This window comes from Sorangium sp. So ce426 (assembly GCF_051475585.1).
Taxonomy (GTDB): Bacteria; Myxococcota_A; Polyangia; order Polyangiales; family Polyangiaceae; genus Sorangium; species Sorangium cellulosum_B.
In genome coordinates this window covers 5902843-6018185 of sequence record NZ_CP150341.1, presented here as the reverse complement: position 1 = coordinate 6018185, position 115343 = coordinate 5902843, and the positions used below count along the sequence as shown (strand labels likewise).

General features: G+C 70.4%; 75 protein-coding genes and 2 pseudogenes. 37 read left to right on the top strand and 40 right to left on the bottom strand.

The genetic code is table 11. The features are described 5' to 3' along the window. Positions 1-215: 215 nt before the first annotated feature. The 9 genes from WMF44_RS22330 to WMF44_RS22290 all read right to left on the bottom strand — a co-directional run bounded on the left by WMF44_RS22330 (position 216) and on the right by WMF44_RS22290 (position 6409). Positions 216-608 carry a DUF6573 family protein gene (locus tag WMF44_RS22330; RefSeq protein ID WP_437301126.1) on the bottom strand — a complete coding sequence of 131 codons (393 nt, stop codon included), beginning with the start codon at positions 606-608 and terminating at the stop codon, positions 216-218. A 21-nt stretch (positions 609-629) separates the two neighbouring features. Beyond that, a complete protein-coding gene (locus tag WMF44_RS22325) occupies positions 630-1799 on the bottom strand; it encodes a vWA domain-containing protein (protein WP_437301125.1) in 1170 nt (389 codons plus the stop codon). Positions 1800-1808: 9 nt separating this feature from the next. Continuing rightward, positions 1809-2927, bottom strand: a complete 1119-nt coding sequence (locus tag WMF44_RS22320) for an AAA family ATPase (RefSeq protein ID WP_437301124.1) — start codon at positions 2925-2927, stop codon at positions 1809-1811. Positions 2928-3056: 129 nt separating this feature from the next. Continuing rightward, positions 3057-3995, bottom strand: coding sequence for a hypothetical protein (locus WMF44_RS22315; RefSeq protein WP_437301123.1), 939 nt, complete (start codon positions 3993-3995; stop codon positions 3057-3059). Between the two features lie 118 nt (positions 3996-4113). Then, on the bottom strand, positions 4114-4851 hold the full coding sequence (locus WMF44_RS22310) for a hypothetical protein (RefSeq protein WP_437301122.1): 738 nt from the start codon (positions 4849-4851) through the stop codon (positions 4114-4116). Then, on the bottom strand, positions 4835-5122 hold the full coding sequence (locus WMF44_RS22305; RefSeq protein ID WP_437301121.1) for a hypothetical protein: 288 nt from the start codon (positions 5120-5122) through the stop codon (positions 4835-4837). The genes WMF44_RS22310 and WMF44_RS22305 overlap by 17 nt, the downstream gene beginning before the upstream one ends. Before the next feature lie 162 nt (positions 5123-5284). Continuing rightward, positions 5285-5932: a JAB domain-containing protein gene (locus WMF44_RS22300; protein WP_437301120.1), complete on the bottom strand. Its 648-nt coding sequence runs from the start codon at positions 5930-5932 to the stop codon at positions 5285-5287. Further along, positions 5913-6263: a hypothetical protein gene (locus tag WMF44_RS22295; RefSeq protein WP_437301119.1), complete on the bottom strand. Its 351-nt coding sequence runs from the start codon at positions 6261-6263 to the stop codon at positions 5913-5915. Before WMF44_RS22295 ends, WMF44_RS22300 begins: the two co-directional genes overlap by 20 nt. Next, positions 6260-6409 carry a hypothetical protein gene (locus WMF44_RS22290; RefSeq protein ID WP_437301118.1) on the bottom strand — a complete coding sequence of 50 codons (150 nt, stop codon included), beginning with the start codon at positions 6407-6409 and terminating at the stop codon, positions 6260-6262. Before WMF44_RS22290 ends, WMF44_RS22295 begins: the two co-directional genes overlap by 4 nt. Before the next feature lie 384 nt (positions 6410-6793). Here WMF44_RS22290 and WMF44_RS22285 point away from each other — a divergent pair, with 384 nt between their 5' ends. From WMF44_RS22285 to WMF44_RS22275, 3 genes are read left to right on the top strand one after another with little or no spacing between them, the layout of a single operon-like run. Beyond that, positions 6794-8107: a DUF6361 family protein gene (locus WMF44_RS22285; protein WP_437301117.1), complete on the top strand. Its 1314-nt coding sequence runs from the start codon at positions 6794-6796 to the stop codon at positions 8105-8107. Then, positions 8100-9980 carry a hypothetical protein gene (locus WMF44_RS22280; protein ID WP_437301116.1) on the top strand — a complete coding sequence of 627 codons (1881 nt, stop codon included), beginning with the start codon at positions 8100-8102 and terminating at the stop codon, positions 9978-9980. Before WMF44_RS22285 ends, WMF44_RS22280 begins: the two co-directional genes overlap by 8 nt. After that, positions 9977-13153: a helicase-related protein gene (locus tag WMF44_RS22275; RefSeq protein ID WP_437301115.1), complete on the top strand. Its 3177-nt coding sequence runs from the start codon at positions 9977-9979 to the stop codon at positions 13151-13153. The genes WMF44_RS22280 and WMF44_RS22275 overlap by 4 nt, the downstream gene beginning before the upstream one ends. A 44-nt stretch (positions 13154-13197) precedes the next feature. Here the strand turns inward: WMF44_RS22275 and WMF44_RS22270 are convergent, their stop codons facing one another. Both WMF44_RS22270 and WMF44_RS22265 read right to left on the bottom strand, forming a co-directional pair. After that, positions 13198-15783 carry a hypothetical protein gene (locus WMF44_RS22270; protein WP_437301114.1) on the bottom strand — a complete coding sequence of 862 codons (2586 nt, stop codon included), beginning with the start codon at positions 15781-15783 and terminating at the stop codon, positions 13198-13200. A gap of 328 nt (positions 15784-16111) precedes the next feature. Further along, the gene (locus tag WMF44_RS22265; protein ID WP_437301113.1) at positions 16112-16282 is read right to left on the bottom strand and encodes a hypothetical protein; all 171 of its coding nucleotides are present in this window, start codon (positions 16280-16282) and stop codon (positions 16112-16114) included. A gap of 266 nt (positions 16283-16548) precedes the next feature. Between WMF44_RS22265 and WMF44_RS22260 the strand changes: the two genes are divergently transcribed. The 9 genes from WMF44_RS22260 (at position 16549) to WMF44_RS22220 (ending at position 36994) form a co-directional block, all read left to right on the top strand. After that, complete coding sequence (locus tag WMF44_RS22260; protein WP_437301112.1) at positions 16549-19590, top strand: BPTD_3080 family restriction endonuclease; 3042 nt, start codon at positions 16549-16551, stop codon at positions 19588-19590. A 2-nt stretch (positions 19591-19592) separates the two neighbouring features. After that, positions 19593-22379 (top strand): site-specific DNA-methyltransferase, encoded by a 2787-nt coding sequence (locus WMF44_RS22255; RefSeq protein ID WP_437301111.1) that lies wholly within the window; start codon positions 19593-19595, stop codon positions 22377-22379. Further along, positions 22376-24595 (top strand): hypothetical protein, encoded by a 2220-nt coding sequence (locus WMF44_RS22250; RefSeq protein WP_437301110.1) that lies wholly within the window; start codon positions 22376-22378, stop codon positions 24593-24595. The genes WMF44_RS22255 and WMF44_RS22250 overlap by 4 nt, the downstream gene beginning before the upstream one ends. 16 nt (positions 24596-24611) lie before the next feature. Next, positions 24612-25613: a hypothetical protein gene (locus WMF44_RS22245; RefSeq protein ID WP_437301109.1), complete on the top strand. Its 1002-nt coding sequence runs from the start codon at positions 24612-24614 to the stop codon at positions 25611-25613. Next, positions 25610-27712 carry a UvrD-helicase domain-containing protein gene (locus tag WMF44_RS22240; protein WP_437301108.1) on the top strand — a complete coding sequence of 701 codons (2103 nt, stop codon included), beginning with the start codon at positions 25610-25612 and terminating at the stop codon, positions 27710-27712. Before WMF44_RS22245 ends, WMF44_RS22240 begins: the two co-directional genes overlap by 4 nt. Continuing rightward, positions 27709-33513 (top strand): DEAD/DEAH box helicase, encoded by a 5805-nt coding sequence (locus WMF44_RS22235; protein ID WP_437301107.1) that lies wholly within the window; start codon positions 27709-27711, stop codon positions 33511-33513. The genes WMF44_RS22240 and WMF44_RS22235 overlap by 4 nt, the downstream gene beginning before the upstream one ends. Before the next feature lie 2 nt (positions 33514-33515). Further along, positions 33516-34742 (top strand): PD-(D/E)XK nuclease family protein, encoded by a 1227-nt coding sequence (locus tag WMF44_RS22230; RefSeq protein ID WP_437301106.1) that lies wholly within the window; start codon positions 33516-33518, stop codon positions 34740-34742. Positions 34743-35138: 396 nt separating this feature from the next. Next, entirely contained in the window at positions 35139-36008 is an 870-nt protein-coding gene (locus WMF44_RS22225) for a PD-(D/E)XK nuclease family protein (protein ID WP_437301105.1), read from the top strand. Continuing rightward, positions 36008-36994: a hypothetical protein gene (locus WMF44_RS22220; RefSeq protein WP_437301104.1), complete on the top strand. Its 987-nt coding sequence runs from the start codon at positions 36008-36010 to the stop codon at positions 36992-36994. The genes WMF44_RS22225 and WMF44_RS22220 overlap by 1 nt, the downstream gene beginning before the upstream one ends. Before the next feature lie 185 nt (positions 36995-37179). Here WMF44_RS22220 and WMF44_RS22215 read toward each other — a convergent pair whose 3' ends face one another. Beyond that, complete coding sequence (locus WMF44_RS22215) at positions 37180-37515, bottom strand: ADP-ribosylation/crystallin J1 (protein ID WP_437301103.1); 336 nt, start codon at positions 37513-37515, stop codon at positions 37180-37182. A 57-nt stretch (positions 37516-37572) separates the two neighbouring features. Here WMF44_RS22215 and WMF44_RS22210 point away from each other — a divergent pair, with 57 nt between their 5' ends. The 4 genes from WMF44_RS22210 to WMF44_RS22195 are packed head-to-tail and all read left to right on the top strand — an operon-like array spanning position 37573 to position 39578. Further along, a complete protein-coding gene (locus WMF44_RS22210) occupies positions 37573-38064 on the top strand; it encodes a hypothetical protein (protein ID WP_437301102.1) in 492 nt (163 codons plus the stop codon). 9 nt (positions 38065-38073) lie between these two features. Next, complete coding sequence (locus WMF44_RS22205; RefSeq protein ID WP_437301101.1) at positions 38074-38454, top strand: VOC family protein; 381 nt, start codon at positions 38074-38076, stop codon at positions 38452-38454. A 30-nt stretch (positions 38455-38484) separates the two neighbouring features. Continuing rightward, positions 38485-39000, top strand: coding sequence for a hypothetical protein (locus WMF44_RS22200; protein WP_437301100.1), 516 nt, complete (start codon positions 38485-38487; stop codon positions 38998-39000). 50 nt (positions 39001-39050) lie between these two features. After that, positions 39051-39578 carry an MOSC domain-containing protein gene (locus tag WMF44_RS22195; protein ID WP_437301099.1) on the top strand — a complete coding sequence of 176 codons (528 nt, stop codon included), beginning with the start codon at positions 39051-39053 and terminating at the stop codon, positions 39576-39578. A gap of 78 nt (positions 39579-39656) precedes the next feature. On the opposite strand, the gene WMF44_RS22190 is transcribed toward WMF44_RS22195, so the two are convergent. The 7 genes and pseudogenes from WMF44_RS22190 to WMF44_RS22160 all read right to left on the bottom strand — a co-directional run bounded on the left by WMF44_RS22190 (position 39657) and on the right by WMF44_RS22160 (position 45972). Then, the gene (locus tag WMF44_RS22190) at positions 39657-40364 is read right to left on the bottom strand and encodes a glycoside hydrolase family 25 protein (protein WP_437301098.1); all 708 of its coding nucleotides are present in this window, start codon (positions 40362-40364) and stop codon (positions 39657-39659) included. A 135-nt stretch (positions 40365-40499) separates the two neighbouring features. Next, positions 40500-40742: pseudogene (locus WMF44_RS22185) on the bottom strand (methyltransferase); the annotation flags it as partial. After that, entirely contained in the window at positions 40743-43235 is a 2493-nt protein-coding gene (locus tag WMF44_RS22180) for a hypothetical protein (protein ID WP_437301097.1), read from the bottom strand. Positions 43236-43759: 524 nt separating this feature from the next. Beyond that, on the bottom strand, positions 43760-43909 hold the full coding sequence (locus tag WMF44_RS22175) for a hypothetical protein (RefSeq protein WP_437301715.1): 150 nt from the start codon (positions 43907-43909) through the stop codon (positions 43760-43762). 76 nt (positions 43910-43985) lie between these two features. Continuing rightward, a pseudogene (locus WMF44_RS22170) lies at positions 43986-44066 on the bottom strand (Uma2 family endonuclease); the annotation flags it as partial. Positions 44067-44336: 270 nt separating this feature from the next. Then, positions 44337-45062 carry a helix-turn-helix domain-containing protein gene (locus WMF44_RS22165; RefSeq protein ID WP_437301096.1) on the bottom strand — a complete coding sequence of 242 codons (726 nt, stop codon included), beginning with the start codon at positions 45060-45062 and terminating at the stop codon, positions 44337-44339. A 427-nt stretch (positions 45063-45489) separates the two neighbouring features. After that, the gene (locus WMF44_RS22160) at positions 45490-45972 is read right to left on the bottom strand and encodes a hypothetical protein (RefSeq protein ID WP_437301095.1); all 483 of its coding nucleotides are present in this window, start codon (positions 45970-45972) and stop codon (positions 45490-45492) included. Between the two features lie 220 nt (positions 45973-46192). Between WMF44_RS22160 and WMF44_RS22155 the strand changes: the two genes are divergently transcribed. Both WMF44_RS22155 and WMF44_RS22150 read left to right on the top strand, forming a co-directional pair. Beyond that, positions 46193-47668 (top strand): cytochrome P450, encoded by a 1476-nt coding sequence (locus WMF44_RS22155; RefSeq protein ID WP_437301094.1) that lies wholly within the window; start codon positions 46193-46195, stop codon positions 47666-47668. 2 nt (positions 47669-47670) lie between these two features. Next, complete coding sequence (locus WMF44_RS22150; protein WP_437301093.1) at positions 47671-48162, top strand: nucleoside deaminase; 492 nt, start codon at positions 47671-47673, stop codon at positions 48160-48162. Between the two features lie 23 nt (positions 48163-48185). On the opposite strand, the gene WMF44_RS22145 is transcribed toward WMF44_RS22150, so the two are convergent. After that, a complete protein-coding gene (locus WMF44_RS22145; RefSeq protein WP_437301092.1) occupies positions 48186-48311 on the bottom strand; it encodes a hypothetical protein in 126 nt (41 codons plus the stop codon). A 122-nt stretch (positions 48312-48433) separates the two neighbouring features. Beyond that, positions 48434-49378 carry a hypothetical protein gene (locus WMF44_RS22140; protein ID WP_437301091.1) on the bottom strand — a complete coding sequence of 315 codons (945 nt, stop codon included), beginning with the start codon at positions 49376-49378 and terminating at the stop codon, positions 48434-48436. A 198-nt stretch (positions 49379-49576) separates the two neighbouring features. On the opposite strand from WMF44_RS22140, the gene WMF44_RS22135 reads away from it, so the two are divergent. Further along, complete coding sequence (locus WMF44_RS22135; protein ID WP_437301090.1) at positions 49577-50653, top strand: ABC transporter substrate-binding protein; 1077 nt, start codon at positions 49577-49579, stop codon at positions 50651-50653. Positions 50654-50852: 199 nt separating this feature from the next. Here the strand turns inward: WMF44_RS22135 and WMF44_RS22130 are convergent, their stop codons facing one another. Then, on the bottom strand, positions 50853-51668 hold the full coding sequence (locus WMF44_RS22130) for a polysaccharide deacetylase family protein (RefSeq protein ID WP_437301089.1): 816 nt from the start codon (positions 51666-51668) through the stop codon (positions 50853-50855). Between the two features lie 361 nt (positions 51669-52029). Between WMF44_RS22130 and WMF44_RS22125 the strand changes: the two genes are divergently transcribed. The 5 genes from WMF44_RS22125 (at position 52030) to WMF44_RS22105 (ending at position 59099) form a co-directional block, all read left to right on the top strand. Continuing rightward, positions 52030-53175, top strand: coding sequence for an alpha/beta hydrolase family esterase (locus tag WMF44_RS22125; protein WP_437301088.1), 1146 nt, complete (start codon positions 52030-52032; stop codon positions 53173-53175). 457 nt (positions 53176-53632) lie between these two features. Then, positions 53633-54355, top strand: a complete 723-nt coding sequence (locus WMF44_RS22120; protein WP_437301087.1) for a response regulator transcription factor — start codon at positions 53633-53635, stop codon at positions 54353-54355. 719 nt (positions 54356-55074) lie between these two features. Then, the gene (locus WMF44_RS22115) at positions 55075-55482 is read left to right on the top strand and encodes a Kazal-type serine protease inhibitor family protein (protein ID WP_437301086.1); all 408 of its coding nucleotides are present in this window, start codon (positions 55075-55077) and stop codon (positions 55480-55482) included. A gap of 371 nt (positions 55483-55853) precedes the next feature. After that, complete coding sequence (locus WMF44_RS22110; RefSeq protein WP_437301085.1) at positions 55854-57617, top strand: CotH kinase family protein; 1764 nt, start codon at positions 55854-55856, stop codon at positions 57615-57617. Positions 57618-57788: 171 nt separating this feature from the next. Next, entirely contained in the window at positions 57789-59099 is a 1311-nt protein-coding gene (locus tag WMF44_RS22105) for a serpin family protein (protein ID WP_437301084.1), read from the top strand. A gap of 36 nt (positions 59100-59135) precedes the next feature. Here the strand turns inward: WMF44_RS22105 and WMF44_RS22100 are convergent, their stop codons facing one another. From WMF44_RS22100 to WMF44_RS22090, 3 genes are all read right to left on the bottom strand, one after another. Further along, positions 59136-60527: an MATE family efflux transporter gene (locus WMF44_RS22100; RefSeq protein WP_437301083.1), complete on the bottom strand. Its 1392-nt coding sequence runs from the start codon at positions 60525-60527 to the stop codon at positions 59136-59138. A gap of 69 nt (positions 60528-60596) precedes the next feature. Next, positions 60597-61745 (bottom strand): hypothetical protein, encoded by a 1149-nt coding sequence (locus WMF44_RS22095; RefSeq protein WP_437301082.1) that lies wholly within the window; start codon positions 61743-61745, stop codon positions 60597-60599. A gap of 106 nt (positions 61746-61851) precedes the next feature. After that, positions 61852-62241 carry a hypothetical protein gene (locus WMF44_RS22090; protein WP_437301081.1) on the bottom strand — a complete coding sequence of 130 codons (390 nt, stop codon included), beginning with the start codon at positions 62239-62241 and terminating at the stop codon, positions 61852-61854. 453 nt (positions 62242-62694) lie between these two features. Between WMF44_RS22090 and WMF44_RS22085 the strand changes: the two genes are divergently transcribed. Beyond that, positions 62695-63054, top strand: coding sequence for an SLOG family protein (locus WMF44_RS22085; RefSeq protein ID WP_437301080.1), 360 nt, complete (start codon positions 62695-62697; stop codon positions 63052-63054). 309 nt (positions 63055-63363) lie between these two features. Next, positions 63364-63882 (top strand): hypothetical protein, encoded by a 519-nt coding sequence (locus tag WMF44_RS22080; RefSeq protein WP_437301079.1) that lies wholly within the window; start codon positions 63364-63366, stop codon positions 63880-63882. Positions 63883-63993: 111 nt separating this feature from the next. Here the strand turns inward: WMF44_RS22080 and WMF44_RS22075 are convergent, their stop codons facing one another. Then, on the bottom strand, positions 63994-65370 hold the full coding sequence (locus WMF44_RS22075) for a DUF5939 domain-containing protein (protein ID WP_437301078.1): 1377 nt from the start codon (positions 65368-65370) through the stop codon (positions 63994-63996). A 127-nt stretch (positions 65371-65497) separates the two neighbouring features. Next, complete coding sequence (locus WMF44_RS22070; RefSeq protein WP_437301077.1) at positions 65498-68245, bottom strand: bifunctional acetate--CoA ligase family protein/GNAT family N-acetyltransferase; 2748 nt, start codon at positions 68243-68245, stop codon at positions 65498-65500. A 183-nt stretch (positions 68246-68428) separates the two neighbouring features. Here WMF44_RS22070 and WMF44_RS22065 point away from each other — a divergent pair, with 183 nt between their 5' ends. The 4 genes from WMF44_RS22065 to WMF44_RS22050 all read left to right on the top strand — a co-directional run bounded on the left by WMF44_RS22065 (position 68429) and on the right by WMF44_RS22050 (position 74570). Then, positions 68429-70030, top strand: a complete 1602-nt coding sequence (locus tag WMF44_RS22065; protein WP_437301076.1) for a pectinesterase family protein — start codon at positions 68429-68431, stop codon at positions 70028-70030. A 70-nt stretch (positions 70031-70100) separates the two neighbouring features. Continuing rightward, a complete protein-coding gene (gene uxuA, locus WMF44_RS22060; protein WP_437301075.1) occupies positions 70101-71174 on the top strand; it encodes a mannonate dehydratase in 1074 nt (357 codons plus the stop codon). A gap of 118 nt (positions 71175-71292) precedes the next feature. Continuing rightward, on the top strand, positions 71293-72567 hold the full coding sequence (locus WMF44_RS22055) for a hypothetical protein (RefSeq protein ID WP_437301074.1): 1275 nt from the start codon (positions 71293-71295) through the stop codon (positions 72565-72567). Continuing rightward, the gene (locus tag WMF44_RS22050; RefSeq protein WP_437301073.1) at positions 72564-74570 is read left to right on the top strand and encodes a hypothetical protein; all 2007 of its coding nucleotides are present in this window, start codon (positions 72564-72566) and stop codon (positions 74568-74570) included. The genes WMF44_RS22055 and WMF44_RS22050 overlap by 4 nt, the downstream gene beginning before the upstream one ends. A 69-nt stretch (positions 74571-74639) precedes the next feature. On the opposite strand, the gene WMF44_RS22045 is transcribed toward WMF44_RS22050, so the two are convergent. After that, positions 74640-78305, bottom strand: coding sequence for a hydantoinase B/oxoprolinase family protein (locus WMF44_RS22045; RefSeq protein WP_437301072.1), 3666 nt, complete (start codon positions 78303-78305; stop codon positions 74640-74642). A 552-nt stretch (positions 78306-78857) separates the two neighbouring features. On the opposite strand from WMF44_RS22045, the gene WMF44_RS22040 reads away from it, so the two are divergent. From WMF44_RS22040 to WMF44_RS22030, 3 genes are all read left to right on the top strand, one after another. After that, positions 78858-79073: a DUF4351 domain-containing protein gene (locus tag WMF44_RS22040; protein ID WP_437301071.1), complete on the top strand. Its 216-nt coding sequence runs from the start codon at positions 78858-78860 to the stop codon at positions 79071-79073. Between the two features lie 181 nt (positions 79074-79254). Next, positions 79255-80076, top strand: coding sequence for a hypothetical protein (locus tag WMF44_RS22035; protein WP_437301070.1), 822 nt, complete (start codon positions 79255-79257; stop codon positions 80074-80076). Between the two features lie 175 nt (positions 80077-80251). Further along, positions 80252-81937: a protein kinase domain-containing protein gene (locus tag WMF44_RS22030; protein ID WP_437301069.1), complete on the top strand. Its 1686-nt coding sequence runs from the start codon at positions 80252-80254 to the stop codon at positions 81935-81937. 55 nt (positions 81938-81992) lie between these two features. Here WMF44_RS22030 and WMF44_RS22025 read toward each other — a convergent pair whose 3' ends face one another. Beyond that, on the bottom strand, positions 81993-82937 hold the full coding sequence (locus WMF44_RS22025) for a bifunctional methylenetetrahydrofolate dehydrogenase/methenyltetrahydrofolate cyclohydrolase (RefSeq protein WP_437301068.1): 945 nt from the start codon (positions 82935-82937) through the stop codon (positions 81993-81995). Between the two features lie 140 nt (positions 82938-83077). Further along, entirely contained in the window at positions 83078-83875 is a 798-nt protein-coding gene (locus WMF44_RS22020) for a hypothetical protein (RefSeq protein ID WP_437301067.1), read from the bottom strand. Positions 83876-84324: 449 nt separating this feature from the next. On the opposite strand from WMF44_RS22020, the gene WMF44_RS22015 reads away from it, so the two are divergent. Beyond that, a complete protein-coding gene (locus WMF44_RS22015) occupies positions 84325-89262 on the top strand; it encodes an MG2 domain-containing protein (protein ID WP_437301066.1) in 4938 nt (1645 codons plus the stop codon). A gap of 70 nt (positions 89263-89332) precedes the next feature. Here the strand turns inward: WMF44_RS22015 and WMF44_RS22010 are convergent, their stop codons facing one another. Then, complete coding sequence (locus WMF44_RS22010) at positions 89333-90895, bottom strand: endo alpha-1,4 polygalactosaminidase (RefSeq protein WP_437301065.1); 1563 nt, start codon at positions 90893-90895, stop codon at positions 89333-89335. Between the two features lie 265 nt (positions 90896-91160). Here WMF44_RS22010 and WMF44_RS22005 point away from each other — a divergent pair, with 265 nt between their 5' ends. Both WMF44_RS22005 and WMF44_RS22000 read left to right on the top strand, forming a co-directional pair. After that, positions 91161-92645: a sigma 54-interacting transcriptional regulator gene (locus WMF44_RS22005; protein WP_437301064.1), complete on the top strand. Its 1485-nt coding sequence runs from the start codon at positions 91161-91163 to the stop codon at positions 92643-92645. Between the two features lie 155 nt (positions 92646-92800). Further along, positions 92801-93217, top strand: a complete 417-nt coding sequence (locus WMF44_RS22000) for a nuclear transport factor 2 family protein (protein ID WP_434045970.1) — start codon at positions 92801-92803, stop codon at positions 93215-93217. Positions 93218-93273: 56 nt separating this feature from the next. Here the strand turns inward: WMF44_RS22000 and WMF44_RS21995 are convergent, their stop codons facing one another. From WMF44_RS21995 to WMF44_RS21955, 9 genes are all read right to left on the bottom strand, one after another. Beyond that, a complete protein-coding gene (locus WMF44_RS21995) occupies positions 93274-97464 on the bottom strand; it encodes an ATP-binding protein (protein ID WP_437301063.1) in 4191 nt (1396 codons plus the stop codon). A gap of 146 nt (positions 97465-97610) precedes the next feature. Continuing rightward, the gene (locus tag WMF44_RS21990; protein WP_148313982.1) at positions 97611-98009 is read right to left on the bottom strand and encodes a YybH family protein; all 399 of its coding nucleotides are present in this window, start codon (positions 98007-98009) and stop codon (positions 97611-97613) included. 118 nt (positions 98010-98127) lie between these two features. After that, positions 98128-103557 carry a type I polyketide synthase gene (locus WMF44_RS21985; RefSeq protein ID WP_437301062.1) on the bottom strand — a complete coding sequence of 1810 codons (5430 nt, stop codon included), beginning with the start codon at positions 103555-103557 and terminating at the stop codon, positions 98128-98130. Then, a complete protein-coding gene (locus WMF44_RS21980; RefSeq protein WP_437301061.1) occupies positions 103544-108775 on the bottom strand; it encodes an amino acid adenylation domain-containing protein in 5232 nt (1743 codons plus the stop codon). The genes WMF44_RS21985 and WMF44_RS21980 overlap by 14 nt, the downstream gene beginning before the upstream one ends. 370 nt (positions 108776-109145) lie before the next feature. Beyond that, on the bottom strand, positions 109146-109763 hold the full coding sequence (locus tag WMF44_RS21975; RefSeq protein WP_437301060.1) for a hypothetical protein: 618 nt from the start codon (positions 109761-109763) through the stop codon (positions 109146-109148). A 431-nt stretch (positions 109764-110194) separates the two neighbouring features. Next, positions 110195-111067, bottom strand: a complete 873-nt coding sequence (locus WMF44_RS21970) for a formylglycine-generating enzyme family protein (protein WP_437301059.1) — start codon at positions 111065-111067, stop codon at positions 110195-110197. Further along, entirely contained in the window at positions 111067-111945 is an 879-nt protein-coding gene (locus WMF44_RS21965) for a hypothetical protein (RefSeq protein ID WP_437301058.1), read from the bottom strand. Before WMF44_RS21965 ends, WMF44_RS21970 begins: the two co-directional genes overlap by 1 nt. A gap of 4 nt (positions 111946-111949) precedes the next feature. Continuing rightward, positions 111950-113725 (bottom strand): serine/threonine-protein kinase, encoded by a 1776-nt coding sequence (locus WMF44_RS21960; RefSeq protein WP_437301057.1) that lies wholly within the window; start codon positions 113723-113725, stop codon positions 111950-111952. A 65-nt stretch (positions 113726-113790) separates the two neighbouring features. Next, on the bottom strand, positions 113791-114186 hold the full coding sequence (locus WMF44_RS21955) for a VOC family protein (RefSeq protein ID WP_437301056.1): 396 nt from the start codon (positions 114184-114186) through the stop codon (positions 113791-113793). 371 nt (positions 114187-114557) lie between these two features. Here WMF44_RS21955 and WMF44_RS21950 point away from each other — a divergent pair, with 371 nt between their 5' ends. After that, positions 114558-115091: a hypothetical protein gene (locus tag WMF44_RS21950; protein ID WP_437301055.1), complete on the top strand. Its 534-nt coding sequence runs from the start codon at positions 114558-114560 to the stop codon at positions 115089-115091. The last annotated feature ends 252 nt before the right edge of the window (positions 115092-115343 follow it).

Genomic DNA, 115343 nt, shown 5'->3' with positions numbered 1-115343 from the left:
TGGCCCGCGGAGGGCGGGCGGACTACATTCAGCATGTCGGGACCTCGGGGTACGAGGTTTCGGCCACGCAGCCCGGGCGATTGGCGTCGCCGCGGGCTGCACTACTTGAAGCGGAGATGGGCGGGCTGCTGCGTCACAGAGACGGTGTGCAGCACGCGAGAGCTGCAGGAGCAGCAAGAATGCAGCTCCGGGACCAGCCCGAAGCTGCGGTCGCCTCAATCTTCTTCCGGCAGCATGATCGTGATCACCGGCTCGGCGTTGTCACCGGGACCGCAGACCGCCTTGAGCTCCACCAACGAGGGCTTGGCGGAATCGGTAACTACGTACAGCGAGAAGAGGATCTCGTTTGCTTCCGGTGCGCGTTGGGCCGCCGCACGGAACATCCACAGCACATCCCAGAGTCTGCCGCGCTCGTCGTTGCGGGCCCGCTGCGCAGCCGGAGTCAGCATGATGTAGCGGTTCCAGACGGAGTGCGTCACGGCGACGGGAAGCTTGATCCCCATCTCCCGGGCCGTTGACGTCACGTCCATCAGGGTGCCATCCGCGATGGCCTGGGCGCGCGTGTACGTCTCGATGACCTCGAACACGAGCTCGTCGTTGTCCGGCATCTTGTTTTCCTCCGGTTGGGATTACGTGGCGCCGGCCAGGAGAGAGACGCTGTCACCCTTCGCGAGCTCTGCGCCACCGAGGCGCACGTAGTTCGCGGCCTTGGCTCGAAGCGGTGAGGTCTCGGGCACCTCGCACTCGATGGCCACCGTCCAGAGCCGCACCCCGAGCGCCAGGCCGTCGCGGAGCGCGGCTTCCTGAGCCGCCTGGTCCCCGTCCACGCCGTCGGTGACGAGGATGATGTCGGCGCCCTGATGGCCCCGCCGGCCGAGCTGCCGGACCTGCTGCACGGCCATGCCGAGCGCGAGGCCGATGGCCGTTCCTCCTCCGAGGAAGTGACGCACCATCCGCAGCACGGCCTCCGTGTCGCCGGGCTTGATGGCCTGGACCACGGTGGAGGTCGAGTAGTGGACCACGGCGGCCGGCCGCTTCTCATCGAAGGCGACGCGGCAGAGCGCGACGGTCGCGGCTTTCGCCCACTCGTTGCGCGCCGCGTGCATGCTCCCGGACTCGTCGAGCGCGATCACGAGCGGCCCCTTCGATTTCTTCGCTTCGCCACGCACGGCGTACTGGGCTGCCCGCCGAGAGGCGATACGCTCCAGGATCACCGTCTCCAGGACGGGCTCCATGAGCAGCACCTGCTCGGCCGGCAGCAGACGGGACAGGTCGTTGCCCTGCTCGACCGAGTAGACCTCTGCGGGCACGCCGTGGACCCGGCTGGCCCGGACCCCTCGCAGCGCCGCGTACATGCGCCCAGCGAGGCGAGCGATGCGCTCGACCTGGTGGAGGTCCCCGTGGGCGAGTTCGACGTCGCGGGCGTGGGTCCACGCCGCGCTGACGTCCCAGCCGAACCCTCCGGCAAGATGCTCGGTGCGCCGGGCCTGCGCATCGAAGGCCGCCCACGTCTCCCGGGCGATGCCGCGCAGCTCGAAGGGCGACGCCCTTGGGGGCAGGGCCGGGAGGCAGCCCCACAACCGCTCGAAGGCGTACGCCGCCGCCACGTCATCGGACGCGAGCAGCGCGGCGTGCTCCACCGGCGCGGTGTCCTGCACCGCCTCGGCGAAGGAGCCTGCGAGCGGCTCGCTCCCTGCCCCGACGATCGCGTTCCAGATGTCCCCGGCGATCACGGCGTCCTGGTCCGCTGCGACCGCCACGGCGCGGTGGGCGCGCCGAGCCTGGAGGAAGGTCCCCATCGCGACCTCCTAAAGGGCGTAGCGCTTGGCCAGGTCGGCCTTGAGCGCGTCGTGGACCTTCTTCAGCTCGTCGAGCTTCGGCTGGATGCGCGCCTGCGCCCGGCGGGACACGCCATCCTTGAGCTGCTCCTGCACCCGCTTGGCCGCGTCGGTGATGTCGGCGGCGAGCTTGGGGAGCGCCTCCAGGTAGGCCGCCGCCTCCGTGGGCCGGTGGGCGTAGGCGCGCAGGGCTTCGTCCACGACCGTGATCGCCTTCGCCACCGCGCTCCGGTCCACCGTGTCGAGTACGGCGACCACGCGGGCGCGATCGTCCGGCTTCTGCCAGAGCCCGTACCGGAGCACGGCGAGGTGGTCCAGCTCGACGTCGGCGCAGTCGTCGAGCCAGGCAGCGGCACGGAGCACGCGGGTGAGCGCGATCCAGCGCCGATCGGAGACGACGATCCCGTTGGCCTTGAGCTCGTTCCGGATCCGGAGGAGCTCCTGCACGATGCGCTCGGGCAGCGTCACGCAGCCGACGTCCGCCCGCGCCGCATCCCATTCGACGAGCTTGATCTGGGCCGAGGCCGTGTAGGCCGGCGGCGTCGCGACGAGCTGCATCCAGGTCGCGTCCGCCTGCACGTACTCGACCAGGTCCCGCAGCAGGAAGCGGTCGTAGACCGCCGCCAGGTTCTCCTCCTCAGGCAGCTCGTTCGAGGCGCCGACCAGCATCCGCAGCGGGATGGTCCGGCCCTTGTAGAGCCGCTCGTTCATCGCCGACAGGAAGGCGTTGAGCACCGAGTCGGACCCCTTGAACACCTCGTCGAGGAAGGCGCACTCGACCCCGGCGAGCCGGCCGTCGAGGTTGCGCTCCCAGAGGTCGTTCTTCAGGGCGCTGAGCTTCACCGGGCCGAAGTACTCGTCCTCGGTCCCGAACTTGGTGACCAGCGTCTGGAACTTCCGCGCATCGGGGAAGCAGGACAGGAACCCGAAGAACATGGCGCTCTTCGCTGTACCCGGCGGGCCCACGAGCAGCGCGTGATTGCCCGAGAGGGCAGCGAGCAGGATGCATTCGACGGCGTTCTCGCGCTCCCGGAAACTGGCAAGCAAGCTGTCGCGCACGGTCCGGAACCTGTGCCGCACAGAGGTCATATCAACCGAGTTGTTGGTCGTGGACTTCATCATCACCTCATGTGTCTGCGCAGCGGGCATGCTGCGCCGGTGCCTCGCCGCGGTGTCACCCACGGCGAGGCGTTTCCCCTTCCGGCAATCCCGGCTCTCTCAGTCGTTGACCACGGGAATGGTGAACGACACGCCATCTCCGCCATCGAGCTGGAGCTTGAAGCTGTGCTGGAGCTCTTTGACTCGCGCCGTGATCCGGTCAGCGACACCGGCGAGGACGCTGCGGTAGAGCTCGGCCTTGGCCGTGAGCTCCTTGCAGAGTTCGACCCGCCGCGCGAGCGCGTTGTGGCGCATGCCCTCCGAGGCCGCCTTGTCGAGGTCGGCGATGAGCTCCGCGACGTCCGCCTCCAGCGCGCCCTGCGCCGCCGCCCTGGCGACTGCGACGTTGTCGGGCGCGTCGTGCATCTCGATCCGGATCGGTTTCACGCCGAGCTGCTCGAGCCCCGGCCGGAGCCGGAGCCAGGCACCGCAGGTGGACGGCGGCAGCAGGTAGAACCCGCCTCGGTCCCGCAGCGGCACGCCGGAGAGCGCCTTGGCCGTCGCCACCATGGCAAAGGAGATGTCCCGCGTCTCGGCGTGCGCGACGAGGTGGTTTCCGTGTGCGGCCATGGCCTCGGCGTGCGCGAGGGCCTCGGCGATCGAGGGTGCGCCGTCGGGCGGCAGGCCCACGATGGTGCCCGTGTGCCGGTCGACCCGGCTGCGAGCGCCGCAGACGTACTCGTCGCCGGCCTCGCCCTCGCGGGTCTTCTGCACGTAGACGCCGACCGCGGCGCTCGTGTCGCCCTTGGGCCGCGCGAAGGGTCGAACGAAGATGCCGGCCGGGCGCTTCACCTCGGCCGCGGCGCGCGAGAGCGCAGTGGCCGGCTCCATGTCCGGGATGAGGTGGCCGAGCCCCTCGGTCGCGAAGACGCGGCGAGCGGCCTCGCGCGTCACATCGATGCGGTCGGTGTTCCAGGAGATGAGATCGCCGATGTGGCGGCCTCCAGCGGCAGCGAGCCGCCGTTGGGCGCGCTCGAGCGTCGCCGGTGCGCTGTTCATGGTGTGGACTCCGTGTCGTGGAGAGCGTGTGTTGCGAAGGAAAGCGGGCGCTGCGCGGGGAGACTCGCACGCTGCCCTGAGCAGCGGTCCACCAGAGGACGAAGGACCGCCGTGATTGCTACGCCGAGAACGCAGCTTCGGTGAGGGCCTCGGCGAGCCATCCCGTTGTGCGGGCTGCAGAGAGCGCTGCGTTCGTGGGGTTCGGGCGCGGAGCGTCTCGGCTTCGGCGATCCGCGGAAGCTGGAGCTGGCCAGTGCTTCCTGATGGCAGGAGCCGGGATGCTGACGTGGAGAACGTGGGCGGACTCGCTGGCTGGCACCGCCTGCGAGTAGAGGCTCAGCCCGCCGCGCCCCTGGCGCCATCGGAAGTGGAGTCCGGTCCGGTCCACCCAGCTCACCAGATCAGCGAACTGCCTCGGAAGCACATCTGCCACCTCGACCAGCTTCTTGCGGGGCAGATGTACCGCGAAGACACGGCTCATCAGGCCGATGTGCTGGACCGTCACATCCGCGAGCAGATCGCCGAGGAGGACGCTTATGTCCAGCAGCGCCGCGCTGTCCCGCCAGACTGCGGTCATGGCAAGCCGCCGGGCTGCCGCCAGGACGGCATCGCGACGGGAAGCCTGATGACGTATCGTGCGGGCTTCAGCTCGATGCTGGAGGAGCGCGCGAACCCGTGGAGCCGCCTCTTCATCGAGCTGGCCGGCCAGCGCCCGGAGCTCGCTGGCGTCGACGCCGAGCAGCACCGCGAGCTCTTCATCGTGCTCGGCGACGTAATCCCCGATGTTGTGCGACCCGGGCTGGAGCGCGCGAAGAACGCGCTCCAGCCCTGCCAGACCGCTACGCCGCCCGGCCATGGACGATCATGCCCTCGTCGGGGTTCGTGGGCTCCGGAAGATCCAGATCCGGCGAGGGGACCGGCAGTTGGTCGGGCCGCTTCTTCGCCTTCACCAGGTCGCGGGCGAACTCGTGATCGGGGCTGTTGCCCAGCGCGGCGCGGCGCAGCCGCCGGGCGACGGCGAACGGATTCATGCTGCGCGGCACGCGCAGGGAGGCGGTGCCGAGCGACAAGAGCAGACGGCGCTCGGCCAGGGTCGAGGGGCGGAGCGTACGACCGTTGACGCGCATGAGATGTTCCTTTCTTCGAAAACGGAAAGGCGCCCGGAGCACGAGAGCTCGTGCCAGCGGGCGCCCTGAGGAATGTGACCTTGTAACGTGGTGGATCGTCAGCGCCGCTGTAGACCGAGCACGGCTCGACGATGCAGTCGGTACGGTCTGTCGGCAGTCTTCTTACTGGATGATGCAGAGGTCGAGCATGGAGCTGAACCCACCGCCGCGACCTCCAATGATGATGTGGTCGACCAGAGGAATGCTCACGAGGTCAGCAGCCCTCTTCATCGCCGTCGTGAGCGCGATGTCCTCCGCGCTGGGCGTTGGATCCCCGCTCGGGTGGTTGTGCACGAGGACGAACGCGCTGGCGCCGGTACGGATGACCGGCCGCAGCGCGTCGGCGACGGTGAGCGCGGCGCCGTGCCTCCCGCCCCGTGCCACGTCGAGCTCGGCCATGAACTCGTTGCGACCGTTGAGCGCGATGCCGAGCATCACCTCGTGAACGAGCCCGCCCAGCCGGTCGGCGTAGATGCGGGCAATGTCCGCCGAGCAGGAGAACTTGTGTTTCGGCAGCGAGGGGTAGCCGCTACGGACGAGCTGCTGCAACGCCAGGACGGCGTTGCGCTGGACACTCGTGAGCCCGAGCCGCTCCAGCTCGTGCTCGCTCAGGTCTCTCCAGCCGCCGGCGGCGCGGGCGAGCCGGTCCGCGATGCGCCGGCTGCGCAGCACGGTGCGGAGCAGCTCGTCCTCAGGCGCGGCCAGGGCGCCCCCGAGCTGCACGCCTGGGCGCTGAGACCCGAGGTCGGCGTCACCGCGGCCAGCCGGCATGGCCGTCCCGCCAGTAGGACTCGTCGTCCTCGTCGAACAGGGAGCGCTGGCCGTACGGCGAACCGTAGCGCGGTGTGCTGGGCGGCACGGACGGGCCCATGTGGATGCGTGGCGCCGGGCTCTGTCGTGCGGCGAGCATGAAGATCGGCCGGTTCCGGTCGACGATCAGGATGCCGGTGAACGCTACGCCGTCGGCGCTGAAGAGCTCGACACCTGGAGGCGGGGTTGCCGCCTCCCGGAGCCAGTCGAGCATTTCCGCGGCCGTCGGCACGCGCCGGGGCAGACCCTGGCGGAGCAGCTCCAGCAGGGCCTCACAGATGAGCTCGCTCACCGCGACGGCCAGATCGCCTCCGACACGGCCGCGACCAGGAGGCCGGCGACCGCAGCGGCGGCGCCCTTCTTCACGGACTCGTTCGTGAACACACGAAGGACGTAGGAGGAGACAGCGGACGTGGTGTTCTCGTTGTTCTGGGACATGGGGATCTCTCATGAGCGCCGATGACGGCGCGGTTCGAGTTGGACGGGAATGGAAACGGGCGATCCGTAATGAAGGGGCGCGGTGGACAGGGCCTCCCGAGAAATCAACCCACGCAGGCCAGGATCACCTGGGCGGTCATCGCGAGGACCGCAGCAGTGATGCGCAGTGCTTTGACAAGGAATTTGTGGTTCTTCATGGCAGCTTCCGACAGATGGGACCTCCCAAGTTCTTATCCCACGCGGAATTGGGTTATTGCGTCGTCGCTCGTTTGCTCTGCCGCGGGTGCAGCCCAGCGCACGCGCACCCGTCCTGTGCTTCCTCCTGCTACACGCATCTCTTGACGCTGCTTGCGTGAGTGCGCTCTACTCCGCTGCCGGGGTGGCATGGCATCACCACAGAGCATCGCTGGCTGGATCGACATCTCCCCCGCGGCGCTGCGCAAGCTGCGTGCCGAGCTGGAGCTGCGTGACAAGAGCGTGCTCGACGAAATGGGTGTCGGCGCGATCCATACGGGTTACGCCGACCTCTTCTTTCCGGGCACCTCCGTACTGCACACCCGGGCGCGCTACCTGCTCTTCGTTCCGTGGATCTACCTGGGGCTCGCGGGCAACCCGCGAGCTCGGGCCGAACGCGTGCGCGAGCTCAAGGAGAAGACGGAGCAGTGGCTGACCGGGCGCCTGCGCACCCACACCGAGGAGAACGACGAGGGCATCATCGGCGGAAGGGTCTACCCGGCACCGCCGGCCCAGCCGCCTGATTTCGCCTACTGGTCGGCGCTGCGCGAGTATCGCCTCTACGAGGGGATCCCGCGAGCACAGCTCCTCGCTCGATGGGATCGAGCGCGGGTCATTCAGCGCAAGGACGTGCACACGCGCGAGGACCGCGTCGATCAGCAGCCGCTCGGCCTGTTCGACGTGCCTCCCTTGCCTGCATGGTGGATGCAGGAGGACGCCGACGTCTCCTTCCAGCTCGCGCCCCACGAGGCGGAGTTCCTCCGGGATCGCCTCGCCCAGCGCCGCCCTCCCTGCCTCCTCGGCGTGGCCGCAGCCCTGCTCGGCAAGCGTCTCCGGCCGACCGCCAAGACCGTCTGGGGAGACCCTTTCATGCGCCGGGCAGCCGAGGTGTTCGATCGCGATCACAGCGGCCCCGACCTCCATCCCGCGTCGGCCGTGGCGGCCCTCCAGCGGGCGGACGGCGCCTCGGCCCTCGCCGAGCTGGTGCGGGCGATCTACGCCGCGCTCGTCGAGGCGCTGCGGGAGCAGGATCTACGGGCCGCGGGCCGCCTGCCTCTCCCCGATGACCATGCCTACTACCGGGAATACCTGCGGAGCTACTGGGAGGAGGACGAAGGTGAGACGGTACGCCGCGCGTGCGAGCTGCCGCTGCAGGGGCTCATGGCCGACATTCATCTTCCGGGGCGGCTTCCGGAGCTTCTGGCCCACGTGCAGGCGCGTGTGAGCACCATCCGGCGCGCCTCGGGCGTCCACACAAAGCTCCTCGACAATACCACCCTGGAGCTGTTCACCGGCCTGGAATGGGACCGCAAGCGCACGCGGGCGAGGCTCCCCCGGCGTGACGGTCGCGGGCGTCGCGAGGGCTTTGGGCAGGGCACGGTCCGGGTAGCGGACATCAACTATCGCTGGCCTATGGTCTCCAGGATGCTCCGCGACATCCAGGAGGGCTTGCCCGATGTCTGATCAAGAGCAGCAGCGCGTTCGCTCCATGGGGGGCCTCGCGCTCCTCGACTGGCTCCGCCCACCTCCCGGCTTCGTCACCGATGCCGCGCTCGGTACGACCTACTCGCTCGACCTCGTCACCTGCGCCGCGGCGCTGGTCAGCCTCGACGGGACCGCGCGGGATAACGCGGATTTCGGGCTCACCGCAGCCCTGCGCGCCATGCAGCGCCTCGCGGAGCGGGTCTTCGTCGTGGCGCAGCAGGGATGCGTCCACGCGCCGGAACGAACGAAGGAAGCCCTCCTGCCGATGCTGGACCGCTTCGTGCGCATGGCGCACCGTCCGCTCAACGAAGGCGCCTTCCACCCGAAGGTCTGGCTGGTTCGGCAGATCCGCGCGCGACACCCCGGCGCGGCGCAGCAGGAGGACGGAGTCCGCTACGTGCTCGTTGTGGGCTCACGCAACCTAACCCGCGATCTGTCGTGGGATCTCGGCGTCGCGCTGCAGGGATATGTACGGGGGCCGCGCGAAGCCAACCTGCGCGGCGTTGGCGATTTCGTCCGGTTCGCGTGCCGCCTCGCGGACCTCGCGCCCTTTGCCGACCGCTTCGCGGACGTGGATCAGGTCGAATGGGAGCACCCGGAAAAGGTCCGCTTCATGCGGTTCGGATTCCACGGCGAGGAGCGCATCGGTGCCTGGGACGGGACCATCTTGCCCGAGTTGCTGGAGAGCGCGCAGGGCGTGCTCTGGATCTCGCCGTTCCTGGACGTCAAGGGGGCGGAGGCAGCGGCGAAGCTCTCCGAGAACGCCGAGGACCGACGCCTCGTGGCCGGCACCGCGGATCTCAACTGCGTCGCACAGAAGACCTCGAGCCGGAGGTACCTGGAGCGCCTTGACCTGCGCTCGCTGCCATCGGCGTCCGAGGAGCCGTCGCGCCGCGCGGCGCCGGACGAAGCTGATGCGGACGGCTCCTCGACGGAGAACCCCGAGCTGCTCGAGGACGCGCGCGGGCTGCACGCCAAGGCGATCGCGGTCTGGAAGTCTCGGACGAGCTCGGTCCTGATCGGCAGCGCCAACCTCACGGGCCGCGGGTGGCTCGGCGCCAATGTCGAGGCCTGGTTGCTGCTCGAGGGGCGCGTGGACCTCGCCGACGCGCTCTGGGCCTGGTCGGAGCAGGTCGCGGCCGAGTACCACCTGCCGGAGCGCAGCCACAGCCCGGAGCAGGACGAGGAGGCGCTCGACCGATGGCATCACTGGATCGCTGCGCGCTCCTTCACGCTGCGGGAGGGCACACCGTCCGAAGGCGCGGAGCTCTCCGCGGACACCCCGCCTCTTCTGGCGGACGCGCGCGATGTCGAGCTCCGCGTGGGCCGCCTGGCGCGCCCGGCGGACCTCTGGGCCTGGTCTCCGGGCGCGACGTCGATGACGCTCGCCGGCTGTGAGCTCACGCAGCGAAGCACCCTGCTCCTCTTCGTCCTCCGCACCGGCGGCGGCGTTGACGCGCAGGAGCGCGCCTGGCTCCAGCACGTGCGCATCGAGCCAGCCCTGGATCCGGATGCCCGCGATCGCGCCCTCCTCCGGAGCGCGCTGCCGCCGGAGCAGTTCCTCGAGTACCTGCGCGGGCTCCTCGACGACGATCTACCGGACGGCATGGACGGCGAAGAGCGCAGCGCATCGGCGCGCTTGGCGCACCAGGATCATGCCGGTGGCGATCGGGCGGCGGGCGTGGGCGTCGAGGTCCTGTTGCGGGCGCTGGCGAGAGCACCCGATCCTCGCGCCAAGGTGGCGGAGATCGGCCGCGCGCTCGCCGCGTACCTGTCCGCGGCCGACGCTGAGGAACCCCGGCTCGCCGAGCTGCAGGCGCTCTGGCATGCGATCGAGGAGGTCTACTCGTGAAGCTCGGCGCCACGTGCAAGCGGTTCCAGAAGGCGACGGTCGCCGCGGCCGTCCAGGCGCTCAGGGATCCGGCGGGAGCGCGCCGCTTCCTGGTGGCTGATGAGGTTGGCCTCGGAAAGACGCTGGTCGCCCGCGGGGTCATCGAGGAGCTCATGCGCCGCCCCGCGTCGCCTCCGCGCATTTTCTATGTCTGCTCCAGCCTGGGCATCGCCCACCAGAACACCGCGCGTTTGCTCGAGGTATTGCCCGAGCAGGACCGGGAGGCAGCCCGGGTTCAGGTGGATCGCCTCGGCCTCGTCCCGAGCCAGCCGCGCCCCGGGCCGGCCCCGTTCCATCTTTACTCGCTCACGCCGGACACATCGATCAGGACCACGGGCCGCGGTCGCGCGGAAGAACGTGTGCTGATCGGCCGAGCGCTCCAGCAGATCTGCGGGCTGCGTGAGTCCGAGTGGCTCCGTGGCGCTCTGCAGGGAGCGGTCGGGCAGCGCTGGAGAAGCCTGTGGGACAGCAATCCCTGGCCCGACGACGCCGAGGCGTACCTGGAGCCGTTCAAGCGACGTTTGCGCCGCGAGCTCGGGCTGAAGGAGCACGCATGGACCTCGACGCTGGCGGACGCGGTCAGGCAGCGGCTCCGAGACGGTGACGACGCGTCTCTCACCGACACGCTGGGGCGGCTGCGGCGGGCCATGACCCTCGCGGTCATCGACGTCGTCGCGCCGGACCTGGTGATCTTCGACGAATTCCAGCGCTTCTTCGAGGTGCTCGTCGACGACGAGGAGGGCGGGGACGGCCACGAGGACGAGGACGAGCGGGATCACGAGGAGGAGGCGCACCACGTCCTGCGCGCCATGCTCGCGCCGGAGGCTGCTGGCGGTCACACACAGGACCGGCGCCCGGCGGTCCTCCTGCTCTCGGCGACGCCCTACCGGCTGTTTGCGCGCTTCCGCGAGGGCGGGCAGCACCACGACGAGCTCTTCCAGCTCCTCCGCTTCCTCTTCGCCGACACGGCTGGCCAGCACCTCGCCGAGCTGAAGCGCGATTTCGACACCTACCGAGACGCCTTGATCCGGGACGCCCCCGGATCGGCGCGGGCCCTCGAGGCCAAGCGGCGCATCGAGCAGCGGCTCCGCCGCGTGATGGCGCGCACCGAGCGCGAACTCCTCGCGCCGCCCGCGCAGGACCGACGCAGCAGGACGCGCAGCACGGCAGAGGCGCCGGTCACGGTGCAGGACCTCGTCGTCTTCAGGCATTTCCTGGAGAGCGTCCGCGACGACGATCGCTACGCCGTCGAGGCGTTCTGGTCTTCGATCCCGTACCCGCTCCAGATGATGGGAAACGACTACGTCGCCAGCAAGCATGCCGACCCGAGCCGCGCCGGCGGTCTCGCGAAGACGGCCCGCCTCGTTCCCGCTCGTGTCGGCGATTACACCCATGAGGCCTGGGCTCATCCCAGGCTCCGTGGCCTGCTCCAGCGGCTGCCCGCGGACCTGCTCAAGCTCCCCTGGTTGCCGCCGTCGCGACCGTGGTGGCCGCTCGCCCGGCCGTTCGCCGACTTCCCGAGCGCCACGAAAGCCCTGGTATTCTCGAGGTTCCGCGCCATTCCTCGCGCGCTCGCGACGCTGCTCAGCTACGAGGCCGAGCGGCGCGCGTTCGGCGGGGCGGCAGGGCGCAGGCGTTACGGTTACTTCCGGACCCGCTCGGTCAGGGCCGGCCGGCGCCCTCGCGGGAAGCGTCGCCTGCGCCCGCTACCCGCCGAGGCTTTCACCTTCGGCACATCGTCCGGGCACAACCGCAGGCTGCTGCTGATGTTCCTGCCGCTCCCGGCGCTCGCCGCGATCGGCGATCCGCTGGCCATAGACGGGATCGCGAGCGGCACGCTCGACCACGCCGCCGCACGAGAGCAGGTGCGCGCCCGGCTGGTCGAGCAGCTCGGCGAGGACCGCTCGCGCACGCGGCGGGATCCGCTCGGGTGGGCGCTCGCGCTGGAGCGGCGGAACCGCGCCGGCTGGAGCGCGCTGCGCAAGGGAGCAGCGGCCTGGGTCGCGAGGGAAGGCAAAGAGCACGGGCGCGCATCCAGATCCTTGCGGCAGGTGCTCGACGCGGCGGCGCCGGCCGGATCGCCCTCCTCGGGTGATCTGGAGGATCTCGCCGATCTGGCGCTCACGGGGCCCGGCGTGGCGCTGTACCGCGCCGTACGGAGGGTGTTCGGTGGCGCGAAGAACGAGGGGGAGCGCATCGATGCGGTGTGTCGCATCAGCCTGGGGCCCCTGCGCACGTACCTCGACGGACCCGAGTGGCATCTCGTGCTGAAGCAGGGGGGCGGGCGGCGGTCGCACGCTGACGCCGTGCGCGCGGCGGTCTGGGGCGGCAACCTCGAGGCGGTCCTGGATGAGTACCTGATCACCCTCCAGGGCGTCGATGCGGTCGAGGTGCACCAGGAGGGTGAGGCCGAAGCGCTGGAGAAGCTCGGGGAGGTGCTCGGCGTCCACCACGGCGCACGACTGCAGGTACACACGCTGTTGCGTGGCAAGGCGATGCGGCTCCGCTGCCATGCCGTGCTGCCGTTCGGTCTCGGCGCTGGAGCGCTCGAGGAGCAGCAGGCGATGCGCGGCGACCGGGTGCGCGACGCCTTCAACTCGCCGTTCCGGCCGATGGCGCTCGTCACCACGTCCATCGGCCAGGAGGGCCTCGATTTCCACCGCTACTGTCGGCACGTGGTCCACTGGGACCTGCCCAGCAACCCGGTGGACCTGGAGCAGCGCGAGGGGCGGGTGGATCGCCACGGGGGTCTGGCCGTGCGGCGGGCGCTGGCTGGACGCATCGTGGATCTGCCGCACGACCGCAGCCCCTGGCGCAGCCTGGCGGCGCGACTTCGCGCTGAGGAGTCGGCCGGCGGGCTGGTGCCGTGGTGGCAGGTGGAGGGCGCGGAGATCTTGCGCTCGGCGGTCATGCCGAGCTTCTCGGAGCAGGCGGGGAGGCTCTCTGCGCTGGAGGCCGATCTGGCGCTGTATCGCTATGCCCTGGGGCAGCCGGATCAAGAGGCGCTGGTCCGCGCGCTCGCGCGCCGGTTGGACAGGGTAGGGGAGGAGGACCGAGCGAAGCTCTGCCTCTGGCTGCGGGAGGTTGCCATCGATCTTTGCCCATTACCACCGGAGGAGCGCGACGCGGGATGAGCGTCATCCCTGCGGGGGCGGAGCGCTCTCTCCCCGCTGGCTATTCAAGCCGCGCTGGTGTCCGCGAGGAGCGACAATGCGGCGTCGATGTCGGAGAGCGAAGCCTCTCCGGTTGTCCGTTTACGGAGCAGCCGCAGGTTCAGTGCGAGCAACTCGCTGACCTCTGGCGAGGGCGAAGGCAGCCCCTTCAGCTCGTAAAGCTTGCGGGACAAACGCGAGGGCGGGTGCAGCGCGACCAGCGCCTGAAGCGCCGCGGATGCTGTCTCCGCATCGCTGACCTGGATCGCAGCCTTTAGCCGGCGCAGCAGTACCACTGCCAGCGCCTCGTGCATCGCGGCGAGGAGCTTGGGCCGCGATGCGGCCTCTCCCGTCGCTGGGTCCGGCTGACGCGCGCTGTCACGCATCAACTTGTAGATGGCCGCCCACGCCTTCTGCTGCACGAGCACCTCCATCACACGGGGTCCGTGCTGCTCCCACAAGGTCCGGCTCGACAGCACCGTTGCCAGCCACCTCATCAGCTCGTCCATCCCGTCATGCGCCATCGGGCGCTGCGCGATCCTGTCCAGGGCCAGGCTCACCAGATCGGCCGGGTGCTCGCCGTGCCTGGCGAGCCAGCGGGCGAGCGCCAGGAACTCCCGTCCGTCCGCAACGACCCGCGCCCGCCGGCGTACCGCCGACGCGACGCTGGCAGGCAGATCCACCTCGTCGGTCCAGCGGCACCAGTGCTCGCCGGGCTCCTCCGCTCGCGCTTCTGCGATCGCGACGAGCGTCGCCTCGTCCAGCAGCCAGGGCGCCTGCGCATGCACCCTCGCTGCCGGCAGCACCGGTAGACCCCGACTGCGAGCGGCGAGCTCCTGCTTCAGATCCTCGGTGAGCAGAAGATCAGGCGCGAGCTGCGCACGCTGGAGCGACACGAGGATTGGAGCCTCCGGCAGCTCGTACCCCAACACGTTCTCGCCGGCCCCCTCGCGCTCCCAGCGCAGCGGCGCCTGCGCCCAGCCGTGGAGCCGCGCGTCGGCGGCGGCCCCGCCGAGGCGTCGGTACGCCGCAATGGCGTCCGCAATAGACGCCTCGCGGTACGGCCCCAAGAGCACCTCCGGCGCTGGCAGCCGATCCGGCGGCAGCGGGTCAACAGCAGCCGCCACCTCGCTCAGCTTCGATGCCGGCAACTCGCGCAAAAGGTTCGGATTCTCGAGGACCATGGCCAGTAGCCGAGCAGCGCGCGCGGGCGTGATCGGGAACGACACGCGCCGCGCGAACTGCATGGGCACGTCGTTGAAGAGAGTCGGGACCTTCCCCATGTAGCTGAAGAGGAGTTCTTCGAAGGCCCCGTCCGCGCCCTCAGGCAGCGGCGCCCACAGCAGGACCCAGCCGACCAGCTCCCCGGCCTGCATCCACTGGAACTCGCCGTCGGTAAGGCTCCGGCAGGCTATCATCAGCCTGCCTTCCTCGGCCGGATCGACATCCAGCACGCCAGGATCGGAAAGGCAGCGGTCCAGGTACCGGAACGCGCGCTCCCAGGCATCGGGCTCGCCGCGCTGGAACGCCGCGTACACCGACTGAGCCAGCCAGGGCGCAACCACCGGCCCGTCGAGCGACGCCCACGCGATTTCGTCGAGCAACTCCGCCGCCAGCGCCCGGTCCTCCCGCGTGTGGCCCTTGAAGACCCCCTCGAACTCGAACCCATGAGACGGACCCACGAGCTCCGTCACCAGGTGGCTCCAGCGCACGCCCCTGCGGGCGGCCGCCAGGAACTGTGCTACATACCACGCCCTCGCCCGGATCCGTTCCGCTGCAGCGCCAGGCCAGTGCAGCGCCAGGGTCAGCAGGTAGCGCCCCTCGCTCGGCCCCAGTCTCAACCCTAGACTCAGCTTGTCCGAGATCTCGAACGGCACCTCGGCTGGCAGCGCGTCCTCTGGGCTCAAGATCGCGAGCATCTGGCGCGACTCGAGCCATGCCACCACGCTCGCGCGCCCCCGGAGCGTCCGCGCGGCCTGCGGCGGGCCAGCGTCCACGGGTACGACCGGCAACTGCGCGTCGCCCTCCTCCACGCCAGCAGCGTCTCGACGTGTGCTGTCGTAGAATGCCGGACCTTCCCCGATCTTCGTTAGCACGTCGAGCGAGGTGAGCTCTCTGTCTCCGCTTGCCGCGGCGGCGCGTAGCGCCTCGCGGCAAGCCATGTCGTCGCGCCGGTGCGGAAACAGCCAGGACGCGATGTGGCAATCCTCCGGTCGCTCGAGCACACCGTGGAAGAACGGGCTCATCCCTCGGAGGTGCCTGGCGATATCCCACCAGCACGCAGCATCCACCCTGGTCCGCAGCCGGTCCGCCACATCGTCGAGCGCTTCCGGATCGAGTCGGGCCGGCCACCCTTCCAGGCTCGCCGCGAACCATTCAAGCTGGCAGCCCTGGGGAAGCTGCGCGAACAGCACCTCCACGATGGGCGCGGATCGCGGCGGCTTGCGTGCAATCCAATCCATCAGGAAATCCGGGGTCAACGCCTGGATGTGCTGGTAGAGAAATTCGTGATCGTCCTCGGTCAGCTTCTGGTGTTGAAAAATGTGCAACGCGACCTTGAGCACGTCCCCCTTCGAGACGCGCAGGAGCATCGCGAGTTCCGTCTTTTGCATGACGAACCACCATTCGCCGCGGACCGCCGCTGCGAGGCGGCGCAAACCCCTGCTGCATCGTGCCGGTGACGGCGCGACGCGAACCACAACCCCCCGCGGTAAATGAGGCGGCGGCTACAGCAAGGGCTTCTGTTGTCCGACCCCCCTCGGAGAGGGTCGCCACCGGCACCGTCTAGGGGGGGAGGGATGGCTCCTCCTGCAAGTCAACCCCTGGCGCAGGCCTGAGCTTGGAGCAGTCGCACCGCCCCTGTCAAGGCCTCGCGTACCTCCCGCGTCCTCCCGTGTGCGGCACCGTCCGGGTTGCCTCTCCCCTCGGATCCGGCGACAGTCACCGCCGTTGATGCCCACCTCGGTGAACCTCCTCGAGACCACCCTTCGCTCGATCGCCCGCCTGAAGGCCGCCGGCCTCCGTCATCGACACCTCACCCAGCCGGACTTCGCCCGCTGGCAGCGCTTCCGCCGCAAGCTCGGCAGGCGCGCGTTCATCGAGCTCCTTCACGAGAACCTTGCCACGGCTTTTCCCGGTTCCCCTCTACCTCAGCCGCTGGCTCCTCGATCCCTTCGAGGGCCTCACCTGGCCATAGGCCGAGCGCATGCTCGCCGACATCTGTACTGGACTTTTGTCCCGTTGACGTTGGAACAACCCTGACAGACATTCCAGGACCCCTCGTCGCCAACGGAGGCTCGTCTCCCCTCTGTCGCGGCGTGGATCAGGAGGTCCTGCGCGCGGTATGTTCGTCCGGCGCAACGGCGAGGCAGGTGCGGGTGACGCGAGCGACGACGGCAAGCAGTAGGCGTGGGCTGATCCAGAACCCCATCCTCAACTCTCCCTTCCACGAGCCCACGCGGCACTTCGCGTTCACCGCGGAGGGCATCACCGACACGGTCATCGAAGGCCGCCGCCCGAGCAGCTACTTCATCCCCATCCCCCAGCCGAAGAAGAGCACCCAGCTCACCATCGGCGAGGTCCTCCAGGAGCGGCGCGAGGAGATCGCCCTCGTCAACGGCCTGCGCGACCGCGTGTCCCGGTGGCGCCAGGGCGGCTACATGCACGTCGAGCGCCGCACGCGGCACCTGCTCGAGCACTGGCGGCGCGAGGAGCGCGAGCAGAAGCTCTTCTTCTGCCAGCTCGAGGCTGTCGAGACGGCCATCTACCTGCTGGAGGCGGCCGGTCCCCTGAAGGATCGCTTCGGCGAGGACATCCTCGGGCGCGCCCAGACGGCCCACAACCCGCTCCTTTTCCGGCTCGCCTTCAAGATGGCCACCGGCAGCGGCAAGACCGTGGTCATGGCCATGCTCATCGCGTGGCAGGGCCTCAACAAGCTGGCGAACCCCGAGGACAGGCGCTTCTCGACGAACTTCCTGGTCGTCACCCCCGGCATCACCATCCGCGACCGCCTGCGCGTGCTCCTGCCCGAGGACCCGGGCAACTACTACCGGGCGCTCGATCTCGTCCCGGCCGACCTGCGCGAGCAGCTAGGGCAGCTCCGGATCGTCGTGACGAACTACCACGCCTTCCAGCTCCGCGAGAAGCTCGAGGCGCCCAAGCTCACGAAGGAGATCCTGCAGAAGGCCGGCGTCCCCAGTCCGTTCCAGGAGACGCCCGCCGAGATGGTGCGCAGGGTCTGCGGCGGGCTCGATCCGCGCCACGACGTCATCGTCCTCAACGACGAGGCGCACCACTGCTACCGCGGTAAGCCGAACGACGAAAAGATCACCGGCGACGAGCGCAAGGAAGTCGAGGCGCGCGAGGAAGAAGCGCGCATCTGGATCACCGGGCTCGAGCACGTCCACCGCCACTTCGGCCGCAAGGACGCCGCGCGCGCGCCCGAGGGAGGCCGGGGCAAGCAGCGCGTCCCAGCCGTCTTCGACCTCTCGGCCACGCCCTTCTTCCTGCGCGGCTCGGGCTACCAGGAGGGCACGCTCTTTCCGTGGGTGGTCTCGGACTTCGCGCTCGTCGACGCGATCGAGGCCGGCGTGGTGAAGGTGCCGCGCGTGCCTGTCTCGGACAACTCGCTGAAGAGCGAGCAGCCGATCTACCGCGAGCTCTGGCCGCACGTGCGCGACGCGCTGCCGAAGAAGCGCGCGGGCAAGGACGCCGACGGCCGCGACCCGGTGCTCCCCAAGGAGCTCGAGGGCGCGCTCGAGAGCCTCTACTCGAACTACGAGGCCCTCTTCCGCCGCTGGGAGAAGACGCGCGGGCCGCACAGCGCCTCGACGCCGCCGGTGTTCATCGTGGTCTGCAACAACACGGCCGTGTCGCAGCTCGTCTACCAGTACATCGCCGGCTTCGAGAAACCCGGCCCCGGGGACAGCAAGATCCCCGTCCCTGGGCGGTTCGCGCTCTTCAGCAACGTCAAGGAGGGAAGGTGGCTCCCGCGGCCCAACACCATCCTGGTCGACAGCGCGGAGCTCGATGCGGGCGGGGCGATGAGCGACGAGTTCAAGCGCATCGCGGCCAAGGAGATCGAGGACTTCAAGCGCGAGCACCGGCGCATGCACCCCGGGCGCGACGCGGAGGCGCTAACGGACGGCGATCTCCTGCGCGAGGTGATGAACACCGTCGGCAAACCCGGCAAGCTCGGCGAGGGCGTGCGCTGCGTGGTGTCGGTCTCGATGCTGACCGAGGGGTGGGACACCAACACGGTGACGCACATCCTCGGGGTCCGGGCGTTCACGACGCAGCTCCTCTGCGAGCAGGTGATCGGCCGGGGCCTGCGGCGCATGAGCTACCAGCCCGACAAGGACGGGATGTTCACGCCGGAGTACGCCGAGGTCTTCGGCGTGCCGTTCCGGTTCATCCCGATGACGGACGGGACGACGCCGTTGCCGGAGGACAACCCGCGGACGCACGTACGCGCGCTGCGGGAGCGCGCCTCGCGGCGGGTGCAGTTCCCGCGGGTGATCGGCTACCGGTTCGAGCTCCCGACGGAGCGGCTCGAGGCGAGGTTCGGTCCCGAGGCGCGGCTCGTGCTCACGACGCGGGACACGCCGACGCAGACGGAGATGTCCTCGATCATGGGCGAGCGCGTGATCCACTCGCTCGATCACCTGCGCGCGCACCGCGCGCAGGAGGTCGCGTTCTGGCTGGGCCGGCACGTCCTGCAGCGTTATTTCCGGGAGAAGGACGGCTCGCTGCAGAGCTGGCTCTTCCCGCAGGTGCTGGCGATCGCGAAGCACTGGCTCACGGAGTGCGTGACGCTGAGCGACGACACGTTCCCGCAGCTCCTCTTGCTCTCGCAGTACGGGAGCAACGCGGCGGACAAGATCTACCGGTCGATCGTGACCGCGCACGACGGCGAGGCGCACGTCTTGCCGGTCTTCCATCCGGACGGGGCCGTGGGCACGACGGACGGGGTGGACTTCGTCACGGCGCGGCCGACGTACCTCACGCGCGAGGACAAGTGCCACATCTCCCACGTCGTTGCAGACACAGAGAGCTGGGAGCAGAAGGTGGCTCAGGCGCTCGAGGACATGGACGAGGTCGAGTCGTACGCGAAGAACCATAACCTCGGCTTCACGATCCCGTACACGATCGATGGGATCGAGCGGCGGTATCACCCCGATTTCATCGCCGAGGTGCGGCACGAGGCGCTCGGGCCGCTGCACCTGGTCCTGGAGGTGACGGGGCAGCGGGAGCAGGACAAGGCCGCCAAGGTGGAGACGGCCCAGAAGCTCTGGGTACCCGCGGTGAACAACGACGGGGGGCACGGGTTGTGGGCGTTCGTCGAGGTCACGGACCCGTGGAACGCGAAGGACGTCATTCGAAGGGCGCTCGGGCGCCTGGCGACGGCAGGAAAGAGCTGATCATGGCGGGACGCAAGAAGAGCGGCAGCACGACCTCCACGACCGAGACGCCGATCGACGCGCTCGTGCACAAGGACACGCGCAAGAACATCCCGACCCGCGAGATGGGGGAGCTCGTCGCGGACGAGGAGGAGACCCCGCAGGAGATGCTCTATCCAAGGGACCCGACGCTGGATCCGCAGCTCGTCTGGAATGGGAAGGACGAGCAGGATCGGAAGGAGCTCGCGGTGCCGGTGGTGCCGATCTACATCCAGGAGAAGATCGAGCCGAAGGCGCTCATTGAGGACCTGCGGGCGCGGATGGAGGGGAAAAAGCCACAGCTCGGCCTCTTCGGTACGTTCGGGCAACAGAGGGACTTCGAGGAGCAGATCGATTTCTACAAGCACGACGAGCGGTGGACGAACCGGATGATCCTCGGGGATTCGCTGGTCGTCATGACGTCACTTGCTCATAAGGAGGGGCTCAAGGGGAAGGTCCAGATGATCTATTTGGACCCGCCCTACGGAATCGAGTTTGGATCGAACTGGCAGGTGTCGACGCGCAAGCGCGAGGTCAAGGACGGGAAAGTCGAAGATCTAGTCCGGCAACCAGAGCAGGTCAAAGCATTCCGAGATACATGGGAACTCGGCATTCACTCGTATCTTGCCTACTTGCGTGACAGACTGACGATTGCGCGTGAAATGCTCTCCGAGAGTGGGAGTATATTCGTTCAGATCGGCGATCAGAACATGCATCTCGTTAGATGCCTACTCGACGAGGTGTTCGGCAGCAAGAACTTTGCTTCGATCATCTCGTACCGAACCTCGGTTCCGCTGACGTCGAGCGGCCTCGCGAGTATCAACGATTATATCATCTGGTATGCCAAGGACATCGAGGCATACAAGTACCGTGTACTTTACGTGCCAAGAGAGACCGGCGACAAATCAAGGTATACGAGCGTACAGCTAACGGATGGGACACGGCGCGGTCTGACGAGCAACGAGCGGCAAAACCCAGAGACGCTCCCACAGGGAAGCAGGGTGTACGCCGTCGAGAACCTCGTTTCCTCCGGCTACACTTCCTCGTGCACGTTTGACTTCGAGTACAACGGCGAATCGTACCGTACGAGTTCCGGAAAGAGCTGGAAGACTACTCGACAGGGAATGGTCCGGCTATCCAAAGCGGGTCGAATAAGTGACAGCGGGAAAACGATCCGGTACGTCATCTTCAATGACGATTACCCAGTAATGAGAATGACAAGCAGCTGGAGCGACACAGCTGGCGAATCAGACAAGACGTACGTCGTTCAGACACACACGAAGGTGATTGAGCGGTGTGTGCTGATGACTACGGATCCTGGCGATCTCGTGCTCGACCCGACGTGCGGCAGTGGAACGACAGCGTTTGTCTCCGAGCGGTGGGGCCGCCGATGGATCACCATCGACACGAGCCGAGTGGCCATCGCGCTGGCAAGGAGCAGGCTGGTTGCCGCAGAGTTCCCATATTTCATTCTTGCGGATAGCGTCGAACCCGTGCAGCGCGAGAGTAGCGGCGACGTGCGAAACGGGTTCGTGTACCAGCAAATCCCGCACGTGACGCTCGGATCGATCGCCAATAACGAGGAGATCGACGCTACCTGTGCCCGTTTCGAGGATCAACTCGCTCCTCTCCGCGCCAAGCTGAACAAGCTCCTCAAGCAGAAGTGGGAGGAGTGGGAGATCCCCCGCGACGCCGACGCCTCCTGGCCCACCGAAGCCAAGGCCGCTCACGCCGAATGGTGGCAGCTCCGCCGCGCCCGGCAAAAAGAAATCGACGCCTCGATTTCCCGCCGAGCCGAGAGCGAGATCCTCTACGACCAGCCCCACGAGGACCCCAAGCGCATCCGCGTCTCCGGCCCCTTCACCGTCGAGAGCCTCTCCCCCCACCGCATGCTCGACGCGAGCATCCCGGTCCCCAAGTCGCAGACCGCCGGCGCCAATGCGAGCACCTTCATCACCACCATCCTCGACAACCTCAAGAAGGCCGGCGTCCAGAACACCATCAAGAACGAGCGCCTCCTCTTCGACCGCCTGAACCCCTTCCCCGGCAAGTGGATCCAGGCCGAAGGCGAGTTCACCCACAAGTCCGGCGCCATCCGCCGCGCCGCCATCTCCATCGGCCCCGAGCACGGCACCGTCAGCCCCGAGCAGGTCCGCGGCGCCGCCAAGGAGGCCCTCAAGCACTTCGACCTCGCCGTCGTCTGCGGTTTCGCCTTCGACGCGCTCGCCTACGAGGCCGCCAGGGAGTTCTCTCCGAAAAACGGAAGCAACCCGCCCCCCTCGCCGAAGGGCAGCCCTGCGCAGAAGTCGATCACGGTCCTGCTCTCCCGCATGAACCCCGACCTCGCCATGGGGGACGAGCTCCTCAAGAAGACCGGAGCAGGCAACCTGTTCATGGTCTTCGGCGAGCCGGATATCTCGCTCCAGAAGACGAAGGACGGCAAGCTCGTCGCCGAGATCAAGGGCCTCGACGTCTACGACCCCACGACCGGCGAGATCCGCAGCCACACGACCGACGACATCGCCTGCTGGTTCATCGACACGGATTACAGCGGCGATAGCTTCTTCGTGCGACACGCCTACTTCACCGGCGCCAACGACCCTTACGAGAAGCTCAAGCGCGCGCTCAAGGCCGAGATCGACGAGGACACCTGGGCCTCGCTCTACACCACGAAGAGCCGGCCCTTCGATCCGCCCTCCTCCGGGCTCATCGCGGTCAAGGTCATCAACCATTACGGTGACGAGGTCCTCAGGGTCTACGAGGCGCGATGAGCCCCGCCGCGGAGAGGACGCTCGCCGCATGGAGCGCGGAGGCGCTGCGGCTGCTCGCCCGCGTCGCGCGGGCGCGCGGGCTCGATGGGCTCCGCCGTATCAATGCACTGAACAAGCTGCTCAACGTCATCGGCGGCCCGGACGAGGTCGAGGAGGCTCTCGCCGAGGTAGGCGCGGCGCCGAGCGACGTCGAGATTGATGTGCTCACCAGGCAGGCGCTTGAGCTCTTGAAGGAGTACCCCAAGCTCAAGGCGCGGGCGCAGGCCGGTAAGCCACAGATCTCGCGGCCCCTCGCCATGCCGGTCGCTGAGACCCCACCGGCGCCTCCGCCGGTGGAGCCGTCCCCTCCGCTCTTCTTCCCGCCTGGCACCCGTCCGGTCCCGTACCCGCAGGCGCAAACCCTCTCCCTCCTCGCGGACCCGCTGTTCGTCCGCGAGGTGACTCTTCCGCAAGGCCCGACGCCGCGGGACCTCAGCTCGCCTGATGCCACCGCGCAGATTCACAAGCGGCAGGAGGCCTCGATCGCCTCCTTCTTCGCCCCCTCGCCCGCCTCGGAGCGCAAGCCGGAGGCGAGCGCGTGGACGGCGTCGCTCGAGCTCGACGACGACCTGTACGTCGTGACAACCGCTCTCGTCGGGCTCCCGCAGTTCGTCAAGACGCTCGATCTCGTAACCGGGGAGCGTAGGGTCACGGTGCTCGCGTCGAACCTGCGCAGCGGCACGTGTCGCACGCGGGTCCGCCCTTCGACCGAGAAGTACGCGTGGTCTGCGGGCGCGTTCGACGAGGACCTGGGCGAGGAGCTCAAGGCCCTCGAGCTGCCCGGTCTCCAGGCCAGCCGTGCGAGCGCATTCCGCCTCGACGCCGCCGGGGCAGGCCAGCTCCTCGTGGGCGCCGTGCTCTCGCCCGGTCGCTCCTATCGGCTCGTGATCCCGCCCGAGCTCCCGGTCGAGGGGTTCGCCGCCGTGGACGTCCCTGCCACGCCCGCACCGTGGCGGCGCGTCGAGATCACGCTGCCAACGCCGGTGCCCACCGAGCTCGCGGCGCGGCTCGTGCGCATGGGCCTCGCGGTGGCCCAGACGGCGCTCGACGTGAGCTTCGCCGGCATCGCCGCGCGGGAGTACCGCCTCGGACGAGGCGGCGAGCGCTACGCCTGCTTTCGCCCCGAGGACGCGCCGATCGTGCGTGTGGCCGGCGTCGAAACGAAGGAGCCGGGTGCGCTTGTGCTCTTTCTGGCCGGGCCCCACGGGCAGACGCGTTTCCCCCTGCCACCGGGCAACGACCACCTGGTCGAGCTCGGGCCGCTCGTCCCCGGCCGTTACGCGCTGGATGTGCTTAGCCTCGACAAGACGCGCGAGCCGGAGCGGCTCTTCTTCGAGGTGGACGAGCAGGCAGGTCGCACCCCGGGGATCGCCGGCGCGAGGGTTTCCTTGGAGCTCGACGGCGAGTCGATAGCCGTCGAAGGCGCGGTGAGCCTGGATCTCGATCTCGGCCACCTCGATGCGTCACGCCTGCGCATTCATGCCCCGCCGCTCTGGCGCATCGGCGCACGCTGGGAAGGCGCGCGCTCGAGGATCTTGCCGCCGCTCTTCGCCAATGGGCGCGGCGAGGTACCCGCCGAGGACCTGCTCGCGGCGATCCAGGCGGAACGCGAGACGGAGCGCATCGGGGATCTGCATCTCGATTTCGGCGACCTGGGGGCCGTCACCCTGCGACATACGCAGCGTCTCTCCCCGGAACATCTCCGGGAAAAACTCCGCGCGCTCCTCGCGGAGCGGGGCTCGGCCGTCGCGGAGGAGCCCGATCTCTCCCTTCTCCGGACGATCTGGATCGACCCCGTGTGCTCCGTCCTCGGCTATCAGGTGCGCGAGATCGCGCCCATGCTGGACGACGCAGGCGGAGCCCGCGGCTTTGCGGTCTTCGCACTGGAGGCGACGGTTCGGGAGGACGAACGCATCACCGTGGAGCGGCCCGCCGCCCTGATTCTCGGGCGGCGCGGGGTCGATCTGGTTTCGACGGCCAGGGATACGGCGCGCGACCTCGCCTCCAGACTGGGCCGGCGCGACGGGTTCGTGCGGGCCATCCTGACCGACGGTCTTTCGTGGGCGCTCTGGGAGCGGGGTCGAGCCTTCGCGGCGGCGCCGCTCGCGCTCCGGGACGCGGTCGAGGACGGCACCGGCGCGCTCTTCGAGGCGTTCCTTTCGCGATTCCACGCCTGAGCTCATGGATATGACGATGCGCTTCGAGGTCCTCACACCCGATTCGTACGCAAGACGGGTCGCCGACCGCTACGGCGGCCATCCCGACCGCGGGACCGAGGTCATCGCGGATGTGACCCGCGCGGAGCTCTTCGCGCTCGGACAGACGCTGCGCTGGGTGCTCGTGCAGCGGGTCGAGAAGCTGCTCTCGCTCTTCGGCGTCACAGCGGAACGAATCGGGGAGATCGTACGCACGCTCGAAGCGATCGGTGACCTCAGCGCCGGTCCTGGCGGAGAGGTGGCCTGCGCGCCGCTTCGGGGCGTGCGCGTGAGCGCAGGGCGCTGGCTCCTCGTGGGGACGCTGCCCTCGAGCGAGATGAGCAGCATCGGGCACATGGCAGGGCTCCCCCGGCGGCTCTCTGTTTCCGAAGATCAAGCCGTGCAAGCGTGGGTCGAAGAGCGTAGCGGGCGCGTGATCGACGTCGCTCGCTGGGCGGGTCTTGATCGCTCGGCGCCCCATGATCGCTGGCTGGGCGAGCTCGCGGCGCGGCTCGATGCGGCTTCGCGCTTCGAGGACCGGGCGAGCGCCCTCTCCTGGGACGACCTCGGGATTTATCAGCCCAAGGGGGAGGACGCCTCGCGGGCGGCGCGGTGGAAGAGGGTGCCGCTCGGCGACGAGCCCGCGCTCGTCCGCGCGCGCCAGACAGGCGGATGGTCCGCGTACGCATGGGCGCGCACCTCCGGAGACAAAAGAGCCTTCGTCCCCCTCACGGGCGACGAGGCCAGGCGCACGATGTTCGCCGTCGACGCGGCCGCAGGCCTACCAGTGCGCTTCGACGCGACGCGGACGGATGGCGGGCAGGAGATCGCGCTGCCGGTGCTCCTTCCAGCCGCCGAGTACCGCCTTCTCGCCGCGGTGGGCGAGATGCTCGACGAACCGCGGCGCGTTCTGCTGGACGAAGGTGCGTTCGAGCAAGCCGCGGTGCTCCTCCGGGAGCGGCTCGGTGCCGCCGTCGAGGAGGCGCGGAGGGAGCCGTGAGAGATCGGCGAGAGCTCAACATCAAGCCGAGCTGCGCCCACGAGATCCAGGCCTTCCCGTCCGAGCAGGCCGCGGTGCTCTGGGAAAAGCTCGCCACGCTCGTCGACGATCCGATCCCCGACGGGAAGCTGAAGAAGAAGCTCAAAGGCAAAGGCGGCCTCTGTCGCCTGCGCGTCGGGGACTACCGCGTCTTCTACAGCTTCGGCGATACGTGGATCCGCCTGATTGCCATCCGCCGGCGCGATTCGAGCACGTACGGCAACAAGACGGCTGCGATAGGCGCCGAGGCCCCGGGGGCTCTCCCGCCGCGCGGGGAGGAGCAAGAGGCGGAGGTCCTGGACACTCCCTCGGAGAGGCCCCCTCTCGCCTTCGCTGCCGCCGCGCCCGCGCCCGCGCCAAGCAAGAAGTTACCTTTTCCGATCACGCCTGCATGGCTTGCCTCCCTGCACATCCCGCAAAGGCACTACCCGCCCCTGCTCCTCTGCACCACCGAGGACGAGCTGCTCGCGGCGGACGTACCGCGGTACGTGCTCGAGTGTGTGGTCGACAACCTCTTTCCCAGGCCGCTCTGCGAGGTCGTGCAGCAGCCCGACCTCGCGGTCCACGACCCGCACGACCTCTTGCGCTTCAAGGAGGGCACCCTTTTCTCGTTCCTGCTCCGGCTCGACCCGGACCAGGAAAAGCTCACGACCTGGGCCCTGAAAGGGCCCACGATGGTGCGGGGCGGCGCGGGGACGGGCAAGAGCACCGTGGCCCTTTACCGCTTGCGGGCCGTGCTCAGGCAACCGCATGCGACCGGGAAGGAGACCGCGCTCTTCACCACGTACACGCGCGCCTTGCAGAGCGCGAGCCGCCAGCTTCTCGAGCAGATCCTCACGCCGGCCGAGATGGAGCGCGTGCGCATTGCCACGTGCGACGAGCTGGCCCGCGAGATCGTGTCCCGGCGGCGCCGTGTCGAGCGCATCGAGACGGACCCGCTCTCCGTCCTCGCCGCCGTGCGCGAAAATTTCCTGCCCGCAGGGCCCACGATGTTCGAGCGCAAGCTCCGCGCTCGGGCCCTCGCCAGGATCTCCGATCGATACCTGCTCGACGAGATGACGTGGATCATCGAAGGGCGCGAGCTCCGCACGCTGGAGGAGTACGAGGCGGCGCCGCGGCCCGGGCGCGGCGTGGCGCTTGGCGCGAAGATGCGCGCCGCCGTGTGGGAGCTTTACGAAGCCTTCCGGGCGAGGCTTCAGGCCTCGGGGGGCGAGACATTCGGCGCGCTACGCCGTGAGGCGGCCGAGATGGCCCGCACCCGTGACGACGTGCAGCGCTTCGATCACGTGCTCGTCGACGAGGCCCAGGACTTGCCGCCGGTGGCGCTGAGCCTGCTCGCGCACCTCGCCAAGAGCCCCGAAGGGCTGTTCTTCGCAGCGGACTCCAAGCAGTCGATCTACTCGCGCGGCGCAGGCTGGAGCAGCGCGGATCCGCGGCTCATGTTCAAGGGGCGGACGGCCATTCTCCAGCGCAACTATCGCTCGACTGTCGAGATCGACACGGCCGCGTTTGCGCTCCTCGAGCCGGAGCCCGACGAGGAGCTTCCCGCGTCGACGAGCCCTCACGAGGGCCCCATGCCCGTGCTGCTCCGCGGCGCGCCGCCCGCGCGCGAGGCCCACTGGGCGGCGCATTTCATCCGGCAGATGGCCCGTCACCTGCGCATCCAGATGCACGCGGCGGCGGTGCTCGTCCCGGACAGGGCGACCGGCGAGGCGATGGCCAGGGGGCTCAGGGCCGCGGGGCTCACCGCGCGCTTCTTCGAGGGGCGCGACCTCGATCTCGGGGCGCCGGCGATCAAGGTTCTTACTTTCCATTCATCGAAGGGGCTCGAGTTTCCGATTGTCGTGGTCTCTGGCCTGCACCCGGGCAGCTACCCGATCGCCGCCGACTACGAGGAGCCTTCCGCGTTCGAGGAGGCCATGCGGCACCACCGCCGGCTCCTCTACGTCGCGTGCACCCGCGCCATGCGCGGCCTGATGCTGATCGAGCCCGAAGGCTGCGAGGACATCGCCGTCACCCGCCTCGGGGGCGAGCGGTGGAGCGTCGAGGAGGCGTCGTGACCGTTTTCCGGATGAACAAGTATGCAGAGGAGGACGGCGGCCTCTGCAACGTCGAGGACGCGGAGTTCCTCCATCGCAAGCTCAAACCCGGCGACGTCTTCGATTTCGCGGGGGTCCGCTCCATCACCCCGGCCTTCCTTGATGCGCTGTTCGCCGGAATGAAGCCCGAGTCGCTGGTCGAGTCGTTCCAGGGCGTCGAGGGCCCCGTCGCGGACGCGCTCGGCGAATGGCTGGACAGGGTGGGCGACGCCGAGCCCTCCGGGGCGCGCAAGACGAGGCAAAAGCCAGCTCCACCCCAGGAGCCTCCCCAGCCTGCGGCGCCGCTCGCTGTCTTTGAGCGCACCGACGACGACGAGAAATACACCCCGACCCGCCTCGCGCACCGCCTCCGCGGTCAACTTCGACGTTATATCGAGAGCGCCTATCCCCTGAGCGACGCCACGCTCATCAAGGCGCGCCGCGTGCTGCTCGATGAAACCGATCGCGGCACGCTCCTCTCGCAGGAGCCCTTCGTCGAGACCACGCCGCGCTACCACGTCTTCCGCGGCACGTACGACGATTTCGGCCTACCCCCAGAGATCGCCGGGCTGCTCGATCGGCTGACGCGAACGAGGACCGACTACGATCCCGAGAGGAGCCTGCTTTTCCCCGAGATCTACAAGCACCAGGAGCATGCCTTCCGCGCCTTTCTGGTCGACGGCAAGGATCTCGTGGTCGCGACGGGCACGGGGTCGGGCAAGACCGAATGTTTCCTCGTTCCCCTGCTCGCGCGCCTCTACGAGGAGGCGACCGCGCGCCCCGAGAGCTTCGCGACGCGGGCCGTGCGGGGCCTGATCCTCTACCCGATGAACGCGCTCGTGAACGACCAGATCTCGCGCCTGCGCCTGCTCCTCGGGAGTACGGCGGTGATGCACCAGTTCCGCGAGCTCGGGCCGGGCCGCCGCCACCCCCTGTTTGGCATGTACACCGGACGCACGCCTTATCCGGGACCGCGCAATCCCGGCAAGGATGGGGCGAGCGTCGAGCCGCTCCTCAAGAAATACCTCGAGATGCCCGCGGATCTGGCCCTCGAGCTGAAGAAGCTCGGCCGCTTTCCGGCCAAGGATCTGCGTGCATTCCTTGCCGCCGAGCGCGCCGAGAAGGCGACCTACAAGACCGGAAAGAAGAAGGGCCAGCCCTACACGAAGCACAACTGGCCCGAGCGGCTGCAGACCGGGCGCGATGATCGCGAGCTGCTCACCCGGCACGAGATGGTGCACGATCCCGAGACGGGGCGCGGCGGGGCGCCCGATGTGCTCGTCACCAACTACTCGATGCTCGAGTACATGCTCATGCGTCCCTTCGAGCGGCCCATCTTCGACGAGACGCGGCGCTGGCTGGAGCAGCCTGGCGCGAGCCTCCTGCTGGTCCTCGACGAGGCGCACATGTACCGGGGCGCCAAGGGCGCCGAGGTGGCCTTCTTGCTCCGGCGGCTCTTCGCGCGCCTGGGCGTCATCGACAAGCCGGAGAAGGTCCGAGTCATCTGCACCAGCGCCTCGCTCGGTGGCGGGGACGCGCAGGAGACGGCGCGCCGGTTCGCCGCGGATCTCACGGGAAAGCCGCCCGAGCATTTCGAGGTCGTATTCGGCGTGCGCGAGCAGCCCTCGCCGGCCGCGCCAGGGGATCCTGCGCTCGCCGAGGTCCTCGCGCGCGTGCATCTGCCGGCCCTGCAAGGCGATGCTGGCCCTGACGCGCTCGTCGACGCGGTGGAGCCGATCCTCCGGCATCTCGGCGATACGCAATCGCGGCCTTCGTCTGCCGAGATCCCCGCACGCCTGGTTCGCGCCCTCGAGGGGCGCCCGTGGTTGAACCAGGCGCTCGCGTTGACCTCGGAGCGGGCGAGGCCGCTCGGCGAGCTCTCGAGCGCGCTCTTTCCGGAGAGCCCTGTCGCGCGGAAGGCCACCGAGGTGCTCCTCTCGCTCGGGACGCTGGCGCGGCGCTCGCCCACGGGGGCGAGCCTCTTGCCGACGCGCATTCACATGATGTTTCGCGGCCTCGCGGGTATCTACGCCTGCATCGACCCGCGCTGCTGCGGGCGGCAGGAGCGCCCAGGCGAAGAGGCGCCGCTCGGCAAGCTCTTCGCGACCCCGCGAACCCAGTGCGACGCCTGCGGCGCCCGCGTCTTCGAGCTCGCCTCGTGCCGCACCTGCGGCGGAGCGTACCTGCTCGCCCGGGTGCCGAAGGGCCAGGCTGCCTCCGCCCGGTTCCTCTGGGGCGAGCTCGATGGCGAGCTGGAGACCATCGAGATCCTCCCCACCCACCCCCGGAACGAGGAGGGCGTGGAGGAGGCCGCGATCCAGCTCGCCACGGGCCACATCGTCCCGGCGAGCGACGCCAATGACCCCCGGTTGCGGCGCATCTGGCTCCCTCGCGACAGGGAGACCGGGCGCCGCAAGCCGGAGTTCACGCGTTGCCCGCTCTGCCAGCCCCCCGGTCTGCCCCTCACCGTGCTGCGCCGGGCCTTCATCACGGACCTGCGCACCCGCGGCGAACAGCCGTTCACCGCGCTCATCGAGGCACAATTCGCCGAGCAGCCGCCGCAGAAGCGCGACCCCCACCTGCCCAACGAGGGACGCAAGGTGCTGGTTTTCAGCGACGGACGCCAGCGGGCCGCGCGCCTCGCGCCCGCGCTCGAGATGAGCCACTCGCGCGACGCTTTCCGTCAGGTGCTCCTGCTCGCGGCGCGCGAGCTCGAGACGATCGGGAGATCGCCGCGCATCGGCAGCATGTTTCCCGCGCTGCTCCGCGTCTGCACGCGGCGGGGGATCGATCTGTTCCCTGCCGCGGACGAGGGCGAGTTCCACGCCTACCTCGCGCAGGCGCGGTCGTTGCCGCTCGAGACGCTCCTCGAGCACGCGGCCCAGAACATCATCCAGGCCACGCTCTCGTATGCGAAGAGCCTCTTCGCCGAGCTCACCGACAGGTACTTCTCGCTCCAGGCCATGGGGCTCGCGACAGTCGAGGAGGAGCCCGCCCTGGGCTACCTCTTCAATGACTTCCCGGACGTGGGCCTGTCCGCCGGGGAGGTCCGGGGCCTCTTTCGTGCCTGGCTCCGCGCCCAGCTCGAGCGCAAATGCTTCTTGCCGCCCGGGGCCAGCTTGAGCCAGCTCGGAGAGCCCTGGGAGCGGCCCGAGGGCATCCGGCTCGACGCGAAGAATGACCTCATCCCCATCCGCTTCGGCGAGTGGATGCACGCCACCGTGGGCGAGGAGAACGCGAAGAAGGTGGCCGCGTGGTTCGTCTCGCTCGTCAGGAGCAAGGGATTCCTCGTCCTGATGAACGACGCTTATTACCTCCAGCCCAACCTGCTCGTCCTGCGTCCGCGCACCGACGAGCGCTGGTCGCGCTGCACGAGCTGCAGCCGGCTCGACGTGCACGAGATCCGCGGCCGCTGCACCGACTGCCTCGGCCGGATGGTGGTCGAGGATGACGCGCTGTACCTCGACGCGCGGTACGGGTTTTACCGGGACCAGGTGCATCGCGCCCTGCAGGGCGACTCCCGCGAGCCCTTCGGGCTGACGACCGAGGAGCACTCGGCGCAGCTCTCCAATCTGAACGATGATGATGCGTTCTCCACCACGGAGAAGTACGAGCTGCGCTTCCAGGACGTACGGGTCGAGGGCGAGCCTCCGATCGACGTCCTGAGCTGCACGACGACGATGGAAGTCGGCATCGACATCGGCGCCCTCACCGGCGTCGCGCTGCGGAACGTGCCGCCGCACGTGGCCAACTACCAGCAGCGGGCCGGGCGCGCCGGGCGGCGCGGCCGCACGATCGCCTCCGTGATCACCTATGCCCACGGTGGCTCGCACGACGCCTGGTATTACGAGCATCCGGAGCGCATTATCTCCGGCGAGGTCCGTCCTCCGGTCGTCTACATCGAGAACCAGAAGGTGCTCGAGCGGCATGTGCATGCGTTCCTCGTGCAGGCCTTCTTCCACGAGACGGTCGCCGCGAGCGGCCACTCCTATCAGCTCTTCGCGTCCCTCGGCACGGTCCGCGATTTCCTCACCTCGGGCGAGGCTTGCTCGCTCGAGCGCCTCGTCGCCTGGCTGCATGGCAATCGCGCCCGGCTCCTCGCTGATCTGCGCGCATGGATCCCATCGTATAGCCATGGGTTCGGGAAGAAGACGCACGCGGAGGGCGTGATCGACGGCGCGATCGAGCGGCTGGTGCAGAGGCTAGAGCATGATCTGCCGGTCGATCTGGCGCGCGTGGAGGGGCTCGACGACGCGCAGCGCACCGGCCTCGAGATGCAGCTCGATGAGCACCTTTTGCAGACGCTCATCGACCGCGCCATCCTGCCCCGGTACGCGTTCCCGACGGACACCGTCTCGTTCTGGGTACCGGAGCGGCGGCGCCCCGGCGCGAAGACCTACAAGCGTCGCTTCGATTACAGCCCGCAGCGCGATCTCCAGATCGCGCTCTCCGAGTATGCACCGGGACGAACCCTCACGATTGACAAGTTCCGGTTCGAGTCGGCCGCGCTCTACTCCCCCTATCCACCCGGGGTACGCGACGTCCTCGCCCGGGCGAACGCGTACAGCGCCTGCAAGTCGTGCGGGTACATGACGCTGGACGCTGCGGCGCGCACGCTCCCAGCTTGCCCGGTGTGCCGCGAGCCCCAGCTCGCGACGCTCGATTTTATCCGGCCCGAGGGCTTCGCGCCCGACGTGAACAAGGAGCGCGATATCGATCGCGGTGGGGCGATCAGCTACGCGGGGATGTCGACGCCCGCGAAACTCGAGGTGCAGACCGTGAGGCGATGGGACGAGGTGCGCTTCGACGGACGGATCAGACTCCTCGCGCGGCCCGAGACGATGGTCGTGGTGAACAAGGGCGTCGGGGACCGCGGCTTTCACGTGTGCCCCGCGTGCGGGTCGGCGGAGCCGGTCTTCGGCCCGGGGTTCACGACGCCTCGTCTGGTGGGCAAGGATGGTCGCGCCAAGGTGCACACGCACCCCATCGAGGAGGGCGGCCAGTGCACGGGGACCGTCGCCGGACCGTTCTACATGGGCCACCAGTTCCCGACGGACGTGCTCCTCCTGCGGCTCACGCTCGCCTCACCCATGAAATGCGCCGTCGATGCGCCGCGCTCGGGCCGCGCGGGGCGGATGGCGTTGACCTCGCTGGTCGAGGCCCTTTGCCTCGCGGCGTCGCGCATCCTGCAGATCGACGAGGGCGAGCTCGCCGGCAACTGGAACCCCGTTCCCGGCGACGTCACGCGCGAGGCGGACCTCTACCTCTACGATCTGCTCCCCGGCGGCGCCGGCTACACCCATCAGGTCCGCAGAAATCTCGGGGCCATTCTCGAGGAGGCGAGGCAACTTCTCGGCGGCTGCGATTGCACCTCGTCGTGCCACCGCTGCCTTCGTCATTACAATAACCAGACCGTGCACGGTTCGCTCGATCGCAGGCTGGGCATCGCGCTGCTCGAGTATCTGCTCGAGGGCGCCGTACCCTCCGTGTCCGCCGAAGAGGCGCTTTCCGCGCTCCTTCCGCTCACCGAGCTGCTCTCGCTGCGTGGCGTACGGTTCGAGCTCGGGGCCTCCACGATGGCGCCGGTGCCCCTCCGACTCGACCTGGCCGGAGGCGAGCTCTGGGTCGACGTCCACCACCCGCTCGTCGACGCCGACGTCGTCGGGGCGCGAGCGATCGAGGAAGCACAGGCCACCATGACGCCGGTTGTGGCCCTCGATACGCACACTCTGCTCCACGATCTGCCGCGCGCCTGCAAGCTCCTCGGCGTGGAGGAAGGGTGACTATGGAGGCGCCGGCGTTCTATCGCCTGACGGGCCCGACGGAGTGGGCGGGCCCGCCGGAGACATTCAGCTATTCGAGCTTGAAGCGGATGGGGGCGTGCCTGCGGCAGTGGCAGCTCGCGAGCTCGAGATACGACAACCTGGCGCGCTGCCCGGAGCGGCCGAGCGAGCCCGCCGAGCTCGGGGTCATCGTGCACGAGATGCTGAGCCGCCTGTTCCGCACGATGGCCCTCGCCGGCTACCCAGAGCTCGGAACGGAGGCCTTCCGGGTGGCCATCGCGCAGTTCGATATCCTCGGCACGGCGCGCAGGCTGATCGAGGGGGTCGAGGATCGCGCAGCGGGCAACCCCCGCGCGCTCGGTTTCCGGCTCCAGGCGACCGCGCGGGACGTCTACAACAGGGTCTCCCAGGCCTTCCGGCAGGAGTACACGAGCATCTCCGCGCAGGCCGCGAGGCTCGCGCCGCTCCCCCAGCAGCGCGAGGCGGCCATCCGGCAAGCCGGATCTCGCCTCCAGCTTCTGGAGGCGCAGGGCTTCTTGTCCGAGGAGGAGATCCGCCACCCGAGGCTCCCGATCCGGGGTTTCATCGATCTGGTCGTGCGGCGCGACGGTCGGACCGTGATCCTCGACTTCAAGACCGGAGCCTCGCAGCCCGAGTACCGCGAGCAATTGCTCCTCTACGCGCTGATGTGGTGGCGGAGCACGGGCGATCTGGCTGCGGGCATCGAGCTCCGCTACGGCGCGCGTGTCGAGGCATGGCCGGTCACGGAAGCAGAGCTCGTCCGCGTGGAGGAAGAGCTCGAGGAGAAGATCCGCCGGTACCAGGAGGGCCTCTCGCGAAAGCCGGCGGGAGCGAGCCTCGGGCCTCACTGTGCGGGTTGCGGCGTGCGGCAGTTCTGTGATGACTACTGGCAGTGGAGCGGAGGGTCCGGTGAGGACCAGCGCCAGAGCGAATGGATCGACCTGGAGGTGGTGATCCAGAACATGGTGAGCCGTACGGGATTCATCGCGCGCGACCGCGCCGGCCGGGAGCTCACCGTCGTCTGCGATGCAGACGTGTTGCCCGTGCAGGGGTCCCTGGCGACGGGCCGGCGGCTCCGCCTCGTCAACGCCAGGCGCGAAGAGGGCACGTCCGCGCTCCGTATCACGAGGACCACGGAGGTATTTGGCGGCGATGTGCTGCAAAGCTCTGCTTCAACACCCACACCCGCGAAAGGGGCGAAGGAATAACCATGGCTCTGTTGTCGACGCTCCTCGGAAACCGCGTGAATCTGGACCGGCCAACCCTCGGGTGCACGGGCAGCAGGTGGCGCGAATCGGCGAGACCTCGTCGGTCGCCGGGGCGTAGGTCAGCGCCGCCGCCGAGAAGTGCCCGGCCGCCGTCGCCCTCGCCGACGATCGCCCGATCGGTGGCCCCAAGGGCCCAGGAGCGCCAAGACTTCGCGGGATTGTCACGGACCAGCAGTCGCTGGTCACCCCCGTGCCGGATATCTGGCACGTCTCGGCAGAGGCGAGGCAGTGCCCGGACGTCCGCCGGGGGCGCAGCCAACAGGCGCGACCCGGCGGAACGTTCTGTTTAGCAACTCGTTTTCCAGGTAAGCGGGGGAGGGAGCGCAGGTGACACGCATGGACAACGACCGATTTACCGAGGCCATCGCTCGCGTGGTTGCGGCTGCGGCTCGCGTGGCGGCGCAGCGGAAGGAGGCGGCGGGTCGGATCCACGCCGTCGCCCGCCTCGGTGAGCGCGCGATCGATCCGCAGCGGTGGATCGATGCGCTGCAAGAGGCCGTCCAGCGGGCGGAAAGGACCGGCCTCGTGCCCTCGCTCTTCGACGTCATGGGTCTGTATGGCAGCGAGCGGCACCACAACCGCGCGCTCGCATGGTTGGTCTCCGTCGATGCTGACCACGGCGCAGGCAGGGCGGTGCTGCTCGCGATCGCGCGCGGGCTGGGGTGTAAGGAACTCGAAGCAGATCTGGCCGACTTCAAGAGCCAGATCACGGTGCGCAGCGAGATGCGGTGGCCGGAAGGCGCGGGATCGTCGCGCGAGCCGGATTTGCTCGTCCTTTCCCCGCGGGCGCTCCTCTTGATCGAGAACAAGGTGTCCAGCGGCGAGGGCTCCAGGCAGTACGAGGAGTACCACGAGGCCTTGCAGCGCCTGGCCAAGACGCGTGGCGCTGTCGAAGCGTGCTCGTTCTTGGCTGCGCCCCATGATCGTGAAGTTCCACCGAACTGGACGGGGATGGTAGTGCACCGCGATCTCGCGCGGTGGGTGTCCTCGGCGGCCCAAGCCGAGGGCATGACTGCGTGGGGACGGGCGCTGTGCCTGCTCGTCGCGGAGGAGATCCATCCGAGCGGGCGCGCCAATCATCTGCGCGCGGCGAAGGCGCTGCTCGCTCGCGTTGGCGGAGGCGGCCGATTCCGAAGCCGCGACGCGCGCGAGGCTCAGGAGATTCTTGAAGGGCTCGGCGAGGCCGAAGCTCCATGGAGGGGCTAATGGGGAAGAAGCTTGTATGGAACGAGGCACTCGCGGCCTACGACCGCGATCTCGACGTGCTTGAGGCGACGCAGCACGATTACGTCCAGTTTCTCAAGCAGACACTGGCGGACGTTGCCGAGCGGGTGGAGGCGCTCTCCAGCGGCGCGTTCGAGCTCACGATCTGGGCGGACAAGGAGCTAGACTCACTGGTTGAGCCGATCGCCGAGTGGAGGCCGAAAGATCTCGGTGAGCTCGGGGGGCTCGTCGTGCAGGTGTATCCGGGAGCGAGCCGCGGTGTGCCCGGCTCCTGTTGCGTGTGGCTCTGGCTCGATGCCGGCGCGACGATTCCTCGCGAACTCGGCGCCCTCTCTCTCCTCGACCCGCTGCGCGACGCTGCCGCGAGCCTGCCGGGCGAGGTGTACGATCCGGCGAAAGTTCGGATGTCCTCTGAGCCGGACGTTGTTTACCTGCGCTTCGTCCCGGTAGAGCTCGGCGCGACGGATCTCGTCCATCGCCTCGTGGCGAACGTCGTCACCTACTGCCAGGCGGCCCAGCGCATGACGGACGATATTGCTCTCGTGCGTCGCTCCACCGACCCGTACCGATGGGCGCGGGCGCGGTTGCTCGAGGTGCGGGCAACGCGGCGGGACGAGCTCGAAGTGAAGGGGAAGTGGGAATGGGACCCGAAGGAGCAAAAGCTCGAGGAGTGGGAGGATGGCCGTTACCTGTGCGTCAAGCGTAAGAATGGGGAGACGGACGATCTCTGGGTGACCGCGATGCCCAACGGTGACGTGGTATTCGCAGCGTACGGACCGACCACCAGCGACGAGGCGCGCTGGCAGGCGCTGTGCTCTCTCGCTCGTGGCAGCGCGCGGACATTCAACGACGGCCCGGGCGCGACCCTCCTGGAAGCCAGCGCGGTGCAGGAGATGGCCGCGGCGGGGAAGACGCAGGAGTTCTGCGACCTGGTGGCGCAGGTGTTCAAGACGTTTCTTGCCGGGTGAGCTGCCTCCAGAACGTACGACATTCACGGCCGGGAGCACGGATCGCGCGTGTCCTGCCCGCGGACGAGCCATCCGTACCGCTCCGTGCGGTTTGCACGGCATGGCGATGTCGGCGAGGTGAGTGACGCTCCTTCCACGGCCGCCTCCTTATCTTGCGCCCTGCCCATCGGCCCGATGCTCGCCGATCACCTCGATCGTGCCCACGATCGCGTCGTTGAACCCCTCCAGATCCTCGGCCGAGTCCAGTACTCCGCGTGGACGCGCGACCCGGCGATGTGCACATCGTAGTTCGCCAGGAAGTCCCTGCGCACGGCGAATCGCGTCACGTAGCCGACCTTGCCCTCGGCAGTGTTCCACCGGCTCGCGATCTGCGTGGCGTACTCCTCGTTGCAGACCGGGTAGAAGATGGGCTGCTCGGGCAGGCGCGGCGGGAAGCGGCGGCAGCCGGACGCCGCGATGAGGTCGAACTCGGCCTGGCTGACCGGGCGGTAGAGCGTCGTCGTGGAGCCGGTGGGCGCCATGGCCGGCAGCGTACGGCTTCCCTGGGTGCGCGGGAGACCTATTCTCACGGTCGGCCCGTGATGTTCCCGCCCCAGCGTATCGTCTCCTTACTCCCCAGCTCGACGGAGATCTGCTTCGCCCTCGGCCTCGGTGACCGCGTGGTCGGCGTCAGCCACGAGTGGGACTTCCCGCCCGAGGTGTCGGGCCGGCCGGTGCTCACGAGCCCGAGGGTCAACCCGCAGGCGACGTCCGCCGAGATCGATCGGCGGGTGCGCGCCCTGGTCGCGGACGGGCTCAGCGTCTACCACGTCGACGAGGAGCGCCTGCGCGAGCTCCGGCCGGATCTCATCATCACGCAGAACTTGTGCGAGGTCTGCGCGGTTTCCTTCGCCGACGTGCGCGCGGTCGGGTTGACGTCGCCGATGGCAACGCCTTCTTTAACCGGCCAGGCCTCGGCTCGTGGACAGCACCGAGATCGCAGCGACGGCGATCCATCCGGAGCGCTTCGCCGACCGATTCGACATCGTCCCCGCCGTCCTGGTGCGATGGCCGGCGCCGTCTTACTTTGAAGGCCCGCCATGAACATGCCGGCTGCAGGCGTCTCCCTGGGGCTCCTTGTGATCCGTACCTCCGATGTCGCGCGGACGCTCTCACTCTACTGCGCCCTGGGTCTCGACTTCGTCGAGGAGAAGCACGGCAGCGGACCGACGCACTTCTCCTGCAACCTGGGTGGGATGATCCTGGAGATCTACCCGGGTCAACCTGGCTCGGCGCCGGAGCGCATGCAGGTGGGCGCCACCCTGCTCGGCTTCCGCGTGGCATCGATCGATCATGTCTTGTCGGCTCTGGCTCGATGGTCGACGCCGGTGCTCTCCGGTCCGACGAGGGACATCTGGGGCCGCCGCGTCTTGGTCGAGGATCCGGACGGGCGCGCGATCGAGCTCCGCGAGGTGCCGTAGTCGCGCCCTCACCGCCTGACGCCTGCAGCGATGCGCTCGAGCGGGCACGTCGTCACGACGTCGGCCGCCAAGCCGGCGCAGATCGCGAACCCGTTGGGATCGGCATTGTGGGAAGATCGCCTCTTTGTTGACCTGGCTCAGGCGAACCACCACGATTGGCGTCGTGCACATCGTGGTCTGCGGCCGGAAGCCGTCTCGATGAGTCGCCGCCCGTCCTGGGCCTGCCCGGCATACGAACGGCACGGCGACGCCATTTGCCCCGAGTGCCTTCGTCTCTACGGAGATCGCTGTCAGCTCCCGGAAGCGCGGGACCCCCTGCCGCCTCGCATGAGCTTTGGGCAGGGCTGGTTCTCGGTCGGCGCGACCCACTGGTTCGAGGCGAGCGACGCCACCTTGTTCCCGTCGCGGGACGGCCAGCGACTTCTCGCGCAGGCTGCATGCGGGGGCATCTGCGACGTGACGATCGCGTGGGCTCCTCGCCCTGGCGACGAATGCCGGAAATGCCTGCATGCGCTGCGCAAGCTCAGGCGTCAGATGTCGGGCTAGCGAGCCGGCCCAAGCCGCTCGCTCGGACCGCGTGTGCCATGCTCCCGCCCATGGCGCGGAAGGACACGTCGTCGATGACCCTGCGCGAGCGGCTCGCTCACGTGCCGCAGACGGGCCGCCTGGTCTGGATCGGCGTCCGCCCCGCGCACGGCGCGCCGATGATCGTGCTCCCCGAAGGCGAGCTCATCGAAGGGCGCGGCGTCGCGGGCGATCGCGCGGCCAGCTCGGGCGGGGTGGGCGGCAAGCGGCAGGTCACGCTGGTCCAGCACGAGCACCTGCCAGTCGTCGCGTCGCTCGTCAGGCGCGACGCGGTCACGCCCGAGCTCGTCCGGCGGAACCTCGTGCTCGCGGGGATCAACCTCTTTGCGTTGAAGGGGCTCCGCTTCGCGATTGGCGATGAGGTGGTCCTCGAGGGAACCGGGCCGTGCGAGCCGTGCTCGAAGATGGATGAGGCGCTCGGCGAGGGCGGATTCCAGGCGATGCGCGGGCACGGCGGGATCACGGCGCGCGTGCTGCGCGGGGGGCGAGCGCGGGTGGGGGATGCGGTGCAGGTGGTCGCGGAGGACGAGGTGGCCTGATCGGCGCCCTGCCCATGCGGCGATCCGCCGCTGGCCACCGACGCCCGGGCGCTTCTCGCCCGGGCGTCCGCGTTGTGCTTATTCCACCGGACGTGCGAGCGCGTGCAGATCATCGGCCGGGCCGGCGAAGGCGTCGAGATCGACCGGGCCGTCGATGCCGTCGACGTGACCGCCGTCGTGGAACTGCCAGAAGAGCCACGCGCGCCCTTCGGGCCAGCGCGGCGTGAAGAAGAGCTCGCGGAGGAAGAGGGCGCGGCCCTCGGCGAGGGCGCCATACCGCGCGTGGAACTCCTCGGTCATGTAGAGGATCGCCGGCTTTCCGCAGTGGGGCTCGACGACACGGAGGAAGTCGTCGAGCTCGGCCTTCAGCCGATCCGGCGCCGGGCGCGCGGCGCAGTTGCCGCCCATCTCGAGATCGATCACGGGCGGCAGCGCGGAGGGATCCCGGGGGACGTAGGCGACGAAGTTCGCGGCCTGATCGCGGCCCGGGCGGCAGAAGGTGAAGAAGTGATAGGCGCCCCGCAGCAGGCCGGCGCGCCCCGTCCCGCGCCAGTTCTCCGCGAAGCGAGGGTCGACGAAATCGCCGCCCTCGGTAGCCTTGAGGAAGGCGAAGGCGGCGCCCGCGGCGCGCACGCGGGGCCAGTCGATGGGGCCTTGATGGTGCGAGACGTCGACGCCCACGGGGTGATCGCGGCGCACCCACCACAGCAGGTCGAAGCGCCACCAGAAGAAGGGGACGGCGACCAGCGCGGCGAGGACGAGCGCGGTCCGGAGGCGACGGCTCATCCCTCGATGCTCTCGTGCTACCTGCCCAAAGTCGAGGTGGACTTCGGGCGCCGCTACGCGTGAGCGGCGCTCGCGCAGGTCCGCGATCTCAGGATGGGCGCCGGCGTGCCGCGGGCGCGCCGTTGACGCGGGGATTCAGCGCTTGCGCACGACGATGAGCTCGAAGGGGCCGGGCAGGATCTCGGGGGGCTCGAAGCCGATCTCCACGAGCGCGTCGAGGTAGAACGAGGCCTCGCGCAGGCGGCTCACGCAGCCGTCGATGCCGATCAGGAAGTAGGACCAGAAAAACTGCGCGGCGAGGCGCCCGGGGGTCCGGAGCTCTTCGCAGATCAGGAGCAGGCCGCCCGGCGGGAGCGCTTCGTGGGCGCGGGAGGCGACCTACGGTGACACGCCCACGTGGGGACCTCGTGGCCCGCGCGGCGAGCACGGACCGGGCAATTCGACGCGGTCGGGTGAAGGCGGCGCTGACTTGCCTGCCATGGCCCAGAACAGTTGGAGCGCGGCTTCCTGCACGTCCTCCGACCAGTCCGTCTTCCGGATCTCTTGTTCAACCCGCTCCCGCAGACGATGCACCACGTAGCGACCGAGCATCACGCCGAACTCTTTCTGCGCAGCGGCGGGGAGCAGCTTCAGCGGTCCGGTGTGCGTGTGTTCCCTGGAGCGTGGTGCCTCTGGCCGCTGCTGCGCCGCCTGCTGTCGCGCGGGAGGTCGCAGGGGCGGCTCGGTGCTCTGCGCAGCCCGGCCCTTGTTGCTCACCGGCGTCGCCCGGTTGGCAGCATGCGTCGACGGATCGACGCCCCAGGCGCGCAAGTGGTCGGCATGGGTGAACGTGCCGTCAATCATCGGCCGGCACCGCAGCGCCATCTCGCTGGTCGTTTGCGAGACATCCTGAATGCTGAGCGGCACGGGCTTCCCGCGGTATATCTCGGCGAGAAGCTCGCAGCCGTTCTCCATGCACGCGACGCAGTCCCTCAAATGCTCGCACAGCTCCTTGAATCCTGGTTCGTCGAGCGGCTCGGTGAGGGGCAACTTGATGGAGCTGCTCGCGGCCGGCGCATACTGGGTCAGGCTCGGCGAACGCTTCAAGATCTCGTCGAAAAAGGCGAGGTTTGTACGCTGCATTCCTTCCATGACCTCTCGCACGAACGCGGCCTCTGCGTCGCGGAAGAACGCCGAGGGCACACCTCGCGCCTCGAGATGGTGAAGAAACGTGTACTGGCCGGCGGTGATGGCGTAGCCGCGGTGCTCGACGAACCGATCGATCGCGTCGCAGATGGCAGCGCTCGATGGGTTGTTGGAACGCTTCGTCGCGCACTCGTTGTACACGTGCTCGAGAGCTGGCTCGATCTTGCACAGGTACCTACCTGCGAGATCGAACACCTCGAAGGCGCGCAGCACGTCCCCGTGCTCTCGGGCGAGCGCACTGTTCGGGGGCAAAATGGGTTGTAACTCCTTCACGAAGTTCGGGAAGGTCACCGGCCGTCGAGGAGTGCTCCGGCGCTGCCCGTGATGCGGACGAGAGAGCCGGGCCATCGCCCTCGCCATGTCCGCGAGAGGCTCGACGAGCGCCTCGCCCTCGCGAAGCTCCTCGAGCCCCAACCCGGGGATCTTCAGTGCATCGTCGGCGATCAGGATCTTCTGAAGCCCGATCACGGCCTCGACGGCGCCCGTGATGTCCGCATGCGGTCGATGCTGCTCCGGTACCGCCGTCCGGCGATGCGTCGCGAGGGCTGCCTCGAGAGCCTTCAGCAACGCGCTGGTACGGACGATCAGCTCCTGAGAGAGGCTGCCGGGCGGCGTGTTGCGCAGGGCGCGCTCAACGAGCGCGATCTGCTCCAGGGTGTCTTCGACGGCGACGTTCCATTGAGCGCGATCGACGCCTTGCCGTGTCCGCTCTGGCTCCCCGCGCACGTCCTCGTCGACGCCTGGCCTCGCCTCGCGTAGCAGCGCGGAGGCACGAGCTCCTTGCCTCACCTGTGCGACGACTCGACGACGGGTCTGCTCGTCGAGCTGGAGAAGGCGAGCAACGTCGGCGCGCGAGACGCGCGCCCCGCGCGTGAGCACCTCCTCCTTGATGTCCGCGCCGACGGCGTCGGCGAGCGCGTCGAGCTGCGCGGCGAAGCGGCCGTCCCTGCGGATCGTCTTCTCGTCGACCTTGTACTGCGCCGCGAGCTGCTGCGCGGTCGTCGACTTCTGGGCACTCTGGCCAGAAGTCCGGTCGCTGCGGGAACCCTGATGCTTCATGTCGTTGTACAGCTTCCCCCGCAGAAAAGCGTACGCCTTCGGCGTGAGGTTTCGCCGCCCGAGCTGGTGCTCCGCGACCCACAGGATCGCTGCATGGCGGTCCGCGAGCTTGATGAACTTGATCGTGTACGGCACCCCGTGGCGGCGGCAGACGCGGCAGCGGTTGTGCCCATCGAGCAGGACCTTCCTGCTCCCGTCATCCCATACGGTGAGCGGCTCGCGGCAGCCCTCGGCCAGGATGCTGCGCTCGAGCTGAGCGAGCTCCTCCGGCGAGAGGCTCGGGATCAGTGCGGCGATCTCCTTGTCGATGATGAAGTCCGCGCCCTGGCGGCGCCGCGTGCCGCGAGCAACCCGCTTCTCCGTGGGGTGACGTCTTCGAGCCGACTTCTTCATCGAGGGTTCCTTCTGCTGCCGTGGTCCGGCCGCTACGAGGCGCGGGTCGCCGGAAGGGTCTCGGCCGCTGCGCCGTGCGCCATCCTTTACGCCCCAAGGATGGGTCGCGCCCGCTTCCTGCTCCGGGCGCTGCTGGTGCTTTTGTTGCGCCTGGTGGCGGCGCCGCTGGTATCCGTGCTGTTGCTCCTGAGCGGAAGGCTCGTTGGGCGCACGTGGAAGTGGAAGCCGATCCATCAGGAGCGGCAAGTGCCGCCGGGGCCGTTCTTGTAGGCCCGCCGCACCAACACGGACGCAGCACCCCTGCATCTGACGCGACGCATCGCTCGCGCCACACCACCCCGACCCGACGCCACCGGGTGATCCGGCCGCGATCGCGCCCGCCGCGATCGCGCCCTTCGCTGCGTCCGGGGTACGAGGCCTCCGCACCGTCCCGTATGGTCGACGTCAGGCGCCCGAGGCGGCCGCAGGACGTACGCCCTTGTGGGTTGAGCTGGGCTCGCCTGGTGGGTTGGTTCCCAGCCCCCGGTGCGAGGACGGACGTCGCTGGCCCAGCGACGACGAGGCGATCGAGGCGTCTCACGCGACCACCCCCAGGGCCACCGGAAGCCGTACACCTTGCAGGCTGGCCGCGCGATCCGGCGCGTGCACCACCGGGCGTACCCCGCTGGGGACGCAATTCATTAATAATTCCAATAGCTTGGCGATGCGCCGAGCGTCGGCTGGAGGTTCAGGTAGATGCCGCACGAGGTGCGGCAACGCTACTGGGCCTCCGGGTCTCCGAGCGCTCCTTCTCCGGATTCAGGAGCGAGCAGCTCCACCTCGCTCCAGAGCGCGTCGAGATCGAGCGAGAGTCCCTCCAGGCCGGGAACACTGCCCACGATCCCGTCGGCCGCCGAGCGCGCGTGCACGTAGCAGCGATCGGTTCCTGGCTCGAGGAGGCTCGAGCGTCCTTTCCTGCGGGTCGATGATCCAATACCAGCGCACCCCGAAAGACGCGTACTCGTGGAGCTTCTCGACACGGTCGCGTCGCGCGTCCCGCGGGATAGGGGAGACCACCTCGACCATGATGTCGGGCGAGCGTTGAACGACCTCCGGCTCCTCTTCCTCTTCCACGAGCCGCTCGCTCTTCCACGAGCCGCTCGTCGACGAGCTCACCCGGTTCAGCTTCGCGGGTGCCGAGCCGAAAACGCTGTGCGACTCCGGACCGAAGGGCATGAGGAGGTCAGGAAGAATTCGTGAGCTTCTCTTCCTGCCATCCCGCCTTCATGTTGATGCTCTCTGGCTCTCAACCTGATTGCAACGCGCCGCGACGATCTCGTGCGTGAGTGGAATCTTCTACTCTGCGAGCGCGGCGTCGGCGGTCTGTTCCATCTCCGCAGGGCTGGTGGGCCTCGCAGCTTTCACGCGCTTGAAGGGCCGGATCCCGCCGGACGAGACGAGGCTGTACTCGGCGCCCCTCGCTGTCCCGGCTCTCGCGACGCGGCCGCGAGCGACGAGCGCGCGAAGCGTGACGTACACGCTCCCGTTCGGTAGCCCGCTGCGCGTGGCGATCTCCGTCGCCGTCCCTCGCACGAGCGCTCGAACGGTTTCGAGCACCACAGCCTCCCGATCGCTCGTGGAGGCTCCCGTCGCGGTCGTCGTGCCAGCCGTGGTTCGGTCCGCGCCGGATGCCGGTGCCGAGGTCGTCCTCGTGGACGGTGCCGTCGTCGAGGAGCTTGACGCTCCCGAGAGCGCGCCCTGCTTCGCCACGCTCCTGGTAGGCTTCGCCACGCTCCTCGTAGGCTTCGCCACGCTCCTCGTAGGCTTCGCCACGCTCCTCGTAGGCTTCGCCACGCTCCTCGTAGGCTTCGCCACGCTCCTTTTGGCGTGCGCGGGCTGCTTCCGGGGCTTCGGACGGCGCTCCGAGGAGGCGTTCGCCGCTGGCCGTCCCAGATCGGCCAGCATCGTCGTCACAGTCCGGTGCGCTGCGGCGCGGTGCTCGTCCTGAACTCGTTCGACCAGGCTCAGGATGTCCTTTACAAAGCGGTCCACCCGCTCCTTGATCGCGTCCGAGGCGTTCATGGGGAGCGCCTTAGTAGCACGAACGCTCCGACAGTCGAGAGCTTGCAAGCAAGCTGGGCCGGTCCGGGCGACCGGGTGGTGTCGACTACGTGCGCGAGGAGCCGGATCCCGAAGACCATCCGCGCACGCCGCGCCGGCAATGTCTCCGGCAACGTCGAGCGCGCGCTCGGGTAAGGCCCCGCCGAGCGGACTCGCCAGGCGCGCGGGAACAGGCGTCCGGTCAAATGCCGCTGCCGCGCGCCTCCCGGCACCCGCTCACGCCATGCAGGCGAGGGGAGCGGAGAAGGCCACCCGGGCATCCTCGGGGTGGCGGTCAGCATCGAGCGCAGGCCACCGATGCGCCTCTTCGCCTCGGCCGCCGTGCAGCGGACCTCGTGTCTTCTCCCCCGGAGGCTCGCTCCCGCCGCGGCGATCCAGCGAGGCGACGTCACTGACACGCGTTCGGCGCGGCGGTGCAGTTGCCGAGTGCCGCGCACACATAGGAGCGCGCGCACGTCTTGGCGTCATCCTGAGAGTACGCCACGACGTGCTGGGTCGACCTCCCGAAGGGACTGGTGACGCATATCGCGTGCGTTCGCGCCACCCCCGCCGGGGCGAGCCGAACCCCCTGGAGCGCGGCCCTCGCGGCGGCGCATCCCAGCGCCTCCACTTCCGAATCTGCGAAGACCACGAGGCCGGGGCCCGCGCAGCGCGTGTCCGACAATGCGGTGTTGAACGTATAGGTGTTCGCCCCACGGCAATCGGCGAAGCTCGGTTCGCGCGTCCGGGGAGCGCCGTCGCGAACCCCGCTGGCATCGCTCCGTCCGTCCTCGGCAGAGCTGCCGCGGGCCGAAGGCGATCCGCTCGCGGGGGTGATGGTGAACAGCAAGAAGGCGCTCCAGGCACGCAGCGCCGCTTCGAGCGATCTCATGGATCTTCTCTTATCATAATCGCCCGACCGAGCTCGCTCAAAAGTTCAGTGTTGGCACGTTGCACGTTGGTTGGCATATCTCGGGTTAGTACAGGTTGGCACATCTCGTGCCGCACCGCAGGGCTCGTGGCATTCGGCTCTTCTCTTGACAGTGGTCGTAACGCTCGCTCCCATCGAACATTGGAGTCACCATCCCATGCAAAATACATCTCGATCGCAGGTGGATAGCAGCGCTTTCCAGCCGCTCACCGGCCGCACCCGGCGGAAGATCGTGCGGGCGCTCGTCCGTGCCGAGCCCCGGTCCAAGGGGGCGGGGCCGCCGCGGCTGGGGGCGATCGTGCCGGGCATCGGCACGGCGATCGCGCTGCTGGCCGACCCGACCGAGCTCCAGCGCGCAGGCCATGAGGCGCTTGGTGATGTATTTACCCTATCGCTGTTCGGGCTGCCGCTCACGTTCGTCGGCGGGAAGGACGCCACACAGCGCTTCATCGACGCGGGTGAAGAGCTGAACCTCGTGGACGCGTACCGGCGGCTCGCCGGCAGGATCCTCGGCGAAGACCTCTTCGTCGAGATCCAGCCCCACGTGCTCCGCGCGCTCTCCGGCGCGTCCGTGCGTCGCCAGAGCGGCCCCCTCGCGGATTTCACGGCGCGGTTCCTGCGCGCGCGGCTCGCTGGCGGCGAGATCGACGCGCTCGCGCTCGCCAACGACCTCGTACTGCACATGGCTTGCCGGTTCGTCTGCGGCGACACCATCTCCGAGCCGCTGTGCGACGAGCTCGCGCGCCAGTTCCACATCCTCGAGAGCGAGCTGAACCTCACGGGCTTCTTCCTGCCCATCGAGACGCCCTCGGCGAAGCGCCGCAAGCAGGCGCGGGAGCGCATCCTCTCGATCTTCATGAGCGAGGTGCGGCGCGTGGCGGCCGAGGGCAGCGCTGACCCGGAAGGTTATCTCCATGCGGTGATCAAGAGTTCCCTCGGGGACGAGCCCACGGCCGCGACGCCCGAGCAGCTCCGCAATGCAGCGCTCGCCGTGATGGGCGCGGTGCTCGGCGCGCACACGAACACGGCCATGAGCCTCGCCGCGAGCCTGTCGGAGCTGCTCGAGCACCCGCGGGCGCTCGCCGCGGTGCTCGAGGAGCAATCTCGCGTCCTCCAGGATGGGCAAGCCCTCGATCTCGGCGCGCTCTGCCGCATGCCGGTGCTGCTCCGCTCGATCAACGAGTCGCTGCGCCTCCATGGCAACGGCGGCCTCTGGCGCCTCTCGCGGAGGCCGGTGGAGCTGGGCGGCCACCTGATCCCGGCCGGCAGCCTCATCGGGATGTCGATGGGGCTCGTCAACGGCGATTCGTCGTTCTACCATGATCCGTCTCGTTACGAGCCCGATCGGTATTGCGATATGAAGACGGACGCCTTCCAGAGCCCCGCAGTCAAGGAGCGGCGGTTTGGCGCGTTCGGGCTCGGCCATCACCTCTGCCCTGGCCGGACGCTCGCCTACACGATGTTGGGAATCGCGCTCACCGTGCTCCTGCGCGACTTCCGGATCGAGGTGCTTCGCCGGCCGCGCGCATGGCTCGACCTCATGATGGGCGGCATGGCACGCCCGGTCGGTCAGCTCCGTCTCCGTGTGACGCCTGTGCGCCGCGCGCCCGCAGGCGTGATCTCGCGCTCGAGCTCGGTGAACGGCGAGGTCGGTTGACCATGACCCATCCAGCAGACGACCCCCTTGACGCTGGCTTCATGCAGCTCGCCGTGGACGCCTCGAGCGACGCCCTGCGCGCCGGCAACATGCCGTTCGGCGCCGTGCTCGTTCAAGGCGGCCAGGTGCTCCAGGTGAGCGGCAACCAGCGGCGAACGGCCAACGCAGGGCGGGGCGACTGCACCGCTCACGCCGAGGTGGTGTTGATCCGCGAAGCGACGGCGGCGCACGGCCCGGAAGCGCTCGCGGGCGGCACCGTGTACGCCAGCGGGGAGCCTTGCGCCATGTGCTCGGGGGCGTTGTTCTGGGCGGGGGTGAGCCGCATCGTCTACGCTGCCAGCACGCCGGACATCATCGCGGTGCTCGGCGGGCGAGCTCTGCCGGTGCGTTGCCACGAGGTGCTGGCGAACGCCTCGCCCGCCGTGCGCGTGGACGGGCCGATCCTGCGAGAGGCCGCCGTGGCGCTGCTGCGGAGCGCCGTGGAGCGGTCGTAGCCCGCTCCACGCCCGACAGGCCATCACCCTGCCCGCGCGGCGCCCTTGCCGATCTCCACGATCCGCGCCGCCAGCCGTTCGGCCGCCGGAGGCAGCTCGGCGCCGCGGCGGGTGACGCGCCGGTAACACACGGTGCCCAGCTCGGGCACGGGCCGCAGGATCACCCCGCGCGGGGGCGCGCCCGCGGGATCGGGCCGAAGATCGGCGCGAAGCGCGAGCGTTACTGGAAGGAGACGCGCGGGTCCTCGCGGGGCGAGCGCGACGTATCCGCTCAGAATGCGATCGTGGAGTACGGGCAGCGCTTCTTGATCTCGTCCACGTCGCACGCCTGAGGTGGCATGCAGTTGAACGAGGGCGGGCAGCTCGGGTCCTGCTCGCAGCCGCAGCCGCACTCGTTGGAGACGTAGGTCAGGCCTCCGGTGCAGGCGAAGTCGATGAGCGTGCACTCCTCCGGGCTGGTGCTCACGTACTGGCGCCACCACTCGCTCGACGGGTCGCAGCCGCAATAACGCTCGGTGCAGGCCACGCCCCCGCCGGCGGTGCAGGTGCAGGTGTTGCAGCCGTCGAAGGCAGGGAAGCTGTCGCCCGGCTTGTACTCCACGCCTCCATACGTGCAGCCCTCCGGGCAAGCCACGTCCGTGCACACGATTTCGCCGTCCGCGTTGCATGTGCAGCTGTTGCAGCCGTCGTCCGGTGGGACCGGCGCCCCCGCCGCGTAACCGATGCCGTCTCGTTCACAGCCGTGACACGCGATCTTGGTACAGCCGACGCTCCCGGAGCCCGAGGGATCGCAGGTGCAGGTGTTGCACCCGTCGGACGCCGGGAAGGACTCACCGGGCGAGTAGGCGAGCCCGTCGTAGATGCAGCCGCCGGTGCACTCGATCAGCGTGCAGGCGACGTTCCCGTCCTCCATGCAGAAGCAGCTGTTGCACCCGTCCCCGGCAGGGAACGACTCGCCCGGCGCGCGGGTGACCCCTCCCCACGTGCACTCGGCGATGCACGCCATATCGGTGCAGGCGACGTTCCCGTCCTCCGTGCAGGAGCAGCTGTTGCACCCCTCCTTGTCACGAAATTCGTCGCCGGGGCTGTACTCGACGCCGTCGTACTCACAGGTCGTCCAGCCGAGCGGCCCGCAGCCCGCGAGCGCGCCGGAAAGGGCGATCGCGAGCGAGAACACGGGGCCGAGATGAAGCCACGTCGGTCGAAGGTCTGTCATTGGATTCGCTCCTGTGCCAAAGAGTGCCATGGCCGCGCGTGGAAAGATCCCGAGAAAGGCGCGCGGTTTGATGCAAGACGGCGTTCAAGAAAGACCTGTGCCAGGCACGTCGAGGGCCACGCGTTCTGACGCATGCGCCAGTTCTTCGGCAAGAGGAGAGGCTTGTATTCTAACGGATGATCGTCTAATATAACGGATATGACTGCTCCGCGTCCCCTCCCTGCTGACCTGCTCCGCGCCGCGTTGCGTGCCGTCCACCTTTTCGCCCTGCTGGTGTCGTGCGGCGCGGTGGGCTGCTCGCGCGACGACGCTCCGCGTGCCTCCGCCGCCGGACCGGAGGGCGAGTTCGAGACGCTCGAGCTCCGCTATCAGGGCAACAACGGCACGGTGTCGCCGATCGAGCTCGCCGAGGATCTCGGTTACCTCGCGCCGATCCGCCTGAATTTCGTCGGCAGCACGGTGAGCGGCCCGCAGAGCGTGCAGGCCGTGGTCACGGGCGACACCGACTTCGGCGGCGCCTTCAACGGCGCCATCATCAAGCTGATCGCGGCCAAGGCGCCCATCCTCGCCGTCGCGGGCTACTACGGTGTCGACGAGCACCGCCAGAGCGGCTTCTACGTGCTGAACGACAGCCCGCTGCGCACCGCGCGCGATCTGCTGGACAAGACGATCTCCATGAACACGCTCGGCGCTCACAGCGAGTTCATGGTCAAGGAATTTCTGTCGCGGGGCCAGCTCGCGCCGGAGGAGGCCCGGCGCGTCACGCTGCTCGTCGTTCCCCCGGTGAACGGCGAGCAGCTGCTCCGCGAGAAGCAGGTCGACGTGGCGACGCTCGGCGACATCTACCGCGATCGCGCCCTCGAGCGCGGCGGCATTCGCTCGCTGTTCTCGGACTACGAGCTCTACGGCAAGTTCACCGCGGGCAGCTACGTGATGAAGACGAGCTTCATCAAGCAAAACCCCAAGACCGCGCGGCGCTTCGTCGAGGCGACGGCCAGGGCCATCGAATGGGCCCGGGACACGCCGCGCGAGACGGTGGTGGCGCGCTGCATCGCGCTGATGAAGAAGCGCGGTCGGAACGAGGAGGACTCGGTCATCAAGTTCTGGCGCAGCTACGGCGTCGCCGGCAAGGGCGGCCTGATCGCGGAGCGCGATTTCCAGGTCTGGATCGACTGGATGGTCAAGAGCGGGGAGCTCAAGCCGGGCGAGATCTCCCTGAGCCGCGTCTACACGAACGAGCTCAACCCCTGCGCGAACGAGCAGGCCGCGAAGTAGTCGGGATCGGTCGCCCCCTGGCTGCGTCAGGGCAGCGTGCGGGGCTTCCAGAAGCCTTCGAGCTTCTCCTCTCTCAGGACTTGATCGAGGAAGCTGCGATCGACCCAGGGCTCGAAGTCGAACGTCGTGCGGATCAGGCCCAGGCGCTTGGCGTCGGCGATGCGCGCGGGGGAGGGATGGCGGAACGCGCACAGGCCGCCTAGCGAGGCACCTCGCCGCGGATCACCTGCCGCACGGTCAGGACGACGACGCGGCCCGCGTCGCGCTCCTCCGCGAGCCAGTTCACAAGGGTGGAGAAGTCCTGTCTGGAGATGCTGTACTTACCGCAGGCGTCACAGACATGGTGGAAGATGAGCTGTATCCATCCGCCGTCCTGCTGCGCGCCGCGGATGAGAGCCTTGATCGTGGGGACGCCCTGGCTGCGGGTGAGGGAGCCGGGCGCGCGGGTGGCGGTCGGGTCGCGGGGAGGGATGGACTCCGTCCGTGGGCACAAGATGCAGGAGGCGAACGCGAGCCCTCCCGCGCGCCTTCCGCTGTCGTAACCGCAGGCGCGCACCAGCGCGGTGCTGACGCTGTCGTGAGCGCCCCAGGGGTAGGCGAAGTCGCTCACGGCGAAGCCCAGCGCGAGGAGGGCGCGGCGATCATCGCAGATCTGCCGGCGCTGCTCGCTGGCGCTGAGCCCGGGCAACCGCACGTGATTGACGGTGTGGCCGCCGATCTCATGGCCGTCGGACGCGAGCGCGCGGAGCTGCGCGACGGTCAGGTAGCCGGGGCGGTCGAGTACACCGCTGTTCACGAAGAACGTGGCATGCATCCCGTGCTCGGCGAGGATGGATCGCACGGAGAGCTGATCCGCCAGCGTGTCGTCGAATTCGATGGACACGACAAGGGCGCCCGGGTCACGCCGCGCCAGGTGGACCGGGGAGAGGAGGACGGCGGCAAGGCACGCCACGATGAACGCCAGCACCGCCTGCTGTCGGCGCGTCGCGGGGCGTCGCGCGCAGCCCCTCTCCATGGGCACGATCTCCACGGAACACGTCGCCGTATCATCGACCGTGCCCGGGCCTCCGGCGCCCTTCCGGGAGGACCGGCGCGCTCTGCGCGTTCCAGGAACGCCTGGAGATGCTCCCGGGGCGGCGCGCGGCTGCGGCGTCGAGGCATAGGCCAGTATGCCCATGCCTCGAGCCAGCGACCTCGGATATGACAGCCACGTGCATCGGGTGATGTGACGACGGACGGTGAGCCGGGAAGACAGGGCGGCGCTGTCCCGCGCTTCCGAGGACGTGACCCGAGCACCGGATGGCGGTCTTGAACCCACCGGACAGAGGTGCTGACCAATGACGTACGGACGAACGAGTTTACCGAAGCTGATTCTGGTGTTGGGAGCGCTCGGCATCTCCCTCTGGGGCTGCGGTGGCGACAGCGATGGGACCACCAGCGCCGGTGGCGACGGCGGCGGCCCCGCCGCCGGCGCCAGCACGAGCAGCACCTCGGGCAGCGGCAGCGTGTCGACGGGCCCGGCCAGCGGCACCAGCACCGGCAGCGATGGCGCCAGCACGAGCGGCGCGGGTGGCGACGCCAGCACGAGCGGCGCGGGTGGCGACGCCAGCGCGAGCGGCGCGGGTGGCGGCGCCAGCACGAGCGGCGCGGGCGGCGGCGCCAGCAGCACGAGCGGCGCGGGGGGCGCCACCAGCACGAGCGGCGCGGGAGGCGGCGAGCCCATCACCTGCCCGTCGACCGCGCTGAGGGCCGGCGACACGAACAAGACGATCACGGTCGGCGGCTCGAACCGCAGCTATGTCCTGCATGTCCCTGCCGCGTACGACGGCAGCAAGCCGGTGCCTCTCGTGGTGGACCTCCACCCCCTCGGCGGCTCTGGCCCGTCGGAGCGATCGGGCTCGCCGTATCCGGCGCAGACCGACCCGGAGGGCGTGATCATGGCCTTCCCGTCAGGGCTCGCCGGCCCCTCGGGCGGCGCCTGGAACGTGGGGCCCTGCTGCGTGAAGAACACCGACGACGTGGCCTTCGTCAAGGCGATGGTGGCCGAGATCCAGGAGACCGCCTGCATCGACCCGAAGCGCATCTACGCGGTCGGCTTCTCGATGGGAGGTGGAATGTCCCACTACCTCGCTTGCCACGCGGCCGATACGTTCGCCGCCGTGGCGCCCGCCGCCTTCGATCTCCTGCAGGAGAACGTCGGCGATTGCAAACCATCGCGCCCGATCACCGTGATCTCGTTCCGCAGCACCGGGGATCCGATCGTGCCTTACGCCGGTGGATACTCCGCGGTCGTGAGCGGCATGCCCATCACGTTCCTCGGGGCGAAATCGACCCTCGAGAAGTGGGGCCAGATCAACAAGTGCACGGGCTCGCCATCGGCCGAAGACAGCAAGGGCTGCTCGACCTTCTCGAACTGCGAGGGCGGCGTCGAAGTGGCCCTCTGCACGAAGCAGGGAGGGGGCCACGACTACGGCAACGCCGCGGTCGGCTGGCCGGTCCTGAAGCGGCACGTCATGCCGTGACCGCCTCCTGACGCGCGCTCCGCGTGCTCGACGCGGCGCGTCCCCCCATTCCCGTGCACGGCGTCCCTCGATCGTCGCCGTCCTGCCCACACCCGCCTCCACGTTCGAGCGACCCCGCTGACATCGAGATACGACCCGCCGTGGATGCAATGACGCTATGCATCCACAGCGCGATCTGTCGGCCTGCAGCGCCATCAGAAGAATCTGCTGCTGGTGTGCGAATACCGCGTGATCGTAGCTGCGGCGTGACACGCGAACTCGCGCGTTGGTGGCCGACGCCTTGATCGTTCGACGTGGCGAGTGATACTTTGGGAGCCTGCCTCCCGAGCGGCTTCGTCGTCCAGCGGGAGGCATCAACGAGCTTCCCATGAAGGTCAGCGGAACCACAATCCTGACGCGGAAAACCTTGGTGAGCCGGAGATTCGGCTCGGAAGCGTGGCGAGGCCTCTTTCGTGACATGGCGCTGAGCCACCCGTGGTTCAGGCAGCCGATCACGGCCAGCAGCCTGGTTCCGCTGCCCGAGTTCCTCACGTTCCACGACGAGCTCGTGCGGCGCTTCTATCCGGACCGCAAGGACGCTCTCTTCGAGCTCGGGGCCGAGTCGGCGCGCTGGGCGCTCGTCGATGGCCCGCTGAAGCGCTTCGTCCGAGATCCGGGGATCTCCTCGCTTGTCACGGCGATTCCCACCCTCTGGCATCGTTATTTTTCCGAGACCGACAGCCGCTCCGAAGCGGCGCTGCGGGACGCCGGCGTCGAATTTCGAGTTCACGACCTCCCGGCCTGGCACCCGTATTTCGAGCACTTCGTGATCGGGTACACGAAGGAGATGCTGGAGCTCTATTGCGCCAACCCGATCTGGACCCATCGCCTCGCCGGGGGGCGCGGGACGACGTACAACTACCTGCTCGCCACCGATCCCGTTCCGAGCGCTCCTCCGAGCGGAGAGCGCGCCAGCGGCGGGTGCGCTCGGCTCGTCCGGTCACGAAGGGCGCTCACGGAGCGCGAGCTGGAGGTGCTGCGGCTCGTCGGGGTCGGCAAGACCAACCGCGAGATCGCCGTCGTCCTTCACATCTCCCAGAAGACCGTGCAGCATCACATCGCCCACGCCTACGACAAGCTCGGCATCTACAGCCGAGCCGGCGCGACGCTGTGGCTGGGCGAGCGGGGGCTCCTGGGCTGAGGGGCGGCGCGAGCGCGCGCCGCTGGCCGGCCGGCAGAGCGACGAGCGCTCGCCGGGAGAGCGCGAGCCTCACGGTCGCCTGCATACGCGATCGCCTGCATACGCGGTCGCCTGCATACGCGGTCGCCTGGCATACGGCGGCGCGGCGATCACATCGGCGATGGACGCGCTCTTCGTAAGCACTGGATTGGCTCGTCGCTCGCCTCGCCATCGGTGATCGCGAGAGGGCCGCGCAGGCCACGCTGCGGGGGCAGGTTGCGCAAGCCCAGGCTCACCTTGCGCAGCTTTGGCCCGATCCGGGCGGCCGCTGACGCCGCAGCCGGGCGTGCACGCCGTGGAAACCGCGCCGCGCGACGTGTGGCCTGACTCCTGCCAAGGAGACAAGGAGACAAGGAGACAAGGAGACAAGGAGACAAGGAGACAAGGAGACAAGGAGACAAGGAGACAAGGAGACAAGGAGACAAGGAGACAAGGAGACAAGGAGACAAGGAGACAAGGAGACCGTGCCCCCGCGGCGCTGTGACCGTCGGCTCGAGGTCTCATCGCACGTAGGTCGCGTCGAGTCGACTCTCATGCTCGCCGACCGATCGGCAGGGGGGATGACAGGGATCACGCGCCGCGCTCGCGCTCGGCGCAAGGCGCCCTTTCTCTCCAGGGGAGGGGCTCGCGTACGGTCATCGCTTTGCCGGGAGCGGCGAGGCGCCATTGGAGGAAACATCATGAACGTTCAGGCTTGGTTCAAGGGCAGTCGCATGGCATCCATCGTCTGGCTCGCGCTCGCCGTGGCCCCGCTCGCCGCGGGCTGTCAGGTGGAGGTGGCCGACGATGCGCCCGAATCGATCGTCTCCGAGTCGAGTGAGGTGAGGGGAGACGGCGGGCAACAGGGCGGCGTCTGCGGCGGCTTCGCCGGGATCGCGTGCGAGCGCGGCTTCTTCTGTGACTACGACATCAAGGCGCAGTGCGGCGCGGGCGATCAGACGGGCGTCTGCGCGCCCATCCCGCAGGCGTGCACCCAGGTGTACAATCCCGTTTGCGGCTGCGACGGCAGGACGTACAGCAATGCATGCGCCGCGAACGCGGCGGGCGTGTCGGTCGCGTCGCGCGGCAAGTGCCTCGCGCCCTCGTGAGCGCGCGCCGCGGGGGGCCTGATGTGCCGCGCCCCCCGGCGGCGTCGACTCGATAGCTCCCGCCGCCCTCCCGCGTCGATGTCGACCTGCCTTGCTCTCCTCGGGGAGCGGAGGGGCCTGCGCGATCGTCGCGGGAGGGCGCGCGGCGCGCCTGCGCCGCCCTCCTTCCACGCCATGCGGAAATCTACGCTGCATCATGAATGGAAAAATCATTTGTGATTGATGTGGAAAATTTCACCATGTCCCGGCCTGCGCCTCGGGCCGATCAGGCCGATGACGGCCTGCCGCACGCTTCTGGCGCGAGGTTTCGTCACACGATCGAAGCAGACTTGACATAAGATTGCCCCGAAACGCGAGCTGAGGAGCGATCGATGACCTTGAGAATTCTTCGTTGCCTGTTGCCTGTCGCCACGCTGGCGGCCGCGCCTCTCGTGGGCTGCGGCTCGTCCGACGACCCCGGCGCGACCGGGGCGGGCGGCGGCGCGAGCAGCAGCACCGGAGGGCAGGGCGCGGGCGGCGACGGCGCAGGCGGCGACGGCGAGGCGGGCGGCGTCCCCGCGGAGCCGCCGGATTACGCCGCCGCGTTCCCGCAGGACCGGGTTCCCCGCATCGACATCACCATCACGCCCGAGCAGTGGCAGCAGATGGTCGACGACATGACGGACATGGCCGGCGAGTTCGGCTCGCAGGGCGGCCCATTCACGCCGCCTCCGGAGTGGGTCACGGCCTGCGATGGTCTCGTGGCCGGCGACGCCTGCACGATAGACCTCTTCGGGGCCCCCGCCGAGGGAGCGTGCACGGAGCTCCCCGGCGGCCTGACCTGCCAGCCGACCCCGCAGGAGCCCGGGGAATTCGTGCCGCCCCCGGACTGGATCGCCGCCTGCGAGGGGCTGGCGGCGGACGCCGCCTGCACGATCGACATCTTCGGGACCGCCACCGAGGGGGCGTGCACCGACGTCGAGGGCGAGCTGACCTGCATGCCGCCCGGCCCCGGGGGCGGCGATCCGGGGCTCATCAGCAGCGTCGAGCTGCTCCCGCGCACGCCGGTCTACGTCGAGTGCGACGTCGCCACCGAGGATCGGCAGTGGAAGCACGTCGGCATCCGCTTCAAGGGCAACTCGAGCCTGCTCCTGCCCTGGAACGCGGGCAACTGGAAGCTGCCGCTGCGCCTCAACTTCGACCGATTCGAGGACGAGTATCCCGAGATCAAGAACCAGCGCTTCTACGGGTTCGACTCGATGTCGTTCGCGAGCGGGTACCTGGATCCCTCGCTCCTGCGCGAGAAGATCGGCACCGACATCTTCGCCAAGGCGGGGATCCCCGCGCCCGCGACCGCGTTCTACCGGGTCTTCATCGATCACGGGGAGGGGCCCGTCTATTTCGGGCTGTACACCGGCATCGAGCTGCCGTCGGACGAGTCGTTCCTCGACACCCATTTCGGCGGCCACAAGGGCAACCTCTACAAGCCAGATGGCACGGGCGCGCGGTGGGAGACGTGGGACCCCGACACCATCGTCAAGGAGAACAACGAGGACGACACCGATCGCTCGGACGCGCGGGCGCTGTTCGACGCGCTGCACGCCGACAGGACCGACGCCGCCGCCTGGCGCGCGGGGCTCGAGGCGCGCCTCGACGTCGACGGCTTCCTGCACTGGTTCGCGCTGAACGCGGTGATCGAGGACTGGGACGTGTACGGCCGCCTGCCGCACAACTACTATCTCTACGCGGACCCGAACAAGGGCGGGCAGTTCACGTGGATCCCCTGGGATCACACCTTCGCGTTCTCGGACGCCGACGCGGGCGTGACCATCGGGCTGACGGCGCTGCCCCTCTCGATGGCTGACGTGACCGAGCAATGGCCGCTCGTCCGCTACCTGCTCGACGATGCCGTCTATTTCGAGGTCTACCGCGGCTACGTGGCGCAGGCCGCCAGCAAGGAGTACGAGGCGGCCGCTTCCGAGGCGTGGTTCAAGGCGGCGCATGACCTGATCGCGCCGTACGTCGTCGGGCCGGAGGGCGAGATCGAGGGGCACACGCACCTCACGACGCCCGAGGACTTCAACAACGGACTCGCCACGCTGATCGCCCACGCCAACGGACGGACAGCGGAGGTCGCCCTCTACCTCGAGCAGTGAGGGTCGAGCCGTCTCCGCACAGGACGAAAGCATCCTGTGCCACGGTGGGCCAACCCTGTCCCTGCGATCGCGGGCGCCGCGCCGGTGGGTGTCGCCTCCGCGAGAGCGACCGTCTCCGCGGGGGTCGATGAGGCCGGGGCCCTTGGCACAAGCGCTGCTGTGCCGGGGCCCATGCGTTATCACCAAATTTCGTCAATCCTCATCCCTCTGTCCGTGCTCCTCGCGGGCTGCTCCTCCGGCGGCACCGGGGAGGACCCGGTGCCCTCGCCGTCCGGGTGCGGCGATCCGGAGACGCCGGGGTGCGTCGTCACCTCCGAGAAGCAGCGGATCCTCGACCCCTCGGTGCCCGACGCCGATCGCGAGGCGCTCGCCGACGGCAACACGGCGTTCGCGCTCGACCTCTACGGGAAGCTCGGCGGCGCGCCGGGCAACATGTTCTATTCGCCGCACAGCGTGTCGAGCGCGCTGGCGATGACGTACGCGGGCGCGCGCACGGAGACGGAGGCGGAGATGGCGAGCGCGCTGCGCTTCACGCTGCCCCAGGAGCGGCTGCACCCGGCGTTCAACGCGCTGGATCTGGCGCTCGAGAGCCGCGGCGAGGTCGCCGAGGGGCAGGACGGCGAGGGGTTCCAGCTCAACATCGCCAACGCGCTCTGGGGGCAGGTGGGCTATCCGTTCCTGCCCGCGTTCCTCGACGTGCTCGCGGAGAACTACGGGGCCGGGATGAACCTCGTCGACTTCGGCCAGACGAGCGAGGCCCGGGAGATCATCAACGGGTGGGTGGCAGAGCGCACCGAGGACCGGATCAAGGACCTCCTGCCGGAAGGCTCCATCAGCGGCGCGACCCGGCTCGTGCTGACGAACGCCATCTATTTCAACGCGGCGTGGAAGTTCCCCTTCAAGGAGGAGGACACGGCCCCGGGCGATTTCACGCTGGCGGACGGCTCCACGGTCTCCGTGCCGATGATGGCCGCCACGTCGGAGGTCCGCTACGGCGAGGGCGACGGCTACGCGGCGCTCGAGATGCCCTATGACGGCGACGAGCTCGCGATGGTGCTCGTGCTGCCGTCCGACATCGAGGCGTTCGAGGACGGCCTCGACGGCGCGCGCCTCGACGGCGTCCTCGGGTCGCTGGAGCCGCGGAACGTCACCATCGGGCTGCCGAAATTCAAGGTGGAGTCGACGTTCGACCTCGTCCCGCCGCTCATGGATCTGGGGATGACCGCCGCCTTCGGCGCGGCGGATTTCTCGGGGATCGACGGGCAGCGGAGCCTCTCCATCTCCGCCGTGGTCCACAAGGCGTTCGTCTCCGTGAACGAGGCGGGCACGGAGGCCGCGGCGGCGACCGCGGTGGCCCTCGACGAGAGCGGGCCGCCCGAGCCCGCGGCCATCCGCTTCGATCGCCCGTTCTTCTTCTTCATCCGGGACAACGCGACGAGCGCGATCCTGTTCGTGGGCCGCGTGGCCGACCCGTCGGCGTAGCGCCGCGAGGCCGCGCGTCCGGCGCGCGGGCGCGGATCACCCGGCGGTCGCCTCGCGCAGCGGGGCGCGCGCGTCCGCGCCCCGCCCGTCGAGCCTCCGGAACTCCCGGCCGACCAGGGGGATCACGAGCACGAAGATCGCGATGTCGATCGCGGCGTTCGCCCAGAACACCCCGCTCACCCCGGCGATCCTGGGCAAGAGCCACATCAGGGGGAGATAGAACACAAGCTGCCTCAGCAGGGCGAGCGCGCTCGCGAGCTTCGCCCGCTCCACGGAGGGGAAGAACGCCAGCGCCATGAAGACCCACGGCATGACGGGCAGGGCGAGGACGGAGATCCGGAAGTCGAGCAGCTGCTGCGCGGCGAAGTCGAACCCCGGCAGCATGGAGCCGAGCACGGCCTCCGGGGCCAGCATCATCGAGAGCCAGAACGGCAGGAGCAGGACGAGCCCGGCGATCGAGAACTGGCTGAAGGCCCGCTTCACCCTGCCGTAGCGCCCTGCCCCGTAGCTGATCCCCTCCACGGGCTGCAACGCCCGCATCAGGCCGAACAGCGGCGTCATCAGGAACATGGAGATGCGGTTGCAGGCGGCGAAGAAGGCGACGTCCTGCTCCGTGCCATGGGTCGACACCGCCCCATAGACCACGAGGTTCTGGACGACGCCCATGATGCACACGATCATCGCCGGCATGCCCAGAGAGACGATCTGCCGCCGGATCGACGGGTCGATGCGGATCGTGCGCCAGGCGGTGTCGAACGAGGCGCGGCCCCTCGCGTAGTACAGGAGCCCGACGGCCGAGTAGACGAGCATGGCCGCGTTGGTGGCCCAGGCCGCGCCCTGCACGCCCCAGCCGAACGTGTGGATGAACAGCGGCTTCAAGGCGACGTCCACCCCCAGGCCGAGGGAGATCATCCAGGCCGCCGTCTTCATCTTGCCTTCGCCGCGAACGGTCATGTTCACCGCGAGGCCGTGCACCCAGAACAGCGACCCGAGGGTCGTCGCCTGGAAGTACGCGGTGCCGTACGCGAGGATCTCCCCGCTGCCGCCCATCGCGCGCACGAGCGGCTCTGCGAACCAGTAAGCGAGCACGGCGTACGGCAAGCTGACGAGGAGCGACAGCCCGTTCACGCTCCCCAGGAGGCCGTGGAGCTTGCCCCGGTCGTCCGCGCCCATATAGATGCTCAGCGCCGTGCCGGCGCCGGTCCCGATCAGGCTGCCCAGTCCCAGCGTGATCTGCGACAGGGGATAGGCGATCCCCACGCCGGCCAGGGCGCTCTCGTTCATCAGCTGGCCCACGAACACGGCGTCCAGGAACGAGTTGAGCCCGTACAGGACCATGGCCAGCACGGCCGGCCACGAGAGCCGCCACATCACGGCCTTCAGGTCGCCTTCGAGGATGAACTGCTTGTGGGCGTCTCTATCGCTCATGGCACGGCCGGCGCCTGGTCGGGAAGAACGAACCGCGCCTCGGCCGTCGCCGATTCCGGCGTCGAGGCGTCATCTCGAAGGGCTGCGCGGCTTTCGCCGACGCGCCGGCCGCCGCCGCGAGGCCGCCCCGAGGCGCTTCTGGATCGCCGCCTGCGTCTCGCGAGGCAGCGTCGCGATGTACTCCGCGGACAACGCGCGGAGCACCGCGTCCGGCAGGGCGAGCACCGTCTGCGCCTCGGTGAGCCCAGCGAGCCGCTGCTCGGGGGCGAGCCCGGCGAGCCGCTGCTCGGGGGCGAGCCCGGCAAGCCGCTGCTCGGGGGCGAGCCCGGCGAGCCGCTGCTCGGGGGCGAGCCCGGCGAGCCGCTGCTCGGGGGCGAGCCCGGCGAGCCGCTGCTCGGGGGCGAGCCCGGCGAGCCGCTGCTCGGGGGCGAGCCCGGCGAGCCGCTGCTTGGGCGGCACCCGCGCGACGAGGCGCGTGAGCACCTTCTCGAAGCTCTCGACCACTCGCTTTTCGTCCTTCATGTGCCGCTTCCTCCGCCCCGGGAGCGGACGTCGAAGCTGCTCGACATGCTCCAGGAGCGCCCAGAACACCGCGATCTCCGTCGGGGAGAGCGCCGGGATCCCGCCGGGGTCGGCGACCATCCCAGGCGTCACAGTGTACAGCAGATGGTGGCCGTCGCGAGCGTTCGCCGGCACCGTCTCCACCACCCGCAGCGGAAAGACGCAGAGCCGACCCTCGTGTGTGCCCGGTCCCGTGGGTGTGAGCGCGCAGTCGAGCGACCTGAGCGCTTCGACGAAGCGCGGGGTCAGGCGGGGCGCGAGCACGCGGAGGGCGACGGAGGCGGGGTCCTCAATCTCTGCAACGACGAGGTACTGCAGCGCGTAAGCGAGGAGCATGCGGGCGTCGTCGCGTTCGAGCTCGTCTGTCGGCCCCTTGAAGTGCACGAGGGTGTGCTCGGCCAGCCCGCCCACGACGCTGGTGAGAAGGCTCGGCCTGGGTGGGGCGCCGCGCCGCCGGCGCCGAAGGATGACGAGGTCGACGCGGAGCGGCTCGCGCGCGAGCTGAAACTCCGAGATGCACTGATACCAGCCCGCGGGCAGCACGTGCTCGAGGAGCGCGACGAGCACCGGGTGCCACGCCGTGTAGACGCGGACGCGACGGCGCCCCTGCGGGGAGCGCGCCCCGCTCGTCGTCGCCGTTCGCGCGGCCTTCGCCATGCGGAGCAGCGTTACCACGACCGCCGCCGACAGGCGAGCTCGTGGCGTGAAGCGGTGACGCCGGCGGCGCAGCGCGCTGCCCCGCTATTCATGGCCACCAGCACAATTACGTGATGCCCGGAGTCGTCGTTTCAGTGAATGCATCCCAGGCCCGAATATAAGCGCGCGCATCGGGCCCCAGATGAGAGACGACGCGCGCAACGGCGGCAGGGGCATCGACGCTGCGGGCGCAAATGGCCTCCAGGAGTCCGGTCGCGACCGCATCTGACTCTGGGCCACTTCTTGACAGCGAACGCTCCACGAGCCGCGAAACCTCATCAAGCGTGGCGTCATCGAGGTCGGACTCGAGCTGGACAAGCGCGCGGCCGATGTGGCCGAAGACGACCGTCGCAGGGGCCGAATCGGGCTCCCAGTTGGCGACGACCTCAGACACCGCTTCCCGCAGCTTCGGGTGGCAGGCGGAAAAATCCTGGTACGGGTTGTGCGAGTCTGCCATCAACGTTCCCTTCCTTGGAGAGGGCTCCCCCTCGAATCACCTCTGGCGCGTGCGAGCAAAATATTGGCCGCTGAACGGCAGCACATCGTCGGCGAGGCCGAACGCGGGCAGGTCGACCGCATCGACGTCGACCTGCGCTCGCGGCGCGGAGCGCGACGCCCCCGGCGCAGGCGGGCCGGCGAGGAGCGGTGTGGATGCCTTCAAGACGCTCCCGGCCGGAGGGGGCGTCGTGCTCACCCCACGCGCGGCCTGCCCATGGGCACGGCGGCTTGGACTTCTCGATGCCATGCTCGTCGAGATGATAGGGCGGAATTTGCCGCGAGGACGCTCGGCGAGGCGGTCGCCCCACAGAGTGGGATGGTTCGGCGGGCGGGGGCCGCGCCGGGAGGGCCAGGCGGGGGTGTGTACATCCCGATGTTCCCGCTCCGCGCGCTTCGAGGGTAGGATAGCGGAATGACGCGTGTGATCGTCGCCGGCGCTGTGGCGTGGACCGACGTGGACGCGATCCGGCGCGAGCTGGCGAAGCTTCCGGCGGGGGCGACCGTGATCCACGGCGACTCGCCGGGCGCGGACGCCCTCGCCGGGCGCGTCGCAGCCGAGCTGGGGCTCGCCGTGGAGCCGATGGCGAAGAACAAGGCGGACTACGCGAAGTACAAGCGTGGCGCCTGGAAGGGGCTCAACGAGCGGATGCTGGCGAGCGGGGTAGCGCGGGTGCTCGTGTTTCATCCGGCGTTCGAAAAGAGCCGCGGGTCGGGACACCTCGCCGGGCTGGCGAAGGCGGCTGGTGTCGAGGTGAGCGTGTTCGCGGAGTGAGGGGCACGGGAGGCGCGCATGGCACGAGCGCAACGGATGCGAGGTTCTGGGACATGACGGCAGCTTGGCGACAGCACCCGAGGCTTGAGGGCCGCTTCCACGTCGACCACCCGGACGACCTGCAGGTCGTGGTTCACGATGGTGGGCCGCGGCTCACCGATCGCCGTGGCCGGACGACCCAACGGAACATCCGTCTCCGGGTAAAAAGTGGTGGCAATTCTGGAAGTGAACCATTGGATGATCCCGGATGGAACCGCCGGCGCTTCGCGCCGCGGCGCATCGGAGCGATGGGCAGACTGGAGCAGACTCATGGGCATCTACCTGTTCCGCGTAACCTGCACAGCTTGCGCGTTCGAGGGAATGCTGCGCGAGGGCCCTTCTGGAGCCTACTACCAGCTTCCTGATGGTGACAGCGCCGTCGCGAAGACGGCGCCCGCGTGGTGCACGGAATGCGCGACGGTCGTGGACGCCGAAGTTCTGCCGTCGCTCGACGATGCCAGGCGCGAGCTGGCTGAATTTGAACGTCAAGGTCCCGCCATACAAGCGTTTCTCGACGATGCCGCCGGCTTCCGTCATCCCATGCTGCTGCTGGAACACCACATCGCAGGTCTGCAGTCGACGCTGAAATGGCGAGCGCTCCGGCAGTCGCCGCCGCGCTGCCTCACGTGTACATCGCATCATTTTGCTTATCTCCCATGGAAGATTGGGAATGAGAATCAAGCCATGCAGCATCCATCGTGTCCCGGAATGCTGCAGTTTGCGATGCACGCTCATGCCACCCCGCGCGCCCGCGGGTACTCGGTGGAGGGGCACCCGCTCGCGTCGTGACGTGGGCAGAGGAGCTTGCGACGAGGCCCGGACGCGAGCGGCGGGACGGCGCGGAGCGCGCCGCTGGCCGTGCACAGTCAGCGGGTCCGGTGCGTCGGAGAGGCGCCCGCGTCAGCGCGCGGCCATGCCCGGAAAACCCGCCGAATGCACGGTGCGGGTCCCCTCGATCCCCTTCAGGTCGACGTGCGAGGCGCGCGGCGGCGTCCAGCCCTCATCGGTGAGCAGGCCGACGAGCTCGGCGTCGGCGGCGAGCGGCGCAGAGACGGTGAGCTCGCCGCCTGCAGAGACGCCGAGCAGGCGCGCCGCCGTGTTCACGGTGCGGCCGAAGTAGTCGAGGCGCTGGTTCAGGTTGACGAGCAACGCCGGGCCGCGGTGCATGCCCGCCCGGAGCACGAGGCGCTCACCCTCGATCCGGCCGGCGTTGCGGCCGAGCATGCCGCGCATGGCTGCGCTCAGCGCCGTCACCGCGGACCGCTCGTCAAGGAACGTGGCCATGACCGCGTCGCCGATCGTCTTGACCACGGCGCCGCCCTGCGCTTCGACGGCGCCGATCACGATGTCGAAGTGATCGCGCACCAGGTTGTACGCGGGGGCGTCGCCGATCCGCTCGTACAGCCGCGTGGAGCCGCACAGATCGGTGAAGACGACGAGGACCGATCGGACGGTCAGCCGCTCCCGCGCCGACAGCACCATGCCGCCGAAGTAGCGCCGGTACTCCGGCACGTGGAGCAGCTCGAGCCCGCTGAGCCGCCGCGGCAGGCTGGCCGGATCGAGCTCGTCCTTCAGGACATCGTGATGAACGATGAAGCCGCACTGCGGCCAGCCGACGTTGGTGAGCGCGATCTTGAGCGGGCCGGGCCGCACCACGAGCTCCGTCACGTCGAAGTGGGGTCCCGCGAGCTGCGAGATCGCGACGGCCTGCACCTCGTCCGTGGGCTCACCCTCGACGCGAAGGATGCCCTTGGCGCGGGTCAAGGGGCAGAAGTAGCGGTAGCGGCCGGCGGTGAGCACCTCGGTCGCCGCCACGGTCTCGCCGAGCGCGGCGGTCATGCCATAGCGGGGGTGGAGCGCCGAGGGCGGCTGGCAAACCGGAGGGAAGCCGAGGTCCTCGATGGACCGGCCGAGCGAGAACGTCACCTCGACGCGCGCCGAGATGTCGACGTCGAAGGAGTACTCGCACATCGGGCAGTACGAGACGGCGGCGGCCGTGGCGAGGTCGTCGATCGCCTCGGCCAGCATGTTGCAATGGCCGCAGTGGACGTCCCAGTGCATGTCGAAGAGGCCGGTCTGGGTGCCGTGCAGCAGGATGCGGATGACCGCGTGCGCGTCGAGCGCGGTGTCCGCCGCGACCACGTGGGGGTTGATACGGTAGCGACGGATGAGCGGCGCGTCGTGGAGCCATCGCTCGACCGCATCGATCTCGCCCGCGTTCGCGGGGTGCTGCTGCCTGAGCCGCTCGAACAGGGTCTTCAAACGGTGGGTATCCATGGCTGCTCCCCGAGCATGCGCATGTCTCGCAGGCGGCGGGAAGCGCCACGTGCGTGCCCGGCCGCGCCGCCCCCCACGTTTCCGCGGGTGCTCCAGCAGCGCGGCTATCGCACAGGACATATCGCGCCTACAGCGTCAGCTCCGCCCTCGCGGTCGAGTCGCCGATCTCGCGCGTCACCCGGAAGCCGAGCTTCTGCGCCACGCGCTGCATCTCCACGTTCTCGGCCAGGATGTCGGCGCTGATGCGGGAGAGCCCCTCGTCGCGGCCGATCTGGACGAGGAGGCCCAGCAGCCGGGAACCGAGCCCCTGCCGCTGGTGCTCGTCGCTGATCAGCAGGGCGAACTCCGCGTCGCGCGTGCCTGGCAGCTTGCTCAGCCGGCCGACGCCGATGATCTGCCGCTGCGCGCCGCCCGCGGGCGGCTTCTCGACGACCAGCGCCATCTCCCGGTCGTAGTCCGCGAAGCAGACGCGCGTCAGCCGCTCGTGCGCCGTGCGCAGATCGAGCTGCATCGGGTAGAAATACCGGAGCCGCACGGTCCGCTCGGACAGCTTCTTGTGGAACTCGACCATCTGCGGCTCGTCCTCGGGGCGGATGGGCCGAATCGTGAACGACGCCTGCCCGTCCCTGCTCTCGAGCTCCGTCACATACTGCGTGGGATACTCGCGGATCGCCGATCTGGGGAGCGCGGACTCCGGCGTGTCCGGCGCGTGCAGGACGACGCGGGCGTCGAGGGCGATGGCCCCCTCCGCGCTCACGGAGAGCGGGTTGATGTCGATCTCGCTTATCCATCGCTGCTCGATCACGAGCTGCGAGAACCTCACGAGCAGGTGCTCGAGCATCGTGAGGTCCACCGGCTTGCGGCCGCGCACGCCCTCGAGCGCGCGGTAGATCCTCGTCTGCTCCATCATGCGCCGCGCCAGCGTCGCGTTGAGCGGCGGCAGGCCGAGCGAGCGGTCCTTGAAGATCTCGACGAGCTGCCCGCCGGCCCCGAACAGGAGCACCGGGCCGAACTGCGGATCGATCGAGCTGCCGAGGATGATCTCGTAGGCGTCCTTCAGCGAGATCATCGGCTGGACCGTCACGCCCTGGAAGTGCTGCGCGCCGGCCCGCCGCGAGACGCTCTCCTGGATCTCCTCGAACGCCCGGCGCACGGCGTCGTCGTCGCGCAGGTCGAGCTTCACGCCGCCCACGTCGGTCTTGTGGGTGATCGTCGCGCTGTACAGCTTGAGGACGGCCGGATACCCCATCTCCCGGGCCGTGGCCACGGCCTCGTCCGCGCTCCTCGCGACGGCCGTCGGCACCGTCGGGAGGCCGTACGCCGCCATGAGCTGCTTCGACTCCACCTCATCGAGGAGCGTCCGCCCCGACGCGCGGACGCTGGCGATGATCTCCCTGGCCCTCTCGCGATCGACGTTCAACGCCCGCTCGTCCGTGCTCGGCGTCTCGTACAGGGCGCGGAGGGCGTACGCGTAACGGAACATCGAGCAGAACGCGCGAGCGGCGGTGTCGGGGTACTCGAACGTAGGGACCCCGGCGCGGTTCAAGATGGCTTTGCCCGCCTCCACCTCCACGCCGCCCATCCAGCTGGCGAGGACCGGCTTGCCCTCGACGTGCGCGTGCTTGCGCAGCGCCTCGGCGGTCTGGGTCGGCTCGGTCATGTCCTGCGGCGTGAGGATGACGAGCACGCCGTCGTTGTTCGGGTCCTTCGCGCAGATCTCCAGGGCCTTCGCGTAGCGATCGGCGCCGGCGTCGCCGAGCACGTCGACCGGGTTGTTCCGGCTCCACGCGGCGGGGAGGAAGCCGCTCAGCTCGCCGAGGATCTCCGGCGAGAGCGGCGCCAGCTCGCCGCCGTTCGCGACGAGCGCGTCCGTCGCCAGCACGCCCGGGCCGCCGGCGTTGGTGACGATGCACAGCCGGTTGCCGCGGGGCCGGGGCTGCTTGGCGAGCGTCTCGGCCATGGAGAACAGGTCCGCGATGTCGTTCACGCGCAGCACGCCCACGCGCCGGAACGCCGCGTCGAGCACCTCGTCCGAGCCGGTGAGCGAGCCGGTATGCGAGGCGGCCGCCTTCGCCGCCGCCTCGCTGCGGCCTGGCTTGATCACGATGATCGGCTTGGTGAGCGCCACCTCGCGGGCGGCTGACAGGAACGCTCGCGCGTCGCGCGGATCGCCGATCGACTCCATGTAGATGAGGATGCTGCTCGTCTTGGGGTCGTTGCCGAGGTGGTCGATCAGGTCGCCCCAGCCGACGTCGAGCATCGAGCCGACGCTGACGAACGCGCTGAAGCCGACTTGCTCCTGGAGGCTCCAGTCGAGCACGGCCGTGCAGAGCGCGCCGGACTGGCTGATGAACGCGACCTTGCCCGGCCGCGCCTGCCCCTTCGCGAACGTCGCGTTGAGCCCGCCTATCGGGTTCATGACGCCCAGGCAGTTCGGGCCGATGATGCGCATCTTCCCGCGGGCGCGCTCCCTGATCTGCCGCTCGAGCTCTGCGCCCGGGGGGCCCATCTCCTTGAATCCCGCCGAGATGATGATCGCGCCGGGGACGCCGGCGTCCACGCACTCGCCGATGAGGCCCGGCACGCTCGCGGCGGGCGTGACGAGGACCGCGAGATCCACCTTCGCCGGCACGGCCGCGATGCTCGGATAGGCCTTGATGCCGAGGACGCTCTGCCGCTTCGGGTTCACCGGATAGACGGTGCCGCCGAACGGGTTGCTGATGAGGTTCCAGAGGAGCGTGCGGCCGACGGCGCCGCTGTTCTCGGTCGCGCCGATGACCGCGACGTTCCGCGGCCTGAAGATGGGGTCGAGGCTCTGGGGCTCCTGACGAAGGACATCGTGGGCACGGTCGGTCATGGGTACGGAGTCAGCCATGAAGCTCCTCGAGGGTTGACGGGCGGACGCACCAGGGGCCATTGCGCGGGAACGACGATGGCCGTCGTGCCACACGGCCGGCCTTGGTGCATGGGGAGTCTCTGCGAACAGGGCAGGGCACGTTCCGTGCCCTGAGCGCCGATTGCCAGGCCGCGCAGCGCCTTGATACCCTGCGCCGGCGCCATGATCCGCTCTCGACTTTTTCTCTTCGGGCTCCTCGGTCTGTGTTCGATCGCCTGCGAGGGCGCCGGGACGGCGGACGACATGAGCGCCGAGGCGTCCAGCGGTGCCTCGACCGCCGGCGCTTCGGCGGCCGGCGCTTCGACCAGCGGCGGATCGACCGGCGGCGGGTCGACCAGCAGCGCGGCGTCGGGCAGCGGCGGGTCGACAAGCAGCGCGGCATCGGCCGGCGCGGGAGCGGGCGGCGCCGGCGCGGCCGGCGGCGGCGAGGGCACGGGCGCGAGCCAGGGCGACGGCGGCGCGGATCCGGTCGACCTCCCTGCCGGCGTGAGCGCGCTGTTCCCCGCGCCGGGCGCCCGGGGGCTGTGTCCGGATCCGCCGCTCCGCATCACGTTCCCCGGCGCTCCGAAGCTGGGCAGCGCGGGCGCCGTTCGCGTGTTCAACGCCGCCCGGCCCGGCGCGGCGGTCGCGACGGTCGACATGGCCTCGATGACCGTGAGCGCCACGATCGGCGGCAGGACGTTCAACGTACCTCGCCCGGTGTACGTGGACGGCAACGATGCTGTCGTGTCCTTGCCGTCGCGCGCGCTCGACTACGGAGAGTCCTATTACGTCACGGTCGACCCCGGCGCCATCGTCCCCCCGGGGGGCGGCTCGTTCGCGATCGCGGACGCGACGGCGTGGCGCTTCGACACGGCGGACGCAGGCCCGTCGAGCGTCGCGTCGCTCGATGTTGCGCTCGACGGCTCCGGCGACTTCTGCTCCGTGCAAGGCGCGCTCGACGCGGTCCCGGCGAACAACAGGGACAGCGTGCTCATCACCGTTCAGCGTGGGACCCACCACGGGGTCGTCTACTTCGAGGGCAAACACAAGATCACGCTGCGCGGGGCCGATCGCAAAGGCACTGTCCTCTCCGGTACGAACAACAACAACCTGAACCCGAGCACCAGGGGGCGCGCGCTCGTCGGCGCCGACAAGGTGAGCGACCTCATCATCGAGAACCTCACCATCCACAACCTCACGCCGCAGGGCGGCTCCCAGGCGGAGGCGCTGCGGCTCCAGGACTGCGACAGGTGCGTCGTGCGCGACGCCGACATCCTGAGCCTCCAGGACACGCTGCTCTGGTCCGGGCGCCTCTACGCGGACAACTGCACCATCGCGGGGAACGTCGACTTCGTGTGGGGCACGGGCGCGGCGTATTTCAACCGGTGCGAGATCAAGACGGTCGGTCGATCCGGCTACATCGTGCAGGCGCGCAACGGCGACTCCGGCTACGGCTATGTCTTCGTCGACTCGCGCATCACGAGCGACGCGGGCATCACGGGGAACACGCTGGCGAGGATCGACGTGAGCCAGTATCCGGCGAGCCACGTCGCGTACATCAACTGCACGCTCGGCAGCCACATCTCGCGGGCGGGGTGGACGATCACGGGCGGGTCTCCTCCGCGCACCCTCCGCTTCTGGGAGTACCAGAGCCGGGACGCGGAGGGGCGCCTCATCGACACAAGCGGGCGTATCGCCGGATCGACGCAGATCTCCGCGGAGCAAGCGGCGATGATGCGCGATCCGGCGATCGTGCTCGGCGGCTGGACCCCTCCGCGCTGAGGCGGCCACGCGGCGCCTCGAACCCTGAGCTCTGCACGGCATGTCCCGTGACGCTGGAAGGACCGGAACGATGAAGATGACCTTTCGCTGGTACGGCGAGAACGACCCTGTGAAGCTCGAGTACATCCGTCAGATCCCGGGCATCCACGGCATCGTCTCGGCTATTTACGATGTGCCTGTGGGCGAGGTGTGGCCGGTCGAGCGGCTGCGGGCGCTCAGGGCGCGCGTCGAGGGCGTCGGCCTCCGGTTCGAGGTGGTGGAGAGCGTGCCGGTGCACGAGGACATCAAGCTCGGCAAGCCGACCCGCGAGCGGCTGATCGACAATTTCTGCCAGAACATCCGCAACTGCGCGGCCGCCGGCGTGAAGGTGATCTGCTACAATTTCATGCCGGTCTTCGACTGGACCCGCACCGAGATGGCCAGAGAGCTGCCCGACGGCTCGCTGACCCTGGCCTTCGACGCCGCGGCGGTGGCCGGGATCGATCCGGAACAGGGCATCTCGCTGCCCGGCTGGGACTCGAGCTACAAGCCGGAGCAGCTCCGCGCCGTCCTCGACGAGTACAAGAACGTCGGCGAAGAGGCCCTGTGGGCGCACCTCACGCATTTCCTCCGGCGCATCATCCCGGTTGCCGAGGAGGTCGGCGTCCGGATGGCGATGCACCCGGACGACCCGCCCCGGCCGATCTTCGGCCTGCCGCGCATCGTCAAGAACCGCGACGACCTGATGCGCCTCGTGAAGACCGTCGATTCTCCGGCCAACGGCATCACGCTGTGCTCCGGCTCGCTGGGCGCCGATCTGTGCAACAACATCGTATCGCTTGTGCGCGAGTTCGGCGGCATGGGCCGCATTCCGTTCGGGCATCTGCGCAACGTGGCGGTCCAGGAGGACGGCACCTTCTTCGAGTCCGCCCACCTGTCCTGTGAGGGCTCGCTCGACATGGCCGCCATCGTGAAGGCCTACCATGACGTCGGCTTCGACGGCTACGTGCGCCCGGATCACGGCCGCATGATCTGGGGTGAGACCGGCAAGCCGGGATATGGCCTGTACGACCGCGCGCTGGGCCTCGTGTATCTCAACGGTCTGTGGGAGGCCACGTGCAAGCTCTCGCCCGGACCTGCCGCCAAGGCGCCTGCCCCTGGATGAACGGGTGAGCGGGCAGGGGAGGCGGGGACGCCGGCCTCGACCGGGGGTCCGTCGCGGACGCCGACCGCCGGTCGCTACCTTTCACTTCCCGCGCGGCGGAGGCTAGAGTGTCGGCACCGTGCCTGCCACGACCCTCGACGACGCCTACCAGGCCCTCGAACTCAAGGCTCTCGAGCCCAACGACCCGGTCTACGTGCAGACCACCATCCCGGTCGGCAGGAGGCGTCAGCTGCCGCCCCTAGCGCGGCTGCGGGGCCAGCTCATCAAGTCGAGCGAGCGGGACCGCTTCTTCCTGTCGGGGCACATCGGCAGCGGCAAGAGCACGGAGCTCAAGCGGCTCCTAGCCGACCACGACATCCTGCAGCGCTTTTACATCGTCGCGTTCGACATCGAGCCGGAGCACCAGCCGAGCCTCGCCTCGCACGAGCTCTTGTTCCTGATCGCGGCGCAGCTCTACGCGCGTGCCAGCGCCGACACGACGCTGGTGACGTTCGATCGGTCGGACCGATGGCTCGGCATCCTGCAGCGGCTCGACGCCGCGCTCTACGGCCCGACCGGGCTCGTGCAAAAGGGCGGGAAATTTGGCCTGAGCTTCGACCTCTTCTTCGTCAAGCTCAGCCAGGAGCTCGCCGTGGAGCAAGGTCGCCGCCGCGAGTTCCGCGGGTTTGCGGAGACCCAGGGGAGCGTGCTCGTGGAGCTCATCGACGCCCTCGTGGACGACATCGGGACGGCGCTGGTGCACGCCGGCCTCCCGCACCGCGTGCTCATCGTCGTCGACGATCTCGAGAAGCTCCGGTCGAATGAGCAGTTCACCGAGATCTTCCACACCAACTTGGGGGCGCTCCTTGCGCCGCACGTCCCCATCCTGGTCACGGTGCCTCCTTCCGTCACCTTTGGCGGTCCGGGAGGCGCTCTCGGAAGGAACGTCAACCACCTGCGTCCGATCCAGGTGCTACGCAAGACGAACGTGCTGGATCCGACAAGTGCCGAGGACCCGACGGGCGTCGCCGTCATGCGGAGCATCTTCGATGCGCGCGTGGGCCCTGGGCTGTTCGATGCCGAGGTCGTCCGCGAGGCCGCCCTGTACTCCGGCGGCGTTGTGCGCGACTTTTTCAACCTCCTGCGGTTCGCGATCATCCAGGCGCAGCTCTACAATCAGGATCGCGTCGATGAGATCGCGTGGGAGGACACGCTCACGGAGGAGAAAACCAGGTCTATCGCGACGCTCTATCCCAAGGACAAGGAGGCGCTTCGCGCCATACGCGAGGCACACCTTCTGGCCGATGCGGGACAGCTCGAGTACGCCCGGCGATCGGTCGTGATCGAGCACAACCACGACGGTATCTGGTGGGAGGTGGCGCCGATGCTCTGGGAGTGGCTGGACAAGGCGTGAGCCAGATCGTGCGCAAGCTGCGGCGAGCGGACGAGCAACAGCTCCGCGGCCTCGAGGCCGCGCTGGGGCGGGGGCATTTCGTGATCGTCGTCGTAGACGACGCGGCCTGGCCGATCGTGCGCGGCGTGATCGGCGTCGAGGCGAGCGGCGAGTTCACGCTCGAGAACGGCGGCGATGTCGTGCAGATGTTCGACTCGCCTGCTGCCGCGGGCGAGGGGGTCGTCTTTCTGCACATCGGCGAGCCCGCGGTGGACGCGATGCTGGCGCTGAATCTCAACCGCGACAAGCTGCTCAGCCGGAGATGCCGCTTTCTGCTGCGGCTACGCGGTCTCGAGACGTTTCAGCGCTTCGTGCGGGAGGCGCCGGACTGCTACTCGATCCGCGATGCCGTCGCCCTCATCGAACCTCAGGAGGCCATCGAGCTCGAGCCCTCGCGGGAGCCTGAGCCCGACGTCGAGCAGCTGATGACCAATGAGCGCTCGCCCGATGCGTTGCTGACCCTTGGAACAGGGCTGCTCATGCAAGGCCGCTTGGAGGGCGGGTACCGCGCGCTCGACGGCGGGATCGCGCTCCTGGAGCGGAAGAATCGGCTCTCGGCGCGCGACCGGTCGACGCTGGCAGCGCTCCACTACCGCCGCGCTGATAGCACCATCAAGCAGGAGCGTCACACCCACATTCAGGATGCGTTGCGCGTGCTCGGGCCGGTGCGGGAGGAATACAGTGAGCAGTACGCCATGATCCTCTCGCAGCGCTCGGACTACTACGGCTCCGAGATCGCCGTGGCACGCGAGGCCCTCGATGCCGCAGAGCAGGCGACTCCGCCCAACCCGGATCTCGTCGCGCGGCAACTCATCGTGCTTGCGGACGCCTACCTTTGCCGCAAGGACGCGCGGGGAGCGCGCGAGGCGTTAGGGCAGGCGCAAATGGCCTGGTTGGCGACCGAGAATCGCCTCTTCATGCAGAGGCTGGAAGCGGTTCTCCTGATCACCGAAGGGCGCTGGAAGGAGGCGACGCACAAGCTAGAGGACGGCCTCCGTCAGACCGCGCAAGCAGGGCCCCGCTTCGGGATCCATTCGTTCGCGCTGCTGCTCTCCGACCTCCTCATCCGCCAGGGGGAGCTCGAGGCCGCCGTCGACGCCATCGCCTCCGTCGAGTCAGAGCAGGCCGACGAGCTCCGCCTGCATGTCCGCCGTTCGCAGGGGGAGCCTGACGCCCTTCGCGGCCTCGAGGATCTCGCCGACGTGATCGCGGGGGGCGGCGATCTCTCCCGCGCGCTCGCGCGCGCCAACGCCATCGCAGGCTGGACCCGGCTCGCCGTGCGCGCCGGGCTCCTCGAAGGATGGAGCCTCGACCGCATGGACACCGCCATTGCGGTGCTCGTTTCGCGAGTCGCCGCTGTCGCGCCCGCGACCCCTCCGTGGGCGCGGATCGAGGCGGAGTTGCTCGTAGCGGACAACCTCCTCGCGCGCGCAGGGTCGGAGCTCTCGGCCGCGGAGGCGGCCGAGAGCGCGTTAGCGCTCGCGCGTGCGGGCGCGCCTGAGCTCATCGCGGCGTGCGTGGGTCGCGTCGCCGTCGCGGCGCTCCGGTCCGGCTCGCTGGAGCGGCTCGACGCGCTGCTAGGCGACGCCGCCCGTGCGGCGGAGGCTCACCACCTTCCCGGCGAGGCAGCGCGGATAGCAGGCCTCCGGCTCTGGTACGCGATCCAGCGCGGTGCCGGCGTTGGCGAGGCAGAGCGAGCTCTCGATGATGCCTTCGCTCGCTCGGGGAGCATCCTCGTGAAAGCCCAGGTGCTCCTGCGCGTCGGGCGCGGCGCCGGGCGGCGCGACCTCGTCGGTCGCGCCCGGCGCATCTACCGCGCGCTGCCCTGGCCCGAGCGCGAAGGCGCGTGCCTCGAGGCGCTCGGCATGCCGCAGGCGGCGCGCGACCGGTACGAGGCGTTCGGGCTGCGGCTCGCGGCGCTGGCCGTCGCTCGGGACCCCGAGCCCGAGCCCGTCGGCGCGTGACCGGCGGCTGGTCGGACGAGCGATCGCCCGCCGCCAGCGCCGGGCACGTCCCCAGGTCCCCGCGCCCCCTCAGCCAGCCTCCGGCGCTCCGTACCCGCCGCCCCCCGGCGTCTCGATCACGAACACATCGCCGCTCCCCATCTCGACCGATCCGATGTGCCCCAGCACCTCGACCGAGCCGTCCGCGCGCACCACCAGGTTGCGCCCGGGCGCGCCCGCCTTCCCGCCCGCCAGGCCGAACGCGGCCGTCGAGCGCCCGTTCGACAGGATCGACGCCGTCATCGGCTCCAGGAAGCGCACGGCGCGCGTGCCGCCGTTCCCGCCCGGGTAGCGCCCGGCCCCGCCGGAGCCCTCGCGGATCTCGTAGCGATCCAGCCGCACCGGGAAGCGGTGCTCAAGCACCTCCGGATCCGTCAGGCGCGAGTTCGTCATGTGCGTCTGCACGACGCTCGTCCCCGCGAAGCCGCGCTCGGCGCCCGCGCCGCCGCCGCCGCTCCCGCCGATCTCGATGCCCGCCCCCGAGCCGCCCGAGATCGTCTCGTAGTACTGGAGCCGCTCGTTGCCGAACGTGAAGTTGTTCATCGTCGGCTGGCTGCTCGCGAGCACGCCGAGGGCCCCGTACAGCGCGTTCGTGACGCAGGTCGACACCTCGACGTTGCCCGCCACCACCGCGGCCGGGGGGCGCGGGCTCAGCATCGAGCCCTCGGGGATGACGACCTCGATCGGCTTCAGGCAGCCCGCGTTGAGCGGGATGTCGTCGTCCACGAGCGTGCGGAAGACGTAGAGCACCGCGGCCATCGTCACAGCGCGGGGCGCGTGGAAGTTGTTCTCCATCTGCCCGGACGTGCCGGTGAAGTCCACGACCGCCGCGCGGCGCTCCCGGTCGATCCGGAGGGCCACCTCGATCGTCGCGCCGTTGTCGAGCGGCAGCGAGAAGCGCCCGTCGTGGAGGAGCGCCGGGTCGAGCCGCGCGATCGCGAGGCGCACGCTCTCCTCGGCGTTGTCCTGCACGTGCTTCATGTAGGCCTGCACCGTCGGGAGGCCGAACTGCGCCACCATCACGGCGAGCTCCTGCGCGCCCTTCTCGTTCGCCGCGATCTGCGCGCGCAGGTCGGCCAGGTTCTGCTGCGGGTTGCGCGCCGGGTACGGCCCTTCGCCGAGCAGCGCCAGGAGCTCCGCCTCGCGGAGGCGCCCGGCCTCGACCAGCTTCACGTTGTCGAGCAGGACGCCCTCCTCCTCGATCGCCCTGGAGAACGGCGGCATCGAGCCCGGCGTGATGCCGCCGATGTCCGCGTGATGGCCGCGCGACGCCACGTAGAACAGCACGCGAGCGCCCGCCTCGTCCCATACCGGCGTGACCACCGTCACGTCCGGCAGGTGGGTGCCGCCGCGGTACGGATCGTTGAGCGCGAACACGTCCCCCGGCTTCATCCCCGGGTTCCGCGCGATCACGGTCTTGATCGACTCGCCCATCGAGCCGAGGTGCACCGGCATGTGCGGCGCGTTCGCGATCAGGCTGCCCTCCGCGTCGAACAGCGCGCACGAGAAATCGAGCCGCTCCTTGATGTTGACCGAGTGGGCGGTGTTCTGGAGCCGCAGGCCCATCTGCTCGGCGATGTTCATGAACAGGTTGTTGAACACCTCCAGCATCACCGGGTCGACCTCGGTGCCCACCGCGCGCCGCTCCGGGCGCGGCGCCACCCGGGTGAGCACCATGTGGCCGAGCGCGGTGATCTCGGCGCGCCAGCCGGGCTCGACGACGGTCGTCGCGTTGGCCTCGGCGACGATGGCCGGCCCGTCGATCACCGCGCCGCGCCCGAGCCGCTCGCGCCGGTGCAGCGCCGCGTCGTGGAGCGCCCCCTCGGCGTACATCCGCACCCGGGCGTCGGCCTCGGGGCGGTGCGGGCGCGCCTCTCCCGGCCGCTCCTCGGCGGCCTCGCCCGGCCCGATCGCCTCCACGGAGACGCTCTCCAGGACGAGCGCCTTGTCCGGCATCAGGAAGGCGAACCGCCTGCGGTAGGCCGCGTCGAAGGCGGCGCGGATCGCCTCCGCGCTGCCGTCGGGCACGACGAGGGCGGTGTCGGTGCCCTCGTAGCGCACGTGGACGCGCCGGACGAGCCGCACGCGCTCCGGCGAGAACCCTTGCGCCACGAGCTCGGCCTCCGCGTCGCGGCCGATGCGCGCGAGCGCCTCGCGCGCCGCGGAGAGCCCCGCCTCGTCGAGCCGCCGCTCCACGGCCGCCTCGCGGATCGCGCTCTGGTCCGACAGGCCCATGCCGTAGGCGGACAGGACCCCCGCGAGCGGGTGGACGAAGACGCGGCGCATGCCGAGCGCGTCGGCCACGGCGCAGGCGTGCTGGCCGCCGGCGCCGCCGAAGCATTGCAGGGTGTACTGGGTGACGTCGTGCCCGCGCGCCACCGAGATCTTCTTCACCGCGTTGGCCATGTTCGCGACGGCGATCTGCAGGAAGCCCTCGGCCAGCTGCTCGGGCGTGATCGGGCGCGACGTGTCGCGCTGCACCTCGGCCGCCATGGCCCGGAAGCGCCGCTCGACGACCTCGCGGTCGAGCGGCGCGTCGGCGCCCGGGCCGAACACGTGCGGGAAGAACTCCGGCTGGATCTTGCCGAGCATCACGTTCGCGTCGGTGACGGCCAGCCGCCCGCCGCGGCGGTAGCACGCGGGCCCCGGGTTCGCGCCGGCCGACTCCGGCCCCACGCGGAGCCGCGCGCCGTCGAAGCCGAGGAGCGAGCCGCCGCCCGCGGCCACGGTGTGGATGCTCATCATCGGCGCGCGCATCCGGACGCCGGCCACCTGCGTCTCGAAGGCGCGCTCGAGCTCGCCGGCGTAGTGCGACACGTCGGTCGAGGTGCCGCCCATGTCGAAGCCGATCACCTTCTCGTGCCCGCCCGCGAGCGCGGTGCGCACCATGCCGACGATGCCGCCCGCCGGGCCGCTCAGGATCGCGTCCTTGCCCTGGAAGCGGCCGGCCAGCGTCAGCCCGCCGCTCGACTGCATGAAGTAGAGCGGCACGCCGGGCATCTGGCCGGCCACCTGCTCGACGTAGCGGCGCAGGATGGGCGACAGGTACGCGTCGACCACCGTCGTGTCGCCGCGCGAGACGAGCTTCATCAGCGGGCTCACCTCGTGCGACGCGGAGACCTGGGTGAAGCCGACCTCGCGCGCGATCTCGGCCGCCCGCCGCTCGTGCGCGGCGAACCGGTAGCCGTGCATGAAGACGATCGCGCAGGCGCGGATCCCGGCCTCGAACGCCTCCGAGAGCGGGCCGCGCAGCGCCTCGCCGTCGAGCGGCTCGGCCACCTCGCCGCGCGCGTCGACGCGCTCGCGGGCCTCGACAACGCGCTCGTAGAGCAGGTCGTGCAGCGCGATATGGCGATCGAACAGGCGAGGGCGGTTCTGGTAGCCGATGCGCAGCGCGTCGCGGAAGCCGCGCGTGGTGACCAGCACGGTGCGGTCCCCCTTGCGCTCGAGCAGCGCGTTCGTGGCGACCGTGGTGCCCATCTTCACGCACTCGACCTCGGCGGCAGAGATGACCTGACCGGGCGCGAGGCCGAGCAGGCGGCGGATCCCCTCGACCGCCGCGTCGGCGTACTGCTCGGGGTTCTCCGACAGGAGCTTTTCGGTGGTGAGCGAGCCGTCGGGCCGCCGGGCCACGACGTCCGTGAAGGTGCCTCCGCGATCGATCCAGAACTGCCACTTGTGCGAGGTCGAGGTCATGGAACCCACTCCTTGCCGGCCGCCTCCTCCGCCGCGCTCCGCGCCGTCCTGCCCGCCGAAGGGCGGCAAGACTAAGTTTTCATTGAACAACCTTCAACCGTCGGGAACCGCCGGGAGGGGGCGCCCGCCCACGCCGCTGGAAGCCCGCAGCGTCCCGGGAATAGCTGTCCTGTACGTAAAATTGGCATCTCGGCTCGATGGCGGTCCTTGCCGTCGGCCCGCTCCTCGTGGCCTCGCTCCTCTGGCAGCCGTCGGGCGCGTGGATGTTCACGTTCGTCTGCGAGGCCACGTTCGCGCTGCGGCAGCGCGCCGGTCCGCTCGCTGGTGGCCCGGCTCTCCGTCGCCGAGATCGACAAGTCGATCGAGGTCGTGTGCGACAGGATGCTCACGAAGGACGGTGCGTCGCGCGAGCATGAATTACGGGGAGCCGTTCTGATTCATTCGCAAAAGAGCTTGTCGAAGAAATGGTGTCTGTGACGCGCGCATGAGGCATGGTGCGAGGTCCTGCAGCGGCTCCTGGCCGCGGCGGGAGAGCCCTGGAAGGAGGAGATCGTGTCGGCAGCCGATCAACTGATGGAGCGCGGCAGACAGCAGGGGTTGCGGGAGGGACGCCGCCATGTGCTGCTGAAGCTGCTCGGCGCGCGCTTCGGCGCGCTGCCCGACGATGTCGTCGCGTGCGTCAACGCCGCCGATGTCGTGGCGCTGGATCGATGGTCCGAGCGCGTGCTCACCGCGCCGACGCTTGCGGAGGTACTGAGCGAACCCTGAGGAGCGTCACCGGCCGCGCAAGGGGGCGCCGCGCCATGGCTCCGTAGGCTCGCGCGACCTGCCTCCTCGCCACGCCCTCATGGCCGCGTGCGCCCGTCCGGAACCGGCGTTCAGCGCTGTACAACCGTTCGTGCGGCGTGATAAGCGCTCGAGCAACTCTCGAACGAGAGGATCTGCTCGAATGTCCAGCAAGCAACCTCCTCCGCACGTCACCGCCGCCCACGCGGCGGGCCTGGCCGCGCTGCTCGGCGCGACGGACGCTGCCGCGGAGAACGAGCGCGCGGGGAGCGCGGAGCGGCACTTCGAACGCGCACGGCGGGGGCGCTCGTCGCAACCCGGGCCGCGCGCGAAGCCCGCCGCTGGCCCGCTCCCGTCGCCGCCGGGGGGCCCGTCGAACGCGGGCGGCGCGCGGGAGTACGTGTGCGCCGCGCCGACGCGCTCGCCGGTGCTGAACGCGTTCCTGAGCGAGCTCGGCGCAGAAGGCGGAGCGCTCGTGCCGGCGCACGTCCACGTCTTCGACGAGCACACCCTCGCGCCGAGGCTCGTCGAGCTCGCGCGCCAGCGGGTGGTCTCCATGCTGCTCGCCGTGGGCAGGACCGAGGTGGCCCTGACCCTGGCGCAGATGCCGCCGATCACCAACGAGCGCGCGGCGCGGCTCTTCATGCGGCAGGCGGTCCACGTGGGCGGCGATCTCGGGGCGATCACGGGCGACTACGCGCGGCACTACCGGCGCTCGGGGGCCCCGGAGCGCGACGACCAGCGCGCGGGCTGCATCATGGCCGCGTTCGCGGGACGCCTGAGCGCCATGGCGGAGAAGCTCCTCGGCCCGCACGTGCGCGCCGAGCTGCGCGCCGCCCTGGAGGCGCTGACGTCGCAGGGCAGCCCTCCCGCGCGGCGGGCGCGCGCGAGCGATCTCCGCGCGCCGCAGGCCGCCGGGCGAGGCGCCCCCGCGGCGGCGGCGCGCGACGCCGCGGGCTCGGCGGCACGGCCGAGGCGCAAGTAGGCGGCGCGCGGCGCCGCGAGCGCGGCGGTCCGGTTGAGGCGAAAGGACGCGGCGCGCGGTCCGGGTCGGATCCTGTTGCGGTGGGCTCGTTCGTTTGCTTCGTTGGGCGCGAGGCGCCCCGGCTGCTCGACCCTGAGCCCCTCGGGTGCGCGTTCCCAGCGAGAGGCCGAGGCTCATGAATTCGCTCGCAGAAGGCAGCGTCGTCGCCGGAAGATACCGCCTCGAGCGCATGCTCGCGCGGGGCGGGATGGGGTCGATCTGGGTGGCCCGGCACCTCCAGCTCGACGCCATGGTCGCGGTCAAGCTCATGGCGCCCGAGTACGCTGCCTCGTCCACCGCGCGGGCGCGCTTCGAGCGCGAGGCGAGGGCCGCGGCGCAGCTCAAGCTACCGAACGTCGTGCACGTGCACGATTATGGGCTCGAGGGCGACACGCCTTTCCTCGTGATGGAGCTCCTCGACGGCGAGGATCTCGAGACGCGGCTCGCGCGGGAGGGGCGCCTCTCCACGGCGGCCACGCTCGGCATCGTCACGCAGGTGTGCAAGGCCCTGCGCCGCGCGCACGAGATGGGGATCGTCCACCGCGACCTCAAGCCCGCGAACCTCTTTCTCTCGCGGCAGGACGAGGACGAGCTCGTGAAGGTCCTCGACTTCGGGATCGCCAAGGCCCAGGGCACGCTGCTGGCCGGCAACGAGACGAAGACAGGCACGCTCGTCGGCTCGCCCTACTACATGAGCCCCGAGCAGGTGCGCCGCAGCAAGACCCTCGACTGGCGCAGCGATCTCTGGTCCGTCGGCGTGATCGCGTATCGCTGCCTCACTGGCCGTCTCCCGTTCCCGGGTGAGGAGATCGGCGAGGTGTTCGTGGCGATCTGCACGGAGGACGTCCCCCTCGCGTCCAGCGTCGTGCCGGAGCTCGGGCCCGCCGTGGATGGGTTCTTCTCGCGGGCGCTCGCGCGCGACCCGGCGCATCGGTTCCAGGGCGCGAGCGAGCTCGCCGAGGCGTTCGGCGCGGCGGCCTCCGCGGCGGGGTCGGAGCCCCGACCTCTCCAGCCTTCGGTTCCCGCGGAGGGGGCGTCTCCGCTGCTCGTCGTCCATGGCGGCACGATGGCCGCGAGCCCAGATGCGGTAGGGGCGCGTCCAGATGCGATGGGGGCACGTCCAGATGCGTTAGGGGCGCGTCCAGATGCGTTAGGGACACGTCCAGATGCGTTAGAGGCGCGTCCAGATGCGATAGGGGCGCGTCCAGATGCGATAGGGGCGCGTCCAGATGCGATAGGGGCGCGTCCAGATGCGGCGAGCCCTGGAATCATGGGACCGAGTCCCGGCACGATGGGCGCCGCCTCCAGCGCGTCCTTGCCCACGCTGCGAAACGAAGCAGGGCCCCCCTTTCACGGCGCTCCGAGCCGTGGCGCATCGGAGGGCGCTGCGCCGGCGTTCCAGGGGTCCATCAGCACGTTGACGTCGGCCGGAAATACCCTCGCCCCGACGAACGCCGACGGCCGCCGCGCCAGGATCTCGCTGGCCCTGGGCGCTGGCGCGCTCGCCCTGGGGCTCGTCACCTATGCGGTCCTTCGCACCCTCGCGCCGGGCGGCGAACCGACGTCGCAGCCCGACGCGGCGGCCTCGCCTGCCGCCGCGTCCGCGCTGTCCGCCGCCGCGCCGTCCACCGCGTCGACGGAGCCTCCGCCGCCGCCCTCCGACAGCGCGACGGCCGCGCCGGGCGCGCCTTCGGCCTCCGAGGCGCAGACCAGCGCGCCCGCGCCCGTGCGCGCGCCGCCGGCGCCGTCGTCCGCCAGAAAACGGGCGCCGCTGCCCCCGAGGCCCCGGACCCCTCGGGACGACCCCACCGACCACATGTGACCAGCCGCCGCGCAGCGAGGAGCCCGTGCGCTCGCGCGCGCCGCCGCGAGCGAGCTCACCCGCCCGGGTGGGTGTTCTTGTAGAGCCGCAGGCTGTTCCGGATCGCCATCGTCACCGTCATGGGGCCGACGCGGGGCACGAACACGCTCGCCTTGCTCTGGATATCGTCGCTGAAGTTCTTGAAGGTGGAGAAGTTGATGCAGAGGGCGCCCTCGCGGAGCTCGGCGCCCTGCACGACCGGGAAGCTCCGCGAGGGCACGCCGGTCACCACGATGTCGGCCTGCCGCAGCGCGGTCGCCCGGTCCACCGTCGTCTCGCGCACCTCGTGCATGTCGCCCGAGGAGCTGGGCACGAAGAGCAACGGACCATCGATATCGAACGAGGTCACGTGGGCTCCGTCGTGCGCCATCATGCTCGCGAGCGGCCTCCCGACGACCTCGCTCCGGTTGAAGATGCACACGCGCCGGCCCTCGAGCGGCCGCTCCCCCTCGCCGAAGAAGCCGGCCGCCTCGACCAGCTTGAGGATGGCCAGCGGCGTGCACGGCAGGATCGCCTTCCTGGTCTTCGCCTCGTCCAGGAAGCGCTGGTTCTGGTACAGGCAACGTGCCCAGAACGTGTGGAGCCCCTCGATGTCCTTCGCGGGATCGACGCTGTCCCGCAGGTACACGTCCTGCTCCGTGCCGAAGATCGGGTAATACACCATCATCCCGTGCACGCGCGCGTCCTCGTTCGCCGCGCGGATGGCCTCCTCGGCGTCGAGCCGCGTCGCGTGGCGGATCTCGAAGCGGATCCCCACGTCCTCGCACGCCTTGCGCGTGTACTCCGCGTACGTGTACGACGGCCCGTGATCCGCCGCGAGCACACCGACCAGGACCAGCGGCTCGGGCAGCGCCGCGAGCTCCGCCCGGATCTCGCTGCGGAACGTCTCCGCCACCGCGGTCGGATCGAGGACGCTGGCCGTGCGGGTGCCCGGGCTCGGCGGAATGTGGTGAGGGTCCATCCTGGGGCGGAGACGAGCACGCGCGAGCATCGGTGTCAAGTTTCCGGCGGGGCGACTATCTCGACTCCACCTCTCGTCCTGCTCTTGTTGCTCTTGGAGACTCCAGCCCTCCGGAGAGCCGCCGTGCCTGGCTCACGAGCTCATCGCGAGGAGGACCGCCGCTCCGGGCCCGCCTCCACCACGGGCGCCGCCACGCGGTTGCTCTCGGCCTCGGCGGGGCTACCGGCGCCGGGCACGCGGAGGAGCATACCGCCCTTGCCGCGCAGCTCATCGACGAAGTTCGCTCCGAACACCTCCTCGGGCGTGTCGCCGTCGCGTCCGCCCATGCCCGAGAGCCCCTCGAGGCTGGCGAGGTTTCCGTCCCGGCGTCTGGGCGCCGGACGAGAGCGCAAGATATCGTCCCGGGTCACCTTCAGCGCCACCACGTCCTCGCGCATCACGTCGATCCAGGATGCGGGGAAGTCGGCCTCGGCGCCCGCGGGGCCGCGCACGCGGATCCGCGAGATGTCGTTGCCAGGATCGTTCGCGCCGATGCCCACGAGCTGCGCCTCGGCCTCGTCGGTGGTCATCACCCGCGTGTCGGGGCCGAGCTCGACCGTATCGTCCGTGACCCCGAGCGCCTCCTCCAGCTCCTGCCTCCGCTCGGGCGGCTGCGGCACGAGCGAGGTGTCGACGCGCCCCGGCGGCTGCGCCGTCGTCCGCCCGTCGTAGTACCGAGGCAGCGCCAGGAGCTCGTCCCGGCCGGGCCGTAAACGGAGGTGCCCGTCCGCCGTGCCCTGCACGAGATCCATCGAGATCAGCAGCTCCTCGCTCGCCAGCGGAGAACGGAGCACCACGTGGGTCAGCACGCCCCGCTCTCGGTCGACCAGGACGCGGTCGAGCACGCCCGCATCGAGGCCGCCGTCGGCCATCACGGGCATCTCGAAGTCGATCTGCATGATCCCCTCCTCGGCGGCGAAGCGCCTTGCGCTCGCGCGAGAACCTGAGACGGTCGGATCCCGATGTCCAGGGGAGCACGGCACGGACCCTCGTGACCGGTCGACCCCATCCCATGGGCCGGGCACGCCGCGCGGCCTCGCCATTGCGGGGGGGTCGGCGGTCCTCGGCCTGTCGAGTCATCGCGTCATCGAATCATCGCGTCATCGAGCCATCGAGTCACAGAGGCGTCGCGATTCCACCATGTGAACGGAGTCCCGCACGCGGTGGAGGCGCGGATGGGCCGGAACCTTGGCACAAGGTGGCGCACATTCCGCGCGCGGTCCGCGTGGTCCACGTCTATTCCCGCGGATTTGCTGCTCGATGGCGGTGGTTCATCTTGGTACGGCGGATGCAACCTACGCGCCGGCCGCTGGGGATGTGCCAGCGCCGCTCGGGAGGATTTGGACTTATGCGTGTACGCTTCGATGCTCTCCGCCGACGCTGGAGCTCTCCCCACCTGCTCGCCGCGCTGGCGCTGGCGAGCGCGTTCGCGGCGGGGTGCTCCTCCGATGATGCCCCGCCAACGACGCTCGGGCGCCCGGATCAACCGCGGAACGGCACGCTCGAGATCGACGAAGCGAGGCTGCTGGGCGTGATCGACGGGAGCGAGCTGCGCCTCCAGATCCCGGTGCGCAACCTGACCGCCGGCGCGACGAGCGGCCACCTGCGCGTCACGCTCGTCGATCTCGGCGCGGACAGGGAACAAGGCACGACCGAGGTCGACCTGGACATCGCGGGCGGGACGGCGACGACGGCGGAGGCGCGCCTCCCGGCGCCGGCCGTGAGCGCGCAGCCGGGCCTCGCGCGGTACCTCGTCCGCGTCGACGACGGGTCGGAGGAGGGGCTGCTCGTCACGCGGAGCCTCCTGCGCGTCATCCCGCCCTACGACGTGCAGATCGAGGGGCCGGCGCGCGTCGTGCGCGGGCGCACCGCGAGCTACCGCGTGCGCGCGACCGACGCTTTCTCCCATCAGCCGGTGCCCAACGTGGGCGTCGAGCTCGCGGTGGGCGAGGGGGCGCGGCCGCTCCGCGGGACGACCGACGCGCTCGGCGCCGCGGTGTTCGAGGTGGAGCCCGGCGCGCTCGGCGCGCACCCCGTCTCCGCGCAGGCGCTCGGCTTCGGCGTCAACGCGGCCCTCACAGCGAACATCACCGTCGAGGGCCCCGGCCCGAAGCTGCTCCTCACCACCGACAAGCCGCTCTACAAGCCCGGCCAGACGATCCACCTGCGCGCGCTCGCGCTCGAGCGGGGGAACAACGCGCCGCTCGTCCGCGAGGCGATCACGTTCGAGGTGGAGGACGGCAAGGGCAACAAGATCTTCAAGAAGCCCATCGTGACCGACGCCTACGGCGTCGCCGCGACGACGTTCCGGATCGGCTCCATCGTGAACACCGGCGAGTTCAAGGTGCGCCTCGTGAGCGGGGAGACAACGACGGAGAAGGTCGTGACCGTGGGGCAGTACGCGCTGCCCAAGTTCGAGGTCGCCGTGAGGACCGACAGGCCCTGGTACACCGCGGGTGACACGCTGACCGGCACCATCGACGCGCGCTATTTCTTCGGCAAGAACGTCGCCGGCGGCAGCGTGACCATCGAGGCGGCGTCGCTGGACGTCGGTCAGACGACGTTCCAGCGCATCGTGGGCGAGCTCGACGCCGAGGGCCATTACGGGTTCAGCCTGACGCTCCCCCGGAGCCTCGCGGGCCTGCCGCTGGAGCAGGGCGACGCGGCCGTGACGCTCACCGTCACCGTCGCGGACACGGCGGGGCAGGAGGTCACGAAGGCGATCCCGGTCAAGGTCGCCGCCGACGCGGCCTCGATCGTGCTCGTGCCCGAGGCGCGCGAGCTCGTCCCGGGGATCCCGAACACCCTTCTTCTCTTCGTCACCGACCCGCTCGGGGCGCCGCTCGCCGATACGGAGGCGGTCATCACGGCGCCGGACGGCACGCAGCTCACGGCGCGCACCGACGCCTTCGGCCAGGCCGCGGTGAGCTTCACCCCGCCGGTCGCCACGGCGGACGGCGCGTTCGAGGTGCGGGCGACGGTGGGAGAGCGGGCGGTCACGCGGAAGTTCTCGTTCGGCACGCAGATCGGCGGCGAGCACCTGCTCGTGCGCACCGATCGGGCCGTCTACGAGACCGGCGAGACGGTCGAGGTCACCATCGAGTCGAGCGAGGAGGCCGGCAGCGTCTACGTCGACTGGCTGAACGACGGTCAGGCCGTGGACATGCGCTCTCTCGAGCTCGAGGGCGGGCGCGCCCATTTCAGCATGCCCGTCGACGCCGGCCTGCTCGGCAGCAACCGGGTCGAGGCCTACCTTGTCGACGACGATGGCAATCTGGTCCGCTCCGGCCGCACCGTGTTCGCGCGGGGCGACTCCGCGCTGAGCGTCGAGGTCCAGGCCGACAAGCCCCTGTATGCGCCGGGGGAGACGGCGACGCTGCGGCTGTCGGTCAAGGACGACGCGGGGAACCCGAAGGTGGCCGCGCTCGGCGTCCAGGTGGTCGATCAGGCCGTCTTCGCGCTTGTCGACGCCCAGCCCGGGCTGCTCCGCACCTACTTCGAGCTGGAGGACGAGTTCGCGAAGCCGAGCTACGAGATCCACGGCCCGGCCGCGAACCTCCAGGACCTGCTGTTCAACGCGACGGCGAGCGAGGACCCCGAGCAGGCCGAGGCCGCGCAGGTGAAGACCCAGGCCTCGCTCGCCGCGCTCGCGGGCACGTCGCTCACCGGCCTCCAGGCGCGCACGTGGCCCGCCGTGCTGGCGAAGGTGCCGGAGGAGCTCGCTCAGTTCAACGAGCGCCAGAAGGGCGTGATGAAGCCCTGGCTCGCGGAGGCCGCCGCGGCCGCCGCGCGGGAGCTGAAGGCGCTCGGCTGCGACGGCACCCAGTTCAGCTGCAACGGGCAGGGCGTGTACGTCGAGCTGCTCGGGAACCGCGTCGCCGAGCGCCTGCGCGCCTTCGACGTGTGGGGCAACGCGTACCGGGTGGCCTCCAGCTGGAGCGGGTTCACGCTGCAATCGTCGGGGCCCGACGAGGTGGAGCAGAGCCAGGACGACGCGACGTTCGCGTTCACGTTCAGCGATCTCGGGATCCAGGTGCCCCCGCAGGACTGGGCAGAAGGGGGCATCCCCGGCGACGCGGACGGCGGCTGGGCCAACGGCGCCGCGACCGGAGGAACCGGAGCGGGCGGCGGCTCGGCCGGGAATCCCACCCCGGATTCCGGCGGCGACAACGGGGGCGGGCCGCGCGTACGGCGCGAGTTCCCGGAGACCCTCTACGTCAACCCGAGCGTGATCACGAGCCCCGACGGCACGGCCACCCTGAGCATCCCGCTCGCGGACAGCATCACCGAGTGGCGGCTCTCGGCGCTGGCGAACTCGACCGACGGCAAGCTCGGCGGCATCCAGAGCGGCTTCAAGGTGTTCCAGGACTTCTTCGTCGACGTGAGCTTCCCGGCGACGCTCACGCGCGGCGATGAGGTCGAGTTCCCGATCGCCGTCTACAACTACCTGGAGACGCCGCAGACGGTCGATCTCAGCCTCGAGCCGGGGAGCTGGTACACGCCGCTCGGCGCGACGTCGACGACGGTGTCCCTCGCGGCGGGCGAGGTGCGTGGCGTCCGGTTCCCGGTGAAGGTGAACACGGTGGGCGTCAACTCGCTCACGGTCACCGCGCGGGGCAGCGCCGGCGCCGACGCGGTGGCCCGCACCGTGCGCGTGGTCCCGGACGGGAAGCCCTTCGCAGAGAGCGCGTCAGGCATGCTCGCGGCGGGCAGCGCCGATCACGCGCTGTCGTTCCCCGCGGACGCGGTCCCCGGCTCGAACCAGCTTTATCTCGAGATCTACCCCGCGTTCCTGTCGCAGGTGGTGAGCGGCATGGACAGCATGCTCCAGGTCCCGAACGGCTGCTTCGAGCAGACCACCTCGACGACCTGGCCCAACGTGCTCGTCACGCAGTACATGAAGCAGACAGGCCAGATCACCCCGGAGATCCAGATGAAGGCCGAGTCGCTGATCTCGGCGGGGTACCAGCGACTGCTCACGTTCGAGCACTCGGGCGGCGGCTTCTCGTGGTTCGGCGAGCAGGACGGGCATCCGTACCTGTCGGTCACCGCGTTCGGCGTCATGGAGTTCGCCGACATGATCAAGGTCCACACCGTGGACGAGGCGATGCTCGCCCGGACCGTCAACTGGCTCGCCGGGCAGCAGAAGGCGGACGGCACGTGGGAAGGCGACCAGACCGAGTTCTTCAGCTTCCACACGGGCACGCTCCGCAACAGCGCCTTCGTGCTCTGGGCGCTCGCGAGCGCGGGGTACGCGGGGCCCGAGATCGGGACGGGGCTCGCCTACCTGGCCCGCTCGCTGAAGCCGGCGACCGACGACCTGTACACCCTGGCGATCGCGGCCAACGCGCTCGCCGTGGCCGACCCCTCCGGCGCGCTGACGGACCAGGTGCTCGACGCGCTGGACCAGCGCAAGACCGCGGACGGAGACGCAATTTACTGGGATGACGGCGGCACGCAGACCTCGTTCTACGAGTCCGGGAACGACGCCAGGGTCACCACCACCGCGCTCGCGGCCCACGCGCTGCTCTCCGCGGGCGCCCACCGGTCGAGCGCCGACGGCGGCGTGAAGTTCCTGACCCAGTCGAAGGACCCGAACGGCAACTTCGGCTCCACCCAGGCGACGATCTGGAGCCTGCGCACCCTGCTCCTCGCCGCGAGCAAGGGGACGGAGGGCGCCACCGGGACGGTGACCGTCGCGGTCGACGGCGAGGCGGCGGGCACGGTCTCGCTGCGCGCGGACCAGGCCGACGTCATGACGACGGTCGACCTCACGCACCTCGCGACCGCGGGCGCGCACGACGTCTCGATCGCGTTCTCGGGGGAGGGGAAGCTCAGCTACAACCTGGTGGGCCGCCACAACGTGCCGTGGAGCGCGGTCCCGAGCGACGCGGGAGGCCCGCTCGCGGTCAGCGTGACGTACGACAAGACGCAGCTGTACGTGGACGACATCGTGACGGCGTCGCTGAGCGTCCAGAACAAGACGGACTCGGTGCAGAACATGGTCCTCGTGACCGTGGGGCTGCCGCCCGGCTTCCAGCTCCTGACCGAGGATCTCCAGGAGTACATCCTGGCGGGCCAGCTCTCGAAGTTCGAGATCACGGGCAAGCAGCTGATCCTTTACGTGAAGGAGATCCCCGCGGGGCGCGCGGCCACCTTCGCTTACCGGCTGCAGGCGACCATGCCTGTCCGGGCGGAGGACGGCGGCGCCGAGGCGCACCCGTATTACCAGCCGGAACAGCAGAGCTTCTCCGGAGCGCAGGCCCTCGTGGTGATGGCGCAGTGAGGGGCTGAGCGGGCGAGGGCGCTGGCCGCGGGTGCGCGGCCGGCGCCCCTGCGCCGGCGGGGCGCGTGGCTCAGGGGCAGGCGATGCGCCAGGCGTCGAGGTCGAGCTTCTTGATCAGCGTGGAGAGCCCGAGCGGCTTCGTGGCGGCGCAGACGGCGTTTGCCCCTGAGGCGTCGACGTACTCCGCGTGGAACACCGCCTTGCCGGCGCGGATGAACGGGGTGAGCATCTCGCACTCGTCGTATTCGTGGCACTCCTCGTTCAGGGCCCAGTCGAAGCTCCCCACCAGGTCTTTCACCTGATCGAGATCGTTCTTCAGCCCGATGGACAGCCCGCGCGCGTGCGCCTCGGCGGCGAGGAAGCGGTTGTAATCGAGCTGCGTCGCCGCCGTCAGCGGGAAGCCGGGGCCGTTGGTGTAGCCGTCGACGTTGTCGGGCTCCACGCCGTCGCAGCGCTTCTGCACCGCCAGATCCAGCCGGGCCTTCATGACGTCGCGCACGCCGGCGTTGCGGGTGTCGAGCCACCGCTCGCCCGGCCAGCCGTCGAGCGGGTTGCCGAGCGCCGCGGCGGGGAACTTCGACGCGTCGTCGCGCCAGTCCTCGCTGCTCCCCGCGCTGAAGTAGCAGATCACCTTCTTCCCGGCCGCGCGCAGCGTGTCGATCTTCGCCTGCGGGGCGTCGAAGAGATCGATATCGTACATGGCGACATCGAGGCTTGTGTCGATGGTGCCCGTGAGCTGCCATTGCCATGTTGTCCCCGGCGCGGGAACCCAGATGCCGCCGGTGGAGCCACCGGTGCCTGTGGAGCCGCCGGAGCCGCCGCTGCCGCCGGAGCCGCCGGCGCCGCCGGCGCCGCCGGAGCCGCCGCTGCCGCCGGAGCCGCCGCTGCCGCCGGAGCCGCCTGAGCCGCCGGAGCCGCCGGAGCCGCCGGAGCCGCCGGAGCCGCCGGAGCCGCCGCTGCCGCCTGAGCCGCCGCTGCCGCCTGAGCCGCCGGCGCCAGTGGAGCCGCCGCTGGTCGTGCCCGTGAGGACGAGCTTGTCGAGCATCGAGCTGTCGGCGGAGCTGCTCGTCGCGTACCGGATCTTGAGGGTACCGCCCGCCACGAACCGCCCGAGCGACCCCGGCAGGCTCAGGCTCGCGTTCGTCCAGGACCAGTCGCGCGCGAACGCGTTGTCGCCGACAGCGACCCAGGCGCGGGCGGCCGCGTCCCACGCCTCGAAGGTCCAGCGCATCTCCGATTTCGCCGGGCCGCGGTAATTCACGCTCAGCGCGAGGGACGCGAGCTGCGCCGCCGAGGTGCCCGAGGGGAGCGTGTACTCGCACGTCGCGCTCGTGTTGGGCGCGAACTCGACGTACTTGCTCCACACGTCCTGCTGGCCCGTGAGCTCCGCCGTCGCGAGCGCGGCGGCCGTCTGCCCGGCGCCGATGCTGCCCCGGCTCACCGTCAGCCTGGAGCAGGTCATCGTGAGGGCGCCGGTGACAGCATCGCCGCTCGCCGCCGAGGCGATCTCCGCGTCGGAGCTCGCATCTGCGCCGCACCCGGCGGCGGCGAGCGTCGCGGCCAGGCTCACGAGGGCGTGGCGCAGGGCGCCGCGAATCGCGAGAGAGGACGCCGGTCGGATGGGATAAGTCATGCTCGTCTCCTGTCGTGTTGGTCGTTGGTGAAGCCAGGCGCACGTCGGCGCGATGCGCCTCCAGACGCTGCGGTCCGCGCGATGGCTCCCGGCGATCGCGGCTCCCTCAGCCTCTCCGCGCGCCGTAGAGGCGCTGGTCCGTGCGCGCCGCAGAGGCACTGCAAGGCGGGGACCAGCGCGCGCTCCGCGTCTTTCGCGCGGTGGCGCGCGCTGCCGTTGCCGCGGGTTGCGCAAGCGTCGTACACTTGCGCAACCTTCGAACGGCATGGCGGAGCGAGACCCTCGTCGACAGGAAGCTTCTCCGCCGAGCGCGGAGCCGCCGCGCGCCGCGGCCGAGATCGCGACCGAGCTCGACGCCGCGGAGAGCGCGCCCAGCGAGCGGACGCCCCAGGGGCAGGCCTCCCTGATCGTTCGCGCCGGTGACGGCGCGGCGCGGGTGATCGACCTGACCGAAGGCGATGTGGTCGCGATCGGCCGCGCGCCGGAGTCCGCGGTCTGCGTCGACGACGCCCGCGTGTCGCGCAACCACGCGATCGTCGCGCGGCACGGCGGCGCCATCGAGGTCATCGACTGCGGGAGCCGCAACGGCACCTCGGTGAACGGCGCCGTCTTGCGCGACGCCGTACGGCCCCTCGCCGGCGGCGACGTGATCCGCATCGGCCCGGCCGAGATCGTCGTCGCGATCGCGGCGCCGGCGCCCGTCGAGGCGGCGCCGCCGGGGGCCGCGCCGGAGGCGCTGGAGGGCCCGCCCTCCGGCGCCGGCGCCGGGTTCGTCGTCGCGGACGAGGCGATGGTGAAGGTCTTCCAGGTGGTGCAGCGCCTCGCGCGCGCGCAGACGACGGTGCTCGTGCTCGGCGAGACGGGCGCGGGGAAAGAGGTCGTCTCCGAGCAGCTCCACCGCATAAGCCCGCGCGCCGGGGGCCCGTTCGTGCGGCTCAGCTGCGCGGCGCTGCCCGAGGCGCTGCTCGAGAGCGAGCTCTTCGGGCACGAGAAGGCCGCCTTCACCGGGGCGGATCGCCGCAAGATCGGCTACTTCGAGGCGGCGCAGGGCGGCACGCTGCTGCTCGACGAGATCGGCGAGATGCCGCTCGCCATGCAGGCGAAGCTGCTGCGCGTGCTCGAGAGCCGGCGCGTGGCCCGGATCGGCGGCACGCAGGAGATCGAGCTCGACGTGCGCGTCGTGTGCGCGACGCACCGGGACCTCCAGGCCGAGGTGGCGGCCGGGAGGTTCCGGCAGGATCTCTACTATCGCATCAGCACGTTCGTCCTCCGCGTCCCGCCGCTGCGCGAGCGGCGCGCCGAGATCGCGCTGCTCGCGCATCGCTTCGCGCAGCAGGTCGCCGGGCGCATGGGGGAGCGGGCGCCGCGCTTTGCGCCCGCGGCGATGCAGGCGCTCGAGGCGCACGCGTGGCCCGGCAACCTGCGCGAGCTGCGCAACGCGGTGGAGCACGCCGTCGTGCTGGCCGAGGGCGGCGTCATCGAGGTCGAGCACCTTCCGGCCTCCGTGGCGGAGGGCGCCGAGGGCGCCGCGCCCCCCGCCAGCGCGGGCGCGCCCCCGCCGAGCACGGGGGCGCCGCCGCCTTCCGCCGACGGCGGGACGATGCCGGCGCGCCTCGCCGAGCTGGAGAAGCGGAGCATCGAGGACGCCCTCGCCGCCGAGGGGAACAACCAGACGCGCGCGGCGAAGCGGCTCGGCATCTCGCGGCGCGCGCTGCTCTACAAGCTGGACAAGTACGACATCAGGCGGTGAGCGCTCGCGGAGCGCGCATGGGCGCCGCGCGTCGCGCGTCGCCTCCGGGGTGCTGTATGCTCGGCCGAGATCAGGCTCGGATCGGTGCGGGAGCAGCGGAGCGCATGGAGTCCTCGGAGAGAAAGCCGGCAAGTCCAGAAGATTCGGTTCGCCAGATGCTCGTCGAGTTCGCGCGCGCCTTCGAGCGAGGCGACGTGGACGCGTTATGCGACATGTTCGTACGTGACGATGCCCTGATCTTCTACGGCACACACGACAAGCTGCACTTCACGCGCTGGGCCGAGATCGAGGCCTCGTTCCGGCGGCAGAGCGAGATCCTGAAGGACCTCGTGTGCAGGATCACCGGCGATGTCCAGGTGCGTCTGCTGGCCGGGGGAGCGGCCGCCTGCGCCGGGACGGCCGGCTTCGGTATCCACGCCACCATGGGCGGCGTGCGCTTCGACCTGCCCGCGCTCCGACTGACCTGCACGGTGGAGCGCCACGGGGATCACTGGCGGTTCGTGCAGCTCCACCTCTCCGTGTCGGACAGGCCGTTCCTCGACAGCGTGGGCCACATGCTCGAGAGCGCCTGAGAGCGCCTGAACGCCGCGCCGCCACACCACGCCGGTGCGGCGGCGCGGCCCGCGCCTCACGTGGGGACGTCGCTCGACTCCGCCAGATCCCGGAGCGCCCTCTCGCTCCGGCGCAGCGCCTCCTCGGTCCGCTGGACCTTCAGCGCCTCCTGCTCCAGCTCGCCGCGGAGCACGGTGTTCTGCAGCGACAGCGCGGCCAGGAACTCGAGGAGCGGCAGCCGGCGCAGGATGAACGCGCCGTGGACCAGCCGGTTCTCCAGGTAGAGGAGGCCGCCCACCTCGCCGGGGTTCTTCATGAGCGGCATGCACAGCACCGACTTCGGCCGCTCGCGCACGAGGTACTCGTCCCCGGCGAAGGCGCCGCTCGCCCCGACGTCGCTGAGCACCACCCGCTCCCGCGTCCGCTCGACATAGTTGACGATCGACGCCGGGACGCGGGTCGCGAGCGGCGCCGTGCTCCGCTCGTACACGCGGATGCTGATGCCGTCGCGGTCCACCACGGCCTCGGCGGCGAGCCGCAGGCCGTCCCCGGTGAGCAGGAGACAGCACCGCTCCGCCCCCTCGTGCTCGACGACGAGCCGCATGAGCGACTCCATCATCTCCTTCGGCGTCATGTCGCTCGAGAGCGACCGCGAGACCTTCACCGCGGTCTGCGCGTCGATGGCCTCCGCCGCCATCGTCATGACGCCGCTGCTCGTCGCGCGGCGCTGCTCCTGGTTCAGGACGAGCGCATGCCGCTGCTCGAGCTGCCTCACCTTCTCGCTCGCGCCCCAGCGCGAGTACGACGCCACCGCCTCCCGCAGGTAGAGCCCCGGCAGGCCGCTGTAGCCGCGATCCAGGTAGAACCGGGCGGCGAGCTCGCTCGCGAGCGCCTCCTGGTGGATGAACCGGGACTCGCGGAAGGCCACGATCGCCTTATCGTAGAGCGCCGCGGCCTCGTCGTGCCTGCCGTCGACGCGCGCGCGCTCCGCCGCTACGAGCGCGTGTTTGCCGGCGAAGTTGTCGGGGCAACTCTCGGCCCAGACGCGCAGCTGCTCCTCGTGGCCGGCGAGCGACCGCCGGAGCCCGGCCTGCTCCTCGGCCGGGGCCCCGGAGAAGCGGGCCGCCCGGGCGAGGGCGCCGAAGTAGTGGTACTCGGCCGAGAACAACATCCCGTTGCCCCCCGAGATGTTGCGCTCCGCCTTCTCCGCGGCCAGGGCCGCCTCGTCGGGGTTGGAGGCCAGGAGGTGCTGCGCGGTCTTCATCACGTAATGGACGAGCCGCACGCTCGGGAAGCTCTCCTTCTCGAGGCGGTCCTCGAACGCCTGCTCGTCGAAGTCGTCCGCGCTCATCGTGCCGAGGTGGCGCGTGGCGCCCCTCATCGCCTGGACCAGGCGCAGCATGCTCGTCACGGCGTCCGCGGCGAACGTGATCTTCGCCTTCGTCGCGTAGTCGAGCGCGCTCACCGCGCCCTTGTACGCCTCCTCGAGCGGGTCGCCCCGCACGATCACGTTCAGGGTGAGCTGGATGTTGCTGAAGCTCCCCCACGTCAGGTTCCCGACCTCGTTCGCGGCCTGGATGCTCACGCGCTGGCAGGCGATCCCGGTGTCGATGTGGCGCGTCCAGACCGAGATCAGACAGCCATAGAGGTTGGCCACCTCGGGCTTGTAGGCGAGCGCGTTCATCTTCTCGGTCAGCTCGTAGCCCACCCTGCCGATCCGGTCGCCGTCCTGGTACGCGCCGAGCTTCTGGCAGAGCGCCTTGCCGAGGCACGTGTACCCGATGCCGGTCGGCTCCGCGTTGCCGTGGAGCAGGCTGAGCCGGACCATCTGGCAGACCAGGAGGTCGTTGAGGTTCGGATCGGTGTAGAAGGTCGAGGCGTACATCACGGCCATCACGCCCATCGCCGCGAGCATCGGCGGCGCCGTCATCCTCGGCTGGCCGAGGATCTCGTCAGCCGTGCGATCGCGGAGCGCGTCGCGCAGCGCCGTGATCTCCGCGACAACCTCCTCGTCGGCCGGCTGCCTCCCGAGCTTGATGCCGAGCAGCGCGAGGCACTCCAGCCCGACGCCGATGCACGCGTCGTGCTCGGACCGGGCCATGTGGTTCTGCATCAGGACGCGGTAGGCCGCCGCCTTGTCGAGCTGCGTGCGCGCGCGCTCGAGGAGCACCGAGCAGAGGTCGATGGACCGATCGAACTCCCCGTTCACGCACGCGCTCTCGGCGAGATCGAGGTGCAGCGCGAAGGCGAGCAGATCGTCGGCTCCCGCCCAGTCGTCCTCCCCGATCAGCGCGCAGCCCGCGGCGAAGTAGGCCACCGCGGAGCCGTAGGCCCCGGAGGCCCTCGCCTTCCTGCCGGCGCGGAGGTTCAGCTCGGCCGTCCTGCGCCGCTCGCCCGGATCGGTGATGAAGGAGGCGCCGATGTTCAGCTGGTTCGTGATCTCGAACAGCCGGTCCTCCAGCGCCTCCTCCGGCGTCTGGACGAGCAGCAGGCGCCCGATGCGCAGGTGCGTCGAGGCGTGGTTGCCCTCGCGGATGAGCAGGTACGCGGCCTGCTGCACGCGGTCGTGGAGGAACTTGTACGTGCTGCCTCGGCGCGCCACGAGCCCCTCGCGGATGGCCGGGGAGATGGCGGCGCGCGTCGTCTCGGTCGACTCGCCGTACATGGCCGAGAGGACCTCGGCGTCGAAGCGGGCGCCGAGGCACGCGGCGAGGGAGAGGACCCGCTGCGTCTCGCCGTCCAGCCGCCTGAGGCGGCCCAGCACCAGGTCGACGACGTTGTCGGTCAGGTTCTGCGCGGCGATGGCCTCGATGTTCCAGCACCAGACGGCGCTCACGGGATCGACCCAGACCAGCTTCTGGCGATAGAGCTCCGTCAGGAACTGGCCCACGAAGAACGGGTTGCCGCCCGTCCTCTGGACGAGGAGCCTGGTGAGCTGAGCCCCCAGCTCGTCCTCGCAGCGGAAGGTGTCCGTGACGAGCTCGAGGACGTTCTCGTGCGGGAGCGGGTCGAGGCTGAGCGTCGAGACGCGCGCGCCCGTGGCGTGGATCTGCCGGAGCACCTCCATGAGCGGGTGCGACGGGGTCACCTCGTTGTCGCGGTACGCCCCGATCACGAGCAGGTGCCGCTTCTCGGGCGCCGCGACGACGTCGCGGATGAGCCTCAGGCTGGCGGGATCTGCCCACTGCAGGTCGTCCACGAACAGCACGAGCGGGTGCCGCTTGCGCGCGACCACGCCGAGGAACGCATGGAACACGCGGACGAAGCGGCTGCGCGCCTCGTTCGGCGCGAGCGGCGGCACCGGCGGCTGCTCGCCGAGGATCAGCGAGAGCTGCGGGATGATGTCGATGATGACCCGCCCCTCCTCGCCGAGCGCGTCGCTCAACCGGCGCTTCCACCCCGCGAGCGACTGCGGGCTCTCCGTCAGGATCTGCCGGACGAGCTCCCCGAACGCCTGGGCGATCGTGCGGTAGGGGATGTCGCGCTGGAGCTGATCGAACTTCCCGGAGATGAACGCCCCGCGCTCGCGGACGATGGGCGCCTGCACCTCCTTCACGAGCGAGGTCTTCCCGACGCCCGAGTACCCGGCGACGAGCACGAGCTCGGCCGTGCCCGTGGCGACCACACGCTCGAACGCCTCGAGCAGGATCGCGCGCTCGCGCCTCCTGCCGTAGATCTTCGTCGGGAGCTGCAGCCGGTCCGGGATGTCGGCCGTCCCGAGCGGGAACGAGTCGATCATCCCGAGCTCCTCCAGCTCGGTCTGGCACATGAGGAGATCCGACCAGAGCCCGCGGGCGGTCTGATAACGCTCCTCCGGAGACTTCGCGAGGAGCTTCATCACGATCTCGGAGACGATCCGGGGCACGTCATGCACCAGCTCCGCGAGCGGCACAGGGGCCCTCGCGATGTGGGCGTGCGCCCACGCGGGCGCGTCCTCGGCGTCGAGCGGCAGCTTGCCGGAGAGCAGCTCGTACAGCGTGACGCCGAGCGAGTAGAGATCGGCGCGCTCGTCGATCGGCCAGTCGACGCGGCCCGTCCGCTCCGGCGCGATGTAGGGCAGCGACTCCGGGTTGATCTTCGTCTCGTCGGAGAGGCCGAGATCGCCGCGCACCACGGCCAGCCCACCGTCGAGCGACACCTCCCCGCTCTCCGGGTGCACGGAGAGGTTCGCGGGGCGGATGTCCAGGTGAAGGGTGCCTGACTTATGAAGTTTCGACAGCGCAGATGCGATCTGCACCGCGTGCGTGAGGAACCGGCGAAGATCCATGAGAGCCCTGGTGATCGTCGATAGGACGATCCAGAGTGTACGGTACTCGAAGCAGGATCCCTGTCAACGTTTCCTCCGGCCTCGCCGGCGAGGCGCCGGCCGCCGGAGCGCTTCGATCCGCTCGGCGCGGACGTCGATCACGTCGATCACGACGCGTCAGGGATCCTCGTCGTGTGGTGCACGAGGGCTTTCCATTCACCGCCCTTGAGCTCCCAGACCGCGGTGAAGGCGATGGTGTTATCGAGCTTGACACCGCCCTTGAGCTCGGCGCGCGAGCGGTAGACGCCGCTCACGATAGCGACGTCCCCGCCGACGATACGCACGTCGCACTGCCGGAGCTCCTGCGTGTACGTCAACATGCTGTCGACGAGCTTCAGGTACTCGTCCTTGCCGCGCTGCACTCCGTTGTAATCGACGTACCGCCAGCCTTCGGCCAGGTGGCGATCGAGGAAGCCGTAGTCCTTGACGGCCCCCACCGCCTTCGTCCACGCCTTGAGGAGCGCGACGTGCTCCTCTCTCGCCTGCTCCGCGGTGATCTTCGACATTCTCCACCTCCGCCGCGCGCCCTGGCCGCACTCGAGCCCGCGCGACCGCGCGGGGGCGTCGCCGTCGCCGTCGCCGCTCCACACCCATGGTAAAGAGCCCGCCGGCCGGGCGTCAACATCAGCCCTGATGTCCCGCCGTCTCGAGGGCCGCGCGCAGATGATCGGCCATGACTTGCACGTTCGGCGGCAAATTCATGGTGATGTGATTGCCAGGGACCTCGTGGACAGTGAGCTGGCCCTGGATCAAATCGAGCCATCCCCGCGCCGGGTTGTTCACGGTCATGGCGTCGCGCTCGCTCGCCTCGAAGAAGAGCACGTCACCCGGGTAGGGGCGGGGGACATAGCGCAGCATCGCCTGCAGGTTGGCGGTGACGATCTTGCGGAACGTGGCGAGCTCCTGGAGCGCCAGCTTCGGGAACATCCGGGAGACACCCTTCTTGCGCTGGAGCACGTGGAGCAGCTGCTCGTCCGGGGAGAGGTGCCGGATCTCCTCCGCGGGGACGGGGAGACTCGCATCGCCGCTGATCAGGTAGGCGAGGCGCTCGGGGGTGTCGAGATCCTCGGGGAACACCGCCGAGGGCGCGGGCGTGTCGATCATCATGAGAAGCGCGACGCGCTCGCCCCCGGAGAGGAGCTGGTGCGCCATCTCGAAGGCGACGACCCCGCCGAAGGACGACCCGCCGAGCACGTAGGGGCCCTCCGGCTGGATGTGCCGCCGTACCGCCTCGAGGTAGCGCGCGGCCATCTCCTCGACGCGGGTCAAGGGCGGCGCCTTGCCTTCGATGCCCTGCGCCTGCAGCCCGTACACGGGCTGCGCCGGGTCCAGGCAGGTGGCGAGATCGTGGTAGAAGTAAACGTGCCCTCCGACCGGGTGCATCAGGAAGAGCGGCCGCCCGGTGCCGGGCTTGATCCGCACGAGCGACGCGGGCAAGAGGCGCGCGGGAGAGCGCCTCGACAGCGAGGTGGATGAGGGCGAGTCGGACTGCGCGATGAGCTCGGCCAGGGCCGCCACGGTCGGCGCGTTGAGCAGGCTGTGGCCGGGGAGATCCATGTTCACGACGCTGCGCAGCCGGGAGATGAGCTGGACGGCGAGCAGCGAGTCGCCGCCGAGCGCGAAGAAGTCGTCGTGGACGCCGATCCGCTCGATGCCGAACAGCTTCTCCCACGTCTCGGCGACGGCGCGCTCCAGCGGATCGCGCGGCGCCACGTAGGCCGTGCCGAGGTCGGGCCGCGGGTGGACCGATCTCGGGATGCCCTCGGACTCGACGTCCCGCGAGGGCGGCGCGATCGAGCTGGCCGAGGGGCGCTGCTTGGCCTGCGCTTCCCGCTTCAGGACCAGGACGTGGGGCGTGGGGCTCGTGAGGACGCGCATCCAGGCGTCGAGCGCCTCGTCGCGCGAGATCCCCTCCTCCGCGGCGGCCGCGCCGCCCTCGCTCGAGTCGGCCGCGGGCTCGGGATCCTTGCCGCGCGAGGCGTCCTGCCGCTGCCACGGGTCCCACTCGATCGCGATCGTGAGCGGGCCGTCACCGGCGGCCCGCCGCTGCGCGAAGGCGCCGAGGAAGGCGGTCGCGGCGCACTGGCCCGCGAGGCCCGCCCCGCGGGCGCCCGCGGTCCGCGCGGCGCACAGCGCGACGAAATCGGGCCGGAGGCCCCGGAGCGACTCGTCGAGGACGAGCGCGCCGTCGAGCTTCGGGGCGAGGAGCGCCTCGCCCTCCTCGCGCGTCATGCGCTGGAGGGGCACGGCGCGGCGGGCGCCCGCCGCGTGGATCACGCCGTCGATCCGCCCGAAGCGCTGGAGCCCCTCGGCCACCGCGCGCTGCATGTCGTCGAGCCGCGTGACGTCGGCCGTCACGAGCAGCACCTCGGCGCCCAGCCGCTCCATCTCGAGCACCGCGCCGATCTTGCGGCGTAGCGCGTCGAAGGCGCCCGCGCCGGCGAGGCCGTCCCAGGCCTCCCGGGGCGGGAGCGCCGTCCGGCTCGCGAGCACGAGCTTCGCGCGCGCGACCTTCGCGAGGTGCTCCGCGAGGGCGGAGCCGACGGCCCCGAGCCCGCCGGCGATCAGGTAGACGCCGCCCTCCCGGAGGCGCGGCGGCAGGCCCTCGGCGCGGTCCATGCGCGCGGGCTCGAAGATCCGGACCCAGCGCTCCCCGTTCCGGTAGGCGATGACGGGCTCGGTCTGCTCCAGCGTGACCTCGGCGAGGAGCTGGTCGATGAGCCTCGCCTCCTGCAGCGTCCGCGGCTCCGGCAGGTCGATGTCGACGCTGATGCACGAGACGTTCGGGTACGCCCTGGGGATGGCCTCGCACGGGCCGAGCAGCGTGGCCTTCTCGGGGCAGAGCACGGCCGCGTCGGTCACCTTCTGCATGTGGCTCGTCACGACGCCGAGCCGCACCTCGTCGCGAATCCCCGCGTCGCCGATCCCCTGGGCCAGCGCGACGAGGCTGGCGAACCCGAGCCGCTGGGCCTCCGCGAGGCGGCCGGCGTCGAGCGGCGCGCGCGCGGGCTTGGTCACGCCCCACAGGAACATGATGCGCGAGGGGGACACGCCCGCCGCGCGCAGCGCGCCGAAGAGGGACGCGTGGTCCGCGCGGCTCGCGGGGGCGACGGTGAACTCGCCCTCGCCCGTCTCGGCGAAGCCCTCGCCCGGCCGCACGGTGATGACCTTGTAGCCGTCCCGGCGGAGCCGCATCTCCATCCGGGCGCCCAGCCCGTAGCTGTCGGCGAAGACGACGCAGCACTGCGCCCTGGCCGGCCGGGCCGACGCCTTCATCGACCCCGACAGCACCGAGCGCTTCCAGGCCAGGAGGTGGATCAGGCCGGCCGGCTCCGGCGCGCTGCGCGCCGGCCGGCGCGCGGCGCTCGAGGGCGGGTCGATCCAGTACCGCTTCCGCTCGAACGGGTAGGTCGGCAGGGGCACGCGCCGGCGGGGCTCGTGGGTGTAGAAGCCCGACCAGTCGACGCGGACGCCGGAGAGCCAGAGCTGGCCCAGCGTCTCCAGCAGGAACCCGATGTCGGACTGGCGGTGGTGGACGTGCCGGATCGACGAGAGCATCACCCGGCGGGCGCCCCGCGCGGGGTGCTGCTTGGCCAGGGTCGCGAGCACCCGGCCCGGGCCGACCTCGAGCAGGGCGCGCGTCGGATCGGCGAGCACCTCGCCGAGCCCCGCCATGAAGCGCACCGGCTCGCGCACGTGCCTCGCCCAGTACCCGGGGTCCTGCGCGTCGGCCGCGGACAGCCAGGTGCCGGTGACGTTCGACGCGATCGGGATCTTCGGGGCGCTCGGGCGCGCGCGGGCCACGATCGCGGTGAACGACGCGAGCATCGGCTCCATCATCCCGGAGTGGAACGCGTGCGACGTCTGGAGGCGCGTGCACTCCAGCTCGCGCTCGGCGAAGAGCCGGTCGGAGAGCGCCTCGACGGCGTCCTCGGGCCCGGCCACGACGCAGGCGGCCGGCCCGTTGACGGCCGCGAGCGAGAGCGCGCCGCCCCCCTCGTCGAGCAGCGGCTGCACCTCGGCCTCGGGCAGCGGGACCGCGAGCATCGCGCCCGGCGGCATCTCCTGCATCAGCTTGCCCCGCCGGGCGACGATCTTCAGCGCGTCCTCCAGCGAGAAGACGCCCGCGAGGCAGGCCGCGACGTACTCGCCGAGGCTGTGGCCGATCATCGCCGCGGGCCGGATGCCCCACTCCATCCAGAGCGTGGCGAGCGCGTACTCGATCACGAAGAGCGCGGGCTGGGCGAAGCGCGTCTGCTTGAGCAGCTCCGCGGCCGCCGCCTCCCGCCCCGGGGGCGGGTAGATCACCTCGCGGAGATCGAACCCGAGCTCGGGCTGGAGCATGGCCGCGCAGAGATCGACGCCGGCGCAGAACGTGGGCTCCCGCTCGTACAGCTCCCGCGCCATGCCGGCGTACTGCGTGCCCTGCCCCGGGAACATGAGGACGACCGGGCGATCGATGGCCTCCTCGACGTGCGCGAGGACCCGCCGCTCCCCGAGCGTCGACAGCAGGCTCACCGCCTCGTCTGTGTCGTTGCAGACGAGCATGCGCCGGTGCGGGAACGTCTTGCGGCCGACCTGGAGCGTGAACGCGACGTCCGGCAGGCTGACGTCCGGGTGCGCCTTGAGGTACCCGACGAGGTTCTCGGTGATCGTGTCGAGCGCGGTCCTCGTGCGGGCGGAGAGCAGGAGGAGCTGCCAGGACCGCCCGCCGGGCGCCGCCGCCGCGTGGGGCGCCTCCTCGAGGATGGCGTGGGCGTTGGTGCCGCCGATGCCGAACGAGCTCACGCCGGCGCGGCGGGGCCCGTCGCCGGGCTCCCAGTCCGCGAGCGCCGCGTTGACGTAGAACGGGCTGTTCGCGAAGTCGATCTCCGGGTTCGGCGTCTTGAAGTGCAGGCTGGCCGGGATCTGCCGGTGGCGGAGCGCCTGCACGACCTTGATCACGCCGGTGATGCCGGCGGCGACGTCGAGGTGCCCGACGTTCGGCTTGACCGAGCCGAGCGCGCACCAGCCCTTGCGCTGGCCGCGGGACCGGGCGCGGAACGCCCGGGTGAGCGCCGCGACCTCGATGGGATCCCCGAGGCGCGTGCCGGTGCCGTGGGCCTCCACGTAGCTGATCGTCTCGGGATCGGTGTTCGCCATCGCCAGGGCCTGCGCGATGACCTGCGCCTGCCCCTCCACGCCCGGCGCGGTGAACCCGATCTTGCCCGAGCCGTCGTTGTTGACGGCCGAGCCCCGGATCACCGCCTCGATGTGATCGCCGCTGTCGAGGGCGTCCTCGAGCCGGCGCAGCACGATGACGCCCGCGCCGTTGCCGACCACCGTCCCCTGCGCCTCGGCGTCGAACGCGCGGCAGCGCCCGTCGGGCGAGAGGATCATGCCGTGCCGGTACAGGTAACCCGACCGCGTGGGGACGTTGATGGCCACGCCGCCGGCCAGCGCCATGTCGCACTGGTAGGTGAGCAGCGCCTGGCAGGCCATGTGGACGGCCACGAGCGAGGTGGAGCAGGCGGTCTGGACCGCGACGCTCGGCCCAAGGAGGTTCAGCTTGTACGAGGTCCGCGTGGGCAGGAAGTCCTTGTCGTTGGCGACGTAGACTTGATAGTCCATCGCCTTCCTGAGCTCGTGGTTCGGGTAAAGGTTGCTCAGGAAATACGTGTCGTGGCCGCTCGCGCCCGCGTAGACGCCGATGGTCCCCTTGAACGCCTCGGGGTTGTACCCGGCGTGCTCGAGCGCCTCCCACGCGCACTCCAGGAAGAAGCGGTGCTGCGGATCCAGGATCTCGGCCTCTCGCGGGGTCATCCCGAAGAAGGCCGCGTCGAACCACTCCACCTCGTCGAGCACGGCCCGCGCGCGGACGTAGCTCGGGTCCGAGGCCACCTCCGGGGGCACGCCCGCCGCGGCGAGATCCTGATCCGAGAGCGCCGCGATCGACTCGACCCCATCGCGCAGGTTCTGCCAGAAGGCGTCGACGCTCCTCGCGCCCGGGAAGCGGCCGGCCATCCCGATGATCGCGATTTGGTCCTCCGGGACGGGTTGATCAAGCGGATCCATTCTGTCTGCTCTTGGCTGCCTGCTTCTTTCGTTTCAGGATCTCTCGCTGCTTCAGCGCCCGGGCGTCGGCCTCCGAGAGGTCGCTCCCGCCGCCGCCGCCGCTCGCGAGGAACGCGGCGAGATCGGTGACCGTCGGGCGCGCGAACAGATCGACGATGGAGAGATCGCTGCCGAACGACTCCCGGACGCGCTCGTGGAGGCGCATCAGGAGCAGCGAGTGGCCGCCCAGATCGAAGAAGTTGTCCTGCACGCTCACGCGCTCGATGCCGAGGACGTCCTGCCATATCGCGGTGAGCCGCTCCTCGAGCGAGCTCCGCGGCGCCACCATGGGCGCGCTCTCGGGGCGGAGCTCGACGGGGGCCGGCAGGGCGCGGCGGTCCACCTTGCCGTTGCCCGTGAGGGGCAGCGCGTCGAGCAGCACGATGGCCGAGGGGTGCATGTAGTCGGGCAGCCGCCGCTGCGCGTGATCGCGGATCGCACGCTCGAGCCCGCCGGTCGGATCCGCCATGAACGGGCGCGCGCGGGCCCCGGCTTGCGCGGGCGGCGCCGCGGCCCTGCCGCCGTGCGGGACGACGTACGCCACGAGGCGCCGGTCGCCCGAGCGCGCCGGCAGCGCCACCACGACCACCTCGCGCACGGCCGGGTGCTCGCCGAGGACCACCTCGATCTCGCCGAGCTCGATCCGGTAACCGCGGACCTTGACCTGCTGATCCATGCGGCCGAGGAACTCGAGCTGCCCGTCCGGCATCAGGCGGACGCGATCGCCGGTCCGGTACAGCCGCCCTCCCGGCTCGCCGCCGATGGGATCGTGGATGAACCGCTCCGCGGTGAGCTCCGGCAGATCGAGGTAGCCGCGCGCGAGGCCCTCTCCGCCGATGCAGAGCTCCCCGGGGACGCCGGCCGGGACCTCGTTGAGATCCCGGTCGAGCACGTGCACCCTCGTGCCGGGGATCGGGCTTCCGATGGGCACCGTGTGGCCGACCGGGCGCTCCACCGCGGCGCAGCAGGCGAACGTCGCGGCCTCCGTGGGCCCGTAGCCGTTGATCATCCGGCACCCCGGGAGCTCGGCGAGGACCCGGTTGACGTGCTGCGGGGACAGGACGTCCCCGCCGGCCACGATCTGGCGCAGGCCGCGCAGCGCCGTGATCCGCTCGTCCACGAGGAGGTGGAAGACGCCGGCGGTGAGCCACACCGTGGTCACCCCGTGCTGCCGGATCACGCGATCCAGGTCGTCGAGCGACGCGGGCGCGGGGGGCATGACGACCAGCCGGCCGCCGTTGAGGAGCGCGCCCCAGATCTCGAACTGCGACGTGTCGAAGGAGATCGACGCGAGCTGCAGGAAGACCTCGTCCGGCGCGAAGCGCGCGTACGTCGTGCCCTTGACGAGCCGGGCCACGCCCCGGTGCGGCACGGCCACGCCCTTGGGCCGGCCGGTGGAGCCCGACGTGTACATGACATAGGCGAGCTGGTCCGGCGTCGCCAGCTCCGTCGGGTTGTCGTCGCGCGCCCGGCCGATCTCCTCGGGATCCGCGTCCAGGCAGAGGACGCGCGCCCGGCACCCCGGCAGCACCGCGCCGACGCGCACCTGGGTGAGCATCACGCGGACCCGGGCCTGCTCCAGCATGAACGCGAGGCGCTCGGTGGGGTAGGTCGGATCCAGGGGCACGAAGGCGAGGCCCGCCTTCAGCACGCCGAGGAGCGCGACGATCATCTCGATCGACCGGTACATGCACACGGCCACGCGGTCTTCGGGCGCGAGGGCGCCCTCGTCGGTGCGCGCGAGGGCCCCCTCGTCGGGGCCGGGCGCGGCTTCGGGCCCCGGCGCCCCCGGCGCCCCCGGCGCGCGGAGGCCGAGCAGGGTGTGCGCGAGCTGGTTGGCCCGCCGGTTCAGCTCCCGGTAGGTGAGCGACGTGACGTTGCCCGCGCCGTCGTCGAAGACGACCGCGACGGCCTCGGGAGAGCGCTCGACCTGGGCCTCGAAGAGGCGGTGAATGCACGCGTCCGACCCGGGGCCGGCCGGGGCGGTGCCCCACGCGCGGAGCGCGCTCCGCTCCTCGGGCGTGAGCAGCGGCAGCGCCGAGAGGCGCAGATCGACGTCGCGCGACGCGCCCTCGAGCAGGGCCTCGTAGTGGCCCGCCATCCGCTCGATGGTGCGGGCGTCGAACAGCGCGGTGCTGTACTCGATGCGCCCGATGATGCCGTCCTCGCGCTCGTCGAGCTCCAGCATCAGGTCGAACTTGGACGCGCCCGTGTCCACGTCGAGCTGGCTCAGGGTCCAGCCCGGATCGAGCGCCGGCACGGGCGGCTCCAGCACGAAGGCGACCTGGAACAGCGGGTTCTGGCCGGGGACCCGCTTCGGCTGGAGCGCCTGCACGACGCTGGCGAACGGCACGTCCTGGTGCGAGAGCGCGGCCTGGCTCACCGCCCGCACGCGCCCGAGCAGCTGCCGGAACGTCGGGTCGCCGCGCAGGTCGGTGCGCAGCACGAGCGTGTTCAGGAAGAAGCCGAGGAGGTCCTCGGTCTCCGGCGGGTGGCGGCACGACGCGGACGTGCCCACGACGACCTCGTCCTGCCGCGCGTACCGGTAGAGCATCGCCTTGAAGGCCGAGAGCAGGACCACGAAGAGCGTGACGCCCTGCTCCCTGGCCAGCGCCTTCAGCCGGAGCGTGAGCTCCCGCGACAGGGCGACGCAGTGGCGGGCCCCCGCGAGGCTCGGGGCGGCCGGGCGCGGCCTGTCGGTCGGCAGCTCCAGGGTGGGCAGGTCGGCGAGCTGTCGCCTCCAGTAATCGAGCTGCGGCTGGAGGGCGCCGCTCAGCTGCTGCTCCCGCTGCCAGACCGCGTAGTCGGCGTAGTGGATCGCGCGCTCGGGCAGCGGCGACGGCCTGCCCGCGGCGAACGCCTGGTAGAGCGCGTGGAGCTCCCTCGGGAGCGCGTCGAAGATGGAGACTCCATCCATCAGGATGTGGTGCACCACCACGAACAGCACGTGGTCGGCCTCGTCGAGCCGGACCAGCGTGGCCCGGAGCAGCGGGCCGCGGGCGAGATCGAACGGGCGCCGGGCCTCGTCTGTGGCGAGCGCGACGGCGCGCCCCCACCGCGCCTCGGCCGGCAGCGCGGTCAGCTCGACGACCGGCAGATCGAGCGGCGCCGGGGGCAGGATCTGCTGCACGGGCTCGCCGCCGACGACCGCGACGACGCTCCTCAGGATCTCGTGGCGCCTGAGGAGCTCGTCGAGGGCGCGCCCCAGGACCGGGACGTCGAGGGCCCCGCGGAGGCGCAGGGAGAACGGCTCGTTGTAGAACAGCGCGCCCGGGTGGAGCGAGGCGTGGAGCCAGATCTGCCGCTGCCCGTGCGAGAGGGGGATGGGCCGGTCGCGCGGCGCAGGCTGGATGGCCGCGGCGGCCGGGCGCTGCTTCGGCCGGGGGAGCGACTCCACGAGCTCGGCCAGCGCGGCGGCCGTGGGGGCGTCGCACAGGCTCTGCAGGGAGAGCTCGACGCCGAGCGCGCGGCGCAGCCGCGACAGCACCCGCGCGGCGAGCAGCGAGTGCGCCCCGAGGTCGAAGACGTCGTCGTGGACGCCGAGGTGCTCGATCCCGAGCGCCTCGGCCCACGCCGCGGCGATCGCCGCCTCGATCTGGTTGCGCGGCGCGAGGGGCTCGCCGTCGCCGCGATCGGGTCGGGCGGCGTCCGGCGGCGGCAGGGCCGCGCGGTCCACCTTCCCGCTGGGGCCGAGCGGCAGCGCGTCGAGCAGCACGAACGTCGACGGGATCATGACCTCGGGGAGGCTCTCGCGGAGGAAGCTGCGCAGCGCGGGCACGACGGCCCGGGGGGCGGCCGGGGGCGCGTCCGGCGCGTCCGGGCGCGCGACGACGTAGGCGACGAGGCGGCCTTCGCTGGCGACGGCCACCGCCGCGCGGACGGCGGGGTGGCGCCCAAGCGCGGCCTCGACCTCGCCGAGCTCGACGCGGTGGCCGCGGATCTTCACCTGCTGGTCGACGCGCCCGAGGAAGGCGAGATCGCCGCCGGGCAGGCGGCGCACCACGTCCCCCGTGCGGTAGAGCCGGGCCTCCGGGGTGGAGCTGAACGGATCGGGGACGAACCGCGCCGCCGTGAGCTCGGGCCGTCCCAGGTAGCTCCGGGCCAGCCCGGGTCCACCGAGGTAGAGCTCGCCGGCCTCGCCGTCCGGGACCGGGCGCATGGCATGGTCGAGCACGTAGCAGCGCGCGTTCCTGATCGGCCGGCCGATGGAGAGGGGCTCGCCGGGGTCCCGAACCGGGTCGAGCCCGTCGGCCATCGTGGCGCACACGGTGAACTCGGTGGGACCGTAGGCGTTGATGAACCTGCGCCCCTGCGCCCAGCGCGCGGCGAGGTCGGCGGGGCAGGTCTCGCCGGCGACGATGAGGGTCCGGAGCGCGGGCAGCGAGCGCTCCGCGCCCTCGGGGAAGGCGGCGAGCGCGGAGGGGGGGAAGGTCGCGATCGACACCTCCTCCGCGCGCATCCGATCGAGCAGCGCGGGCCCGGGGATCATCTCGGCCTGCGCCCCCATCACCAGGGTGCCTCCCCGGGCGAGCGTCATCGCGATCTCCCAGACCGACGCATCGAAGCTGAGGGACGCGAACTGGAGCACGCGGCAGCCCGGCGCCACGTCGAATCGCTCGGCCAGCGCGCGGGTGAGGTTGGTGAGGCCGCGGTGCGTCAGCAGCGTGCCCTTGGGCCTGCCGGTCGAGCCCGACGTGTAGATGACGTAGGCGAGGTCGTCGGGGCCCGTGGTGTCCGGCGGGTCCTCGCCGCTGAAGCCCGCGGTCAACTCGCGATCGCCGTCCAGGAGGACCACGCGCGCCCCGTGGCGCGGCAGCGACGGGAGCAGCCGCGCCTGGGTGAGCAGGACGGGCGCCCCGGCGTCCTCGAGCATGAAGGCGACCCGCTCCCGCGGGTACGCGGGGTCGACAGGGACATAGGCGCCGCCGGCCTTGAGCGCCGCGAGCAGCCCGATGAGCGCCTCCAGGGAGCGCTCGGCGCAGAGCGCGACGAGGACGTCGCGGCCGACGCCCAGGCTCCTCAGGTGGTGCGCGAGCTGGTTCGCGCGGCGATTCAGTTCCTGATAGGTGAGCCGGTCAGGGCCGAAGGATACGGCCACGACGCCGGGCGTGCGCCCGGCCTGGAGCTCGAACGAGCGGTGAATGCTGGCGTCCTCGGAGCTGAAGGCGTGATAGGTCATGTCGTGTGTGGTGGTAGGAGTCTCTTCAGGGGCAGAGCATCAGCCGCCGTGTGCGAGCCCGAGCAGCGACGCGAGGGCGTCACGCATCTCGTTCAGAACCGTCCCAGGAGCACCGGAGTGAGCTCCAGGGCGGCAGCCGGTGACACGGGCGCGCCCCCGACGTTTCAGGGGCGCGGTCGGCACGGATACCATGCTGCATCACACTGGTACTCACGCTTCGATGGGTGAGTCCATCGACGCCGTGGCAGGGTGACGGTCCACAATTCAAGGCTATTCGCAGCGCAGCCGATTACACACAACCGCGGAATGGAGGTCAAGCGGGACGTACGGCTTTTTTCGGCGTGGAGGGGCATGTGGTCGCGGCGCTGCGTCATGAGGCGATCGCTCCTGGCCGGCAGTCTTGGCCCGCGTGGCCCGCGTGGCCCGCGTGGCCCGCGACGACCGCGCCGGGCTCGCACACCGCGACGGAGCCCGCCGCGAACGAGGCGTCGGGAGCACTCGTAATCAGGTGGTGATCGACGATGTCCCGACTGCCGATCGTACGGGTTTCATGAATCGAACAGACCTGACCGACCTCGCCCGTTCGCAGGTGACCGAGTTCGTTCCACACGAGCTCGGTGCCGTCTTCGTGATAAGCCCCGTCGAGGAAGACCATGCGCAGATGCGGATTGAGCCGCATGTCGCCGGACGTGCGTTGCACGACGGTCACCGCGCCGCTCTTGACCGCGCCGCACGCGCCTCGGCGCGCGGCGCGCTTTTCGTAGAACCGCTCCACGCTCTCGACGAAGATGCGGGTCAGCACGCCGAACAACGCCCCGTCCTGGGCGAGCCTGCGCCGCCACGGAAACGGAAACGTCAACACCCACGGACGGTGCGCCACCTCGGGCAGGACGTCCTCGATCAGGTTCGCCGCCGGTTGATGGCCATCCGGTGCCCGGAGCCCCCGCCGGAGGCTCCGTGCGAGCGGCGGGCTCGACGTTCGGCCCAAGCTTGCTCACCCCTCCGGTGCCACCGGCAGCCCGAGCAGCCGACCGATCGTCTCGTGAACGACCCGGGCCCCCCACGTCATCCCCGAGGGCGACGGCGCGGCTCAGGGTGCCGGCCAGCGAGGCGACCACGGCCGCCCCCGCGTCAGACCCCCGTCGCCAGCACGGTGACGGGGGTGGTCGGGAAGACGCGCTTGCGAGCGCCATCGAAGCGCACGCGGACGACGTTGCCCGGCGAGAGCTTCCGGAGAGACTCTACTCAGGATCAGATCACCGGTTTCGGGGAGCGCAGACAGGAGCGCTCACCCCCGCGATGGCCATCGAACAGCCTGCGCGATCGAGCATCAACCATCGTGAGCGTCAACACAGCTTCCCGCTCGCTCCTCTCGGCCTCGAAGGGAGCGGGCGAGCCGCCGCCGGCGTCGCCGCGGCGCTACCCGCTGCAGCAGCGGAACCCGATCGTGTGATCGGTGTCGGCGCGCTCGCGCTCGTCGCGCGCGTCGCACCGGAGCTCTTCGAGCGTTCCCTCGCTGTCGAACGCCCCGCCCCGGGTCCTGCAGAGGTCGCCGGAGCCGACGTCGCCGGAGCACGCGTCTTCCCACTCGCGGACGTTTCCGCTCATGTGCTGCAGGCCGAGATAGCCGCCCTCGCACGCCAGGCTTGTGTCGTCGCCGACCGGCGCCGTCTCGGTGCCGTCGCCGTTGCACTGGAGAGCGTCGAACTCGCCGGTGGCGTGAGCGAGCGCGCCGTGCTTGCTGCACGCGTCGAACCACTCGCCCTGCGCCATGGCACCGCGGAACGGCAGCGGGCCGCCGTGGCGCTCGCCGCAGAGGCGCTTGCCGTGGCTCTTGCAGAAGGCGCGCGCGTCGCACCAGTCGACGCAGGTGGCGGGGTGCTCGTCCTCCTTGCGGCGCGTCGTGCACACGGGGGGCGCGTCGGGCCCGGTGTCGTCGAAATCGAAGCTGCCGTTGAACGAGCAGAACGGCTCCTGCGCCGCGACGTCCGGCCGCATGGCGAGGAAGGCGCGGTAGGCGGCGTTCGAGACCTCGGTCCGATCGATGCAGAACGAGCTCTCGATCGTCACCATGTCGGCGGGGCACTGGCAGACGCCCTCGGTGCACGCGGCCGTCGTGCAGTCGGCGCTGGCGTCGCAGGGCTGGCCGTACAGGCACGACGCGTCGCCGGCCCCGGGCTCGCAGGTGAGGCCGTGCAGCGGGCGCACGAGCGAGCACGCCGAGAGGAGGGCCGCCGCGAGGGCGGCGGCGCCGCCGCGGGCGCGGGCGCGGGCGCGGGTCGACGCGCGCATCAGAAGGCCCCCGCGACGCCCGCGGCGTTGCCGGCGATGAACGGCCAGAGCGCCGCCGCGCCGGCCTTCGGGGGCTGCGCCGCGGCCGGCCGGGTCATGTAGAGCCACGCCGCGGCGCCCAGCGCGACGACGCCCACGCCGAGGCCGACGTCGGCGATCGCGTGCTGGACCCGGATGGCGCGCACGTCGCCCTCCGCGCAGCGCGGGGCGCACGTGGCGCGCAGGTCGGCCTCGGCGCTCAGCGAGAGGGCGCCGGCGACGGCGAACACCGCGAGCCCGGCGACGCCGACGGCGCCGGAGGCCCACACGAGCCCCGGGACCGAGGGCTCCGCAGGCGGCGCGGCGCGCGGGGCGAGCGGGGCAGGCGAGGCTGGCGCGCCGGCCGGAGGTGCGCCGAGGGTCACGGTGAGCGGGCGGTTCTTCTCGCCCTCGCGGATCAGCACGCGCTCCTCGACGGCGGGGCCTGTCGCGGGCTCGAAGCGGAAGGTGTGCGGGCCCGGGTCGACCGGCAGCGCCTTGCCGTCGAGCGCCGCGGCGAGGGGGCGCCCGTCCACGAGCACACGCACGTCGAGGCGCTCTCGCCCGTGCGCGTCCCTCGCGGCGACGACCACGGAGGGCAGGCTCCGCTCGACCTCGGTGAGCCACGGCCCGCAGTCGGCCACGGCGGCCGCCGGGCACGTCGGCTGCGAGCAGACGACCAGCGCGGCGCGCGCCTCGATCAGCCGGCCGTCGCGGCGGAGGCCCTGCGCGCGCTCGTAGGCGTCGGCGCACGCCTGCTTGTGGGGCGCTGCGTCGGCGCGCGCGCCGGTGAGCGAGAGCGCCGCCGCGGCGGCGAGGGAGAGCGCGAGCCGGGCGCGGGCGGGACACGCGGGGTTCATCGGTTCACAGGCACTCGGGCTTGAGCCGGCGAATGCCGGCCTTGTCCACGGTATACGGCGGGGAGCAGCGCTGGGTGTCGGCGCGGGTCGTCCGCGGCGCGGGTGCCGGCGCGCGCGCGCCGGCTGCGGGGCGCGCCGGGCGCTGTGCGGGCGCTGGCGCGGCGGCGCTCGCCGGGGCAGCCGCGGCGGCGCTCTCCGGGGCGGCCGCGACGGCGCTCGTCGGGGCAGCCGCGGCGGCGCTCTCCGGGGCCGCCACGATGGCGCTCGCCGGGTCGGCCGCGACGGTGCTCGCCGGGTTCGCCACGATGGCGCTCGCCGGGGCCGTCGCGGCGGTGCTCGATGGGCTCGCTGCGACGGCGCTCGCCGTGCTCGCCGTCGAGGCGCCGGCCGGCTGCGCCGCGGGCGCGTGGACCGCGCGCGCGGCGTCCTCCGGGCCGGGAGGGGCGCGGCGCCACGACTGCGCCGCGAGCGCGGCCGCGCCGCCGAGGAGCAGCCCGCCGAGCAGCGCGAGCAGCGGGCGCGCGCGTTTCCTCGCCGCGGGGGGCGGACCCTCGCGCCGCGCGCCGTCGGTCGCAGGCAGCCCCAGCGAGATCCCGCTGGACGTCACCGATCCGGGCGGGGGCTCGGCCGCCGGCGTCCCCTGATCGAGGGCCCTCGACGGGATCGAGGGCGCTGTCTCTGCCAGCCCCCGCGCCGGGCCGCCCGGCGGCGTGGGCTCGCCTCCGTCTTCTGCCCCGTCGCTGGGCGCGCCCGACCCATCCCGCGCGGCCGCGCCCGAGCTGGCCGTCGCCGGGCCGCCCGGGATCGCCGCCGACGCGCTCTCGATGGCGGCGACGCGCGCCGCCCGCCGCGCGAGCGCGTCGCCGGCGAGCGCCTCCACCCACTCGCCCACGGCGCGCGGCGACGCCAGCGGGACGGCGTCCTCGATGGCGACCGCGAGCTCGCGGGCGGTCGGGTAGCGGCCCTCCGGGTTCCGCTCGAGGGCGCGGAGGACGATGGCGTCGAGCGCGGGCGGCACGTGCGCCGCGAGCGAGCTCGGGGGCAGGATCGGCTCCTCGAGCACGGCCCGGATGAGGTCGCCCTCGTCGCCGCCGTCGAAGAGCCGGCGGCCTGCGAGCGCCTCCCAGAGGACCGCGCCCGCCGCGAACACGTCGGTCCGCCGGGTCACGTCGGCGCAGAGGAGCTGCTCGGGCGCCATGTACGCGAGCTTGCCCTTGATCTGCCCGCCGCGGGTGGTGCTGAGCCGCCCGCGCGCCTTGGCGATGCCGAAGTCGAGCAGCCGCGCCGCCCCGTCGACGCCGACGAGCACGTTCTCGGGCGAGACGTCCCGGTGCACGATGCCGAGCGGCTCGCCCGACTCGCTGCGCGCCTCGTGGGCGGCGTGCAGGCCGTGGAGCGCGCCGCACGCGACGCTCGCGACGATGGGCACCGGCGCCGGCGCGCCGCCCGCGCGCGCCGCCCGGAGCAGCCGCGCCAGCGACTCGCCCCGCACGTACTCCATGACAAGGAACGCCTCGTCCTCGGCGAGGAGGAGGTCGACCATGGCGACGACGTTGGGGTGCTGGATGCGCGCGACGATGCGGGCCTCGTCGCGCAGGCTCTCGGCGATCTCGGGCGCCTCGGCGAGCGCGGGGTGCAGCCGCTTGATGGCCACGGTGCGCGAGAAGCCCGCGTCGCCGACGAGCCGGCCGAGGTGCACGGACGCCATCCCGCCGGATGCGATCGCGCCGTACAGCAGATACCGCCCGATGGGCCTGGGCTGCGACGGCTCGGGCGACATGCCGGTGGGATGATACACGAGCCTGTCCGGCGCCGCCTGGGAGGCGCCGGCGCGGGCAGTGGGCCTCAGCTCTGGAGGGGTGTGCTCGGCTCGACGAAGCAGAGGCGGTAGCCGTCGGGGTCGGTGACGACGACCTCCCGTGTGTGCCACGGCTGGTCGCGCGGCCCGTCGACGGCGGCGCCGGCCGCCGCGGCGCGCGCGGCGATGGTCTCGATGCCGCGGTCGCCGGCGGCGCTGAAGCAGACGATGACGCCGAGGCCGCGCTGCCCCGCGAGCGAGACCCCCGGCGGCGTCGCGACGAGGAAGAGATCGGCATGACGCGCCCAGCGCAGGTGGATGAACACCGGATCCTGGTGGACGCGGGTGAAGCCGAGGAGCTCGTAGAACGAGGCGGAGCGCTCCGCGTCGGCGACGAGGAGCTTGACGTAAGCAGGCATCACGTAGGGGTCGTCGCCGGGCATGGTCGCTGGGCGCGAAGGTGCGCTGCGCAGGGCCCGAAGGCAAGGCGCGAGCGCCGGCCGGGGCAGCGGCCGCCCGCGAGCCCGGCGGTCCGCTGGGCAGCGCGAGGGATCGAGAGAGCGGAACGGGTTCTGGGATGGAAAGTCAATTCTCTCCGCTGCTCGCGCGCATGTTCGCTGACAAGACGCTCTCTCTCGAAGCGGCGCGCTCTTGCCGCGGAACCGTGTGCGCACGGGTGAATGCCCGGAACGGAGCGACTCATGTCCTTTCAATTGCGCTCGCCGAGTTTCTATTTGACGCTCAGACCACGCTCGGAAGAATGGCGAGTGCATCCGCACCGTGTGTCGCCGCCGCTCGGCGAGGAGCCTTCACCATGTCGATGCGCTTCCACGGCAATCTCGGCCTTTTCTGCGCTTGTGCCCTCGTCGTCGCTCCCGCGCCTGCGCTGGCGCTCGAGTTCAGCGGCGGTGTCAGCGTCGGTGGGATCCAGGTCGGGACCGAGCCCAGGCTCGCCGTGAGCCCCTTCATCGGGTGGCTGTGGCGCAGGACGAGCGACTTCCGGATCGAAGTCCACAACGTGCTCAGCGTCGTTCCAGGGGCAGGCGTCGGATTCTACGATCGGACGGCGGTCACCTTCGGGTACACCACGAAGACCGGCAACGTCAGCCTCGGGCCGTCGCTGTCGGTCTACATGATGCAGGTGTGCGGCGCCGTGATCTGCGACCGCGTGATGGGGGTCGCTCCGGGCGGCCGCGCCCAGTCCGACTGGTACTTCGCCGGTCGCCTGGGGGCGTCGACGAGCGTCAACGTGGACTGGGCCGGCGGGAGCAGCCGCGTCCTTCCTGGCAGCATGGTCCTGATGGTCACGGCTGGGCCTATCTGGAGGTTCGGGGGAGAGTCGAAATGAAAATGAAATGGTGGGTCGTTCTTCTGGTTTTCGGTCCCACGGGGTGCAACTTCGACATGGGAGAGTGCTACGTCCGGGGTCATGGAACGGAGGGGGCCGGCGGGGGCATCATCACCCCCACCGGCGGGGTCGGCGGCTTCGGGTATGTCCCGCTGGAGCCGCAGAACCACACCGGCTACGACGAGGACCCGTGCAGCGGCGGCTCCCAGCTCGCCGAGTGCACGGTCACATGGAAGGCTGGCTCGATTCAGT

Excerpts from the sequence above, each read along its gene's own strand:
- WMF44_RS22330 (WP_437301126.1), bottom strand. The coding sequence starts at position 608 with ATGCCGGACAACGACGAGCTCGTGTTCGAGGTCATCGAGACGTACACG.
- WMF44_RS22325 (WP_437301125.1), bottom strand. The coding sequence starts at position 1,799 with ATGGGGACCTTCCTCCAGGCTCGGCGCGCCCACCGCGCCGTGGCGGTC.
- WMF44_RS22320 (WP_437301124.1), bottom strand. The coding sequence starts at position 2,927 with ATGACCTCTGTGCGGCACAGGTTCCGGACCGTGCGCGACAGCTTGCTT.
- WMF44_RS22315 (WP_437301123.1), bottom strand. The coding sequence starts at position 3,995 with ATGAACAGCGCACCGGCGACGCTCGAGCGCGCCCAACGGCGGCTCGCT.
- WMF44_RS22310 (WP_437301122.1), bottom strand. The coding sequence starts at position 4,851 with ATGGCCGGGCGGCGTAGCGGTCTGGCAGGGCTGGAGCGCGTTCTTCGC.
- WMF44_RS22305 (WP_437301121.1), bottom strand. The coding sequence starts at position 5,122 with ATGCGCGTCAACGGTCGTACGCTCCGCCCCTCGACCCTGGCCGAGCGC.
- WMF44_RS22300 (WP_437301120.1), bottom strand. The coding sequence starts at position 5,932 with ATGCCGGCTGGCCGCGGTGACGCCGACCTCGGGTCTCAGCGCCCAGGC.
- WMF44_RS22290 (WP_437301118.1), bottom strand. The coding sequence starts at position 6,409 with ATGTCCCAGAACAACGAGAACACCACGTCCGCTGTCTCCTCCTACGTC.
- WMF44_RS22285 (WP_437301117.1), top strand. The coding sequence starts at position 6,794 with ATGGCATCACCACAGAGCATCGCTGGCTGGATCGACATCTCCCCCGCG.
- WMF44_RS22280 (WP_437301116.1), top strand. The coding sequence starts at position 8,100 with ATGTCTGATCAAGAGCAGCAGCGCGTTCGCTCCATGGGGGGCCTCGCG.
- WMF44_RS22270 (WP_437301114.1), bottom strand. The coding sequence starts at position 15,783 with ATGCAAAAGACGGAACTCGCGATGCTCCTGCGCGTCTCGAAGGGGGAC.
- WMF44_RS22255 (WP_437301111.1), top strand. The coding sequence starts at position 19,593 with ATGGCGGGACGCAAGAAGAGCGGCAGCACGACCTCCACGACCGAGACG.
- WMF44_RS22250 (WP_437301110.1), top strand. The coding sequence starts at position 22,376 with ATGAGCCCCGCCGCGGAGAGGACGCTCGCCGCATGGAGCGCGGAGGCG.
- WMF44_RS22245 (WP_437301109.1), top strand. The coding sequence starts at position 24,612 with ATGCGCTTCGAGGTCCTCACACCCGATTCGTACGCAAGACGGGTCGCC.
- WMF44_RS22230 (WP_437301106.1), top strand. The coding sequence starts at position 33,516 with ATGGAGGCGCCGGCGTTCTATCGCCTGACGGGCCCGACGGAGTGGGCG.
- WMF44_RS22225 (WP_437301105.1), top strand. The coding sequence starts at position 35,139 with ATGGACAACGACCGATTTACCGAGGCCATCGCTCGCGTGGTTGCGGCT.
- WMF44_RS22220 (WP_437301104.1), top strand. The coding sequence starts at position 36,008 with ATGGGGAAGAAGCTTGTATGGAACGAGGCACTCGCGGCCTACGACCGC.
- WMF44_RS22215 (WP_437301103.1), bottom strand. The coding sequence starts at position 37,515 with ATGGCGCCCACCGGCTCCACGACGACGCTCTACCGCCCGGTCAGCCAG.
- WMF44_RS22205 (WP_437301101.1), top strand. The coding sequence starts at position 38,074 with ATGAACATGCCGGCTGCAGGCGTCTCCCTGGGGCTCCTTGTGATCCGT.
- WMF44_RS22200 (WP_437301100.1), top strand. The coding sequence starts at position 38,485 with ATGCGCTCGAGCGGGCACGTCGTCACGACGTCGGCCGCCAAGCCGGCG.
- WMF44_RS22195 (WP_437301099.1), top strand. The coding sequence starts at position 39,051 with ATGGCGCGGAAGGACACGTCGTCGATGACCCTGCGCGAGCGGCTCGCT.
- WMF44_RS22190 (WP_437301098.1), bottom strand. The coding sequence starts at position 40,364 with ATGAGCCGTCGCCTCCGGACCGCGCTCGTCCTCGCCGCGCTGGTCGCC.
- WMF44_RS22180 (WP_437301097.1), bottom strand. The coding sequence starts at position 43,235 with ATGGATCGGCTTCCACTTCCACGTGCGCCCAACGAGCCTTCCGCTCAG.
- WMF44_RS22165 (WP_437301096.1), bottom strand. The coding sequence starts at position 45,062 with ATGAACGCCTCGGACGCGATCAAGGAGCGGGTGGACCGCTTTGTAAAG.
- WMF44_RS22160 (WP_437301095.1), bottom strand. The coding sequence starts at position 45,972 with ATGAGATCGCTCGAAGCGGCGCTGCGTGCCTGGAGCGCCTTCTTGCTG.
- WMF44_RS22150 (WP_437301093.1), top strand. The coding sequence starts at position 47,671 with ATGACCCATCCAGCAGACGACCCCCTTGACGCTGGCTTCATGCAGCTC.
- WMF44_RS22140 (WP_437301091.1), bottom strand. The coding sequence starts at position 49,378 with ATGACAGACCTTCGACCGACGTGGCTTCATCTCGGCCCCGTGTTCTCG.
- WMF44_RS22135 (WP_437301090.1), top strand. The coding sequence starts at position 49,577 with ATGACTGCTCCGCGTCCCCTCCCTGCTGACCTGCTCCGCGCCGCGTTG.
- WMF44_RS22130 (WP_437301089.1), bottom strand. The coding sequence starts at position 51,668 with ATGGAGAGGGGCTGCGCGCGACGCCCCGCGACGCGCCGACAGCAGGCG.
- WMF44_RS22120 (WP_437301087.1), top strand. The coding sequence starts at position 53,633 with ATGGCGCTGAGCCACCCGTGGTTCAGGCAGCCGATCACGGCCAGCAGC.
- WMF44_RS22115 (WP_437301086.1), top strand. The coding sequence starts at position 55,075 with ATGAACGTTCAGGCTTGGTTCAAGGGCAGTCGCATGGCATCCATCGTC.
- WMF44_RS22110 (WP_437301085.1), top strand. The coding sequence starts at position 55,854 with ATGACCTTGAGAATTCTTCGTTGCCTGTTGCCTGTCGCCACGCTGGCG.
- WMF44_RS22105 (WP_437301084.1), top strand. The coding sequence starts at position 57,789 with ATGCGTTATCACCAAATTTCGTCAATCCTCATCCCTCTGTCCGTGCTC.
- WMF44_RS22100 (WP_437301083.1), bottom strand. The coding sequence starts at position 60,527 with ATGAGCGATAGAGACGCCCACAAGCAGTTCATCCTCGAAGGCGACCTG.
- WMF44_RS22095 (WP_437301082.1), bottom strand. The coding sequence starts at position 61,745 with ATGGCGAAGGCCGCGCGAACGGCGACGACGAGCGGGGCGCGCTCCCCG.
- WMF44_RS22090 (WP_437301081.1), bottom strand. The coding sequence starts at position 62,241 with ATGGCAGACTCGCACAACCCGTACCAGGATTTTTCCGCCTGCCACCCG.
- WMF44_RS22085 (WP_437301080.1), top strand. The coding sequence starts at position 62,695 with ATGACGCGTGTGATCGTCGCCGGCGCTGTGGCGTGGACCGACGTGGAC.
- WMF44_RS22080 (WP_437301079.1), top strand. The coding sequence starts at position 63,364 with ATGGGCATCTACCTGTTCCGCGTAACCTGCACAGCTTGCGCGTTCGAG.
- WMF44_RS22075 (WP_437301078.1), bottom strand. The coding sequence starts at position 65,370 with ATGGATACCCACCGTTTGAAGACCCTGTTCGAGCGGCTCAGGCAGCAG.
- WMF44_RS22070 (WP_437301077.1), bottom strand. The coding sequence starts at position 68,245 with ATGGCTGACTCCGTACCCATGACCGACCGTGCCCACGATGTCCTTCGT.
- WMF44_RS22065 (WP_437301076.1), top strand. The coding sequence starts at position 68,429 with ATGATCCGCTCTCGACTTTTTCTCTTCGGGCTCCTCGGTCTGTGTTCG.
- uxuA (WP_437301075.1), top strand. The coding sequence starts at position 70,101 with ATGAAGATGACCTTTCGCTGGTACGGCGAGAACGACCCTGTGAAGCTC.
- WMF44_RS22045 (WP_437301072.1), bottom strand. The coding sequence starts at position 78,305 with ATGACCTCGACCTCGCACAAGTGGCAGTTCTGGATCGATCGCGGAGGC.
- WMF44_RS22035 (WP_437301070.1), top strand. The coding sequence starts at position 79,255 with ATGTCCAGCAAGCAACCTCCTCCGCACGTCACCGCCGCCCACGCGGCG.
- WMF44_RS22030 (WP_437301069.1), top strand. The coding sequence starts at position 80,252 with ATGAATTCGCTCGCAGAAGGCAGCGTCGTCGCCGGAAGATACCGCCTC.
- WMF44_RS22025 (WP_437301068.1), bottom strand. The coding sequence starts at position 82,937 with ATGGACCCTCACCACATTCCGCCGAGCCCGGGCACCCGCACGGCCAGC.
- WMF44_RS22020 (WP_437301067.1), bottom strand. The coding sequence starts at position 83,875 with ATGCAGATCGACTTCGAGATGCCCGTGATGGCCGACGGCGGCCTCGAT.
- WMF44_RS22015 (WP_437301066.1), top strand. The coding sequence starts at position 84,325 with ATGCGTGTACGCTTCGATGCTCTCCGCCGACGCTGGAGCTCTCCCCAC.
- WMF44_RS22010 (WP_437301065.1), bottom strand. The coding sequence starts at position 90,895 with ATGACTTATCCCATCCGACCGGCGTCCTCTCTCGCGATTCGCGGCGCC.
- WMF44_RS22005 (WP_437301064.1), top strand. The coding sequence starts at position 91,161 with ATGGCGGAGCGAGACCCTCGTCGACAGGAAGCTTCTCCGCCGAGCGCG.
- WMF44_RS22000 (WP_434045970.1), top strand. The coding sequence starts at position 92,801 with ATGCTCGTCGAGTTCGCGCGCGCCTTCGAGCGAGGCGACGTGGACGCG.
- WMF44_RS21995 (WP_437301063.1), bottom strand. The coding sequence starts at position 97,464 with ATGGATCTTCGCCGGTTCCTCACGCACGCGGTGCAGATCGCATCTGCG.
- WMF44_RS21990 (WP_148313982.1), bottom strand. The coding sequence starts at position 98,009 with ATGTCGAAGATCACCGCGGAGCAGGCGAGAGAGGAGCACGTCGCGCTC.
- WMF44_RS21985 (WP_437301062.1), bottom strand. The coding sequence starts at position 103,557 with ATGGATCCGCTTGATCAACCCGTCCCGGAGGACCAAATCGCGATCATC.
- WMF44_RS21980 (WP_437301061.1), bottom strand. The coding sequence starts at position 108,775 with ATGACCTATCACGCCTTCAGCTCCGAGGACGCCAGCATTCACCGCTCG.
- WMF44_RS21970 (WP_437301059.1), bottom strand. The coding sequence starts at position 111,067 with ATGCGCGCGTCGACCCGCGCCCGCGCCCGCGCCCGCGGCGGCGCCGCC.
- WMF44_RS21965 (WP_437301058.1), bottom strand. The coding sequence starts at position 111,945 with ATGAACCCCGCGTGTCCCGCCCGCGCCCGGCTCGCGCTCTCCCTCGCC.
- WMF44_RS21960 (WP_437301057.1), bottom strand. The coding sequence starts at position 113,725 with ATGTCGCCCGAGCCGTCGCAGCCCAGGCCCATCGGGCGGTATCTGCTG.
- WMF44_RS21955 (WP_437301056.1), bottom strand. The coding sequence starts at position 114,186 with ATGCCCGGCGACGACCCCTACGTGATGCCTGCTTACGTCAAGCTCCTC.
- WMF44_RS21950 (WP_437301055.1), top strand. The coding sequence starts at position 114,558 with ATGTCGATGCGCTTCCACGGCAATCTCGGCCTTTTCTGCGCTTGTGCC.